The following is a 115,343-nucleotide window of genomic DNA, read 5'->3' as shown; positions in this document are numbered from 1 at the left end:
TTTGCCATCAAAAATTCCACCTTTGATGATTAATAGCGGGTTATCTTTAGCAAAATCACGCAATACTTTGGCGGCATCAATTGGATCACCCTTAATAAATGCAACTGCAGATGGGCCAGCAAGCATTTCTGGATCTAAGTCAACGCCCGCTTCTTTAGCAGCAATTTTGGTTAAAGTGTTTTTAACAACTGAATACTTATTTTTAACGCCAAGTGAGCGACGTAATTGCTTTAATAGCGTGGCTGAGAGGCCACGATATTCAGTGAGTACAGTTGCGTTTGCAGTACGGAAATCATCAACGATCTCAGCTACCGCAGCGGTTTTATCTGCACTTGCCATTTGGCATCCTTTCTAAATAAGAAAAACCCCGGCGCATAAATGCACTCGAGGTTATCGATTACACCTATGCGGGCTGTTTTTCAACAATTACCTTTTAAAGATTTACTTTAAAAGACCTGCAGTCTTTGGTTTCTAGTCTCACTAATTTCTTAGCTCAACTTGAATAAGCCAAGGGTAGGCGCAAAGGCCTACCCAAGTCAAAATCAGGTATTTACTGAATCTGTGGGCCACCATCGCGAGCGATAGAGGTATCAACTTTGATTCCTGGGCTCATAGTTGATGAGACGGTTGCTGATTTAACAAATCTACCCTTTGATGATGCTGGCTTCGCCCGCATTACCTCTTCAATGGCTGCGGCATAGTTTTCAGCTAATTGTTCGGCAGTAAATGAAACCTTACCGATTACAAAGTGAAGGTTTGCATTCTTATCAACTCTAAACTCAATCTTTCCGCCCTTGATATCAGTAACGGCTTTAGCAACATTGGTAGTTACAGTTCCAGTCTTTGGATTTGGCATTAAACCGCGAGGTCCAAGCACCTTTCCAAGTCGGCCGACCTTTCCCATTAACTCCGGAGTTGAAACCACCGCGTCGTAATCAAGGCGGCCTTTTGATACTTCATCAATTAACTCATCGGCGCCAACAATGTCAGCACCCGCAGCACGTGCCTCTTCAGCTCGCTCACCACCTGCAAAAACTAAAACTCGCGCCGTCTTACCAGTGCCGTGTGGCAGGTTTACGGTGGAGCGGATCGCTTGATCTGCTTTCTTAGGATCTACACCTAGGAACAAAGCAACATCAACTGTGGCATCGTACTTAACTGTTGAGGTTTCTTTAACTAACTTCATCGCCTCACCTGGCATATAAAGATTATCTAATTTAATCTTTTCTGCGGCGGCCTTATATTTCTTACTGCGCTTCATTTCTTCTCCTCTTAATTAATCTTGAAAGGGTTTTCAAGATTGGGGTTGTGGTTTTTGCGAACCAGCGAGGTTCTCCCACAGTTTTTTCTTTAGTTAGAGACGGTAATACCCATCGAACGAGCGGTACCGGCAATAATTCTTGATGCCATCTCCAAGTCATTAGCGTTTAGATCCACCATCTTCTGCTTGGCGATCTCCTCCACCTGTGCCTTAGTTAGATTTGCAACCTTATCTTTGTGTGGGATCGCAGATCCCTTTTCAATTCCAGCAGCTTTTAGAATTAAACGTGAGGCTGGTGGAGTCTTAGTAATAAAAGTAAATGTGCGATCTTCAAAAACAGTAATTTCAACTGGGATGATATTTCCTTTTTGGCTCTCAGTTGCTGCGTTGTAAGCCTTAACGAAATCCATGATGTTCACACCATGTTGACCCAAAGCCGGACCAACTGGTGGTGCTGGTGTGGCAGCTCCAGCCTGGATCTGCAACTTAATAAGTGCGGTTACCTTCTTCTTCGGTGCCATGTTTTTTCCTTTTCTCTTTAGTTAATTCTCGTCTGATTAAATCTTCTGGACCTGATGGAATGAAAGTTCAACCGGAGTTTCCCGGCCAAAGATTGAAACCAATACTTTTAATTTTGCTTGCTCTGGCATAATCTCCGAGATAGTTGCTGGCAATGTGGCAAATGGTCCATCCATTACCGTGATTGATTCACCAATTGCATAATCAACATCCTTCATTTCAATCTTGCCGCCCTTCTTAAGTGGGCGAGGAGCCAAAATGTTTTCTACCTCAGGCAAAGTAAGCGGTGATGGATGATGGGCGTTACCAACGAAGCCAGTAACACCTGGGGTATTTCGCACACATGACCAAGACTCATCTGTTAATTCCATTCGGACTAAAACATATCCGGGGAAGACATTTCGCTTTACAACTTTGATGGCGCCATTCTTAAGCTCACGAACCTCTTCCTCTGGTACTTCAATCTGGAAGATAAAATCCTCCATGTTTAAGGATTGAATACGGTTTACTAAATTTCCCTTTACCTTCTTCTCATACCCAGCATAGGAGTGAACTACAAACCACTCACCTGGTGCATTTCGCAAAGCAGCGCGAAACTCGGCATTCTCATCATTTTCCTCTGCAACATCTGCCGCCACATCCTCAATTACTGGCGCGATTACCTCTTCAATTACTGGCGCACTCTCAGTGACAGCTAATGCTGCCTCAAATGCATCCATTGGTGGATTGGCTGGGGTATCAATTGACATCATATTTTCCGATTCACCTTAGCCAAATACCCAGAAAGTTATTTTTGTTAATACTAAATCAAAGGCTGAAACTACTAAAACAACAAATCCAACGAAAACTAAAACCACTGCGGTGTAGGTAGTTAATTGGTTACGAGTTGGCCAAACAACTTTGCTTAACTCAGATATAACCTGGCGATAGAACAGGGCGATGCGACCAAAGATGCCCTTGGCCTCTTCAGTTGAGACGATCTCTTCGCTCATCTACCTATTCCTTTACTCGTTAGCTTTTACAACTTTTCTTACCTATTACTTGCAGGGCAGGAGGGACTCGAACCCCCAACCGGCCGCTTTGGAGACGGCAACTCTAGCCAATTGAGCTACTGCCCTTCGTCCCGAATTAAGGCATGAAAAATCATGACCTAATACAAGCGCCGGGGAAGAAATTGTAGGCGGGTTATTCCGAAAGGTAAAACTGAGATAAATGGTAAGCCAGTTTTAAGCGTAGATGGCAGACTTAACCCCCATGGGTGAATCACAAAAGATGCGAGTTTCAAAACGAATTGCAGCAATCGCCGAGTCAGCAACTCTTGCCGTTGATAGTAAAGCAAAGGCACTTAAAGCTGCCGGCCGTCCGGTAATTGGATTTGGCGCTGGTGAACCAGATTTTCCTACACCTGATTATATTGTTAATGCTGCTATTGAAGCCGCAAAGATTCCGGCAAATCATCGCTATACCCCAGTAGCTGGATTACCAGAGCTGCGCGAGGCAATAGTTAATAAAACAAAACGAGATTCAAATTATGAAATAACTGCAGATCAAGTATTAGTAACTAACGGTGGCAAGCAAGCAGTGAACCAAGCTTTTGCAGTACTGCTTGATCCAGGTGATGAGGTAATTGTGCCATCACCTTATTGGACAACTTATCCAGAATGTATAAATCTTGCCGGAGGCAAGATGGTTGAAGTATTTGCTGATGAAGCACAAGATTACTTAGTCACTGTGGAGCAGTTGGAGAAGGTCCGAACTGCAAAAACTAAGGTGCTGCTATTTTGTTCACCATCTAATCCAACTGGCGCAGTTTATTCACCAGCGCAGGTGAAGAAAATTGGTGAGTGGGCATTAGCAAATAATCTTTGGGTAATAACTGATGAAATATATGAGCACCTACTTTATGACGGTGCCACCGCACCAAGTATTTGTGTATTAGTACCAAAGTTGGCAGATCAAACAATTATTATCAATGGTGTTGCTAAAACATATGCGATGACTGGTTGGCGAGTGGGCTGGATGATTGGTCCAAAGGACATCATTAAGGCTGCAACAAATCTACATTCGCACTCAACTGCAAATGTGGCAAATGTTCCACAGCGAGCTGCAATTGCTGCCTTAAATGGTGATCTATCTGCGGTGCATAAAATGGGTGAAGCATTTGATCGCAGGCGAAAATTAATTGTTAAATTACTAAATGAGATTCCCGGTGTTACCTGTCCAACCCCAACTGGTGCTTTTTATGTTTATCCATCGGTAAAGGGCGTGCTGGGAAAAACTATTCGCGGAAAGTCACCAAAAACTTCGGCCGAACTTGCCACTTTAATTTTGGATGAGGTAGAGGTTGCTGCAGTTCCAGGTGAGGCATTTGGTCCATCTGGCTACCTTCGATTTTCTTACGCAACTAGTGATGCTGATATCACTGAGGGAATTGGTAGAGTGAAAAAATTATTAAGTGAAGCAATCTAGTTTAAATCTAGACCTACTAATTGCACCTCTGCTTGTAATTTAATTCCAAACTTTTCAAATACCGCAGCTCTGGCCTTCTTTGCCAACTCCACAATATCTTCAGCCCTGGCATCTCCTGAATTGGTAAGTGCTAGAACATGCTTATTTGAAATCTGAGCACCAGCTAATTTTTCACCCTTAAAAATCCCCGCATGCTCCATCAACCAAGCAGCTGAAGTTTTAACTCTGCCATCTGCTTGTGGCCAGCGTGGTGCATCTTTTGGTAATTTCTCAGCCTCGGCTTTACTAAGAATAGGGTTAACAAAAAAAGAGCCAGCAGAGTAAGTATTTGAATCAGTTGGATTTAGCAACATACCTTTACGACCTCGCAGATCCAAAACTGCTTGGCGTACCTTTGTAACCACAGCTCTTTCACCCAATTTAATTCCTAAGTAATTAGCCAGTTCAATATAGGAAATTGGCAGTGATTCATCACCTTTTCGCAGTTGAAAAGTGACATTTAAAATTACATATCGATCAGCTTCTTGCTTAAAGACAGAGCTTCGATAGGAAAAATTACATTGTGCATTAGTTAAGGTAACTACCTCACCTTTTTTACGGTCATAAGCTTTGACTCGGGCGATAGTTTCACTCACCTCATGCCCGTACGCACCAATATTTTGGATGGGTGAACCTCCAACAGTGCCTGGAATTCCACTTAAGGATTCCAAATCAGCAAAGCCTTTATTAATTGTTAGCTCAACAAATTTATCCCAATCCTCCCCAGCTGCCACCTCAATCATGCCCCCACTGCATGCGTCGTAATCTAAAGCGCTTCCTTTGCTTTCAACTCTTATTACTGTTCCTGCAAATCCTGAATCACTGATTAATAAATTTGATCCGCCACCTAAAATTAATACCTTCTCACCAGCTTGATCTGCCGCTTTTACAAACTCAATTAACTCCGCTGCGGTGTGAGCATGAACTATTTTTTGTGCAGGTCCACCAACTCGAAGTGTGGTGAAATCAGATAATTGCTCCATAACCTAAGCCTATCTACGGGCACAGAGGATCTCATTTTTTCCTCTAAACCGATCTAAAATGCGTTGGTAATTCTTCCGGGAATTCTTATCTCGGTAATCAGGATCCACATCGTGGTAACCATGATGCCGCCCCTGTGCTAGCGGTAAATCCATTTGCAGTAATTTGCCACCAAATTGCCTAAGAGCCAGGCTAAGTTCAAGATCAGCATTTCGATAATACTTTGCACTTGGATTTGCACCACCTGCTGCAATTGCAAACTTTCGGTCAACTGCTAAGTAGTAGCTAAATAAGACATCCACTTCACCTACTCCTTTATCTTCACTACTCTTCCAATCATCAGCTAAATTAATAAGTCCGCCCTTCCATCCCACCCCCTGATATCCGGTGGCTAATTGATTAAGAGTCATCTCAATTGGATCTGCAGTGAATGTGGTTGAGGGATCCATAATGAGCAGGTAATCCTCAGTGTGGGTATTAAGAAAATTATTAATCAAATTGCCCCAGCCAAGTGGATTTTTTTCTTGGGTAAGGGTTATCTGTGGTGAATTAAACAAGTCTGCTGCCAGCCAATTACTTTTGCCATTGGCATGGATACTTATTGGAGTATTTGTGTGCTTGGTAATTGAATTAACACAGATAAGCAAATCATCCACAAAGCCCTCTGCAATTAAGCAGATGCGAATTTTCCCGGCCATTGGCGGGTGCTAATTAACGAGTTTCGCGATGAAGTTGTGAAGATTTGCAACGTGGGCAAAACTTCTTAAGCTCTAAGCGATCTGGGTCGTTACGTCGGTTCTTGCGTGTGATGTAGTTGCGCTCTTTGCACTCAACACATGCCATTGTGATTTTTGGACGAACATCTGCACTTTTACTTGCCATGGTTGAGCTCCTAGCCTTGTAGTTAAATTAACTTTCGTTAATTTCTTTGGGTGAGGTTACCTGACCCTCACCATTTACTGAAATTACTGCTGGTTTCTAACTTGTAGCGGAGGCGGGATTTGAACCCACGACACAGCGATTATGAGCCGCTTGCTCTACCAAGCTGAGCTACCCCGCCAAACTTTTTCTCCTCGAGCCCCCTATCGGAATTGAACCGATGACCTTTTCCTTACCATGGAAACACTCTACCAACTGAGCTAAGGGGGCGAAGTGCTGGCTAAGGATACAACCCTGCTTTGTTATTTACGAATTACTGGCTAATTACTTTAAATAAGCCTTACTTGCAATCTGAGTTCGCCTTGATTTATATCTATCGGATGCACCGGTGAGCACATGCTCAAACGGATCACCACTCTTAATTAATTTAGATAAATCACTGACTTCACCCTCAACTAATTTTATTGAATCAGGTTTATTTACAAGCACATCTTTATGCGGCCTAAACCATCGATAAATCATGGTTAATAGTTGTAGTAGTGAGTAAACAACACCTCGCCATCCTCTGCCAAAGATATCCTGTACTTTTAATTTCCACAGTGTTTTACCTAGATTTTTCTCTTGTTGATTTGGCTGGTTAATCAATTCTTCAAATATCTTTGAAACTTCTTTTGCACCAGTTACTGCTGGAAGTTTTTCGCAATTACTTGCCAAGTTATCCCGCAAACTTTGTAGGGCTAATTGGGCCACAGTTGCGGTAATCTGCTTCAAATCACTTTGATCTACAGATAACGCCATTTTATTATCTGCTGCCCAAGCAGCCCTTGCTGCCTGATTATCGGTGCCACGAATGTTTGGGATGAATACCGTCGGAATTTTTGCAGCCAACTCCTCATGCACGCTGTTGTATCCAGCAGCGCATATGGCAGCATCAAATGCTGCCAGTACATGTGCAAGTGGAAAATGTCGAATAATTTTTATATCAAGCCCTGCGGGTGCTAACTGATTGCCATTTGCATCTATTGGATCCTTGGTAAGTACTACTTGTAAATTTGGCCAATCTACTAATCCAGATAATGCTGCGCTCATCTTGGCATTTAAATCAGCCTCACCAACTCCTAGCTGCACCAACACTGCAGGCCGATTCTGATCAATGCCCAGCAGACTTCGTGCTGCGGTTTTACCTAATGCAGTTCTTGCATCAAATATTGATATTGGCTTTACTAATCGATCATCACCTCTATTTACAGTTGGTCCCTTATCATAACTTTGCCCAAAATCACCTGGAGTAATAATCAAGTCCATCATTTTGGATTGCAGTGAGAGCAAATAGCTTCTTGAGCTCTTTTGCCAAAAACCTCTGCGCACCCAAACTAGTTTTACATCAGGTCGAATACTTTTGATTGCGATAATTCCTGGATAGGGAACTACGCCATCAAAACTAACAATTTTTGCACCCGTCTCATCAATCAAAGCTACGATGCGATCTCGCAAATAAGCATCCCAGGCAAATCGTCCCATCCACTTTCTATCTCTACCGGGAACATACTCAAATCGCACACCTGCAATCTTTGGCACCTCAACAACTCCAGCTGCCATGGAGATGATGATTGGATTTGCAAAACTCTTCAATTCAGTAGCGATCGCACTCGCCCGGGTTAGGTGCCCCATACCAATACCATTGCTAGTGGCTAGAATTATGGCTGGCTTATCCATGCAATCAGTATAACTACAACAAAGTTAGGCAGAGCTAATGAACAGAGCGATATTGATAGCAATTCTGGCTCTGCAACTTTTTGCACTTTATTATTTAATTAGGAGTGCTAGAAATCTTGGGAGTAAGGCAACTAAACATCACAATGAGTTGATGGCTAATATAAATTTGCTGAGAGCAGGTGATGGCAACAATATTCTTAATCATTTACTGATACCAAATGGTAAAGAGTTTAAAAATGTCAGCTGGGAGCATGTAATCTCCTTAACCAGCCATCCTGCAAGATTTAAAACTCTACATATAGTGATTGAGCAGCTACTAAATCAACGTTTGATCCCAAATAAAATATATTTAAATATTGCATCGGAAGATATGGCAAAGCTGCCTACCGATGTTTCAGCCTTAAAAAATAATGGAATTTTGCAGATTAATAGCTGCGCTGATTTAGGACCAGGTAAGAAGTTGATTCCAACCCTTATGCTAGAAAAAGCTTTACCAATAATTGTTGTTGATGATGATTTAATCTTTGAGGCAGATCTGAGTTTAAAGCTTATGATCCAGCATCACCTGACACCTAAAGCAATAGTTGCTAGCCGCGTACATAAGATCACCTATTCCGGCGATGAAAAAATCTCTTCTTATAACAGTTGGCATAAAAACTACTCCCTAAATGATGGGCCAGCTACTGATTTATTCGCTACCTCAGGTGCTGGCACACTCTATAAAGCAGATTTTTTCCACTCAGATGTCACTGATGAAAAATCCTATAAGCAGCTCTCCTTCCACACCGATGATCTTTGGTGGTTCATCCAAGGCAGACGAGTTGGCACTCTAACTAAACGCCTACCTGGTATTAGTAAATTAAATTACATAGAAGCAACGCAAGCAGATGGCTTGTGGCAGAGTGGTAATCAAGATAGAAATGATTCAAACCTAAAACTATTATTGGATAAGTACTCGATTTAATTATTTGGTGGCGGGTGAAGGATTTGAACCTACGAAGGCATAAGCCGGGGGATTTACAGTCCCCTCCCATTGGCCGCTCGGGCAACCCGCCAAGATTGTTAAGCGTTAGTGAAGTCTAAAGCCTAGGTAGTTGTAATGCCAAAAGAGCAATTATTTATCGCTATACCGTGCAATAAATCGAACATGATCTGGGTTTAACTCTGCAACAGTTCTTGCACCAAGTAATTTCATGGTTCTGGAAATTTGTGTTTTTAAAATATCTAAAGCTCTATCAACACCTGGTTTGCCACCTGCCATTAAGCCATAGAGATAAGCCCTGCCGATCCAAGTGAATTTTGCGCCGGTGGCAAGTGCTGCCACCACATCTGCGCCATGCATAATTCCAGTATCAATATGAACCTCTGCCTTACTACCCACAGCTTTTATTACCTCCGGCAACAGGTGAAGTGGAACCGGGGCCCGATCTAACTGCCGGCCACCATGGTTTGAAAGAATTATTGCATCTGCGCCAGATTCAATAGACATCAATGCGTCATCAACATTTTGAATTCCTTTTACTACCAAACTGCCCTGCCATTGCCCTCTGATCCACTTTAAATCCTCATAGGTAATAGTTGGATCAAACATAGAATCAAGCAGCTCTGCCACAGTGCCATTCCATGAATCTAAAGATGCAAACTTAAGTGGATCGGTGGTTAGAAAATTAATCCACCAAGCAGGACGAGGTATTGCATTAAGTATTGTTTTAGATGTTAGTGAGGGTGGAATAGTCATACCATTTCGCACATCACGTAATCTGGCGCCAGCAACTGGCACATCAACTGTTAATACCAAAGTGTCAAAGCCAGCATCCTTTGCCCTCTTAACCAGAGCCATACTTCGATCGCGATCTTTCCACATATAAAGTTGAAACCAATTACGGCCATCGGGTGCAGCTTTTGCTACATCTTCAATAGATCTAGTTCCCATAGTTGAGAGTGTGAAAGGAATACCGGCGTCACGAGCAGCGCATGCACCTGCATACTCACCCTCAGTTTGCATCATCCTAGTAAATCCAGTTGGCGCTATACCCAATGGCATGCTCATTTTTTTGCCCAGCATTTCCACTGAAAGATCTACATCTTTGACATTACGCAAAATCTTTGGTTGAAACTCTAGTTTTTCATAAGCTGCTCTGGCTCTGGTCAAACTCGTTTCAGTATCAGCGCCACCATCGGTGTAATCAAATGGTGCTTGTGGAGTGCGCCGCTTTGCAATATCTCTTAAATCATAAACAGTAAGTGCTCTTGTGAGTCGGCGTTTACGAGGGTTCCAAATAACTTTTCTAAATCTTAACAATTGAGCAAGATCTTTTGGACTTGGTATGCGCCGCTTAACCTTCACCTGGCTCACAACCACTCCAATCTATTCTTTTGGTATTAGGAAAAATCTAATCAATTTAGCGAGTAAAGTATAGACATGGCCGACAGCAGCTTCGACATAGTCTCAAAAATTGATCAAATGGAGTTGGATAACGCCTTCAATCAGTGTGATCGAGAAATCGCAACTCGGTATGACTTTAAGAACACTGAGACCAAGATTGAAAAAACTGGCTTGAAAGTTTTGTTGGAGTCTGGCACTGAAGAGCGAGTAAAAGCGGCGTTGGATGTATTGAAGGATAAATTAATCAAACGAAATGTCTCTTTAAAGCACCTAGATGCTGGGGAGCCAGCGTTAAGTGGCAAAACTTACAGAATAAATTGTGAATTTAAAGAGGGCATCTCAACTGAGAATGCAAAAAAGATCGCTAAGTTCTTAAAAGAAAAAGGACCTAAATCTCTAAAAACTCAGATCCAAGGTGATGAACTGCGGGTTTCAGGTAAGAGTAGGGATGATTTGCAAACTGCTATTGCCCAGGTCAAGAAAGAGAGTTGGGATTTTGCGGTTCAGTTCACCAACTACCGATAAATAAATTAAGGACAATTTGAAGCTAAATAGTTTGGGTATCTTTTATGGTGTTGGCGCATATGTAATCTGGGGTTTACTACCAGTTTATTGGCGCTGGCTCGAGCGTGCATCCGCCTATGAAATATTAGCCAATCGAGGAGTTTGGTCCTTAGTTGTATGCCTAATTTTTCTTACCTTTCAAAAACAATTACGAGCTGCACTCAAATTAATTACAAATATCAAAACTTTCTTCACTCTTGCGTTGTCCTCATTTTTGTTGACACTCAATTGGGGTATTTACATTTGGGCAGTCTCTGTAGATCGAGTAGTTGAAGCATCACTTGGTTATTACATGACTCCACTTGTTGTGGTGTGCTTTGGTCTCCTAATCTTGAAAGAAAAATTAGATATGACACAAAAGTTATCACTCACACTTGCTGGAATCGGCGTTGGCATCTTAACTGTGGCCTTTGGCCAAATTCCACTTGTCGCCTTTGGTTTAGCTTTTAGTTGGGGCTGTTATTCATTGGTTAAAAAGCGACTTGATGCTGGTTCTCTGCAAACTTTGTCAATCGAAATGCTTTTTGCACTTCCCCCAAGTTTGATTTACATGTTCTACCTAATGAGCACCAACCAAGCACAATTTGGTACAGATCTTGGGTTCTCGTTATCGCTAATGTCTGCAGGCTTGCTAACCGTGATTCCGTTGCTGATGTTCAACTCTGCGGCTACTAGCTTGCCGTTGACTATTACTGGATTACTCGGCTACATAAATCCAACAATTATGTTTTTAGTTGGTTTTGTACTCTTTCACGAACCATTGACATTCACAAAGATATTTGGATTTGTATTTATTTGGATCGCACTTATTTTATTGGGTATTAATATGTATCGATCAGGTAGAGCGAGTAACCAAAGCAAAGGTTAGGTTTTTCAGCGCATCTTTGGCTGCTCCATCTGGTAAATCAATCAATAATTCATTTGCCTCAGTAGCCACTTTTGCCAAATAAGCCTTAACTTTTTCTATCACCTTATGAGTGCGCAATGATTGTATTACTTGCGAAAGCTCCTCATCATTAATTGGTTTACTCAATTTACTGATCAGCTCTTTATCAGCAGGGTCATTTTCTGCCATCACAAACAATGTAACTAATGTGGGAATGCCCTCCTTTAAATCAGTTCCTGGAGTCTTGCCCGATGCAGTTTCACTGCTTGCAATATCTAGTAGATCATCCGCAACCTGAAATGCCACCCCAACTTTTTCACCAAACTTAGTTAAGCATTCAACAACTGCTGGTGAGGCACCTGATAGCAAGGCGCCAAATCTGGCGCTAGTTGCAATAAGTGAGCCAGTTTTATCAGCTACTACCTTCATGTAGTGATCTATTTGTGAGAGTCCATCACTTTTGCCCTGCGTCTCTTTAATTTGACCAATTACTAAGCGCTCAAATGTTTTTGCTTGCAGCTTAACCGCATCTGGACCAATATCTGCCAACATATCTGAAACCTTGGAGAAGAGATAATCACCCGTCAAAATAGCAACTGCGTTATTCCATTTTTTGTTGGCACTAATTACTCCGCGTCTTAAAACCGCATCATCCATTACATCGTCATGATATAAAGTTGCAAGATGGGTAAGCTCGCAACAAACAGCCGCTTTGATAATGTCGTAATTGGTTGGGTCGCCAAATTGTGCTGCCAGTAGAGTGAGAAGTGGTCTAAGTCGTTTCCCACCTGCTTCAACTAAATGCCGTGAGGTCTCAACCACCAAAGGGTAATCCCCTTTTATATGCGACCGCATTAAATCCTCTACTTTTTTCATGTCAGCAATCAAGGTTGCCTCAAGAGATGGATCTAAATTTGGAATACCTGTCTGATTCATTTATCTTAAAAAATTAGCAAAGTTATCTGCGCCATTAAGTAGCAGTGATGGTGCTAAGCCTAAAACAATTGAAATCAACGTTGCGACAGAGATAGAAATTTTACTCTTAACTGAAGGGATGACCACCGACACTGAATCATTTATTGGATCGGTAAAGAAGATCATAATTATTACTCTGATGTAGAAGAATGCCGCTACGGCACTTGCTAGTACGCCAACTACTACAAGTGCGATATTTCCAGATTTATATGCTGCTGAAAAAATAGCGAACTTTGCTATAAAACCTGAAGTTAGTGGAATTCCGGCAAAACTAAGAAGCAAGAAGGCAAAAACACCTCCAACAAGAGGAGACTTTTTTCCCAACCCAATCCAGCGATTTAGATCGGTAACTTCACCCGCTGAGTCCTTAACTAAACCGATGATGCCAAAGGCCGCCAGTGTGGTGAATCCATATGCAAATAGATAAAAGAGTGAAGCAGCTAGGCCATCCTTATTTAATGCCACAACTCCTGATAGTAAAAATCCAGCATGAGCAATAGATGAGTAAGCAAGCATTCGTTTAATGTCACGCTGTGAGATTGCAACAATTGAGCCAAATATCATGGTCAAGATTGCAATCACAGTAATTATTGGTTGCCAGAGGGTTTGTGATTGTGCAAAGCCAACATAGAAGATTCTTAAGATTGCGCCAAATGCTGCCACTTTTGTGCAGGCAGCCATAAACGCAGTGATTGGTGTTGGTGCACCTTGATAAACATCTGGAGTCCAAGAGTGGAATGGAACAGCGCTAATTTTAAATAGGAGGCCAACTGAGACAAAAACAATTCCAATCAGCAGAAACACCTCGTTGGCGGTGCCAAACGCTGCACTAATACCAGATAGTGAAATAGTTCCGGCATATCCATATAGAAAGGCTGCGCCGAATAAGAAAAATGCTGAGGCGTATGCACCTAATAAGAAGTATTTCAGCGCTGCCTCTTGGGAGAGTAAACGCTTGCGCCGGCTTAATCCAGCTAATAAGTAAAGCGGGAGTGAAAAAACTTCAAGTGCAACAAATAGGGTGATCAAATCTGTGGCAACTGGAAATAACATCATGCCACCTACAGCAAACAGAAACAGTGGAAAAATCTCAGTTTGCTGACTCTTTTGTTGCAATGCATTTATCTCTTCACTTGATCCTGGCACAGCAGATGCTTGGGCCACAAAATTATCTTGATCAGCAATTAGTAATACTGCAACTAGTGCAAGCAATACCACGGTTGCTTGTAAGAAGATACCCGCTTTATCAATGGTTACAGAGTTAACTGCAGCGGTAGTAGAGCTTAGATCTCTTATTCGCCAAAGTTGTTGCAACGCCAGAAGTAAGGTGCCAACACTTATTGTTAACTGAACTGCAGCTCGTTGCGCTCTTCCTAAAAATGCCTCAACTAACACCCCAGCAACTGCGCCACCAAAAACAATCAACATAGGTGCAAGTAAAGAGTAGGAAAGTACTGGTGCGGTCAACATTATTTGCTCACCTGCGCAATCGGATCAGTAAAGCCAGCATTGGTAACTACTTGCGCCGATGTTGGATTTATTACATCAAGCACTGGTTTTGGATAAAAACCCATTAAAATAATTACTAAAATTACTGGTGCGATAGCGATTTTTTCTCTGAGATTTAAATCTTTAAGATTTTCATTTCCTGGTGTGGTTGGCCCATGTAATGTCTTTTGCACTGGAATCAAAATATATAAAGCTGCAAGCACAATTCCTAAGGTACCGATGACCGCTGCTACTGGATACCTAGTGTAGGTACCCACTAAAACTAAAAACTCGCTAACAAAGCTAGATAATCCAGGTAGTGCTAAGCCAGACATTCCGGCAATAAAAAATGTCCAAGCCATAACTGGGGTAACTCTTTGTAAACCACCAAAATCAGAAATGGTTGAAGAGCCACGTCTTGCCATCATCCAACCAGCAATTAAGAAGAGTGCTGCAGTGGAAAAGCCATGGTTGACCATATAAAGATTTGCGCCAGACATTCCTTGTGATGTCATAGCAAAAATTCCCATGGTGATAAAACCAAAGTGAGAGATTGATGTAAATGCAATCAAACCCTTTATATCCTTTTGGCCAATCGCCATAAATGCGCCGTAAATAATCGATATCACAGCTAGAGTGATAATTAACGGCGTAAATGTTTTACTTGCATCCGGAAATAACTCAATGCAAAAGCGAATCATTCCGTAGGTGCCAACCTTGTCTAATACTCCAAGAAGTAGAACAGAGGTTCCTGGAGTAGCTGATTTAGCAGCATCTGGCAACCAGGTGTGAAATGGCCACAATGGTGCCTTAATTGCGAAGGCAATAAAAAATCCAAGAAAGAGGAAATTCTCTGTTTGATTATCAATCTTCAAGGTTGCAAGTTGGGCTAAATCAAAGGTTGCTCCAATTTGATTCCCAGAGATGACATAAACACCAATAATTGAAGCAAGCATTAATAATCCACCAAATAAACTGTAAAGCAGAAATTTAATTGCTGCGGCAGATCGATTACCGCTGCCGTAGCCACCAATCAAAAAGTAAATAGGAATCAACATAGCTTCAAAGAAAACGTAGAACAAGAACAAATCTGTCGCAGCGAATACACCAATCATTAGTGTCTCTAGAGCAAGTATCAAGACATAAAAGCTTTTGACTCCCCAACGGCCAGCATCTGCTTCATTCCAGGTGGCAAGCACAACAATGGGTACTAAAATTGTAGATAATAATATTAAAACTAATGAGATTCCATCTATTCCTACCGCAAAATTGATATTAAATGATGAAATCCAAGAATTACTCTGCACATATTGCATTTTGGTAGAGGCTCTATCAAATCCGGTGGCAAGTAATATTGAAAGTGCAGCAACAATTAAAGTAACACCAAATGCAAATCTTTTTATTAATTCAATATTTTTACTCGGTACGACCGCGAGAAAAATTGCACCAATTAATGGCAATACTCCGATCGCCGTCAATAAACTCATGCGCTCACCGACCAAATTACCGCTATCAGCGCAAGTGCCCCGATTACCATCATCAATGCATAACTTCTTACATAGCCATTTTGTAGAGTCCTAACTCTGTTGGCAGCGGTTACTGAGACACTTCCTACCGCTCTTACTAAACCGTCAATAACTAGATAATCGATCTTAAGCAATCTACTTACCAATGATTGGCCAGGGCGCATAAATGCAGCTTCATTCAAGCTATCTTGGAATAGATCCTTTCTTGCTGCAGCGGTAAGTATGGAAACTTTTTCTGGAGCCAAATCTGCTTGTGCGCCACGATATTTATTAACCGCTATAGCTACACCAATAATTACCGCAGTAATGGTTAGTAATGAAACGATAATGGGTGATAAAAACTCTTCCGAGTGGTGTTCTTTAAGTGGATTAACCACTGGCTCCAACCAATGCACTAGTGCTTCACCACGTGCTAAGAAAAATCCAGAGACAACCGACCCAACTGAGAGCAATCCAATTGGAATCAACATAAGTGCTGGGCTTTCGGCAGGCTCATCCTTATGCCCCCACCGCTCATTGCCAAAAAAAGTAAGTAAAACAACTCTTGTCATGTAAAAGGCGGTGATCATTGCACCAAGTAATGTGGCAATTCCTAGAAGCAAACCTTTGCTGCCACCAGCATTAAATGCTGTTTCGATAATTTTGTCTTTGGAGTAAAAGCCAGCAAATGGTGGAACACCGATAATTGCTAGGTAACCTAGACCGAATGTTAAAAAGGTTATCGGCATAAACTTTCCAATTCCGCCATACTTTCGCATATTTACTTCATCTTTCATGCCGTGCATTACCGAACCAGCACCCAAAAACATACTTGCCTTAAAAAAACCATGGGTTAGTAAATGCATAATTGCAAAGGCGTAGCCGATTGGACCAAGGCCCGTTGCTAAGATCATGTATCCGATCTGTGACATTGTCGATGCGGCTAATGCCTTTTTAATATCATCTTTTGCTGTACCAATGATTGCTCCAAACAGAAGTGTTATGCCGCCAACAATGATTACCATAAGTTGCGCAGTTGGAGCTGCATCGAAAATAAAATTGGATCTAGTAATTAAATAAACGCCTGCTGTAACCATAGTTGCAGCGTGGATAAGTGCTGAAACTGGTGTTGGACCCGCCATCGCATCTCCCAGCCAGGATTGCAATGGGAATTGCGCTGACTTACCACAGGCAGCTAGCAACAACATCAAACCAATTGCAGTTAATTGAGTAGTTGAAGCCAACTCAGTCTGCTCTTTAATACCTGAGAATGAAACTTCGCCAAAGGTTGCAAAAGCGATCATGATTGCAAGTGATAGGCCGACATCACCAACTCGATTGGCGACAAAAGCTTTTTTAGCAGCAGTTGCATAAGCTGGCTTTTGATTCCAGAATCCGATTAACAAATAGGAGGCTAAGCCAACTCCTTCCCAACCCACATAAAGATTTAGGTATGAGTCTCCAAGAACTAATAAAAGCATGGCGGCGATAAATAGGTTTAAATAAGCAAAAAATCTGCGTCGATCTAGATCATGTGACATATACGCGATTGAATAAACATGAATCAAGGTTCCAACGCCAGTGATTAGTAGGACAAAACAAATCGATAATTGGTCTAAAAGCAATGCCGCATCGACGTTAAATGAACCAACTGAAATCCAGGTAAATAGCTTTTGGGTAACAGCACGATTTTCTTCAGACCTAGATTGCATCGCAAAAAACTCAACTAAGCCAATTGTGAATGTTGAAGCAGAGACTATGCAGGCCATCACATGACCCCAAGAGTTTGCTCGTCTGCCAATTAATAACAAAATTGCTGAACTAAATAGTGGAAGTGCTATTAGCCAAGCTAAGTTAGCTGAAGTTTGTATCATCAGCGCTTCAACAAACTTGCATCATCAATTGATGCCGAGCGGCGTGATCGATATATGGTCACAATGATTGCGAGTCCAACGACCACTTCACAAGCTGCCACAACCATAGTGAAAAAGGCAACTACTTGCCCCTCTAGATTGCTGTTTATCCTGGCAAAGGTTACAAATGCAAGATTTGCTGCGTTCAGCATTAATTCAATACACATAAAAACTACTATTGAGTTGCGTCGAACCACAACACCAATTGCACCAATTGTGAAAAGGATTGCGGAAAGATAAAGATAATTAGCGATATCCATTACTTTTCCTCCTCGTCTTCCTCTTTCATTTGGAAATTGGCGCTTTCAATCATGTCGCCACGAGCTTGTAGAACATTGGAAATTGAAGTTGGTGCAGCCTTTCCAGTTGGTAGCAGGGCCGGGACATCTACCGCGTTATGAAGTGCATAAACACCAGCACTCGGTAGTCCAGCCGCATCCTTTAACTCACCTTTTCTAAATCGGGCAATAGAAAGATCACGCTGTGCAAACTGAGATCTTGTTTTTTGACTATGCCCCAAAACCATTGCACCGATTGCCGCCGTAATCAGCAGAGCTGACACAACCTCAAATGCAAACACATATTTTGTAAATAACTGCTCTGCAATACCAAATGCATTTCCTTCAGCATTTGCTGCACTTAATCCATATATTGGCCTACCAAATGTTGCGCGAGCAATCAATGAAACTAATAATCCACCAAAACCAATGGCTGCAACAATTGCAATTGGTCTTAGGCCTGGAATATTTTCTTCCAGTGAATCAGAGGTATCTACACCAACTAACATTAATATAAATAGGAATAGCATCATTACCGCTCCGGTGTAAACAACGATTTGCACAATCCCCAGAAAAAGTGCATCTTGGGCAATATAAAAAATTGCCAATGAAATCATTACCCAAGCAAGCAGCAATGCTGAATGGACTGCTTTTTTCACTATAAGCATTCCAAGAGATGCCAAAATTGAAAGTGGTGCTAAAAAATAAAATAGGTACGACTCTGGTGTTGCAGTTATGCCGACATCTAAAGCTAAATTAATCACTTTTTGCGACTCCTTGTGATGGATGTGAGCCAGTTACCTCACCGCGGTAATAGTTTCCATCATCAGTGTTTGGATACATTGGGTGAGGCGGTGGCACCATGCCAGCGCGAAGGGGTCCCAACAAATCATCTTTTTCAAAGATTAATTTGGCTCTAGTGTTATCTGCAAGTTCATATTCATTTGTCATTGTTAATGCTCTAGTTGGACAAGCCTCAATACATAATCCGCAAAATATGCAGCGTAAATAATTTATTTGATAAACCTTGCCGTAACGCTCGCCAGGGGAGTATTGCTCACCTTCTTTGTTATCGGCACCTTCTACATAAATGGCATCTGCCGGACATGCCCAGGCACATAATTCACAGCCAATGCATTTTTCTAATCCATCTGGATGGCGATTTAACTGATGACGGCCGTGAAATCTTTCAGCGGTCGGCTCTTTCTCCTCTGGATACTGCACTGTATTAACTTTCTTAAACATAGTTTTAAAAGTCACCCAAAAACCAAGAAGTTGTTTAGGAAAGCTTGCACTCTCCTGGTTTGTAATAGGCGCTTTATCTTGATCCGATTTAGCCAGACCAAACTCTTGATGCCGTGGCAGTAATTCATCAGCCATTTAATTGCTCCACTCTAGAGGTTGGTATTGCTGGTATAGGAAATTCTGGTTCATTACCATCTATCAAATTTGCGGCTTTTTTAATCTGATTTTGCTTGCGGTCAACTAATGATGTCACCGCTAAATAAATAAGCGCCACTGCAAAGACAAAGGCAAAAATTACCAATCTTGGAGCATTCTGCTGTGATAAAACTCTTAATGTTGCTACCACCATGATCCAGGCCAGCGAGAATGGAATTAATACCTTCCAGCCGAACTTCATAAATTGGTCGTAGCGAAGTCGCGGCAAAGTACCTCTTAACCAAACGAAAACAAAGAAAAATGCCAAGACTTTTATCAAGAACCAAAATAATGTAAACCAACCACCCAGCCACTGTTCGGTAAAACCAAGACCAGGAAGTGCTCGGTAACCACCTAGGAATAATGTTGTAGCAAGGGCAGAAACCGCGATCATATTTACATATTCAGACAGGAAGAATAAAGCAAACTTTAATGAGGAGTACTCAGTATGGAATCCACCTACTAATTCACCCTCTGCCTCTGCTAAATCAAATGGTGCACGATTGGTTTCACCAACCATTGAAATCATATAAATAATAAAAGATGGAAACAGAACTACTGCATACCACCACTGATCTTGTGCTGCCACAATTTCAGATGTGGACATTGAACCTGCATAAATAAATACTGCGACCAAAGACAAGCCCATTGCCACTTCATATGAGATTACTTGTGCTGATGAGCGAAGACCGCCAAGCAATGGATATGTTGAGCCTGAGGACCAGCCAGCTAAGACAATTCCATAAACTCCAACGGATGCGATCGCTAGTACATAAAGCACACCAACTGATAGGTCTGTTAATTGCATCGCAGTTTGTTGGCCAAAGAAATTAACTGGCCCGGTCATTGGAATTACAGCAAAAGCCATAAAACAAGCAGTTGTGCTAATTATTGGTGCTAAAACAAATACGATTCGATCGGCAGCTTTTGGAATCAAATCCTCTTTTAATGCCAACTTCACGCCATCAACTAAAGCTTGGAGTAAACCAAACTTTCCTACTCGGTTTGGACCACTGCGCTGCTGCATTCTGGCAACTATTCGTCTCTCACCCCACACTGACATGATGGTTAGAAAAACACACGCAGCAAAAACAATTAGACCTTTTAAAGCAATAATCCAGCCTGGATCTTGGCCAATTAATTCTGCATTACTCATGCTTTGGCTACCTTCACAATTGAATTACTAACTACGCCTAGGTTTCTAAATAATTGACTGCCGATTGAATTTCTTGGCAGGTGAACTGAGGAATCATCAATATCTTCAATTACACACGGCAAAGTTACTGCGCCATAATCATTTGAAACTCTTACTAGATCACTTTCTTTAACGGAAAGTAGATTTGCTCTGGATTGACTAATCACCACAACAGATTGGCGAGCGGTACCAGCGAGATTTTCTTCACCATCTTGTAACGATCCCTTGTCCAGCAAATTGCGCCAAGAGGACAAAAACGCTTCATCTGCTTTGACAGATTTTATCTCGGACGAAGCAGTAGCTTTCATCGCAGCTCTCTCACCATCCCAGTTTCCGATAGATTCAAACTCATTTCTAGCAGCCTTCACGGTTGGTAAATTTATTGGCTTACCAATTTCATCTGCAAGCATTGAAAGAATTCTTACATCACTGCGATTTAGTGATTGATCAACTGCAGATTCAAACTTACGAGCCTTGCCTTGCCAATCCATAAATGATCCATTTTTTTCAACCACGGTAGCAACTGGGAAAACAACTTGCGCAATTTCAGTAATATCGCTGTGACGAATTTCAAAAGAAACTATAAATTTCTTTGATAGTTTCACCTTTGCGTCAGGTGAAATATCCATTGGATCAACACCACCAACAACTACTGCTTGCAGATCTGAATTAATAATTTCGATAGTGCTCATTCCAGTTGAAGTAGGTAAAGATTCACTACCCCACACTGTTGCAATATCCACTCTGGCAGATGCATTATCTAAAGGTCTATTGCCCGGTAATAAATTTGGCACAGCACCAGCTGACAACGCGCCCATCTCACCTGCTCTGCGGGGTATCCATCCTAATTTTGCACCACTGGTAGCAATAATCTTTGCCGCGGCCGATAATGCTCCTGGAGTTTCCACAGCTCGCTCACCAACTAAAACCACTGATTTACTACTTAGGCCAGTAATTGAGTTAATTGCCGCAACCTCAGCTCCGGTTGCAGTTTTAATTAAATTTGCATTTAACTTTTGACTGCCCCTGCTAGCAAATGCTGCGATACTACTTACTTTTATCGCGCGCTTTTTGACCTGCTTGTAAATTCTAAGGAAAATTATTGGTGATTCATCCTCTGGTTCAAAATTAATTAGCACCACATGATCTGCCTTATCAATATCTTTATAAGTAGCAGTGATGGGAGTAGATGCCAGGAAATCTAATTCTTCACTACTGTGAGTGCGAGCACGAAAATCAATGTTATTGGTATTAAGTGCAACCCGAGCAAATTTGCTGTAACCGTAAGCATCTTCAACTGTTACCCGGCCACCTACTAATACTCCAGCCGTTACATTTTTTAATCCTGCTGCAGCCGCTGCCAATGCCTCTGGCCATGATGCTTCTTGCAATAAACCATTTTCATCTCTTATAAGTGGTTTGGTAACTCTATTTTTTGCTACCTCATACTTAAAAGCCCAACGGCCTTTATCGCAATTCCACTCTTCATTAACCTCTGAATCCTCACCAGCTAATCTGCGCAGTGTTTTACCTCGTCTAACATCAGTGCGCATTGCGCATCCTGATGCGCAGTGTTCGCAGGCAGAGTTGGTTGAAACTAAATCAAATGGTCGAGCGCGGAATCGATATGAGGTTCCAGTCAATGCTCCAACTGGACAGATTTGTACAGTGTTACCGGAGTAATAAGAATCAAAAGGTTCATCTTCATAGATTCCTACTTGTTGTAGTGCGCCTCGTTCGTTCAATGTAATAAAAGGATCACCAGCGATTTGTTCAGAAAATCTAGTGCAGCGAGCGCAAAGCACACAACGCTCTCTATCCAATAAAACCTGTGATGAAATCGCCACTGGCTTTTCAAAGACTCGCTTTTCACCTTCAAATCTAGACTCTGCTCGACCATTAGACATCGCCTGATTTTGTAGAGGACACTCACCACCCTTATCGCAAACCGGGCAATCAAGTGGGTGATTAATTAGTAGTAACTCCATAATTCCCTTTTGAGCTTTGTCCGCAACTGGGGAGGTAAGTTGGGTCTTAACCACCATTCCTTTTTCAACTGGGATTGTGCAGGATGCCTGTGGTTTTGGAAATGCTCTGCCATTTATTTCAATATCAACTAAACATTGCCGGCAAGCACCAGCTGGTTCAAGCAATGGATGATCGCAAAATCTTGGAATTTGAATCCCTAGTTTTTCTGCAGCCCTGATAACTAAAGTTCCCTTTGGAACTGTTACTTCAAAGCCATCGATCACACAGGTGATCATCTCTACCTCTTGCTCAGTACTTAACTCTTGAATACTCATTTGACACCTGAGGTTTCAAACAGTGTTGCAGCCATTGGATCAAATGGACACTCACCAGCAGATAGGTGGTCTAGGTACTCTTGGCGGAAATACTTAAGTGAGGAAATAATTGGACTTGCTGCGCCATCTGCCAATGCGCAAAACGATCTACCCATGATGTTGTCACATAGATCTAACAACTTATCTAAATCTGCTTCACTTCCTTTACCCGCATCTAAATCTTTTAATACCTGCACCATCCACCAAGTTCCTTCTCGGCATGGTGTGCACTTGCCACATGATTCATGTTTATAAAACTCAGTCCAGCGCAGTACTGCTCGGACAACACATGTTGTCTCATCAAAAATCTGCAATGCTTTAGTGCCAAGCATTGAGCCCGCAGCTGCTACACCCTCGTAATCAAGTGGAGTATCAAGATGCGCATCAGTAAATATAGGAGTTGATGATCCACCTGGTGTCCAAAACTTTAATTTATGTCCTTTTCTTACACCGCCAGCAATCTCAAGTAATTCACGTAAGGTAATTCCAAGAGGTGCTTCAAATTGTCCTGGATTATTTACATGTCCAGACAAAGAGTAAAGCGTGAAGCCCTTACTTTTTTCAGTACCTAAGCTATTAAACCAAGCAACGCCATTATTAATAATTGCTGGCACGGAGGCGACTGATTCCACATTATTTACCACTGTTGGTTTTGCATATAAACCTGCAATCGCAGGAAATGGCGGACGTAGTCGAGGTTGACCACGAAATCCCTCTAGTGAATCAAGTAGCGCAGTCTCTTCACCACATATGTATGCACCGGCACCAACATGTAATACCAACTCTAAATCAAATCCTTTTCCTAAAATGTTCTTACCTAATAATCCAGCTGCATAAGCATCCTCTATTGCTTGCTGAACTCTGCGAACTACATGGGTTACCTCACCTCGAATATAAATAAATGCATAGTTTGCTCTGATCGCATAGGAGCCAATAATTATGCCCTCAATTAATACATGTGGGTTTGCCATCAACAGCGGCGTATCTTTACAAGTGCCTGGCTCAGACTCATCTGCGTTGACTACAAAGTAATGTTCTTTATTATCTCCTTGCGGAATAAATCCCCATTTATTACCAGTTGGAAATCCTGCGCCACCACGACCGCGCAATCCTGAATCTTTTACCAACTGAATTATTTCATCAGGCTTCATTTCCAAAGCTTTTAAAACAGCGCCATAACCTCCATGACGCTTATATCCAGCGATAGTAAATGAATCTGGCTCATCCCAATGCGCCGAAAGAACTGGAGTTAATTTACTCATGCTCCACCCTTTGCTTTCTTTAAACCAAGCAAGGTTGCATCCCCGGCTTGTACTCCTTCATTCGCAAGTCCATCTGAAATTCCTGCCAAGACAGCAGAGTTTTGTTTCCATGTTCTTAAAGTTTTTGGACCTCTAGTTGGCGCCGGTGGAGTGCCAGCTCTTGCACTATCAACTAAATCTTTGACTGATTGCACAGTTTGATTGTCATAAAACTCCCAATTGACCATTACCACTGGTGCATAATCACACGCTGCGTTGCACTCGATATGTTCCACTGAAACTTTCCCGTCACTTGTAACACCATCATTTTCAATGCCAAGATGCTCTTTTACTGAATCAAATATTAAATCGCCACCCATGACTGCACATAAGGTATTTGTACAGATACCAACATGATATTCGCCAACTGGCTTAGTTTTATACTGAGTATAAAATGATGAGACGGCATTTACTTCCGCGGTTGCCAGCTCTAATTTTTCGCCAATCAATTCAATTGCTTCATTGGTTATATATCCATCAATTGATTGTGTGTAATGCAGCAACGGCATAATTGCAGATCGCTTACGTGGATATCTTGCAATTATCGAATCCATTATTGAAATTTGATCTGATGTGTACGCCATTATCGATCAACCCCACCCATTACTGGATCAATTGAAGCCACCGCTGCAATTACATCTGAAATTTGACCACCCTCACACATCGCTGCAGTTGATTGCAAATTATTAAAAGATGGGTCACGGAAGTGGACACGATAAGGACGGGTACCACCATCAGAAACTAGGTGAGCACCAAGCTCACCTCTTGGAGATTCAATTGCGGTGTAAACCTGACCTGCTGGAACTCTAAATCCTTCAGTTACCAACTTAAAGTGATGAATCAACGCTTCCATTGATTCACCCATTATCTCTCTGATGTGATTTAGTGAATTACCCATTCCATCTGCCCCCACAGATAATTGCGATGGCCAAGCGATCTTCTTATCCGCAACCATTACAGGTTGTCCCTCTAGTTTCTCTAGTTTTGTTACACACTGCTCAATAATTCTCAATGACTGCTCTAGCTCCTGCATTCTGATTAAAAATCGACCGTAAACATCACAACTATCTGTGGTTGGAATATCAAACTGGTAATTTTCATAACCACAATATGGCTGTGCTTTTCTCAAATCCCAAGCCAGACCAGTTGCTCGAAGCACTGGACCTGTTATGCCAAGTGTTGTGCAGCCAGCTAAATCTAAGTAACCAATTCCTTGGGTACGCTTCATAAAGATTGAATTACCAACCAAGAGTTTTTCATTATCTTTAAAGCTATGTCTTAAGTCCTTAACCGTTGCTTTTATCTTGCTTAAGGCATCAGCTGGCAGATCCTGAGCTAAACCTCCGGGACGGATATATGCCATATTCATTCGCAAACCAGAGAGTAATTCAAAAATATCTAATACCTTTTCCCGCTCCCTAAATGCGAAGATCATTGGTGAGAGTGCCCCTAATTCAAGCGCACCAGTTCCTAACGCGACCATGTGGGATGAGATGCGATTAAATTCCATCATCATTACTCGAATTACAGTAGCCCGTTCAGTGACATCATTTGTTATTCCAAGAAGTTTTTCTACACCAAGGCAGTAGGCAGTTTCATTAAATATTGGTGACAAATAATCCATTCTGGTTACAAAAGTTACGCCTTGGGTCCAGTTTCTAAATTCAGTATTTTTCTCAATGCCCGTATGTAGATAACCAATTCCACATCGGGTCTCAGTGATTGTTTCACCCTCTAATTCAAGAATTAATCGCAATACACCGTGAGTAGAAGGATGTTGTGGTCCCATGTTTAAAACCACACGCTCTTCCTTTGTGGCGCCAATTTCAGTAACTAGTGCATCCCAATCGCCTCCGGTAACGGAGTAAACCCGACCTTCAGTAGTTTCTTGTGTAGATGCGTATGGATCGGTGAATGTACTCACTTATAACTCCTACGCTCAGATGGTGCTGGAATAGTTGCACCCTTATATTCAATCTCGATTCCGCCAAGTGGATAATCTTTTCGTTGCGGAAATCCAGACCAATCATCTGGCATCAAAATGCGAGTTAAGCCTGGATGGTTATCAAAAATAATTCCAAACATGTCGTAAGTTTCACGCTCATGCCAATTGGTTCCTGCCCAGACCTCAACTAGTGAAGGCAGGTGAGGATCTTTTTCAGATACACAAACCTCTAATCTAATTCTTTGATTTCTAGTGATTGAAAGTAGCGAATAAACCGAGTGTAATTCCCGTCCTACTTCACTTGGATAATGTGCGCCACTTACGCTGATACACATTTCAAATCTAAGTTGATCCCGCAAAACCTTTGCCACGTCAAATAATCGATCGCGCTTCACAAACAATGTCAGCTCGCCTCGATCCACAACTACCTTCTCGATCGCATCACTAAAAAGTGGATAAGCACGCTCTAAATCATCAGCAACCTGATCAAAATATCCACCAAATGGACGTTCGGTTGAACCAACCGTTACGGTTGTATTTACCAAGCCACCGAAACCTGAAGTATCACCACTTCCTTGAATACCAAACATTCCTTTTTCGCTCATGCCAATAATCCTTTTAATTGATGAGTTGGCTTTGCGGCGAGCGCCGCTGCCTCTACCTCTTTAATTATTTTCTCGCGATTTGCACCTAATTTTTCATTACCAATTTGCTCATGTAATTTTAGAATTGCATCCATCAACATCTCAGGCCTTGGTGGACAACCAGGTAAATAGATATCTACTGGAATTATGTGATCAACACCTTGCACAATCGCATAGTTATTAAACATGCCACCTGAAGAAGCACAAGCTCCCATGGCGATACTCCATTTTGGGCCAGCCATTTGATCATAAACTTGACGAACAACTGGCGCCATTTTGTTACTTACTCTGCCAGCAACAATCATTAAATCTGCCTGCCTAGGGGAGGCACGAAATACTTCCATTCCAAATCTTGCTAAGTCATATCTACCAGCACCTGCCGCCATCATCTCAATCGCACAACATGCTAAACCAAAGGTTGCTGGCCATAATGAGTTCTTTCGCATATAACCAGCAAGTTTTTCAACCGTAGTTAACAAAAACCCACTTGGTAATTTTTCTTCTAAACCCATTTTTAATCCCACTCCAGTCCACCACGGCGCCAAACATAGGCGTAGGCAACAAATACGGTGGCAATAAATAATCCCATTTCAACCAAACCAAATAACCCAAGTTGATCAAAGGCAACTGCCCATGGATATAGAAAGACAATTTCAATATCAAAAACGATAAACAACATCGCGGTTAGAAAATATTTTATTGGAAATCTTCCACCGCCGGCTGCCTGCGGTGAAGGTTGAATTCCGCATTCATAAGCATCTGACTTAGCTTTGTTATATCTTTTTGGTCCAGTAAGAGCGGCAGCTAACACTGAGAAAATGGCAAAACCCAAGCCAATTGCCCCGATCGCCAGGATTGGAACATATGGATTTATTGAGGGATTCATACCGTCAAATCTTATTGTTAGCCAGCGGTGGCTTTTGCCACCTAAGCCTTGTATCCAATGTGAACTGCGACAATTCCGAAGGTAAGGTCCTGCCAAGCCACAGATTTCCACCCGCATTCACGCATTATTAAGGCTAGCCCCGCCTGATCTGACCAAGCCTGGATTGATTCTGCTAGGTAGATATATGCGGCAGGATTTTTACTTATTCGCTTCGCAATTATTGGAAGTGCTCTCATTAAATAATTTAAATAAATTTTTCTGAAAATTTTATTAACTGGATGCGAAAACTCTGCTACTACTATTTTGCCACCAGATTTTGTTACTCGTAGGGCTTCTCTAAGTGCTCCAATAGAATCAGTCGTGTTGCGAAGACCAAAAGAAATAGTTGTCACATCAAAAGTGTTTTCACTAAATGGTAATTTTAGTGCATCACCTTGCACAAAATTAATATCTTTGTGTTGTCTCCGGCCTTGATTTAACATTCCTGCTGAAAAATCTAGCGCTGTTACTTCAGCACCCTTATCTACCAGAGGTCTTGATGATGATCCAGTACCAGCTGCAATATCCAAAACTTTCATACCAGTCTTTGGGGCAATGATGCTGGTCACAGCCTTACGCCAAGCCTTACTTCTGCCCAAACTTAACAAGTCATTTAAAAAATCATACCTACTTGCCACGCCATCAAACATCTTTGATACATCGTCTGGATCTTTGTTCAGATTAGCGCGGACCACACCCCTATTCTCTAGGCAGTAGGCTTTACACACAAATCACACAAATAGATAGGCATAAATTTCATCATGTCAGTTTTAATCACCACTGAAATGTTGGGAGAGCATCCAAAGTTATCCTCGGTAAAAACTAATTTAGATCTATCTAGCGCATGGATAAGAAGCGGTGATGGTTTAGTGGGTTTTGGGACGTATAAAAAATTAATTGTTACCGGTGAGGACCGCTTCGATCAAGCGCGAGCGTGGTGGAATCATCAACTTTCGGAGTTTCAAATTAATAATAATGTCCACGGTAGTGGCACTGGGCCATTACTTTTTGCTTCCTTCGCATTTGATTCCGCCTCACCTTCAGTGCTAGTTATCCCTGAAGTTGTTTTTGGACAAAAAAGTGGCAAATCTTGGGTAACTTGGATTGGTGATACAAAACAACCTAATTTGGAGAGTATTAATAACGCCTCTGTTAGTGGCGAGATTACCTGGCAAAATGCGGATAAAGGTGAAGAAAATTGGCGTAAGCAGGTAACTTCTGTAATCGCTGCAATCAAAGATGGTCTGGTAGAAAAAGTTGTCCTTGCTCGCGATTTAACCGCTACCTCTACCAAGGAAATTGATGCACGCAGTTTGTTGCAGCGACTTGAGATTGAGTACCCATCTACATGGTTATTTCTAGTTGATGGCTTAGTTGGTGCAACTCCAGAGCTATTAGTCAGATTAAGTAAATCATTAGTAACTTCCAGAGTATTAGCTGGAACTATTCGTAAATCAGGTAATGAAGATAGAGATTTGACATTGGCTGCATCCTTGGCAAAATCCTCAAAAGATTTAGAAGAACATGAGTACGCAGTCAAATCTGTGGCTGATGGTCTTGCGCCATTTTGTTCATCAACCAATGTTCCCGAATCACCATTTGTTCTACATTTATCAAATGTCATGCATCTTGCTACCGATGTGACTGGAGTTTTAAACAGCAGTGCAAAACAGGCAGATATTTTTACATTAGTAAATCAGCTTCATCCATCTGCTGCAGTGTGTGGAACACCAACAGGGGTTGCAAAAAAATATATTACACAGCTTGAACAAATGGATCGAGACCGCTATTCGGGTCCGGTTGGTTGGATTGATGCCCAAGGTGACGGCGAAATTGCAATCGCTTTGAGGTGCGGCTTACTTTCACAAGATCGTAAATCTATAAGAATTTTTGCAGGCTGCGGAATAGTCTCTGATTCAAACCCTGAAAAAGAGTTTGCGGAAAGTCAGTCTAAATTAATTCCAATGCGCACTGCACTAGATACTCTCTGAGTTATTTGTTTTAAATTACCAGCATTTGTTGACCTACTTGGCACCTTAACAATTACCACCTCTAGGCCAGATATTGGCTTAGATAAATGCAGTTGTAATCCCTTTAAATCACTTACAGTTGTGGATTTAACTCCAAACCCAGCCACGACATTTTCTAAATCTAAATTATGTGGTGTACCAAATAACTGATCAAAATTATCTGCATTAGCTTGTGGCAGGGTTGAAAAGATTCCACCACCATTGTTATCAAGTACAAAGATGCGAATATTTTCACCTGATCTATTAACTAACGCAGAGATGTCATGTAAGAAAGTTAAATCTCCAAGTATCGCGCTGGTATTTTCAAACTCTTTAGCTATTCCGAAAATTGTTGAAATATTGCCGTCAATTCCAGACAGGCCTCGATTACTAAACACCTGCACTCCATTGCGTGGTTTACAAAAGGCTTCAATATCCCTTATTGGCCTTGAAGATCCAACAAATAACGCAGTTTCATTGGCTAGCACTTTACAGATATTTACCACCGCTAATTGTTCTGACCAAGTTATGCTCTCAATTTCAGCTGCTGCAATATTTGATGCTTTTTGCCAGAGGGATGAGTCACTCTTTTGAGTAGTAACTTCGGTTGGCAGTGAGGAAAGAATTAAATCAGCCTCGCGCTTGTTATCAATATCTGCAACTCTGGGATCAATTACAACCAAATTATTACAAAGATTTATAAATGCATTTGTACCTCGAGACAGTGTTGTCCGACCAATTAAAACTATATTTTCAGGAGTTAATTCATTAGCAATTTTTGAATCGGTAAGGAATAAGGATGTGTGTGCAATTGCTTGAGGGAATGAAATTGGATCTTCAGATATAACCGGCCACTTGAGTTCTTCAGCAAAGCTATTTACCTCGTCAACTGTAAAGCCGGCACGATCATGGCCGATAACTAGTACACCAGTAGTTAGATCAAGCTTGCCACCAATTTTGTTTAAATATTTAGTGGGAGCGATCTTTACACCAGCTAACCAATCGTTTTTTTCTTCACTAATTAGTGGCTCATCAAATTGCACATTTAGGTGCAGTGGTCCACCAATTAGCAATGGCTTCAAATTTATTTCCGTAGATAGATCATGAGTTTTAATCTGAGAGAAAATATCTACTTGATTTGTGGTTTGATTTGCACCAGTTTTTCTAAGGCGAGCAGGTCGATCAGCGGTAATAACTAGCAATTTAGCATTGCTATGCAAAGCTTCTAGTGTTGCTGGATGAAAATTGGCTGCAGCAGTACCACTCGTGCAGATAACTGCTACATAATTTTTACTCGCTTTAGCTATTCCTAACGCAAAAAATGCAGCACCACGTTCATCAATTTTTACATGCAAATCAATAATTTGCTTCTTAGCCGCTTCGCCTAATGCAATCAAAAAGGGTGCATTACGCGATCCTGGAGATACTACAAAATCACTTACGCCAACTTCGATTAATTGCCTAAGCAGTGAGTGGGCTAATTTAGTTGAATTGCTCAAATTAGCCCTCCATCATAAATTGCATTTGCCCTATCCTGCCACCAAGTTTGCCTATCTTTACCAGCTTTTAATTCACTTATCCGATCTGGAGTTATCTTTTGATTCTTCAGCACTCCATTAGAGGCTACCAGTGGAGCACTTGTTACATCCGCTTTAAGTAGTGCAACTGTTCCTAACCCACATGGGCCGTAGAGATTAGGAATTGCTGATGCAAGTGCCAAACCATTAGATATACCAATACTGCTATCTAGGGCACTTGAAACTACTACGGGCAGTTTGATTTTTTCGATTAGGTTCAAAGCAGCAGTAATACCACCACTTGGTGCCCATTTAATAATTGCTATGTCAGCAACCTCTTTCAGTTTTGTCAGATCACCGTTTAGATGTTTCCTTATTGATTCATCCACTGCAATTTTGGTTTTTATCTTTTTTCTAAGTAATTTAAGATTTGCTATATCAATACATGGTTGCTCAACATAATCTAGGTGGCTAACAAATTCATCCTCATAATTCCTTATATTTATAACAGCTTCTTCTAAATTCCAAGCACCATTAGCATCAATTCTAATTTTTGCACTTGGAATAACTCTGATAACTTCAGCTGCTATCGCGCGATCATTTTTATAATCATTGACTTTTATTTTTACCGTATTACAACCACCAAAATCCTTTAGTAGGCCTGCTACCTCAGTCACTGGAACATTTGGAATAGTTGCATTAATTGGAATTACATCTCTAATGCCTGTTGGAGTGGCGAGTGTTGCAGATTCAATAGCAGCTTTAAGCCAGGCGGCAGCCTCTTTATTTTGATACTCGATAAATGGTGAGAATTCACTCCAACCAGCTGGGCCTTCAAATACTGCTACTTCTCGAAATTTTAGACCACGAAAATTAGATTTAACTGGTAGGGCGACTACTTGTAGTTGATACGGAAACATTACTTAAGGTCGTTTAGGAAATTTATTAAAATTTGGTTCACGCTTTTCTTTAAAGGCGTTTCTACCTTCTTGACCCTCCTCTGTTAAATAAAACAACATGGTTGCATCCCCTGCTAATTGTTGAACACCAGCTAAACCATCATCTGCGGCATTAAGGCTGGCCTTAAGGAGGCGAAGTGCCATTGGCGAATGGCGCAACATTTCTCGCGCCCAAGCAACTGTTTCTGCTTCCAATTCGTTAACAGCCACCACTGTATTTACTAACCCCATTTCTAGCGCCTCTTGTGCATCGTATTGCCTACACAAAAACCAAATCTCTCGAGCCTTCTTTTGCCCAACATGTGCTGCAAGTAAACCGGCACCGTATCCGCCATCAAAAGAGCCAACCATCGGACCTGTTTGGCCAAACTTTGCATTATCAGCAGCAATTGTTAAATCACAAACCACATGCAACACATGTCCGCCACCTATTGCCCAGCCAGCCACCATTGCTACAACTGGTTTGGGAGTTCTGCGTATTTGAACCTGCAGGTCTAAAACATTTAGTCGACCAATACCTTTTTTACTAAGTTCGTCATCACCTAAATATCCATCATCACCACGAACATTGATATCACCACCAGAGCAAAACGCCTCATCGCCTGCGCCAGTGAAAATAATTACACCAACTTGATCATTATCCCGCGCAAGATTAAATGCCTCGGCTAATTCAAAAAGAGTTTGTGGCCGAAAAGCATTTCGAACCTCTGGGCGATTGATTGTAATTTTCGCCATACCCTCAGCGGTTTGATATTTAATATCAACAAACTTTTCCCCACCACTACCTGTTTGCCAATTAGGGATAACTCTCTCACCTGGCTGTCGCTTAATTGGCTTGCTCAAGATATGCTCCAAAGGCTTAAGTAGTATTTAGATAAGAGATAGCCTACGGTGATTATGGGAGAAAAAGAACTGCGCGATTTAATCCCTATTCAGGCTGAGTGGTCAATCCCACAGCTACAGGAAAATTTAGCGGTAGCACTTGAAGGATCCGGCCCTGCGCTAGCAGTCGGTAAGGTTTCCAAAAAAACAATTGATAAATCAATTGCACTTGTTGTTTCCACCTCTGGTTCAACAGGTGAAGCAAAATCTGTCGCTATTTCATCTACTGCGCTAATTGCATCTATAAATGCCAGCCATAAATTCTTGGGTGCAACCCCTGGAGATAGCTGGTCACTTTTATTGCCAACAACTCATATTGCTGGATTAAATGTAATTTTTAGAGCAACTGCCCTCGGGACAAAAGTTGTCGATAATAGAAATGTAGAAAAATACATTGACACTGATTTTATTTCGGTTGTTCCCACCCAACTTCATAAAGCCTTAACCAATGATGCAAAATTACTTGAACATTTAACTGCTGCTGAGGCAGTACTAGTGGGTGGTGGACCAATAAGTGAAAAAATGAAAAAAGATGCTGCGAGTAAACATGTTCAAGTTGTTACCACCTACGGTATGACTGAAATGTGTGGAGGTTGTATTTACAATCAAAAGCCACTTGATGGTGTTGGAGTGAGAATTTCACCTGCTGGATTAATTCAGTTGTCTGGCCCCATGATGGCATCTGGATACCTTTCAGCTGCAGGTGAGATAAGTCAGATTGGTAATAGTGGTTGGTTTGAAAGCAATGATTTAGGAGAAATATCAAATGGCTTACTTAAAGTTTTAGGTAGAGCTGATGATGTAATAATTTCAGGCGGTGAAAAAATATCACTAGCCCTCGTTGAAGAAATGATTGCAAAAATTTATCCCACCCAAGATTTGATTGCTTTTGCAATGCCAGATGAGGTGTGGGGTGAGCAGCTATGCGTCGGCAGCACTTCTCAAATGCAACTTGGAAAATTACGCCAAACTCTTGGCGCTATTTATACCCCAAAGAAAATATACTTATTTGATCAAATACCTAAAACAGTTATTGATAAGCCAGATCGCGTGAAAGCTAGCGAGTTAGCAAAAAAGATAAAGGTGATGGATGAATAAGTGGATCATTGGTGCCAGAGTTAAAACACTTCCTGCAGCAATATCTCCAGTTTTAGTTGGCACATTTTATTCGTTAGAAATTAACTGGATTAACGCCCTACTGGCTTTGATCGTCTCGTTGTCTCTTCAGGTCGCGGTTAATTATGCCAATGACTACTCTGATGGGATTCGTGGCACTGATACAAACCGAGTAGGGCCAATCAGATTAGTTGCATCAGGATTGGCATCAGCTAAATCGGTTAAAGCCGCCTCATACATCTCATTTTTGATCGCTGTCACTGCAGGCAGCTTAATTTCACTAAATGTCTCACTGTGGCTAATACCAGTTGGTGGTATTTCGATTTTGGCAGCTTGGGGCTACACCGGCGGCAAACAACCTTATGGGTATTTGGGATTTGGTGAGTTATCTGTATTTGTTTTTTTTGGTCTAGTTGCCACAGTTGGAAGTTACTATATTCAATCTGAGCAGTTAAATTGGCAAATACTTTTGCTATCAGTCCCGGTCGGCGTGCTGTCCTGTGCAATTTTAGTTATCAATAATTTACGAGACCTACCAAAAGATGCGTTAGTTAGTAAGCGCACAGTTGCGGTTAGAATTGGAGATCTTAATACCCGTAAGTTTTTTACATTCTTATTAATTACCGCTCAAGTACTGGCTTTTACTGCGATCACGATCGATCAATTAATAGTGCTAACTCTTGTTTGTGTGCCATTTACATACCAAGCTATTAGGCAGGTTTTAGATGGGGCAAAAGATGCAGAACTAATCAATGTGCTCAATAACACCGCACGACTTCAATTACTTATGTCAGCCTTAATTGCTGCTGCACTTTATATTTAAAAGTAGTAAACTCTGCGCATGATTAGATTGCTTGCAATTTTAGCAACTGTGATAACTATTTATGCTTTTGTTGAGTGTGCGATAACCCCACAAGAAAAAGTGCGAAGATTTCCAAAATGGGCGTGGCTATTAATTATTGTTTTCACTGGAGGTATTTTTGTGGGGAGTATTGCTTGGTTCATCGCAGGCAGACCAAAAAGGCCAGGTAAGGGACGTGGTGGACCAAGAAAAATCATTCCACCAGATGATGATCCAGACTTTTTAAGAAAGCTATAAGCCTGAATATGTGTGACGGCCGGTGCCCCACACATTTATATAAATATAATTAAATAAGAATGTAGATCCAGCTAGTAAGCAAAGCCAAGCAGCTTTTTTACCGCGCCATCCAACTGTTACTCGTGCATGTAAGTAGGCTGCATACGCTACCCAGGTAATAAATGCCCAAGTTTCTTTTGGATCCCATCCCCAATAGCGTCCCCATGCCGCCTCAGCCCAAATAGCCCCAGCAATTACTGAAAAACTCCAAAGTGGAAACACCAGTGCAACTAATCGATAAGAGAGGTTATCTAGAGTCTCTAGAGTTGGCAGGTTTATTGCCCAGGCAGGACGACCAGATTTCTGCTCGTATCTATCCAGAATTAAATAAGCAGCTGCGATGCAATTTGCAAGTAAGAAAACTCCACCAGAGATAATCGCGGTCGATACATGTATTACCAACCAAGGTGATTTAAGTGCAGGAACTAATGGCGCACTTGGTCGATATAACAAAGTCACTGCAGTACCCAGGGTCAATAAAACCGCTAATGAAACTGGCAAGCCCAACCAACGAAATTTGTATTTTTGTAATGCAAACAAATACGCGGCTGTAAATGCAAGGGCGCCAGTAATTGAAAACTCATACATATTTCCCCATGGCACCCGATTTGCTGACATACCTCTAAAAATTACACCTACTAGAAGTAATAAAAAGCCTAAAATTAAAAAGGCAGATGCAAGTCTTCCCACCCGTTGAGTTCGAGAGAAATCTAGTTTAGTTTTCTTAACACCTAAGGCTGGAGTCTTGACAGACCAAGCAACCTCAACTGCGTGAGATAAAAACGCTAATGTATAAAACAGCATCGCTGAGTAAATGAAATTATTAGAAAGTAACGCAGCTGAATTATCGCTCATTACTTAACTCCTTTACTAAGTTGTTTATCTCTTGCTCAAGTCCTGGTATGCCATTTTTAGCAAGACCGGCAACTTGAGTTTTTCTACCTTGCTTAATCCAAACTCTTCTTTGTCTAGTAAATAGTGAAATCAATAAACCAGAGATGGCAAGTATTGCACCAAGAAGTGCGAATCCTTTCCCAGGATCATTAACTATTTGTAAGTTAACCCAAGATTTCCAACCTGTAAATGTGATGCTGCCCTCACCAAAATCATAAGTTTCATTTACAGTTAAAGCTTTTAGTCCAATCCGCTCCATCTTGCTGGTATCAATTCGGTAAACAGATTGGGGAACTCCAGTATTAAGGCCTAGATCACCTTTCCAAACTGAAACTAAAAGCCTTGGATCTAGAACCTCAGGGTAGGAGGAAAATCCACCACGAATCGGATCCCGATCTGCGGTCGGTAGAAATGAAGAAACAAACCCAATTTGAGGATTCATATCTGGGATTTTTATGGCACCGATTGAAGAAAGGTTTCCATCCTGAGGTAAAAATGGAGTTGGTCCATCAAAAATAACTTTGCCACTTTTGTCTCTTACAATAACTATTGGTGAGTAACCATTTGCCTGTAAATATATTTTTGTACTCCCGTATGCCAGCGGCTGATTAACCTTAATTACCTCAGTTGTTTCAGGGGAATTAGCAGGATTAGCCGTCCTTACAGTTAACGTGTAATCAATTGGCGCGTTGGTTACTGGGTCATACTCAGCTTTGAAATCTTCAACTTTTAGTGAAAACGGTGGCAGTGAATCCTCCGCCTGATACTTTCCAAATCCAAGGATGTCATACGAGGTGGGTGTATTTATAAACCTATCCCCAACATTAACAATCGCGTCACCCTTACTGCCAAATAATGAGCCAACACCAATTGCTATCAATACCAAGACCAAGGACAGGTGAAATAGTAAATTCCCACTCTCGCGTGCATATCCTTTTTCAGCTGAAATCGAATTTTCATCCCTGCGTATTCGATATCTGTTCTTTATTAAATAAGCTGCTGCTTGATCTAGATCTATCTTTTTAATCTCAACAAAGTGCTCCATACGGTCTAAATATTTGGGCGTGATGGTCGGTTGGGCGCCTATTGCTTTCAAATGCTCGATACTCCTGGGCAATACACAACCAATTAATGAAATGAATAGCAAGAGATAAATAGCACTAAACCAAGGTGAACTGTAAACCTCAAAAAGACTCAAGCGATCAAGCCAAATTGCAGTTGCTGGGTTATCAATAAAATATTGTTTTACTTGTAGTGGGTTTTGATTTCGCTGTGGGAACAAAGAGCCAGGAATTGCTGCCACCGCTAGTAGTAACAGCAAGATAAGTGCGATTCGCATGCTAGTCAGTTGTCGCCAGCACCACCGAAGAAACGACCTGCTATCTAAAACAGTACTCATTAGATAAGGGGAATGAATCCGCTAATTAAATCTCGAAGACTTATCATAATTTGGTCCCAAAGATTAGTAAGTTGTAAAACTCCGATCAGTATCAAAAAATATCCTCCAACTTTGACTATTAAATTACCTTTACTGGAAATAATTTTTCGTATCGGAGTTGATTTGTCTAGAAACAGTCCCATGAGAATAAATGGCAGGCCTAATCCAAAACAATAAGCAGCCGAGAGAATGGCTCCTCTTTCTGCAGTTGCACTTTGAATTGCTAATACCTGAACTGCGCCAAGTGTTGGGCCAATACAAGGTGTCCAGCCAATTCCGAATGCAAAGCCAAGTAGTGGGGCAGCAAATAGACCGGTGCGGTGCTTCCACCTTGGCTTGAAGCTTCGATAGAACTTTTCATTTAATAAGAAAATTACTCCGAGGAAAATTGTTATCAGGCCAAGAAGTTGTGAAATTGATTTAGAGTTTTGTGCAATTTTAGAACCTAATTCACCAAACAGAATGCCGTAAGAAACAAATAAAACTGTAAATCCAGATACAAATAGTAATGAGCCCAGAAAAACCCTACTTCTACTTTTGGTATCACTCATGCCTGAGGCATAGGCGAGATACCCCGGAACTAGCGGAATTACGCAGGGTGAAAAAAATGAAACTACTCCAGCAAAGGCTGCAACTAACATTGCTATCAATAAGTTGGCGTCAAAGACCAGATCTATTAAAAACTCAATCATCAGACAAGACTTTCTCTAACATTTTCTTCAATCCTGCGACAGTCACCTCACCACTTATTCGAACTGCAACTCTACCTTGCTTGTCTATTATTAAAGTGGTTGGAATTGCATTTGGAATGAGTGATCCACCAAATCCAAGTAATAGTGAGTCATCAGTAAAAGTAGGGTAAGTTAAATTGAAGCTTTCATAAAATGCTTGAGCTGAGGAAATATTATCTCGGGTTAAAATGCCGGCAAATTGCACTTCGGGATAGTTAATAGAAAACTCTTGTAATACTGGCGCCTCTGCCCGACATGGAGCACACCAAGATGCCCATACATTTATTACCGATACTTTCTTTGAATCTAAAGAGACAAAATCTTGAGTTAAGGTTTGCCCAGAAATTTTTGGCGCAGGTCCCCGATCAGATTCATCTAAATATGTTGCTATACCGCTGCCTGAAATAAAAGCATTTTCATTTGGTGTGGACAAGCCCCCACCTGCACATGAAGTAAGGAGTATGGATGCAAATAGTATTGACAGGAATTTCATTTTTTTGCGGGTAATAAATGCTGCGCTGGCTCTAGATATGAAACAGATGAAATCATTCCATCCTGATCTAATTTAAATGAGGTAACAGATGCCAAAGTGCACTCTCGTTTTCTTGGATCATGAAGTAATCTTCTGCCCTCAACTGCAGAGCGCAAAATCCAGATTGGCAATTGATGTGATACACAAATTGCATCCTTACCACCAGCAGCATCGCGGGCTGTGAATAATGCTCTTAACATTCGACTTATTAATTGCTCATACGGCTCCCCCCATGAAGGCTTCCAAGGGTTATATAAATAGCGCCATGATTTTGGATGGCGGATTACGCCACTTCCTAATTCAAATTTTTTACCTTCAAAGATATTACTTGCTTCAATTAAATCTTTACTTGTATTTAATGGCAGATTGTGTAGGGAAATTATTGGTGCAACTGTCTCTTGGGCTCGTTCAAGTGGAGATGAAAAAATAGCTCCTAAATTTAATGATTCTGACCACTTTGCAACCACCTGCGCCATCTGACGCCCACGATCACTTAGGTGCCATCCAGGTTGCAATCCATACAAAATCTTCTCTGGGTTATTTACCTCACCATGTCTAATGAAGTGAATTGTTTGTGCCATGGTGCAAGCATAAAGCAGAGTAATTGCACCCCGTTCGCTAAGGTAGTGATATGGCGCTCACAGCAAAGGCAATCGCATTTTTTGACGTTGATAACACCCTATTAAAAGGCTCGACCATATTTTTCTTGGGTCGCGGAATGTATCAAAGAGGGTTCTTTACCAAGCGTGATGTTTCAGCATTTGTGCTGGCAAATTTGCGTTATCGATTAACTGGAAAAGAAAATAAAGCTGAGATTGCAAGATTTCAAAACGCGGCAACTGAATTTATTAAAGGTCATAATGTGGTAGAAATTGAGAAAATTGGACAGGAGATATACGAGGAGTATGTCTCACCCGCAATCTGGCAAGGAACAGTTGAAATCGCGCAAGAACACTTAAGCAAAAATGAAGAAGTTTGGTTGGTCACTGCTACACCGCTAGATATGGCTAACTTGATTGCCAAGCGGCTGGGATTTACTGGTGCTTTAGGAACTAAGGCGGAGATTAGTAATGGTGTCTACACTGGAAAAATAATTGGTAGTCTGTTGCATGGTAGGGAAAAAGCTATTGCGATTAAAGAACTATCACTCGAAAATAATGTTGATTTAAAAAATTGCTACGCATACTCAGATTCACACCATGATATTCCACTACTTGAAGCGGTTGGTAAGCCTCGCGTCATCAATCCAGATGCCCTGTTAGAGATACGCGCCTATCGAGATAACTGGCCGGTTTATGACTTTAGAAGAGCGCGAAAAATTAAAAAATTTTTTGGACCAACCGCTGGGCGAATTGCAGCCTTGGGCTCCCTGCTGTCGCCCCGAAACCTGAAGCGCAAAAGGTAAATAGCCCACTTAAAACCCGAGTAAAGTAGGTCAGTTATGTCTACTGTCGCGATCACTTTTGCTGATGAGTTGCGCTCTAGAACTGATGATGATCTAGCAACAATGTTTAAATCAAGACCTGATTTGGTTTCACCAGTACCAAATGATTTTTCAGCACTGGCTGCCAGGGCCACCTCAACACCATCACTAGTCCGTGTGATTGATTCACTAAATTTATGGCACTACCAAATAATAGAAGCAGCATGTGCGCTGCCTGAACCATTTAAAAAGTCAGAGCTGATTGAAGTTACTGGTGATGAAACTGCCTTTGCCCTGGATTATTTATGGCAAATTGGGTTGCTCTATAAGGAGGGAAATAATTTCCGAACTCCAACCAACTTAAAACTGCTTATTGGTGAGGAACCTGCCGGACTTGGTCCAGTATCTGCAAAAAAAATAAATTTTTCTATTCTTAAAGATGTGCCTGCTAATTCAGCAGAGGTGCTTGCTAGATTAACTTGGGGTCCACCAAGAGGTCAGATTGCTAATGTAAAAAAACCTGGAGCAGCAATCGCCTGGCTGCTGGAAAATGAAATCTTGGTACCAATTGACTCACACACCGTTGTTTTACCACGCGAGATTGCAATCAAGTTACGTGGGGGCAAAATTCATAAAGAGCTTAAGAATGAGCCGGAGGAATTAAATGGAAAAAAAATTGATCAAAAACAAATTGATTTAGCTGCGATTGCCAATATCTCCACGATTCTGCGCTGGTGTGAGGAGTTTTTGCACAACCTCTCTGATGAACCACCAACCGCGCTACGCACGGGTGGAATTGGCGTAAGAGATCTTAAAAAAATTGCCGAGCACTTAGGAGTTGATGAAACCTGTGTAGGTTTTGTTGCAGAACTTTGTTACTTGGGTGGATTGGTTGTAGTAGATCCAGATGATCAAATACTTCCCACCTCAGCTTTTGATATTTGGCTGACCAAACCAGCAGAAGAAAAATGGTACTCACTCGTTGTGCTGTGGCTGGAAACTTCTCGGGCTAGCGGATTAATTGGGAAGGTTAGTGATAAAAACATTGCACCCCTTGGTCCAGAGTTAGACCGTGCTGGTGTTTCTTTGATAAGAAAAACTACATTAAAAGTATTACAGGAAAATACACAACTAAGTCCTGACTTAAGTTCGATTCAATCTGTAGTCAAATGGTTTAATCCCCAAAAGGCAAACAAAGATTTTGTAGAGTGGAATCTCCGCGAGGCTGAATGGCTGGGAGTAACCGGACAGGGTGGAATTTCAACCTTTGGAATGAATTTACTGACTGAGAAAGATGTGCTTGGTGTTGCAGCATCAATGCCTAAAGCAGTTGATCATATTTTGATTCAGGCAGATAACAGCGCAGTTGCCCCTGGACCTTTAACCCCAGAGCTTTCAGCAGAGATGGGGACAATTGCTGATATTGAAAGTAGGGGTGGTGCAACGGTCTATCGATTTAGTGAGGGCTCTATCCGTCGGGGATTAGATCATGGGAAAACTGGGGATCAAATTAAAACTTTCTTAATCAAAATATCAAAAACTCCTATGCCTCAACCTCTTGACTATTTAATTGCAGATGTTGCTAAGCGACATGGCAAATTAAGAGTTGGCACCGCACACTCCTATATTAGGTGTGAAGATGAAGGAATGATCCAGCAAATCCTGCATGATAAAAAATGTGAACACTTACGGTTTAGAAAAATTGCGCCACAGATCTTGGTTAGTGATTTTGAATTAGCTGAGGTAATCGGTGAATTGAGAGAGTATGGATATCTACCGGCTGCTGAAAATGCCAGCGGCATTTTGTTATCACAACCAAATTTAAGGAGAGCAAAGTCAAGGCCAAAGCCACCTAGAATTATCTCTGAATTTAACTCACCAAAAGATGCGGTGATACAGAGTGCAGTAAAAACTGTGCGAGCAGGTGAGCGCAGTCGGAAAGTTGAACCGATTGTTGCTGGCACATCATCTAATGAAACTTTATCCCTAATAAACCAATATATTGCGGATAGAAAAACTCTTATGATCAGCTACGCAGACAATAATGGGTCGGTTTCAAATCGAATTATTGAGCCAATCTCGATATCTCTGGGCACCCTAACTGCCCGGGATGAGACAACTGGTGAATTAACGCAGTTTCGTATCCCCCGAATCAATGGCGTAGCACCCGCACTCACCATTTTAGAAAATAAGGCAGACTTAGACCTGTGAGCGCACTGTCGGATGTCCAACGTTTAGTTGAGTGTGAGTCACCTACTGAAGATTTAGCCGCGTGTGATCAAGTAATTACATTGGCCGTTGAAATTGCAAACAAACATTTAAAAAGTAAAGCAGAAAAAATAATTGAAAATGGCAGACCTGTGTTTTGGTGGGGTGCTAAAAATCCAAAGATACTTTTGTTATGCCATTTAGATACTGTTTGGCCAACTGGATCATTTACTCCAACTTGGCAGATAAATGGCGATAAGGCCACTGGGCCTGGTGTCTTTGATATGAAAACTGGCTTTGTTCAGGCATTACATGCTTTAGTTGGAATTGAAAATGCTGAAAGTAAAGTTGCTTTGGTTGCAACCACAGATGAAGAAACCGGTAGCGCCACCTCTAAAGATTTAATTACTAGGTTATCTAAGGGCGCAGATGCGGTGTTGGTCTTTGAAGCCTCGCTAGATGGCAAGGTTAAAACTGGTCGCAAAGGAACTGCGATGTACCAAATAAAAGTTACCGGACTTGCTGCTCACGCAGGATTGGAGCCAGAAAAGGGAATCAACGCAACAACTGAGATTGCAAAATTAGTTTTACAAATTGCTGCTTTAGAGAATCCAAAGTTTGGTACCACCGCCGTACCCACAGTAATGAAATCAGGAAGCACCACTAATACCGTGCCAGCAGTAGCAACTCTAGATATTGATGTTAGATCTTTTACAACTGCAGAGCTTGAGCGAATAGATAAGTCAATTAAAAATCTAAAAAGTGAAATTGCAAGAGTTGAAGTCACTGGTGGTATTAACCGACCACCGCTTGAAGAGAGCAGCACACTTGGCTTGTATGAAAAGTTTGAGGCTGTTGCTGCCTCATTAGGTTTTGCAAAGATTGGTAATGCCAGTGTTGGTGGTGCAAGTGATGGCAACCTTGCAGCTGCGGCTGGTGCAAAAGTATTAGATGGCTTAGGTGCCGAGGGACATGGTGCTCATGCACCGAGTGAGTTTATTAAGATTTCTACACTAGAGCCGCGAATAAAACTGATTCATGCATTTATCAATGAGTTGCTTAAATGAGTGATGGCCCATTAATTGTTCAAAGTGACAAAACACTTTTACTAGATATCGACCACATTCACTCCGATGAATGTCGCAGATCTATTGCATCCTTTGCGGAATTAGAAAAATCACCAGAACACATACATACCTATCGCCTCACACCGCTGGGGCTTTGGAATGCAAGAGCTTCAGGCCATGATGCTGAAGAGGTCATAGATATATTAATTAAGTACTCAAGGTATGCAGTCCCTCATGCATTACTAGTTGATATTGCCGAAACAATGTCACGATACGGACGATTACGCCTGGAGGCACATCCAGTTCATGGTTTGATATTAGTTTCAAATGATCCGGCAGTATTAAAAGAGGTGACTAGAGGTAAAAAAGTTGCGCCGATGCTTGGTAAGCAACTAGATGATGAAACCATTGTGGTTCACCCAGGCCAGCGGGGATTTTTGAAACAAGCACTACTTAAATTAGGTTGGCCAGCGGAGGATTTTGCTGGCTACGTTGATGGTGAACGTCATGAGATATCGCTTAGACAAGATGGTTGGAAAATTCGAAGGTATCAAGAGTTGGCAGCTGAAGGATTTTGGCATGGTGGCTCTGGAGTAGTTGTACTTCCCTGCGGTGCTGGAAAAACTATTGTCGGCGCAGCGGCAATGGCGCATGCAAAAGCGACAACTTTAATTTTGGTTACTAACACTATTGCAGCACGACAGTGGCGGGAAGAGCTACTACAGCGCACTGATTTAAATGAAGATGATATTGGTGAGTACAGCGGGGCTAAAAAAGAAATTCGTCCAGTAACAATTGCTACCTACCAAGTAATGACCACCCGTAAAAAAGGTGTTTACGCACATCTTGATTTGTTTGATGCAATTGACTGGGGTTTAATTATTTATGATGAGGTGCACCTGTTGCCTGCGCCAATCTTTAGATTTACCGCAGATATTCAATCTCGCCGCAGACTTGGCTTAACTGCAACATTGGTGCGTGAAGATGGTATGGAGGGTGAAGTTTTTTCACTCATCGGTCCAAAAAGATTTGATGTGCCATGGAAAGAAATAGAGGCACAGGGCTATATTGCACCTGCCGATTGTGTTGAGGTGAGAATTACTCTAACTGATGAAGAAAGATTAAATTATGCGACCGCTGAGCAAGAGGATCGATATCGTTTTTGCTCAACATCGCAAAGTAAAAAAGCGGTTGCCGTAGCACTAGCTAAACAACATGCCAATGATCAGGTATTAGTCATTGGACAATACATAGATCAATTAGATCAGCTTTCAGAAACATTAGGTGTGCCGGTTATTAAAGGTGACACACCGATAAAAGAGCGTGAACGACTTTATTCGCTGTTTCGCTCTGGTGAATTGAAATGTTTAGTAGTTTCAAAAGTTGCTAACTTTTCAATTGATTTACCCGAAGCCACAATCGCTATTCAAGTCTCTGGCACATTCGGCTCTCGCCAGGAGGAGGCACAACGACTAGGTCGAATTCTTAGACCAAAGGCAGATGGCCGAGGGGCTAGGTTTTACTCCTTAGTTGCACGCGACACTATTGATCAAGATTTTGCTCAAAATCGCCAACGCTTTTTAGCTGAACAAGGATATGCATATCGAATTATTGATGCCGATGAGGTAATGAAAAAAAATTAAGCGTTAATTGCTTTTATAAATCGTTCTGAATCCACCCGCCAGTAATCATGAACTTTCCCGTCGATGAAAATAACAGGCACCTGTTCGCCATACTTTTCCTCTAAATCATTATTACCGTCAATTAGTTTTATCTCGATCAAAAAGTGGTGTTCATTCTTAATTGCGTTGATTCGATCAATAGCTATTTCACATAAATGGCAACCAGATCGAGAGTAGATCAGTACTTTTTTCATAACTTCAAACTTCTTCCAAAGGTAGGGGGTTTAGCAGGTTTTCCAATATGTATTTTTCCTGAATTATTACTTAAAATTAACCTATGGCACAAACCTATCATCGCAGACTGTTAGCCTTCACTCTGTGCGCTTAAAATCTTTTTTTACCACCGTCGGGTTGATTGCTACCTTCCTTGCTAGCCCCATCTCAACAAATTCTGCCAATTCACTTCAAATCAAGGTTGCGCCAGCTAACTGGGGTTATATCTATGCCAGCGGAAATGCTGCGGCTATTCAATCAACTCCTAGACCGATAAGTGCCAATCTTGAAAAGAAAAGTAATTTTGTAATTAATTTTAATTCTGTTCCTGAGAATGTAAAGATTCCAATTCAAGCAGCGGTAGATGTTTGGTCTGAAAACTTTGCTTCTACTGTTCCTATAAATATAAATGTGAATTGGGGAAGATCTACTAGTTACTCTGTATTGGCGTCAGCGAGCGCCAAACGGAACTTTGCAAATTTTACTGGCGCACCCGACAAAACTCTTTATTATCCATCAGCGCTAGCAAATGCCCTGGCGGGAAAAGATCTTGACCCTAATGCTGCTGAAATGGAAATCACAATTAGTTCAAACGCGCCTTGGTATTACGGAGTTGATGGTAATTGTCCAGCTAAAAGTTATGATCTAGTCTCCGTAATATTGCATGAAATGGCTCATGGCCTTGGGTTTATTTCTGGAACTTATTATGACGAGTTCTCTGGCTTTGGCAGAGTGGACCAACCCACCCCATTTGATGCTTACGCTCAACTGCCTGATGGCAGACGTTTAGCAGATATGCCATCTCCTTCCCTTGAGACTGGAAAGGCGATGACAACAAATTTAGTTTGGTCTGGTGAGATAGCCACAAAAGCTAATAATGGAGTGAAGCCAAAACTTTACACACCCACTGTTTACGAAGCGGGCTCTTCGATTGCACATTTAGATGAAGCAACATTTTCAAAATCTGGAACTAATGCAGTAATGACTCCCAATCTAGATTCTGGAGAGATATTTCATCTGCCAGGTTCACTGTTGCTTGCAATCTTTGAAGATATGCGAATAAAGCCACCGGCTGGAGTTGCCGCTGGCACACCACAGCCGCCACAAAATGTGAAAGCACTTGTCGGTGATAAGAGTGCAATTATTCAATTTGATCCACCAGTTAATTTCCGTGAAGCTCAAGTTTCAAATTATGAAGTAAAAAATATTCAAAGCGGTGAAGTGTTAAATGTTAAAGAGGGCCCAATAACTATCACAGGTTTAAAAAACGGTAGTAGGTATACCTTTTCGGTCTCCGCAACAAACTCTCTAGGAACCTCAAACACTGTTAATACCAATGCTGTAATGCCAGAGGCAAGTTGGAAAAGTACAGTTATAGATAGCGCGGCAGATGCTAAGTATTTAGCTACTGCCACATATGCAGGTAAGCCGGTTATTGCCTACAGTGATAGTAAAAATGGTGATTTAAAGCTTGCCACCCTGACTGGCAGCAAATGGAGTATTAAAACAATTGATGGAAACTCATCTACACTCAATAAAACTACAAATGATGTATCTGGCTATATATCTATCTGCACCTCTGTTTCTGGAAAAAATAACTATTTACACATTTTCTATGCAGATCTTAAAGATAAAGATCTTAGATATGCCTTATACGATGGAAAAAATTGGTACTACGAAATAGTTGATGGTGATGCCCCTACGATTCAAGATTACAAAGTGTTTCCAAGGATCCGTGGTGGCTCTGATGTCAGCGTGTCCAGTGCATGTGCAGTTACTGCATCAGGGGTGCAGGTTTTCTATCGTGATGAATCACAGGGAATATTACTGGGAGCGGTAAAAAATGGTAACGAATGGCGGTATGAGATTGTTGATGGGGATAAAGATACAGAAGATAGAACCACTGGTGATGTGGCATTTCATTTGAAATCAGTAACTGTTGGCAAGAAAATTCATCTGCTTTTTGACTCAGTTCGTGGCTTTGATCTTGAAAGAAATGTAACCAGAGGTGAGATCAGGTATGCCAGTAGAAGTAGTGCATTTGTCGAGGACTGGGTTTATAAAACCTTAGATACACCTGGTGAAGGTGTTGCAGTAGCTGGATATGACGTTGCCATATTTAATAGCGCTAGAGGTATAAATCTAAGCTGGTTTACTGGAAGTGGCGTCTCATTCCCTAATCCAAATCAAATCAGATATCAAACACTTCCAGCCACAAAATTTACTGATGTCACCGCTTCAGATTACGGGGTACCAAATTCACCAGTTGCTATTGATGAAAAAAACATAATGTTTGGCTGCCAACTTCGGCTGTGCTCCTTAGAAAAAACAAAGCGCACCGCCTTATTAATTTCTAACGGAACTGTACAAGAAGGTGCTCAAAGTAGTTGGATTACATTAAATAAGGTCAGATACGCCGTTGCTGGCGTATCTGGAAAATTAACTCTTTTAAAGCCTTAATGCTTTTTTACTTAGCGTTGCGACGCTGAATTCTAGTTCGCTTAAGAAGTTTTTTGTGCTTCTTTTTAGCCATTCGCTTGCGACGCTTTTTTATTACTGAACCCATTTTACTCCTTTATAGTTATTAACGATAAGCCAAGATTACTAGTTAACTACTACTAAACCAAAAGCCACACCCGAGTCGGTGATAACAACTGTACCAATTTCATTATTTGCAGCAATTGCAACCGCTGGAGCGGAAAGAGTATGGGATGAAATTACTTCACCTTTTTTCCCAAACTCGATTAAGACTGGAGCTGGCGTCTTTGGCTTCCAAGCTGGCACACCTTTTATCGCACCACTTGAAATGTAGGTCGCCCAAGAGTTACTGCCATTTGCTACTAGCGCAGATGATTTAGCCGAGTAGCGCACATTCCAGACTGGTTTACCTAGTGCAGAAAATTTTGTGATCGCTGCCTCGGTTTTATTTGAGTAGGTAACTCTTCCCCCTTGTAATAAACCGGCATCAATACTGCTCCAACTTCTACTTGTGGTTTTTAATGTTGCCCGAGCAACTTGCTGCAAAACCCCAGCTGAAGATATCTTGAAAGTAACAGCGTCAACTTTACTTAGTGGTTTAACTTTTAATAACAATTCACCACTTGATCCAACAGCGGTGATGCTGCCATCTTTGTTACTGATTGCTGAGTTTATTTGCGTAGATTTTGATCCAAATTTTATTATTGGTGTAAACACACCAGATTTACTTACCGATAAATAAAAACCTGCTACCGATGATTTATCGTAAATACTCCCTAAAATAATCAGATTACTATCTGTAACTAATAACTTTTTGGGGTTGATAATATTTTCACCAATATACTCAAATGAATTAAGTAAATTTCCACTACTGCTAATCTGCCAAATTTTGATTCGATTTAAGGGTGTTGATACTGCCGCAGTGGGATCAAGAATCACATTATCTGGGTTTAATGCCTTTGGCGGAATTGCAGTTGGGTTTGGTGTTACTGAGGCTGAGGTTGCACCGGTGATCCAGATGCTGCCATCTAAATCAATCGCAGCAGATGTAGCAATTTCATTTGCATTGCTGCCCAGCCTAATATTCCAGAGCGGTGCACCCAGGGATGAGTAGCTTGCAATAAAACCATCACTAACACCTGCAAGCGCACCGTTTATCCAGGAGGAGCTAGGTGATTCTGTCGTGCCAGTGATGATGATACTTATGGGAGTTAATAACACACTGCTGATTTGATCTGCTTTGGTGTAAGGCAGCTCTACTAACGGCTTAGTATTTTTCATAACTGCTGCATTTGCTGAAGAAAAAACGCTAAAAGAAATTATTATTACTGCAAGAAAAAATCTTTTCAAGCCAACTCCTGTGCACGTTTTCTGGCAGCAGCCATGGCCTCTGAAATTATCTTTTCTAAATCTTTGTCAGCAAATACTGCAAGTGCTGCTGCAGTCGTGCCATTAGGGCTGGTGACATTCTTCCTAAGTGTGGCTGCATCTAGACCGCTTTCCTGCAACATTGCAGCAGAACCTGTAATAGTTCCGATCGCAAGTTGTGTTGCAATTTCATTTGTGAGCCCAAGTTGCACGCCAGACTTAATCATGGATTCGATGAAGTAAAAAAAGTAAGCTGGACCAGATCCACTAAGGGCGGTTACCGCATCTTGATTTTCTTCCGGAACCTCTACAACTGCTCCGCTAGCAGCAAATAACTGCTTCGCTAACTCAATATGGATTGGCTGCGCGTTTAAACCGCCAGAGATTGCAGCAACACCCTTTCCAATCTGCGCTGGGGTATTAGGCATTACTCGTACCACTGGATTTTTTTTACTTAGCTTTGATTCAATGAATTTTGTACTTTTCCCAGCGGCAATAGAGATCAGTAAAGTTTCACTCTTAAGGCTCTGACTCAACTCCGCCAATACATCACCAAGATCTTGTGGTTTAACAGCAAGAAAAATAACATCACAGTTTTGTCCCATATGCGAGATGCTTTGTTTTTCTACTTTATGTGCCGTAGCGACCTGGTTAGCCTTTTCCTCACTCTTATCGAGAATACATATTTGATTTGCTGGAAATGTTGTGGTGAGCAGGGCCTTAATTAGCGAGGAGCCCATGACACCAACTCCGATAAAGCCAATACATTTATTTGTCAGTTGCGCCGTCATACTTCAAGCCTACCCAATTAGTCACAAACCTTACCTAACCCTTAAACTTCCACCCTATGGCAACCAAAAAAAGTCTGAAATATAAGTTATCAAAGAATGAGGTTGCGCCTAATTTCACTCGAGATTGGGTTGAGTTTGAAAACCCAGAAAATTTAGAGGAAATATTTAAGTGTGATTTAACCTGGCTCACCTCTTATTGGCAATGTATATACGGCAATGGTTGTTGCGGCATTGATAAGGATAAACCTAATGCTGGATGTTGCTCAGATGGTGCTTACTACACTGGCAAAGAGGATGAGGCGCGAGTATTAAAAGCGGCGAAGAAATTAACAAAGGCTGATTGGCAATATTATGATCAAGCAAGGCCAAAGAAATCTGGTGGCAAGTTACAAATCTCTGAAATTGGTCTAGACAAAGAGCGCAAAACCAGAAAAGTTAAAGGTGGTTGCATATTTCTAAATCAGGTTGGGCATCAAGCGGCTGGCTATAGCGGATCTTTTGGTTGCGCGCTTCATCACTTGGCAGTTAAAGAAAATACAAATATGACTGTCACTAAACCAGATATCTGTTGGCAACTTCCACTGCGCCGTTCTTGGGAGAGCCGTGAGTTGGGTGGACGAGAGATGACAGTTGTAGTTATTGGTGAGTATGAAAGATTAGCTTGGGGTGAAGGGGGCGCAGAGCTTGATTGGTACTGCACTAGTAACTCAGAGGCACATGTTGGAAAAGTTCCGGTCTATCAATCAAGTGAGGTTGAATTAATCGCGTTGATGGGTAAAAAAGGTTATGCACAGTTAGTAAAACTTTGTGATAGTCGAATGGCGGCAATTGCTGCAACCCGCAAAGCACAAAAACGACATGAGTTGCCACTATTTGTTATTCACCCAGCAACAAAGGCGGCGCAAGAGCGAGGATAGTCAGCCCTAGCCATTAGATTTACGCCATGGCAAAAGCACCCGCAAAAGATCCATTCCGTTGTGTTGAGTGCGGTTGGAGTGCAACCAAATGGGTTGGTAGATGTGGTGAGTGCCAAGCATGGGGAACAGTTGAAGAGATAGCCGCGCCAAAGAAACTATCTTTAGTTGCTGGTGCGACAACCTCAGCTGCAAAACCAATTGGTGATGTTGATTTAGCAAGTGCAAAGGCTCGAAGCAGTGGTGTTGGTGAGTTAGATCGAGTTTTAGGTGGCGGCTTAGTACCGGGGGCAGCAATTTTATTAGCGGGTGAGCCTGGAGTTGGTAAATCAACCTTATTACTAACAGTTGCAGCAGAGACTGCTAAACAAGGAATTTTATCTCTATATATAAGCGGTGAAGAATCAGCATCACAGGTTCGATTACGAGCAGAGCGATTAAATGCAATTGATAAAAACTTATGGCTAGCAGCCGAATCTGATCTTGGCGCAGTAATTGCTCATATTGATTCGGTAAAACCTGAACTATTAGTTATTGATTCAATCCAAACAATTTCCAGCACCACAGTTGATGGCGCCCCAGGTGGTGTTACTCAAGTGCGCGAGATTGCTGCTGCGCTAATTCGAATTGCAAAGGAGCGATCAATTACTTTGGTTCTAGTTGGCCACGTCACAAAGGATGGTTCGATTGCCGGCCCAAGATTGCTAGAGCACTTAGTAGATGTGGTCCTTAACTTTGAAGGTGAGCGCCACTCTAGGCTGAGATTAATTAGAACAATTAAAAATAGGTTTGGTGCATCTGATGAGGTTGGTTGCTTTGATCTAAATGATTCTGGAATTATTGGTTTGCCAGATCCAACTGGGCTGTTTACCTCTCGGCATTCTGATCCAGTACCTGGCACATGTGTGACTGTGGTGCTTGAGGGCAGGCGGGCATTACTTGCTGAAATTCAATCATTAGTAAGTGCACCAAACTCAGATGGTAGAGATTGGGGTAATGCTAGGCGAGTAACCAGTGGCTTAGACAATGCCAGAACTGCAATGACACTTGCGGTGTTAGATCTTCGGGCTGGGATCAAAATTACTGGCCGCGATGTTTATGTAGCAACTGTTGGTGGGATGAAAATAAATGAACCAGCTGCTGATTTAGCAGTTGCCTTATCAGTAGCATCTGCTGCTAAAGGATTAGCACTTCCATCTGATTTAGTTGCAATTGGTGAGGTTGGCTTAGCTGGAGAAATTAGAAAAGTTACTGGCGTGACGCAAAGAGTTGCTGAAGCAGCTCGGCTAGGTTTTAAACGAGTGATTGTGCCAGTTGGAAGTGATTTAAAGATTGCTGGAATTGAAATACTAGAAGCTTCTAGGGTTGAGCAGGCAATTAGTAAAGTGAAGATTAATTAGTTGCTTCTGCAAAATCACCAGGTGTGTCTGGCAATGCAGTTTTAGCGGTTCCTTTAAATGTAAAGGTTGCTTGATCGGTGTCATCTGATACGTCAACCAACACAATTTCACTAGCTTTTAATTCACCAAACAACATCTTCTCCGAGAGAGCATCCTCTAATTCACGTTGAATTGTTCTGCGAAGTGGGCGAGCGCCAAGTACTGGGTCATAACCACGCTTTGCCAGCAACGCCTTTGCGCCAGCAGTCAATTCAATTCCCATGTCCTTCGCCTTTAAGCGCTCATCTAATTGCGCAACCATCAAATCGACAATTTTCACAATCTGATCTTGAGTTAACTGATGGAAGACCACAATGTCATCAATACGGTTTAAGAACTCAGGGCGGAAATGAGTCTTTAGCTCATCACCAACCTTTGCCTTCATCCGCTCATAACTTCCCTGTGCATCTGCCACGTTGGCAAAGCCAAGTGAGAGTGATTTAGAAATATCTTTAGTGCCTAAGTTGGTAGTCATAATAATGATGGTGTTTTTGAAATCCACTACCCGCCCTTGGGCATCAGTTAAGCGACCATCTTCTAGTACTTGCAGTAGTGAGTTAAAGATATCTGGGTGAGCTTTTTCAATCTCATCAAATAACACGACTGAGAATGGACGACGACGCACCTTCTCAGTTAATTGTCCACCCTCGTCATAACCAACATAGCCAGGAGGGGCACCAAATAATCTAGAGGCGGTATGTCTTTCAGAGTACTCAGACATATCTAGTTGAATTAACGCACTAGCATCACCAAATAAGAAGTGTGCAAGAGTTCTAGAAAGCTCTGTCTTACCAACACCAGAAGGTCCAGCAAAAATAAATGATCCGCCTGGGCGCTTTGGATCCTTAAGGCCGGCGCGAGTACGTCTGATTGCCTGTGACAATGCTTTGATCGCTTGTTCTTGGCCAATTACACGGCGGTGTAACTCATCCTCCATTTTAAGCAAACGAGCAGTCTCTGCCTCAGTTAACTTAAATACTGGAATACCAGTTGCAGTTGATAGCACCTCAGCAATTAACTCTTCATCAACCTCTGCAACCACATCAAGATCACCGGCTTTCCAATTCTTCTCTCGATCAGCTTTTTCGGTGATTAAATTCTTTTCCTTATCCCGCAAGGAGGCAGCCTTTTCAAAATCTTGGCCATCAATAGCAGACTCTTTTTCTTTACGCGCAGCAGCAATTTTGTCATCAAACTCGCGAATTTCAGGTGGCACAGTCATCCGGCGAATGCGCAAACGTGATCCTGCCTCATCAATTAAATCAATTGCCTTATCTGGTAGGTGACGATCTGAAACATAACGATCTGCCAACGTAGCAGCTGAAACTAGTGCACCATCTGAGATTGAAACCTTGTGGTGGCTTTCATAACGATCGCGCAATCCTTTTAAAATTTCAATTGTGTGTGCCACTGTTGGCTCAGCCACCTGGATTGGTTGGAACCGACGCTCAAGAGCTGCATCTTTTTCTAAATGCTTTCGGTACTCATCAAGGGTGGTGGCGCCAATTGTCTGTAACTCACCACGAGCAAGCATTGGCTTTAATATTGAAGCTGCATCAATTGCACCTTCAGCAGCCCCTGCGCCAACTAAGGTGTGAATCTCATCAATAAACAAAATAATATCGCCGCGAGTGCGGATTTCTTTCAATACTTTCTTTAACCGCTCTTCAAAATCACCGCGGTACCTAGAACCGGCAACTAGGGCGCCAAGATCTAATGAGTAAAGCTGCTTATCCTTAAGTGTCTCTGGGATATCACCTTTGACAATTGCTTGGGCCAATCCTTCAACTACTGCAGTCTTACCAACACCTGGCTCACCAATTAATACTGGATTGTTTTTTGTGCGGCGAGATAAAATCTGCATTACCCGTTCAATCTCTTTTTCTCTGCCAATTACTGGATCTAGTTTTCCTTCACGAGCTGCGGTGGTTAGATTTCTGCCAAATTGATCTAAAACTAAAGATGTTGATGGTTGACCTTCGGCTGGACCGCCCGCGGTGACCGCCTCTTTGCCCTGATAGCCAGAGAGTAATTGAATTACTTGTTGGCGAACTCGTGAAAGGTCAGCGCCAAGCTTTACTAAAACTTGGGCTGCAACTCCTTCACCTTCGCGAATTAAACCTAAAAGAATATGTTCAGTGCCAATGTAATTGTGTCCTAATTGCAACGCCTCACGGAGTGAGAGCTCCAATACTTTTTTAGCACGTGGTGTAAATGGAATATGACCAGAGGGTGCTTGTTGACCTTGACCAATAATCTCCTCAACTTGGGAACGAACTGCCTCAAGTGAAATACCGAGAGATTCAAGTCCTTTAGCGGCAACTCCTTCTCCCTCATGAATTAAACCTAGGAGAATATGTTCAGTGCCAATGTAATTATGGTTGAGCATGCGTGCTTCTTCTTGCGCCAGCACAACAACACGTCTGGCACGATCAGTAAACCGTTCAAACATTGCTCAAACCTTTCTTTCTTATGTAAATAGCCTAATACCAAAGGGCGACATTATGCACTTCGATTAGGCTGTGAATAACTTACCTATATCTAGGGTGGGTTATGGCTCTATAACCCCATAACTGGGGTGTTTATGCCCAAAAGATTAAAGAATTTTAAGCATTCTGGTATTTCCCAGTGTGTTGGGTTTAACACTCTCAAGATCTAAGAACTCGGCGATACCTTCGTCATAGGATCTAAGTAATTGCGCATAGACATCAGGCTCCACCGGAGCACCTTGTATTTCTGTAAACCCATGTGCACCAAAGAACTTAGTCTCAAAGGTTAAGCAAAATACTTTCTTTACACCAAGCTCTTTTGCCTTACTCAAAATATTTTCTAATATTTCGTGCCCAACCTTCTTGCCTTGCCACTCTTTTATTACTGCCACAGTTCTAACCTCCGCTAAGTCCTCCCAAAGCACATGCAAAGCTCCGCAACCAATTACCTCGCCATTAAACTCTGCAACTGTGAACTCCTGCACGTTTTCATATAAGGTCACAGTTTCTTTAGATAATAATTTTCGCTCTGATGCGTATGTGTCAACAATTAATCTAATCTTTTTAATATCAGAGGTTTTAGCACCTCTTACCAAAACTGACATTACTCATCACCTGCAGTTGGTTTAACTAATGGAAACAAAATAGTCTCCCTAATTCCAAGACCTGTTAATGCCATAAGTAATCGATCTACACCCATACCCATGCCGCCCATTGGTGGCATTGCATACTCCATCGCTTTTAGAAAATCTTCATCCAATCCCATCGCCTCTAAATCACCAGATGCGCCAAGTGTTGCTTGCTGCGTTAATCGCTCACGTTGAATCACTGGATCTATCAACTCTGAGTAACCGGTTGCTAACTCAAAACCTTCTACATAGAGATCCCATTTTTCCGCAATTCCGGCGGTATCGCGGTGGGCTCTAACTAGTGGTGAGGTGTCAATTGGAAATCCCTTAACAAATGTTGGCGCTATTAACTTCTCCTTGGCCACATGCTCAAATATCTCCTCAGCAATCGTGCCGGTGATCCACTTAGGGTCGACCTTTATCCCTTTTTTTGTCGCAATCTTTGTTAACTCAGATTTAGGTGTTAGGCCATCTACCTTCTCACCAACCGCCTCTGAAATAACATCAAATAAAGATACTTCTTTCCACTTGCCACCAAGATCAAGTTCTTTTCCATCATGGTGTTTAACTTTATGAGACCCAAATACAGATTTAGCTGCATCCTGCACCAAACTTCTAGTTAACTCTGCCATGGTGTTCCAATCACCATATGCTTCATAAGTTTCAATCATGGCAAACTCTGGTGAGTGAGATGAATCAGCGCCTTCATTGCGAAAATTTCTATTTATTTCAAAGACTTTATCTAAACCGCCGACGACACATCTTTTTAGATAAAGCTCAGGTGCGATTCTTAAAAAAAGATCCATCTCATACGCGTTACTAAAAGTCTTAAATGGCCTGGCTGCTGCGCCACCATGCATCACCTGCAGCATTGGGGTTTCAACCTCTAAAAATCCGCGGGAAGTAAAACTCTCCCGTAGTGATCGCATAACTGCAGGCCGCAATCTGGCATTACTTCTTGCCTCTGGTCTAACGATTAAATCTACATAGCGCATTCGAACTCGACTCTCCTCCGAGAGCGGCTTGTGCTCAACCGGTAGTGGTCGAAGTGATTTTGCGGCGAGTACGAATGAATTAGCTAGAACTGATAACTCACCTCGTTTTGAGGTTATTACCTCACCCGTCACAGAGACAATATCTCCCAAATCAATCTCAGATTTCCAGGTTTCAAGTTGTGCCTCACCGATTTTATCTAGTGAAAACATTACTTGTAACTCAGTTCCATCTCCTTCTCGTAAATTGGCAAAACATAATTTGCCAGTATCACGTTTGAAAATTACTCGACCAGTTACCGATTCAATAATTCCAGTTGCCACATCTATTGGCAGTTCTTTATGTTTTGTTCGAATCTCTAGTAATGAGGCAGTTCTTGGCACCGATACTGGATATGGCTCACCACCACGCTTTATTATCGCTGCTCTTTTTTCACGCCTGATTCGTAGTTGCTCGGGTAGGTCATCCTCATTAGCCATAATGCGTTAAATCTTAGCGGGCGGTAGAGGTGTTATGAATTAATTACGCTCATGAACTAACCGTAATCCGATTAATGTTAGATCAGGTTCATGAAATTCAATGGTTTCACTTATCCCAAGCACTAATGGTGCAAGCCCTCCGGTTGCAATTACACAAACCTCGCCTGAATCTGGATACAAATCAGCTAGCTCATCAATGATTCTATTTACTAATCCATCTACCTGACCGGCAAATCCAAATATAGTTCCAGATTGCAAAGCTTCAACAGTGTTCTTACCTATTACAGATTTTGGTTTTACTAACTCCACTTTGCGTAGTTGAGCAGCGCGGGCTGCTAGCGCCTCAACTGAGATCTCAATTCCGGGTGCCAACGCACCCCCTAAGAATTCTCCTTTGGGTGAGACCACATCTAAGTTAGTAGATGTTCCAAAATCAACCACAATTGCTGGACCATCTGAACCGTACAAGGTGAACGCGGCGAGTGAGTTCACAATTCGATCCGCGCCAATCTCTTTTGGATTATCCACCAGCAGTGGTACACCAGTTTTTACCCCGGGTTCAATAATTACACTTTTAATATCGCCATAGTGATCATCAATTAATTTTCTTATCTCACGAAGAACTGCTGGCACAGTTGAACAAATTGCTACACCAGTGATATCAAAGCCTTCCACCAGAGCTGAATACTGCAACCAAAGTTCATCTGCGGTATCCCTAGGATCAGTTTTAACTCGCCAGGATTGTTCTAACTTATCTTTGTTAAAGACTCCCAAAACGGTATTGGTGTTTCCAACATCAATTGTAAGTAGCATTATTTTCCTCTCTTAAAATCTAAGCCAATATCTAAAGCTGGCGCTGAATGGGTAAGTGCTCCAACTGCTAGGTAATTAACTCCAGTTGCCGCATATGATTTTGCATTATCAATTGTGATTCCACCAGATGCTTCAAGTGGTAGTAAACCTGCGGTAAGTGCAACTGCTTCGGCACATTGTTCAACGCTCATATTATCCAATAAAACTAAATCTGGTTTTAAAGTAAGTGCCTCTTTGAGTTGCTCAATTGAGTCAACCTCAATTTCAACCTCCTTACCTGGAAACTCTTTCTTAATAGCAGTAAACGCTTTACTAATACTGCCGGTCGCTAAAATGTGATTATCTTTTATCAGCGCGGCTTGTGATAGTCCAAGTCGATGATTTACGCCACCGCCCATTCGCACTGCAAATTTTTCTAACTGTCGAAGCCCTGGTGTAGTTTTTCTAGTATCTCTTATTTGGCACTTTGTGCCGCTAACTGCTGCTACCCATTGGTTGGTGAGGGTTGATATGCCACTTAGATGGGATAGAAAATTTAGCGCACTGCGCTCTGCTAATAACAATTTTCTACTATTTCCTTGGGCGGTAATTAACACCTTGCCAGCTGAAATTTTTGCACCTTCATCAACTAAAACCTCATAATGATTAATTCCACAGTACTCAAGTACTGCAGCTGCTACATGAAGTCCACTGACAACTCCACTGCTTCTAGATACAAAATCTGCAGTTGCAACAGAAGATTCTGAGATTGTGGCAACTGAGGTCACATCTTGCCCACCTGCAAGATCTTCAGATATTGCATCTTTAACTTGCTGGAAAATATGATTTGGCGACAGCCCTAAAGTTTTAATATTTTCGCGAAGCTGATTCACTTGATCGCCTCCACATCACTTTTCCAATTACCGTCAGCATCGACTTGTTGGACAATCCTACTTAGCCATTGATCTGAAGATTGTGGGTAATCGCTGCGACGATGAGATCCTCTTGATTCCGTGCGCGTCAATGCTGATTTAACAATTGCAGTCGCAAGTAGATGAAGATTTGATGCCTCCCACGCCTCGATTCTTGGCTCCGTGCTGGTTAACTTAGAAAGCTCTTGCAAAGTTTGTCTAGTTTTTTTCAGTGAAGTTTGTGAGCGCAAAACTCCCGCTCCTTCACTCATCGAAATCTGTAGCGGTAATAAGATCTTTGGATCTAGCAGCACAGAATTCCCTGCCTCCACTGGTTCACCTTGCTTTGGTAATTCTTTTGCTAACTTAGCTGCAATACGAGCACCAAAAACTAATCCTTCTAGTAAAGAGTTTGAAGCAAGTCGATTAGCACCATGTGCACCAGTGCATGCTGATTCACCACATATATAAAGTCCTGGCACTGAAGATTGCCCATCTAAATCAACTAAAACTCCACCAGATGCGTAGTGGGAGGCAGGGGCTACTGGAATTCTCTCTTTTGTTGGATCAATCCCATTTGCTATACATGAGGCGTAAATTGTTGGAAATCTATTTGTAAAATCTGAAATATTTGTTGCATCCAACCAAACATAAGGTTGGCCACTAATTTGCATTTGATTAAATATCTCAATCGCCACTACATCTCGTGGTGCTAAATCAGCTTGTGGGTGTTTGCCAACCATAAACTGCTCATTCTTGTTATTTAACAAAACAGCGCCCTCACCACGAACCGCCTCACTGATTAAAGGTTGTTGCCCTCTATTTGCTAAATCTCGCCATAAAACTGTGGGATGAAACTGCACAAACTCAACATCTGCCACCTTCGCACCAGCCCGCAGCGCCAGTGCCACGCCATCACCAGTTGAAACTGCAGGGTTTGTAGTTTGTGAATAGACCTGACCCAAACCACCAGTTGCTACAACTACCGCTTTAGCTAACGCCCGGCCAACCCCGTCTCGACTTCCTGCCCCAATCACATGCAGTGTTACTCCACAAACCTCGCCACTAATACTCTTTAATGCGTCAATTGCTAATGCGTGTTCAATAATTTCAATACCAGTATCACCTCTTACTGCAGCAAGTAGTGCTCTGGAAACCTCTGCGCCGGTAGCATCACCGCCAGCATGAAGTATGCGGTTACGAAGGTGTCCACCCTCTCTGGTTAATGCAATCTCACCAGTCTCTGACTTATCAAAAACCGCACCTTGTGCAATTAATTTTCTTACCGCTTCAGGTCCTTCTGAAACTAAAACATCAACAGCTTTTATGTCGCACAATCCAGCACCAGCAGCCAAAGTATCTTTCTTATGTTGATCAGGCGTATCACCTGGACCAAGTGCGGCAGCAATTCCACCTTGCGCCCACTTAGTTGAACCTTCATCAATTCTTGCTTTAGTAACTAGTAAAACTGACAAACCATAAGAGCGAAGATTTAGCGCAGTAGTCAAACCGGCAACTCCTGAGCCAATTACAATTACATCAGCTGATGTGCTCCAGCCTGGCTTGCCCGTTAAGAGCCTCATTACTTACTTCCCATAGCCATATTGTCGATCAATCGCACCTGATTTATCCAACCGGCGATAATTAAGCGCTTGTTCTCAGTATCTTCCTTGGCTAAATCAAAGGTATTCGCATCAATCATCTCTAGATAATCCAGTTTAAACCTTGGTTCAGATTTTATGACTTGTTTAGCTTTTCCTAAGTTACCCAGCAATAGTGTTCTATAAATTACCGAAGCTACCTTAATTCCATCATTATCCAACTTTGAATTTCTAGAAGAGAGTGCAACCCCATTGGCATCTCTAATAGTTGGGGCATTCAGTATCTCAACTGGTAGCGATAGTTTTCTTACCATTTGTTTTATCAAAAACAATTGTTGAAAGTCTTTCTCACCAAAAATTGCATATTTTGGCTTAACTAAGTCAAACAGCCGATTTACTACAGTTAATACACCAGAGAAGTGACCGGGCCTAGATTTGCCCTCATATATCTCACCGACACCACCTGCCTCAATTGTTTTATACCCGGTTGGATAAATTAAAGATTCCTCGGGTAAAAAAACTGCCGATGCACCCGCCACAGCGGCAATTTTTAAATCTAAGTCAATTGTCTTCGGATAATTAAGTAAATCCTCTTTATTTTCAAACTGAAGTGGATTTACAAAAATACTAACAATTACTTGATCACCTTTTGTTTTCGCCAGTTTAATTAATGATTCATGACCAGCATGAAGTGCACCCATGGTTGGCACCAACACATCACAATTTTGGCGCGCCAAATCATCAGCAGATTTAAGCACTTCAATCATGGCTCCAGTCCTTTCCGGGTACCGGGCTAGAGGATAAGTTTAACTCGAGCTTTGAATAGATGCCAAAAGAGTTTTTATCGCACCTACACCTGGTATTTCACCATCTGGATCAATCTCTAACCAAGGTGATAGAACAAAGGATCTTGACTGTGCAAGCGGATGTGGCAGCTTTAGAAACTCTGAGTCAATTATCTGATCACCATAAACAATAAGATCTAAATCAATAATCCTTGGTCCCCACTTAATCTGCCTTACCCTACCCATTTGGTCCTCAATTTCTAATAATTTAGTAAGTAATAATTCAGCTGCTAAATCACACTCACCAATTACCACTGCATTTAAGAAGTCACCTTGCGGTGGGCCACCAACTGGTTTGGTCTGAATGAATGGTGATACCACTAAATTATTTAGAATTTGTTCAATATTTGTTATGGCAATCTCTAAGTTAAGTTTTCGGTTTTCAAGATTTGAGCCTAGCGAAATAACCGCCTTCATCTACTTCTGACTACCTCAACTACTACATCCTTAAACTTCAAAGCTATTGGCGCTTTTGGTTTATGAACTATCACTTTCACTGTTTTAACTTTTTTAAACTCTTTCAATACAAGTTTGGCAATATTATCTGCCAAGGTTTCAATTAATTGCACTGGTTTAGCGGTAATTTGATCGTATGCAATTTGAGCCACTTCAGCGTAGTTAACAGTTTTACTCAAGTCATCATTAAGATTTTTTAGCGGCAAGCTGAGTTCGATATCAACTACAAATCTCTGGCCACGTCTTTGCTCACTTGCAAATACACCATGAAATCCTTTGGCACTAATGCCTATTACTTTTATCAAATCACTCATTTACGAAGCCTTTCAATAACTGATATTGCATCTTGGTGCGCTTTGACCGCGTGTGTTCTAACTGCCCACACCTTAACTCTTGCCAACTCAGCAGTTAATGCAATCGTTGCTGCCTCCCGTTTATCAGGCTCTTTAGCATTTACCAGTTCACCTAAAAATCTTTTGCGCGATACACCTACCAATATTGGGTATCCAAGCATTTGAAAACGTTCAATGTTTTTTAATATTTGCCAATTATGTTCGCTCTCTTTAGCAAAACCAATTCCAGGATCTAAAATTATTTGTTCTGGTGAAACACCAGATTTCAATAAGCTTGTAACCCGATCATCTAGCTCATCTTTTACCTCAGTGACCACATTTTCATAGAGTGCTTGTTTTTGCATCTCTTTTGAATGACCACGCCAATGCATTGCTATGTACTGCACTTTTTGATTGCTAGCAATTACTTTTGCCATTTTTTCATCGGCTAGGCCACCGCTTACATCATTAATATATGTGGCACCTGACGCAATCCCTTGTTTTGCAACCTCTGCACGCATTGTGTCAACGCTTATAACCGCACCATCTTTAACTAATTCAGTTACCACTGGAATTACTCTTTCCAGTTCCGTCTCTTCACTAACCCGCTCAGCACCTGGTCTGGTTGATTCACCACCAATATCAATAATGTCTGCGCCCTCGGCAATTAATCGTCGTCCTTGTGAGATTGCATCTGCTTTTGATAAATACTTACCACCATCCGCAAATGAATCAGGAGTAATATTTAAAATTCCCATCACTAAGGTGCGGCTCATGATTATCTACTTTGATTTATTAGTGAGATAGCTTCAGCTCTAGTTGTTGGATTTAATAATTGGCCACGAACTGCGCTAGTTGTTGTGCGAGCTTGAGATTTTCTAACACCGCGCATGGACATGCATAAGTGTTCACAATCGATAATCACAATCACACCCCCTGGTTGCAATATCTCAACCAAAGCATCGGCAATCTGTGAGGTTAATCTTTCTTGCACCTGGGGCCTGCGAGCATACAGATCAACAATGCGAGCAAGTTTTGAAATACCAGTAATTCTTCCGCTCTCACCTGGAATGTACCCAATATGGGCAACACCATGAAATGGTGTCAGGTGGTGTTCGCAATGGGAGAAAACTTCAATCTCCCTGACAATTACTAATTCTTTATGGCCGATATCAAATATGGTTGTTAAAACATCCTCTGGTTTTAACCAAAGCCCAGCAAAGTTCTCAGCTAATGCTTTTGCTACCCGCTTTGGCGTATCTTTTAAGCCATCCCGAGTTGGATCTTCACCGAGTGCATGTAATAACTCTGTTACTGCTTTTTCCGCCCGCGCTTGGTCAAACTCCTTTTTGGCACCACCATCGTGGGGTCCCATTGATACGGAGTTGATATCACTCATTTACATCTTTACTAATCTCTTTGTCACTCTTTTTATTAACTGCTTTTTTAATCACTTTATCTTCCTCCACCACTTTAATTTTTGCGGGCTTTAGTGCGACTGGTGGCTGATTAGAAGGGATTCTAGAGTCAGAGCCTGTCCATGGCGGCCTTGGCTTAACTTTCTTCACTTTTTTAAATATCGTTGCAATCTCCTCTTTATTAAGAGTTTCCTTCTCTAATAACTCATCTACTAAATTGTCTAAGATTTCTCGGTTTGCTACTAATACGTCAAAGGCTTCTTGATGGGCGTTCTCAATCATCTCTCTGATTTCACTATCTACAACCGCTGCAATACTTTCTGAGTAATCTCGTTGATGACCGTAATCGCGTCCGAGGAATGGTTGCGAATCTGAAATACCTAATTTGATCGCACCAAGTCTTTGCGTCATTCCATATTGAGTGACCATTGCTCTAGCAAGATTTGTAGCCTTCTCAATATCATTTGAAGCACCAGTAGTTGGATCATGAAAAATTAATTCCTCAGCTGCCCGCCCGCCCATTGTGTAAGCAAGTTGATCAAGCATTTGATTTCTAGTTACTGCATAACGATCTTCATCTGGCAGCACCATGGTGTAACCAAGTGCTCTACCTCTTGGCATGATTGTTACCTTATGAACTGGATCAGTATGTGGCAGGGCATGTGCAACAAGTGCATGACCACCTTCATGATAGGCGGTAATTCTCCGCTCCTCCTCAGTCATTAATCTGGAAACCTTTTGTGGTCCAGCCATAACTCGATCAATCGCCTCATCAATATCAGAGTTTCTAATTGTTTTGCGTTCCTGCCTAGCAGCCAGTAAGGCTGCTTCATTTAATACATTTGCTAAATCTGCGCCAGTAAAACCTGGCGTGCGTTTTGCATAAGAAGGAAGATCTACATCTTTTGCAATTGGCTTATTTTTCGAATGGACTGCCAAAATTGCAGCTCTGCCTTTTAAATCGGGGCGATCAACGGTAATTTGACGATCAAATCTTCCTGGACGGAGTAATGCTGGATCTAAAACATCGGGCCGATTGGTTGCGGCAATCAAAATAACCTGGCCATTTGCTTCAAAGCCATCCATCTCAACTAATAATTGATTAAGAGTCTGCTCGCGCTCATCATTGCCACCACCTAATCCAGCACCACGCTGACGACCGACAGCATCTATTTCATCGACAAAAACAATCGCCGGAGCATTTTGTTTTGCTTGTGCAAATAAATCTCGTACCCGGGAAGCACCAACGCCCACAAACATCTCAACAAACTCTGATCCTGATATTGAATAAAACGGAACCTTTGCTTCACCCGCTACCGCCCTGGCAAGTAAAGTTTTTCCGGTTCCGGGCGGGCCATAAAGCAAAACACCCTTAGGAATTTTGGCACCAATACTTTTGTACTTTTCAGGGCTTGCCAGAAAATCTTTTATTTCTTTCAACTCAGCAACTGCCTCATCAGCTCCTGCCACATCAGCAAAAGTGTTTGTCGGCATTTCTTTGTTTTGTAATTTAGCTCGTGATCTACCAAAGGAAAGTACTCGCCCGCCTTGGCCACCGCCCATAAACAACAAAAGTAGAAATATGATCAATAAAATTGGCAAAATACTTAGGATTAAAGAGATAAAAAACGATTGCCTTGGAACTTCTATGTCCCAATTACTTGCTGGCGGATTGCTGGTTAGTAACTCAACAATTAGCGGTTCTTGGCCAGAGACATATGAAGCTTCAAGTTTGGCTGCGCCATCAACAAATTCGCCATCCTTTAAAACTACTCTTACCTTTTGATCGCGATCAATAACAAGGGCAGATTTAACATTATTTAGTGAGATCTCATTTAGAATTACCGAAGTCTCAACTTTTTTAAACTCTTCACCAGTGGTTGAAATTTGTCCAAAAATACTTACCGCAATCAGTGCAGCAATAATCCAAAAAAGTGGTCCGCGCAAAATACGCTTTGCCGCTTGCGGTGTTGGCTTTACCGGCTTCTTAGCAGTTTTAAATCCCTTAAGTTTGGGGATATTAAACTTTTTCTTTTTGGACACCAGTTACTTCACTTTCTTAAAACAGTTAATTGAGGGGCTTAAGAATAAAGGTGTTTGGCAAGAACTCCAATAAAGGGCAAATTGCGGTACTTCTGATTGAAATCTAAGCCATAACCAACCACAAACTCACTCGGAATATCAAAGCCCACATACTTCGCCTCAACCTTTACTGTGGCTGCATCTGGCTTACGCAAAACAGTAAAAACTGAAACTGATTTGGCACCACGTGAAAGAAGGTTTTCGGTCAACCAAGAAAGTGTTAATCCAGTATCTAAAATGTCTTCAACAATTAAAACTTCTCGTCCTAAAATATCATTATCTAAATCTTTAAGAATTCTCACCACGCCACTGGATTTGGTTCCAGCGCCATATGAAGTTACTGCCATCCAATCCATATCTACGTGTCGCTGTAAGTAACGTGACAAATCTGCCATTGCCATAATCGCACCTTTTAATACACCAATTAAAATTAAATCTCTACCCTCATAATCTTTTACTATTTGCGCAGCTAATTCTTTCAACCTACTTTGAATTTGCTCCTGACTGACAATAATTTTTTCAATCTCTTTGCCATCAGCTGATAAATCCACAATGCTCCTTAGTTGGTGGTTGAGAGGGTAATTCTGCCTGAATTCCTTAAAAGCTTCACATTCCCAGGAAGTGATAACTCTTTTTGACCGTGCCAATCGGAGATTAACGCTTCAGCTGTGAAGATTTGTTCTGCAGTTAGTGTCCCAACTGGTGCACCAGCCTGATAGATAGCAAGGCGCAGGATCCGAGTGCGAAGCGCCTTTGGAAGCCGCTCTAAATCCTTAACCTCTAGGTTTGATGGATCTACCTGAGTAATAAACTCTGTGGCAAAACTATCCAGTGCATCAGCATCATCTCGAAGTAAGTCAGCACTCCTGGCCAATGCTTCGATAACTCCCGGACCTAAATTTTCATCTAAGTTTGGTAATACATTTTTGCGTACCTTTACGCGACTAAATCTTAAATCATCATTATGTGGATCAGACCAAATATTAATGCCACCCTCTTTACAAGCAGCTAATGTTACTTGCCTTGAAATCTTTAATAGCGGCCTGGTGTAAATATTATTTCTAACCGCCATACCAGATAAGGATCTAGCACCAGATCCTCTTGCTAAACCAAGTAGCACAGTTTCAGCTTGATCATTTAATGTGTGAGCCAAAAAGAAATGCTCAGGTTGATATGAATCTATAAATTGATTAAAGATTTGATACCTAGCACGCCGCGCTGATGCTTCAATTCCATCAGTCACCACCACCTGCGCCCGAGCTGATTCAATTTGGGTGTAGCCAATTTCTTTAAGTTTTAAAATAGTTTGCGTAGCAATTTGATCAGAGCCTGGCTGTAAACCATGATCAATCACAACTGGAATAACTTTAATATTTCCGCGCTCTAGGAATAATGCTAATCCCAATGCCATTGAATCTGCGCCACCTGAACAACCAAAGAGAACTGTTTGCACACCATCGCCAAGAAATGGTTTTAACGCTTTTCTAACCTCCCAAAGATTTGCAGTGTTGGTAGTTTCCATACCGACAAGATTAGACCCGACCCCCGTATGGCATTAAACCTTTTACGCTATAAATGCTGGAATACAGCAAATCTTTCTCTTTGTTGTGAGCCTCCCACATCATGCCATCACCAGCATAGATTCCAATGTGATGAATTGTGCTAACTGTGCCTTTATAGGAGTAGAAGATTAAATCCCCTGGCACCATCTCACTTATCGGCACTCGCTTGGTTGCTACCCAATAAAGTGATGAGTTGAGGCGATCCCAATTTGGCCAACCAAGTCCTGCTGATTTATAGGCCGCATAAACCAAACCTGAACAATCAAATGTATTTGGTCCTTCATCACCCCAAACATAATTCTTTTTGGCTAATACCTGTTTCTTCGCGTATTCAACCGCCGCCAGTCGCATCTCCTCTGTTGATCTCGTGCTACTTCTACCGGTGAAACCAATGTCGGGCCAAATTTTTGCTTGATCCGGTGTCAGGATTGCTCGGCCAGCATTCGCCTCTTCTAACAAAGCAAGTTGGCGCTGTTGTTCTAAAGTTAATCTGGTTTTTTGAGCAACTGCTAGCTCTTTTGCTAACTTATCTTGAACCGCCTGTAATTTGTCAACCTCTTCTTGTTGCATTGCTGCTGCCTCGTCAGCCGCTTTTTTTGCAGCCGCTACCTTAATAGTTGCTTCGGCTTGTGCTTTTTTAGCAGCATCCGCCTCTTTTTGCGCAGTAGAGGCAACCACCTCTGCTGATTTAAATCTATCTAATGCATTTGAATTATTTTCACCTAATGCATCCAATGTACTAAGCCGATCCGCCAAATCCTGTGGTCCATCTGATTTAAGTAATGAATCAAGATCGGTAAATCCACCACCCATAACGTAAGCATTTGCTGCCAACTTGCCGATAGTTCGCTTACCTTGGCTTACCGATGCTTGTGCTGATTGCAAATGCTTCATTGCAATTTCAGCTTTTTTTGTCTTAATTTTTAATTCATTTTGGGCAGCAAGATAAACTTTTCGTTTTGCTGTTGCAATAGCGGTCAACTGTTGCAAGGTTTTCTTCGCAGAACTCAATTTTTTTGCCGCTGCGTCAGCTGCTGCTTTTTTCTCCGCCTCGATTTTCTTGGCAGCATCAATTTGAGCCTGAGTGGGTTTTGGTGTGGCGGCCAAAGCGGTAGTAGGAATTAGTGAGAAGAGTAATAAAACTGCTATTAATTTTTTGTTCATCAATTTGCCACATCTCGCTTTTTAAATAAAACTGCAACAATTACAAAGGCTGCAAGCAAGAATCCGTAAGAGGTAAATAAGGAGTATTGGTAGGAGATTCGATCATTGCCGCCTTGGGCCACAATTGATAAGAGTTGGCCCGGAAAATACTTGTCTATATTTGTGATAAAGGCAGATAGTAAGCCTTCAATTATTAAATTCCAGATCACACCAATTGATATTGCCGAAATTGGTGATCTGAAAAGTAAACCTAAAATCATGCCAAAGATTCCGTACCCAATGGTGGCAATTAAAACATTAATAAAAGTACGTAGCACAGCAGCTTGTGCATCCCCGGTTGACCAAGCAGTAGTCGATACATCTTTTACACCTGCAAACAAAAAAGATAGTGCGATAGATAAGATCGCAGCAAGTGTCACCATCGCAATAGCAAATAATTTCATGGCTACTAATTTGCCAATTAATATCTTCATTCGAGATGGCTGGCGAACCAATAAATTTCGTAAGGTTCCATAGGTGTACTCCTGCGCGGTTTGAGCAGCAAAGATGCAAAGTGCCACTATGCCAAGCAGCCCAGCAGAGTTACTAAAGCCAATCGATAAGCCATCAGGTAGGGATAAGACCTCTCTACCAATTCTTACCCCACGCTCACCGTTTCCTTCCGGTGAATCAACTAGCAAAAATAAGAGTGAAGTAACTAATCCAACTACAAAGGTGACTGCGGCAATTGTTGAAAGTGATAAAGATGGCCGGCGCAACTTTGTTAGCTCTGCTCTAAATACATTCCACATATCAATCACCCGTCATTTCAAAAAATGTATCCTCAAGTGAGGGGCGAATCGGAGTAAGGGATTCTAAAATAATTCCAGCATCAAAAGCTGATTTATTAAACTGCGCTGAGTAATCAGCGGCGCCAGTTACATGAACATCTTGATCAATAATCTTTGCATCATGGCCATTGGCTTTGGCAATCTTGACTAGTTTTTCTAAATCATCTCTATTTGAAGGTTTAGCCACAATTACGGGTAATTGCTTTGCTAGCAACTCTGAGGTTTTACCAGAGAAAATAACTTTTCCTAGCCTTAGCATCACTAGATGATCTGAAATCATCTCTATCTCTGAAAGTAGATGAGATGAGACGAAAACTGTGGTGCCAGCATCTGCTAATTTGCGAAGTAGATTTCTCACCTCTTGAATTCCAGCTGGATCTAACCCATTAGTTGGCTCATCAAGAACTAGCAACTTTGGATTTGGCAGCAGTGAGGCCGCAATTCCCAATCTTTGCTTCATTCCTAGTGAATAGGTTTTATACTTTGAATTACCTCTATCTCCTAAATCAACTAACTCTAATAATTCTTGAATTTTGTTGGTATCAAAACCGCCTAACTTTGCCAGCACCGCTAAATTTTGTGCACCAGTTAGTGCGGGATAAAAAGCGGGGCCCTCAATCATCGCGCCAACATTTGGCAGATATTTCTCAGGTTCAGTAATTGATTCACCTAGTACATGGCCACTACCCGTTGTTGGTTTAATTAATCCCAGCAGCATTCGAATTGTTGTAGTTTTGCCTGATCCATTTGGTCCAACAAAACCACAGATACTTCCCATTGGCACCTCAAAATTTGCATGCGAGAGCGCCATTCGATCACCATATTTTTTGGATAAATCGGCAACATCAAGTGCTAGAGGGGAGGACATGGGAAAATTATCCCATCTTTGGGTGTGAAAACTACTTAAGCAATACACCGATTACTAATAAAAATGAGTAAATACTGAGAAAAATGATTGATGCTTGGAATAACTTCCCAGCATTAACCTCAGTTGGCTGCTTTGTTAACTTAATTAATTGCCGTTTCCAACCAACTATTAGTAGCAAGGTAATTACTGAGAGCCAGATTGGTAAATTAGCGCTGGATATAACTAGCAATGAGACAACCGCCATCGCAAGTGAGTGAAACCACATCTGGTTGATTACAGATTTAATCGGAGCAACTACTGGCAACATTGGGATACCAGCTGCTTGGTAATCCTCTTTATATCTAACCGCTAACGCCCAAAAATGTGGGGGTGTCCAAAAAAAGATAAGTAGAAAAAATAACCAAGAGGTCAAAGTTAGTGAGTTTGTGACAGCTGCTTGTCCAATTAAAACCGGCATACAGCCGGCAATACCGCCCCAGACAATGTTTTGGGAGGTGTGTTTTTTGAGTGCAATTGTGTAGCCAAATACATAAAAAATAATTGCTAGCGCGGTCAATAAGGTTGCAAGTGGGGTAGTAAATATATAAAAAATAATTAAAGATAAAAGTGAAATTATGGCTGCAAATACCAATCCAGAATTCCTTGATATCACACCAGTTGCGATTGGCCGTTGCGAGGTGCGCTTCATCAATTGATCAGATTTTGCTTCAATCACCATATTAAATGCGTTGGCACCGCCTGCGGCTAATGCCCCGCCAAATAAACTCCAAAAAGTCACACCGATATCTGGCATACCATCACTTGCTAAAAATAATGCTGGCAGAGTTGTAACAAGTAAAAGCTCAACTACGCGCAATTTCATTAATGTGATGTAATTTTTCATTTGCACTAACTCTACCCTTGAGAACTAATCAATTATTACGGTGTGATTGTAGCGGTATCACTTTCTGACCCAGGTGGTGTTAATCCGATCACAGGAGGTTTAGTAATTGTTCCCAGCATGCGATCTATCGCATTTCTGGCAGCATCTTGCAATCTTCTAGTTCTACCAACACCATCTGCAATTACAACAAAGACATAATCTTTATCACCTGACGTAGCAAAACCAGCTAGCGAAACTGTATGTCTGGTTGATCCGGTTTTCGCTTTAACTAAGCCAACGGCTTGCGGCGCAGTTGAATGGTATCTGCCGACCAATGTTCCTGACTCACCACTTACTGGAAGTGAGTTATAGACAACTCTTAATTTTGGCTCACTCTTAACTTTCAAAAGTAATTGCGAGACAGTGACTGCTGAAATTCGATTGCTGCCACCTATCCCAGAGCCGTCAACAATATTCATGCCAGTTACATCAACCCCGATTGATGAAATTTTCTCTTGCATCATCTTATTTAGGCCATCTTTAGTTAATGGATAACCATTTCTACCAGTTGCCACCATTGCAAGACGCTGAGATAAAACATTGTCGCTGTATAGCAACGCAAAGCGAATCATTTTCTCCAGTGGCGGAGATTTAACCTCGGCTAGTTTCTCAGTAATTAAAGATTCAACTTCAACATTTTTACTTAATGGTTTATATGCCACAGAGGCTCTACGGTTTAACGCCCGTTTGGCATAGTAGATGTCAGAGTTATTAACTCCCTTATATATCAAGGTTATTTTCTTAAGTTTTTTATCTGAGGCAAAAGCTGCCTTAATTAAAGTTGGCATATACGCCCGCTTATTTGCATCTCGATACTTTGCATTGGAGGTAATCCAAGGATCATTATCACCCCAAATTACAAAGACGCCTTTCTTTTCAGTTTTATATATCGCAGTAGTAAAAACTGTTGATGTTTCAAGGGTTAGGGCAATTGCTGCTGCTGTAGTTAGTTTTAAGACAGAGGCAGGTGTTCTAGGTTTTTCAGCACCGCTTTGATAAACAATTTCATTGGTAGCGCCATCAATTAAAATGACTCCTGGATCTGCTAAGTACTTTGAACTTAGGTATTTAAAGAATGGCTGTGGCAAAGTTTCTACCGCTTGTGCGGTGGATGCATTTAAGCAAAGTAATAAGGTGAGAATAAATGAAAAAAATAGCCGAACTTTTCTCATCATCACTCCTTAGGGCTTAAGGTTTGCATATGTCTGAATCAACAGTTGGACCTGGTGAGTTCTACCAGGTAGTTGGCGTAGGAGCACACTCTAAACCATGGCCGACTGATAATCACTTTGATCCAGAGTTACTTGAGCATGGTGATCGAAGAAATGTCTTAGATAAATATAGATATTGGAAGATTGAGGCGATAGTTGCAGATCTTGATACCAAACGCCACGATCTGCAAATTGCAATTGAAAATTGGCAACATGATTTAAATATTGGATCAGTTGTTAGAACTGCAAATGCATTTAATGTTGCAGCGGTTCATATTGTTGGTAAACGAGATTGGAATAAAAGAGGTGCAATGGTGACAGATCGATACTTAACTGTTCATCATCACGCAACCATTGATGAATTCAAAAAATGGTGTGATAAAGAAAATCTGCCAATAATTGGAATTGATAATTTACCGATTAGTAAGCAGTTAGAAAGTGCTACTTTGCCAAAAAAATGCGTGATGCTATTTGGCCAAGAGGGCGCTGGAATGAGTGAAGAAGGAGTGGCTGTTTGCTCCGTAGTGCTTGCTATCTCCCAGTACGGCTCAACTAGGTCAATGAATGCATCCGCAGCGGGTGCGATTGCGATGTATGCCTGGGCGATGCAACATTTAGATCCAACAAATCACCCAAAAAACTAATCTTCGTCAATCACCTCAGCAACCGCGTCAACTCTTCTAGAGATTTCATCAGCTTCATCATTGCGGTCTAACTTTCGAAGGGTTAAAGAGATCTTTCGCTCAATATCAATAATGAATTCGAAATCTTTAAACTCAGCCTCAGTCACACTCTCTAGTACATTCTCAAATGTCATTAGCGCCTCTTCATATAAAGCTAAAGCAAATTGTGCTTTTCCTAACTCAAATGATGAGTAGGTCTCACGCCGGTGATCATGGGCGGTGACAAACACATCTAAAGATTTTTGGGCTGAGATTAAAGCCCCTTGCGCATCACCTAACTCAGTTAGGCAGTGAGCAATTTTTTGATCACACCTTGCCACATTAATAACCTCTTTTAATCGCTTAAACAGGGCGCGTGATTCTTTAAATGCCTCTAATGATTTTGGATAATTCTTTAACTCACGATATGCACACCCAATTAGGTGAAGATCATTGGCAGCACCTGATTCATTGCCATCCACCAAATGTTCCTGCACGCATTGATTCATGCACTCAATGGTTTTTTCATACTCTTTTGAGTTAAACCACCACTCACCCAAGGTGCAGGCAAGTTCAATTGCCATAGGAGATTTAGTTTCACGAAGTAGCTCAACCGCCTTACTCATTGCAGTTGCTGCTTCATTCATTCGCTTTAATTGATTTAAGTTGTAACCGATTGCAGAGTAGGCCTGAGCTAATCCTTCTGCAGGTGCTACCGCACCAAGATCTGCATAAATATCTCGCGCTGTCTCAGCAAGTGCCAATGCTTCATCATATTGACCACGCGCATAAATTCGCGCACTTAATTCGTAATAAGTATTTGCTCTGTCTAAACCTTCTACCTCAGGAATTTTCTCCCAGAGCATCTCTTCAGTAATTATCTCTTCTGAACCTAAATCTTCATTCTCAGAGTTATCGGACAACTTCAACCTTTCACATCTCTAGTTTCCCGCCTTAATACCTTAGCAGTTACCGATACTGGCTTGGGTGGGAATTGGCCAAGAATTCACCCATCTACTTTGGTTAACCCGCAATACTGAGGGTAAATATGACTGTTCAATAACTAGATTTTAAGCGAGTATAGTTTTCCCACGTGCGTTTCATAAATAACCCAAGCCACGATCTGACCTATGACGATGTCTTTATGGTCCCCTCCTACTCAGAGCTATCAAGTCGGATGGATGTTGATCTAACCGCCATCGACAAAACTGGCACCACGATTCCATTAGTTGTTGCAAACATGACCGCTATAAGTGGTCGCCGTATGGCTGAAACAGTTGCTAGGCGCGGTGGCATCGCAGTCATTCCGCAAGATATTCCACTTGAAATAGTTGCTGATGTAATTAAGTGGGTGAAATCAAGGCATCTCATCTTTGATACACCTGTAACGCTAAAGCCAGATGAGACGGTTGCGGATGCAATTGATTTAATTACTAAGCGTGCTCATGGCGCTTTAATTGTTGTACAAGATGATAAGCCGATTGGAATTGTTACTGAAGCAGATTGTGAAAATGTTGATCGCTTTACACAGCTCAATAAGATCATGTCGAAGGATTTGGTCACCCTAAATGATGATGTTACCCCTAGAGGTGCATTTGAATTCCTATCAAATGAAAGACGGCGACTTGCACCAGTAATTGATAAATCTGGCAGATTAGTTGGAATTATTACTAAAACTGGCGCCCTGCGAGCAACGATGTATCAACCATGTTTAGATGCCAATGGCAAATTAAAGGTTGCGGCAGCGGTTGGGATTAATGGTGATGTAGCAGGAAAGGTGAGCGCAATTTTGGCTGCCGGAGTAGATCTATTAGTTGTTGACACCGCCCATGGTCATCAAAAGAAGATGGTTGAAGCATTAAAAACAATTAAGGCGCTAAATCCAAAGGTGCCAATCGTGGCAGGAAATGTTGTTACCGCAGCTGGGACAAAAGAGTTGATTGATGCCGGAGCTGACATTATTAAGGTTGGTGTTGGACCAGGTGCGATGTGTACAACCCGTATGCAAACTGGTGTTGGCCGTCCACAATTTTCAGCAGTACTTGAATGTGCAACAGAGGCTAAAAAACATGGCAAAACTATTTGGGCAGATGGTGGTGTCCGCCATCCACGAGATGTTGCTCTAGCCCTTGCGGCTGGCGCGTCCCAAGTAATGATTGGTTCTTGGTTTGCCGGCACATATGAATCCCCTAGTGATTTAAGAAAAGATTCAGATGGCGCACTTTATAAAGAGTCCTTTGGTATGGCATCTGCTCGCGCAGTTGCTGCAAGAACAGCGAGTGAGGATGCATTTGATAGAGCTCGTAAATCTTTATTTGAAGAGGGAATATCAACCTCTCGAATGTATATAAATCCCACTCGCCCAGGAGTTGAGGATTTAATTGATGAAATCATTGCTGGACTTCGTTCATCTTGCACATATAGCGGAGCTAAGAATTTAGTTGAGTTTAATGAAAAAGCAGTCATTGGAATTCAATCGGCTGCAGGTTATGCCGAAGGCAGACCGTTATTTACCTCTTGGAAGAATTAAAATTCCTGTTTTTTAATATTTTTTCTAGATAACAAGAAGTGCCCTGCAAATCCAATAAGTAATGCTGCAATTACGCCAATATTTGCATAAGCCCATTGGCCCTCTTTACCGCCAATTGGTCCCAATAAATAGCCTTGCCAGGAAAGCCACGAGGCGAGTGAGTTAGTAACTAATCCCCAGCCAATTACTGTGCCAAAAACAATTAGCCCAATTGATTTAAAGTTATAAGCACCATACCTGCCATTAGGGTCAAATAACTCATCCTCGGCGTAGCTTTTGCGAAGTAACACATCTGCTACAAATAATCCAGACCAAACAGCAACTGGCACACCTAAAGTAATTAGAAAGCCTTGAAATGGCACAAAGAAGTCATTGGCAAACCAAACTAAATAAATAGTGCCAATTGTCATAATCAGGCCATCAATACTTGCAGCTACATATCTTTTAACTGGTAACCCAATTGAAACCAGAGTTAAACCAGATGAATAAAGATCTAATATCGCACCCCCTATAAGTCCAAGAATTGCCACAAAGGCAAATGGAATTAAGTACCAGGTAGGAAGCAAGGTAGTTAATGCGCCAATTGGATCTGTCGCCACTTGCGCATTTAACTCACCGCTACTTGCAGCAAGTAGCGATCCATAAATAACTAAAATGATTGGAACAAGGGAAGCGCCAAATATGGTCCAGCCAACAACTGCTTTCCCAGAAACAGTTCTTGGTAGATACCTGGAGTAATCAGCTGCGCACCCAACCCAGCCAAGACCAATTCCAGTAATTGCAAAGATAAGCGCTCCGATAAAGCCAGCTGTTGTGCCATTTTCAATTGCTGAAACCTTGGCCCAGTTAACTGAATCAATAGTTAACAGTATGTATCCAACTGTTAAGCCAATTGTGGTTATGGTGAGAAAGAATTGAATTTTCATAATAACTTTAAAACCTAAAACGCCGCCAATTATTGTTAGGCCACCTGCTAGCAAGAAGCCAAATACCTTTGATAGATCTGGATCAATATTGCCAACACGTGTAAAAACTGTTTCAGAGGCTAATGTGGCAAGAGATACTAAAACTGTCTCCCAACCAACAAATATTAAGTAAGACAAAAATCCTGGTAATCGGTTTCCTTTAACCCCAAATGCTGCGCGGGATAAGGTCATAGTTGGTGCATTGCTGCGCTTTCCTGCTAACGATGAAATAGCAACCAATGCAAAGGAGCCAAGTGTGCCAATTATTGCAGCCACTGTTGCCTGCAAGAAAGAGATTTCAAATCCTAGAAAAAATGAGCCATAAGAGAGTGCTAGAAAGGAAACATTTGCTGCCGCCCATGGCCAAAATAAAGAGCGAGCATCACCACTTCGCTCTGATTTATTAATAAAATTTATGCTATTTGATTCAACTGCGCTAAATATTGTTGCCATAGGAAATCTATTTAACTCTCTTTTTTACTACTACCTTGGGCGCTTTCGGCGCTCATGTGGACGTGGCCTAGATTTCTTCTTCTTGCCACCACCCCGTGATCTTGCGCCGCGATAACCGCCAGATCTACCGCCACCATCACCTTTTGTACTAATGGCAGTAACAATTGGAATCCCAGAAGGCTCTGCAGCTCCAGTTACCTTTACTAAGTTGGCATCCATTGGCCTAACTGTTGATTCATTTAATCTAACCCCTGCTCTTGCTGCCAGCCCATGCACACCTTTTCGTTGCTTATGAGTTGCAAGAGTTACTACAGTCCCAACTGCGCCTGCTCTAGCAGTTCTGCCAGCCCTGTGTAAATAATCTTTATGATTTTCTGGTGCGTCTACATGTACTACAAGTGAGACATCATCAACATGAATTCCTCTTGCTGCTACATCTGTAGCAACTAAAGCGTTTGTCACACCAGACTTAAATGCCTCTAATACTCTAGATCTTTGGGCTTGAGTTTTGCCACCATGGAGTGCTCCAACTGAAACTCCTGCTTCATTCATCCGCTTAGTTAACTTATCTGCTCCATGTTTAGTTCTAACAAAGAAAATACTCTTTCCCTTTCTAGAAGCAATTTGTGAGGTAATTAAATCTTTATGTGACTGCTCCATTATCAATACATGGTGAGTCATATTTCCTGCAGTTGATTTCTCATTAGCAAGAGAGTGGGTAACAGGATTCTTTAGATACTTCTTAACAAGTGAGTCAACATCCTTATCTAATGTGGCGCTAAATAGCATTCGCTGACCACCAGGCTTAGTTAAATCTAATATCCGCTTCACATCTGGCAAAAATCCCATATCTGCCATTTGATCTGCTTCATCTAAAACAGTTATCTCAATATCATCTAACTTAATGTGCTTCTTTTGAATCAAATCAATTAATCTGCCAGGAGTTGCCACCACAATTGGCACGCCACGTTTTAAAGCTTGTATTTGTTTTGAGTAAGAAAGTCCACCTGCGACAACTTGTGAATTTAAATTAACTGATCGTGACAACGGTGCGATCACATCACTGATCTGCATTGCAAGCTCTCTAGTTGGTGATAAAACCAAAGCAAGAGGTCTCATAGAAGCAGCAGTTCTTCCAGCAAGTCTGGTCATTAGTGCCAGACCGAAGGCAAGAGTTTTACCTGAGCCAGTCTGACCTCGACCTAAAATATCTTTGCCAGCGATTGCATCAGGCAGTGTTGCTTTTTGAATTGGAAATGGCTTTTCGATTCCAGAGGTATGTAGTACCTTGGTAAGCGCAGCGTTAACGCCTAAATCTTTAAATGACATATATCAACCTATCAAGACATGATGCGCGTCTTGGTGGTGATTTGAGATTAAGACTCGCAAGGCACTTACAAATTGTAAGCACATGGAAGAACGAACAAATTATAACATTATTTATACTCTACGATTACTAATCTTATAAATTCTAAGTAATATTTTTAAATGCGACCTTGGAGTGTGTTATGAATTGGCCAACCACTCATTCTGGACCAGTTTGCAGGGATGATTTGATCTGGATCGACTGCTACTTTAAACCAAGGATTAGGAACAACTACATCTACTTCATCATTAATTGATAAAAATGCACCCCACCAACCAAATGTCGAATTAGACAATACGTACCCATGGCCATATTTCATCAATTGCAAAGTAGCAGCGGCATCATTCAAATTTAAATCAATAGTTCTACATAAAGAACTTAAATGGCTTGGTACATATGATTTAATTTTATCAGGCTCATTAGAAAATATCCATACTTTCTTATACTTATTAATGTTCCATAAACTTTCTATAGCATCATGAAAATATTTTTTACTTAGAATTCCAAATGATTTTTGAGCAAGATAATCTCCTAAACGAATGTGAACAACTAAAGGTTTCTCAACTTTGGATAGTTCACGATAATAATCAAAATCAGAATTACTTTTAATTAGCTGCATATCTTTAAAAAAGTTTTTGTTGATTGGCTTAGATGGCCAAACATAAGATTGAAAATAACCAATTAAATATGAGTGTGGCTTTTTAATGATTAACTGCTCATCGAATCCTAAGTTTGAAGATGTAACTATTGTTCTTCCTTTCAAATAAACTTTTGATAAAATATTTTTCGAAACAATATCAGCAAGAAAATAAATCCATTGTGTTTTTTGTTTCCTATTTGGTCGATAATTGGCCCTAATAATCAAATTTATTAGTTTCTGCTCCATGAACTGCTTTTTTTTCATCGGAAGAATATTTAATTTCTTACCAAAACTAAATTTAGATAAAAAATCTTCTGAATTATTGAAACTACTAATGTCGATCAAATATTTTCCATCCTCACACAAAACATTGGCTGCGGCCAATTGAAATAATTGATTCCCAAGACCTGCGTGAATATATATAATTGGCAAATTGCTATCTTCTGTTTTTCCTATTTTCACTTCATGTCTCCAAAAAATTTAAAGGAATTGTGATCAACAATTTAACGCATAATTTCTTTTCAGAGAGATTCATCTTAAAGAAAATTTTTATAAATAATTTGATTGAAATAGCTTTATACCGTAATTTATCAAGCTTTAAACTACTGTAAAATTGATTAACCAATAAACCGATGGCGATATTTTGGTTCTTTTGATTAGAAATAAAGTTTTCGTTCATGAACTTGATAACGAGAAATATCCGAGTGTCATTTTTCCATAATTCAGTACTTTGTAATGGATTATCTACAAAATATTTATAGACTACCTGACTCGATTTAGTGATCTTATCCACTTTTTGAAGGGTGGAAAAAAGGAAGCAAACATCTTCTCCGAGTTTTAGGTTTGGAAACCTTGTATTTTTTAGAACCTCACTCGCGAAAATCCACCGCCAGATTCCTGGATTTTTATATGGCTTTAGAGAATTAGTTGCACCCTCGACATTGAAGGAATTTTTAGATTTTTGTAATTTTTTAGGCATGGCCGAAATTTTTAAAAAATTTCCGTATCCGACTAAATTTTGTTCTTTTTTAATCTTTGCCACTAAATCTAAGTATTGCTCTACTTCCGGTTTATCGTCACTATCCCAAAATCCTATCCATTCGGAATTAACCAATTCTAGGCCGGCATTACGTGCACCACCAGCTGAACCATATTTTCCTTCAATCAATTTTATGTTCTTATTATTTTTAAGGACTATCTGCAACTCGCGTCCAGTTTTATCGTCATTTATATCGTGAACAACTATTAATTGAATTGAAAAATTGCTTATATCTTCAACCATTTTTTTGAAGTTATCTAAACGCCCATGCATTTTTGTCACTGGCACGATTATTGATAATTCATATTTTCTTTTATCAATCATTAAAGCCATTCAATTCCTTAATTTTACCCAAAGTATATTCATGTATTGACTGGTTGGCTGACACTAATAAATTATCTTTTTTAAAATTTCCTTCATATAAGATTTGATTGCCAGACAGTGTTTTTACTACACCCCCCATTTCTTGAACAATCAAGGCAGCGGGTGCAATATCCCAATCAAAAACTCGTGTTTTCTTTAAAAATAGATCGGCAGACATATCAGCCACTCTGCACATTTTTAGAGCTATGCTCCCACATTCTAAGTATTTAGATATGCTTGTATTTTCGATCAAGTTTTTAATCGATGAAATTGGTTCGGGATAATTATCAATTATTGAATCGGGCAACTTCTGTGGGTTTGAATTCAATTTTTGATCATTCTTGTATGATCCTCGACCTTTAATACTATGGTAAAAATTATTTAACGCAGGTTCATAAACAACAGACATAATTGGCATTGCATTCTCAATTAATGCGACTTGGCAAACATAAGTTTGATATCCATTAACCAAACTACGTGTTCCGTCAATGGGGTCGATAATCCAATATTTATTTGGCCTTGGTTTACTAATGGATATAGGATCTTCTTCGCTAATGACGGGCAATTTACTCAACAGATTGAGTTTTTCAATCATAAAGTCATGAGCAATTTGATCAATATTTGTTTTCAAGTTTTCATTAATTTCACTTACTGTTTCAATTTTCTCGGGAGAAAAAGCAACTAGTTTTTTTCCTAGAGCACTCAAAAATTCCTTTATGTCGTCAATACTATCTGTTTCGAGCAAAATATGTCCTTTCTTGCAAGAAAGCTTCATGTTGAACTGCATTTATTAAATTCGATTTCAGTAGATAAGGGAGGATATCGCTAATACCGGTCGGTTGTGAATTAGTTATTTGAAAAGCATTCTTACCCGTTGCATCACTTTCAGACTCTCTCCAAAAAGGGTCACATACTGCTACTTTTCCCAAATTTTTTGTGAATGCGTCAACTTCAATATCTACAAATTCAGTATCTTTCTGCAAAAATGATGATATTTTGCTTACATAGTTTAAGTAAGTTGTTTTTTGGGGTGGTTTGAAGTTCAAATAATTGGGAATGTCTTTATCTGAATTCAAAATGAGTTTTAACATAATTCTTGATACGTCGTTCACAAGAATTGTTTCTAAAATGTTATTCCCATTACTTGGCAAAATATATTTATTGGAATTTCTTATTCTGTAAATAGTGTAATCGAGACGTTTATGATGATCATCGAAACCCAAGACGATTGGTAAACGCAAAATTGTTGCATTATGTCCATAACTTTCTATTACCTTCTCTTCAGCTTCTTTTTTTGCCTTGACATAATTTGTTTCGAGTGAATTGAATAAAGTTTTTGCTAAAGGACGAGAATCGTTCGTACGTGCAGCATTAATTGGGCGATCAATCCACGCAGTACTTACAAAGAAATACTTTGATTTAGAAGCTCGTAAATTGAAATCGTAAAATTGGTTTGCACTGTAACCATTAAAGTCAACTATAAGATCAAATTTTTGCTTGCTGCCCGCACTTTTAGTAAATTCCTCGCGTTCGCAAATTATCTGTTGCGAATGTGGTACGTCAGGGTTGATTCTTCTAGAAGTTAAGACAAATTCAACATTCGTTTTTACTAATAGTGACACTAGGTTTTTACCAATAAATCGGGTTCCTCCAACTATAAGAATTTTCATTTGTTAAATTAATTGCCATTCATAGAAAAAGTATGATTCCAATGCCTCTGAAGTTTTGTACCTTCCAACAAGAATTTTATGTTTTCTTCAATACCACTATCAAAATAGATATCTACTGGATCTGATCCTCCGAATAAAGAAACACACATAGTGGTAGAAACACGGGGGTTGACTTCGAAAATATAGGCTTGGTCTTTGTTTAACATAAGTTGAATGTTATATGTACCACTTGTCTTGAATACTTCATGAAAATTTAAGCATGCTTTAATCACCTCACTATTATTTGAAACAACTCCACTCGTAGTGCTACCTCTTTTTCCTTTTATAAGTATTGGAGTTATACCCTTCAAGATTCCTCTTGAATTCGCAAGAACTTGAACTGAATATTCGTCTCCATGAATTTTTTGTTGCGTGATAAATAATTCTTCTTGAGTCAGCAAATAATTCTTTAACGCTTCGAACTCTTCTTGTGTTTCTGCATGAAAAATACTTCTAGATCCACGTCCAAAACAGGGTTTAAAAATTACAGGAAGGCCCTCAAATTTTGATTCATTATTCAATACTTTAGTGCCTGGTTCTAAAATTTTATTCTCATTCATTTTAATCCCCGACTGCAATTTATTTAGAAAAAGGTTTATGAAATTCTCATCCGGTATTAATAGTAAAGTTGGATTAAATAGTTTTTTATTTCCTGCAATTATTGGTAATTCTTCATCAACTTGACTGATCAAGATATCTATCTGAAGTCTCTTTGTTAAGTTAGTAATTGATTGCAGAAACTGTTCATCAGTCGCGTAGGGAACAAAAAATCTTTTATCACTTGAAACCTGAGGAGTGATGCTATCAATTTTGGCGTCAGTAAAAAAAAGTTCATGTTTAGGACTCCATAATTTCAAAATTGCTTCAGTTGAAGGCCCTCCTGCACCAGTCATTAAAATTCTCAATTATATCTTCAATCCTTCATGAATTTTCTATGCTCCTAATTATTCGAAAAGCTTCAGCAAATTCATTGCCTGATTGGATTCCTCTGTATCGTGCGAATGCCGAGATACCTTCTGGCGAACGAGGAAATGGATAATCTCGAATTTCAGATTTGTATTTTAAGAGTGCTTCGATTTTCATATTCAATTGACTGTCAGTCAGTTTTATGAAGTAGTTTGGCTGAAATGGTTGGTTAAAATTCCATTCTGACGAAGATGGAATTTCAGCGCTCACGACGTTCGAAACCGTATTTAATGCTCCTGGGCGACTTGCCATAAAAACAGATTCTGCAACTCTACGGTGATCACTATTCGTATCATTCTCAGAATGGGTGAAAATTGTTGAAGGTTTAAAATCCTTTATATGTGATTCGATGGTTTTATTCATCTCTAAAATAGGAACTTGATCCAGTCGGCCACATGGTAAGTTCGTGAAACTTATTCGGTCGGGTTCAAAAATGCTTAAGGCTTCCTTCGCACTTTTTTCACGCTCGGCTATAGAAATTTTAGCCTTCTCTAAATCCGATTTGTCATAGCGACAACTACTGCCTTCGGCTAAAAATAAAACTTGGAATGTAATGGACTTTGAATGCTTTGCTAACAGTCCTCCGCACCCCAGAATTTCGTCATCCGGATGGGCCATAATTATAAGTGTGCGACTAAACAAGACCGATACTCGCTAATTTCTCTTTAAATGATTCATGGGTATGCCATAGTGCATTAGTGTCACTTGAGTATCTAAAATTTTCGGCTACTGGTTTTCCAGAATTCTTATAAGAATTTGATTTTATCAAGTCAGGGGAGAGGATTACATAAGAATTCTCGAATTCGCGAGTGTGGAATGAGTCATCTTCTGTGATCATAATTTCATGTAGTTTTTCGCCTGGCCGTATTCCAATAATATTAATTTTTGCTTCTGGCGCAACAACTTTGGCAGCATCGATTACTCTAAAGCTTGGAATTTTCGGAATAAATATTTCCCCTCCTTGCATAGTTTTGATACTTTTTAAAACAAAGTCGACTCCATCATCTAATGAGAGCCAAAATCTGGTCATTTTCTCATTCGTGATAGTGATAGTTCCTGTTTTGGCTTGCTGTAAAAATAATGGAATCACACTTCCCCTTGATCCAAGAATATTACCGTAGCGAACTACAGAAAAAATCGGTAACTTATCTCGAGTCAAGTTATTACCAGCAATGATTAATTTGTCTGAACATAATTTTGTAGCACCATACAAATTTGCTGGGTTGGAAGCTTTATCAGTACTTAATGCAATAACTGAACTGATTTCATTTTCAATTGCTACTCGCACTATGTTTTCGGCTCCTAGAACATTAGTTTTTATTGCTTCAATAGGATTTAACTCAGCTGCGGTTATTTGTTTCATTGCTGCTGCATGAATTATGACATCAACATCGGTTGAAACTTCCAAAAGGCGTTTATAGTCTCTTACATCGCCTAAAACAAATCTAACTTTCTGGTTGTCTAGATTAGCCTGCATTTCAAATTGTTTAAGTTCATCACGACTAAAAACTATTACGGATTCAACTTCGTTCTCCTCTAGTATTTTTCTCACGAATGACTGCCCAAAAGAACCAGTTCCACCAGTAATCATCACCGTTTTGTTTTTTAATGTCTCCATAAATTCAAACTACCAATCTACTTTTTATTGGACCGACTATTGAAATAGCCGTCACTCACTTGATCAATCATACTATCTAATGAAATCATTTTACGATGCATAATAGAGGATAATCGCTCATTATCTAGCGACATATAAGTTGGGCGCCTAACTCTGCCTTTGACTTCATCGCTCACTGAAGGTTCAATTAAGTTTGCTTCAAAATTAAACGCTTTTGCAACTAAGCTTATAAAATCGTATTTTGAAATAGATTTATTGCTAGAAACATTCACTATTCCACTAATTCTCATTTCTTGTAGTGCAAAAGTGCAACTAATCAATTCAGCGATTGAAATAGGTGAGAACTCGATGTCAGTGAATCCTTTAATTATTTGATCCTTTTCTAAGTTATTGACTATCCAATTAAGAAATGAATTACTTCGCAACAGTGAGTAGCTGAAAAAATTAGTGCGTAAAATTAAAGCTGAAACATTCAAATCTAGGATTGAATTTTCACCCTGCATTTTGGTTATTCCATATTGATTTATTCCAAATACAACATCTTGCTCTTTCCGAGGAATTCTTAATGATGAATCGTAGTGATCTGTGCTGATGTGGATTAGATATATTCCAAGCTCGGAGCAAATCTTGGCTAGTGTTTGGGGCAATAAATGATTTAGATCTGCGGCAAGTTTTGGGTACAACTCACATTTATCAATATCAGTTAAAGCTATGCAATTGATAACGACCTTTGGTCGCAATAGATAGATTAGTTCATTGATTGAAACTAAATCGATGGCATTGAGTTTGTGCCAGTTTACTCGACCAACCTTAAAAGGTTGTACCTCATGAAAAGTTGCAGCAACCGAGTGAGTCTTTGATAATTCATTTACAAACTCTGACCCTAATAACCCCGTGCCTCCTAAAACCAGGAAATCCGTTTCCGTACTACTAAATCTTAGAAATTCATTTTTATCGAATACGCTACTCACTAGGAAAGAGTAAACTACATTTATGAATAACAGAACTACAAATATAGATAGTCAAGAAGTTCTTTTGCCAATTTATGGGATTTTAGTGGCAACAAAAGACAGGCCACAGCAGCTTAATAAATTTCTCGAATCTGTAAGCAATTTGTCATTATTGCCAATAGAAGTGGTAATTGCATCTTCAGGAATCGACATAACTGAAGTAATAAAAAAATATACGGATAAATTAAATTTGAAGCATGTGCATTTATCAAGTAGTGGACAAGTTATTCAGAAGAAACTTGGGCTGAAGTATTTTTCTGAAAACCTAAATTGGATAGCTTTTTTTGATGACGATATTATTTTGTTGCCCGATTCCATTGAAAATGTATTTGTTGATATATCAAGACTTTCTAAACAAAACAAAATTGCTGGTATCGGGATGTCTTGTGCTCCAAGTTATGCATCTGTTCGAAAATCACAGTATAAATTGATGAAGAAATTGTTCTTAAGCTCAGATAAAAACTTAGGGCAGGTAAATAAAAGTGGCTATAACGCAAGTTATATGAGTAGCCACGAAGTTATTGAAACTCAATGGTTGAATGGTGCTTCGATTTGGAAAGCAGAGTTAGCTAAAAAATATAATGTGCCGTTTGACAAAATACGCCACGCTATTGGCGAAGATCTATTTTTTTCTTTCCAGAATCTTAAATATGGAAAACTTTTCTTTAGCCCTTCAAGCAAGTTTATATTTCAAAAATATCCTGAAGATCATTTCCAATTAACCTATTTTGTGCTTCATACTTACATACAATTATTTTTTGTCTTAACAAATAAAGAGCTTTCTGTACTAGCATTTTATTGGAGATTTATAGGTTCCACAATTAACGCGATGATTAGCAAAGATTTGAGATCTTTGAAGTTCTTAACAGATATGATTACCATATCTAAGCTTTTTTTAGACGTCACGTCACTTGTATTCACCAAAAAAGATGCTACCCATATTTTAGAATTTAGAATAAATAAATGAAAACTAATAGTTAAGTATGTTCAATTTCAAAGGCTCAAAGTATCCATTAAAAACTTCCCTATAATCTCTTAACTGCTGCTCATCTATTTCTATATGACTTTTGGAAATTTCTTTGATTTTTTGATTGAAAGTATCTATATCTGTAAATTGCAGATGTGGTAGATCTAGCGTGTTAATAGGATCTAGAACTGAATTCATTTCCGCCGCATAATGTATTGGTATCACTCCATACATCAGTCCTTCAAGACCGACAGATGAACTTCGATAAACGCAGTGGGTTGCTTTATGCAAATCATTTATAAGTGAATCTTTAGATAAATAGAAATTTGAAGAATGATTTCCCATTTTTTTGAATAATTCATTTTTATAATCAGCAGAATCTGGGTGAGCCCGCACGATGAATGTGGTACCAGGATTCTCTAGAGAAGAATAGAATGCTAAATTTATAAATTCCATAAGAGAGTCTTTTGAGCCCTCGGCAGCAAATACTACAGTTACATCTTTTCTTCCAGTGAAAGACAATTTCTCTGCTCTATTTTTCCTAGAACCAATAACAGTTAATGCGCTAGAAGGTAATTTAGTTCTCCTTAGAATATTTTCTTTATATTGCGAACCGCTTACAAATACTCTTATATTTTTATTAAGGTAATGAAGGTTTCTAAAAAAAGAATTTTGCGCCGGAACAACAGGTGCGAACTGGTAAACACACACATCCAGATTCGGAATCTTACTCTTTAATTTATTGGCTACATAAGTTTCGAAGCTATGACCTTCATAAGTCAGGACCATTTTCTTTGCTTCAGTTTGACCAACTATTTGTTCGATGTTTTTCGCTAATATGGTTTGTGACATGGATTCTAAGCCTAGTTGCTGAATTGCAAGTTCTAACATTAATGTTTTCTCGCGCTTACTTTTCTCCCCTTTTTTTACTACATGGAACATGATTTCTTTAAGGTTTCCAAAAATACTTATATATAACTTTAAGAATTCTTTTGTGTTAACAGTTTTTGGTAAAATATATTGTAAGTTGTTTAATTTTTGTGCCTCCGTTTCTAAATTGAGGTTTGATGGATTACCTTTATTATGATTTATATATAAAAGAAGATTCGGTCTTTTGTTTTCATTCAACTGTTGTGGAAGTGTTCCAAAGTACGGATCTTCGTCCACTTTTGCTTCCTGCCCTGTGTAATGTGAGACAAAGATTATTTCAGTTTTGGCAAGTTTTTTAAATGGGAATTGCCGCCAGTACTGTAAATGATAAAAATGATGCAAAATGGATACAAGTAAATTGATAAGAATGCACGGTATAAAAGTTACAATATAGCTGTAATACTTTTCTTTAGTAACATTTTGAATAATTCTTTGCTTTTTCTTTATAACTTCTGGTATCGGTTTACTTATGCTCAGTATTGGAGATAATGCCACATCTGATTTTGAAAAAACTTCAAAGATTTTGTTACAAGTATCTATAAAAGTTGTGTAGTCTGAATAAATATTATTGTTAATTTTCATAATTGAGAATTTTAGCCAAGATCTGTTTTTGTTCTTTATCGTTTTTCAGTTTTTTCTTCACCTTAGAAAGGTCCGAGGCTATATTTACTGATTCAAGAGATATATCAACTAGTAAAGAGTTTATAGTTATTCCGATTTCTTGAAGTCGTAATTGTTCAATTAGTTCAGTTTTTTCCAGTGGTTGAATAGGTTGCTTAGCTATTTGGGATAATGTATTTGATTCGAAAAGAAACATGCCGAGTACTTTATATATTAGTTGCATTTGTGTTTTACTCTTTGAGGTTAGTGGAGATTTTCGGAAAAGTGCGATGACTTGCTTGTTCATACCTATTAAGCATTTAACAATATTCTTGTCTTTCAATTCTGATTCTTTTTCTAGCTTCGATATTAAATTAATTACTTTTGAGTTTGGTTTATTGATAGATTCATTTATTAATTGGTTGATGTGTCGTGGTAGAGCCAGTATTTCATCGCCTTGAAGAATTAAATAGAATTTCGATTTTAACTGTTCGGCTGCTTCCGAACACCGGCTGGTGCCATTTAGATGTTTTCTATGAGTTTGTAGTGTTTTGCCACCATATCCCGAGATAGTTTTCAATATCTTTTTGTCATTTGATACAACATATACGTCCGCTCCGAATTCATTTAATTCAGCTCGTCGTCGTACATGCTCAATTATTGGTAAGCCATTTATTTCGAGTAGTAATTTGTTAGGTAGCCTTTGTGAATTTAACCTTGCTGGAATTAGAATGGTAACTTCATTTATTTTTTGCATCATATTTATAAATTATGGCGATTTAAAAGTCCTACTACATTTCCAAGCTCATTTAGCACAGGAAGATCCCATATACGACTTTCGTCCATCAATGCGATTGCCTTACTTATTGTGTCGTTTTCTTTTATATTTTTTGGAGATCTAGTTCCAAATTCAATGGCAGACGTTATGAGTAAGGCTGGTAGTGGGCTTTGTTTATTGAGAATAAGTCTTCTTAAATCGCCGTCAGTTAAAATACCAACAAACTGGTTTTGTTTATTAACAAAACAAGCAACTCCAAGTGAATATTTACTCATGCTATCCAGCGCAGACTTCAAGCTTACATTTTCGTCTAATATTGGAAAGCTATTAATTTTGATCATTCTCGAACTTACTATTTCATTAGTAGACATTATCAACCCCGTATTTTTCAAGTAATTCTAGCCGGAAATTGTGAATGTCGCGGGCTTGGCCCAGCACATGCTTTAGGTGAGCAATATTTAAAACTGTGTTTGGGTCAGATAATGCGTTGGGAGGATCATTGTGTATCTCTGCAAATATTGCATCGATTCCTGCTGCTGCTGCTGCTCGAGTTAGCGGAGGTATAAATTCACGTTCGCCACCTGATATTTCTCCCATAGATGTAGGCATCTGAATTGAATGGGTTATGTCATAACATACTGGATAACCAGTTTTTGCCATTATTGCAAAAGACTTCATGTCATTTACAAGCATGTTGTATCCAAAGAAAGTTCCGCGATCTGCCAATAATATCTGGGTTCCACCAGCTGCTTCTATTTTCTTTACTGAGTTCTTCATGTTCCATGGACTCATGAATTGTCCTTTTTTTAAGTGTATGGGTCTACCAGTTTTTGCAGCAGCACGGAGTATTGAGGTTTGTCGACATAAATATGCTGGAACTTGCACAAGGTCACAAACTTCCCCAGTTGCTGCAGCCCAGGCAGGATCAGAGAAATCTGACGTAACCGGTATGCCAAACTCATTTCTTACCTCAGATAAAATCTCTAAACCTTGGTCGATGCCAACTCCATGGAAGCTATCTGGTGACGATCTACAGTCTTTATCAAAACATGATTTGTACACCCAATCAACACCAAGTTCGTCACAAATTTTTGAAATTTGATCTGCCATCATCAATGCGTGATCTCTGTTCTCTATTGCACACGGACCACCAATAAGAACTAATTTTCCATTCCCGCCGATTTTAACTCGTTTTACATTACCGTAGCCTATTTCGATAATTTTTGATGTCATGTATTAAACCTACAATCAGCGCTAGTTAGTTAATGAACTAAGTATATAGAGTATTTGCATACTTTTGAGGAATTTTACCTCAGATTCCCTTTGAAACAAAGATCTATTTGGAGATATTTAAAAATATGCGTCAAAAAAGATATGCTTTCCATATGCAAAGAGCAAAAAATTATAAGAAGATAAAAATATTTTGGGACATAGACGGTACATTGTTACAGACACATGGAGCCGCGGCAGTTCCTTTTGCTAACGCGGTATCTAAATTCGCTGGTCAGGAAGTTCAAATTGAACGAAAAAAATTAAGCGGGTTTACTGATTACGAAATCGCCCAATATCTGCTCAAATCAATAAACATGGAGACCCCCTTCAATGAGATTACACAGATTCTCAATGAGTATTCTCTTTTACTACCCAGTTCTTTGCGGGAGAGTAAAACACAGGTAATTGGCGAGATCAAGAAGACTTTAATTATGCTACATGAGTCTCCAAATATTGAGCTCGCAATTGGAACGGGGAATTGTCTGAATGGTGCATTAATTAAATTAAGTCATGTTGATCTATTGCAATATTTTGACAAAAATAATTTATTTTATTCCACAGAAAAGGATTGGAATAGGGATTTGGTTATTGAGAATGCAAAAAACTCTCTTGCTGAGGATCAAGTTGGTCTAGTTATTGGCGATAGCCCCCGTGATATTTTGTCCGCCAAGAATTCTGATCTATTTGTAATGGCTGCTGCGACAGGAGCGCATTCCTCTATTGAACTACTAGATATGAAGCCTGATTATCTGCTTGAAAATAGCTGGACTAGCGATGACCTATTTAAGGGCTTCGAGAAAATACTTCGGAATTGAACGGTTGATATTAAATTTAAATGCCTATTCAATAATTATTGAATGGTCTTTCAAACCAATTTCAACTTTTACAATGCCTTTTTCTCCTTCATTCAACTCAGGTTTTATCCACTCAATTTGAATATCTGTTAATCCAGAGTTAATTTCATTTTTAAACCAAGAATTTGCTAACTCTTCATCGTCAGCAATGACAATTTTAGTAATTTTTGCAACGGAATTACCATCTTTTGAAGGGTGCTTATCTGTCAACCATTGAATAAAAAAAGGTAATTCACCAGAACCCATGATGTCTTTTACGCCAATTTGCTTCCACTTCAGCTCACTACCATCAGGTCTTGTTCTAGATCCATCTGCGGCTTTTCTCCCAAATTTTTCTTCTACTTTTCCTAAATCACTTGAACTAAATACCCAAGTTAACCAACCACCACCTGCATCAGCTTTTTTCTTAACTGCATTTCCAAATGGAGTTGCATCTGTTGCTGGATGATCCAATGGGCAAACTACTTCAATGTATTGTCCATTAAGCAAAGGGGCCGTGAAATTTCTGGTTCCAAATTTTGGATGAATTCCGCCATCAACAAATGCGGTTCCAATTTGGGAGCCAATTCGATTAACAACATCAGAGATCTGATCGTGGGAAGCAACATAGGAAACATGGTCAAGTCGCATGAGAGTATTTTGCCTTACTTTGGAGGGTGCTAATTACCATTTTCTTAACGTAATTCACACATCAATGCTTCAATAAGTAATAAAGGTGCTGCATTTTGGGCCAAATTTCTTCGGGTTTTTAAGATCGCTTCAATCTTGGCAAGAGTCTTGGCTGGATTAGTCGAAGTAGCCATTATTTTGATTTGTTCAATTAAATCCTGATTAATTAGTGAATCTGTTGAGTTTGATTGAAGAAGCAGTACATCTCTATACAGCGTTGCAAGATCTAGGAGTGCTCGATCTAAGTAATCCCTGACCATTCTTGTTGATCTTGATTTTTGTTCTTTCTCTAACTCCTTCACAGCTTTTGAACCACCACTAGCCATTTTGCTACCTGTAGCACCCCAAGCCTCTTTCAATTTCGAAATTTCATCTTCATCTTTCTTCTCAGCATCAGTTAGTGCATCAGCTTTGGCTGCATCTACTAAAAGCTGAGCTGCTTTAAATGCTGAAGCAATATCTTTGATCATTAAAGGTAGTTTCAAAATATTTGCCCGGTTTTCTCTTGCGTTAGCATCTGTGGCCAATCTTCTTGCTCGTCCAATATGACCACCTGAAGCACGTGCTACAAACTCTGCTGTTTTAGCGTCCACTGCATCTCTTTCAATCAATAATTTAGTTATTGCTTTGGTAGATGGTGTTCGCAATGAAAGATGTCGACACCTTGACCTTATAGTTGGCAAAACATCAGTTAAAGTTGGAGCACAAAGCAACCAAATAGTTCTTAAGCCTGGTTCTTCAATTACTTTAAGTAGTGCGTTCGCAGCAGAATCAGTTAAACGATCAGCATCTTCAATTACAACAACATGATAATTTGCAACAGATGGTGACCAAGAAGCTCTGGTTATCAATTCTCTAACTTCATCAATTTTTATAGACAAACCTTGAGTTTTAATCAATTCAACATCTGCATGCGTACCAAGAATTGTTGACAGACAATCGTTACATTTACTACAACCACCCTCTTTGCAAACTAAAGCTGCAGCAAATGCAATCGCTGCATTTGAGCGCCCTGAGCCAGGTGGGCCGGTGAAAAGCCAGGTACTTGTCATTACTTGGCTTAAATCATTTGAATTATGAGCTGCTTGAGCAGCATCTTTTAAGATTTCAACCACTTGAGATTGATCAATCAAAGATGAAAAAACACTCACAGTTATTTCAGGTTTCTTTTTAAAGTTTTAATGGCGCCTACTCGTTCAATAATAATTTGATGAATTTGTTCGATAGTTAAAGATGCATCCACCACTAAAAAGCGCTCAGGATCAAGGTGGGCAAGGTTTAAATACTCTTGCCTTACTCTTTCATGAAAAGCTAATGGTTCACTCTCTAATCGATCAGTTGAATGCAATCTGCCTAAGCCGATCTCGGCTGGTAGATCCATGATTACAGTTAAAGTTGGAGTTAAAGACTCTGTTGCCCATCTAGAAATTCTTGCTACCTCACTTGGCAGTAATACTCTTCCAGCCCCTTGGTATGCAATTGATGAATCAAAGTATCTATCTGTAATTACTATCTCACCTCTTTGCAGAGCAGGTCTAATTAAAGAGAAAACATGATGGGCTCTATCTGCTGCATACATCAAAGCTTCAGCACGAGGTGAAATCACGCCAGTTTTATTGTCCAACAAAATATCCCGTAATTGATTACCTAAAGTAGTTCCACCAGGTTCACGAGTTAATAAAACCTCTTCACCATTTTTCTCAAGCCAATCTTTTAGCAATTTTGTTTGAGTTGATTTGCCAGAACCTTCGCCGCCTTCAAATGAGATAAATACTCCACTTGTCACCTGACCTGTGATCGCACCTAACTCACCACGGAATGCTGATTTAATATCACTTAAAAGTGAAACATTTGGTCGATCTCTCATTTGTCTATATGAAATAACTCCAACTAGTACTGCAATAAATCCGGCGAAAAACATCGTAAAGGCAGCGCCGTTATAGGTAACTGTTGTGGTTCTAAATGAGTAGGTATGTTCACCTATTGCAGCTGCTACCAATGGTGAAATTGCTAAAACTAAAACTAGTGAGACTCTTATTATTGATTGAACAAATGCAAAGGTTCTTCCTCGCACCTCATCTTCGACCTCAAGCCCAAGCATGGTAAATCCAATTACCCAAGAGATGCCAGAGAATAAGCCAAGTAAAACGGTGATAAAGATTGCAAGTACTAGGTTTAAAACCAAGGAGAGAATTACTAATAATAATCCTGAAATAGTTAATGAAATTCCAAATAATCTTCTTCTAGAAAATTGTGCAAATACCCTTGGCCCAAATGAGATACCTAGTGCTAGCCCAAAAAATACAGCCGCAAATAAAATTCCATAAGCAGCTTCACCAGCTTGTAGATCATCGACAAAGGTTCGAGCTAGTCCAATTACGGCGCCTGCTGCAAAGAAGGCACCAAGCATTCCAAAGATTAGACCTCTAATAATTTTAGAGCCTTTGATAAATGAGAAGCCCTCCCAAAGAGATTTGCCAATTGAAGAAGAATTTAACTTCTGACTTGGCCCTGATGGAATCTCCTTTAAGCGCCAAACTGTGTACGCGCAAAATAGAAAACTCACTGCGTTTATATAAAGAGCTAGATCTGCAGCCGATGCTGGTGTGGTGTTTCCCAAAGCTGCATTTATTGCACCTGTAAATAATGCAAGAGTAGAAAACAAAATCGCAGCAATTGGAGCAGTTCCATATGCTGCAAGAAGTGATACCTGATTAGCACTCTCTAATTTAGATTTAGGAACAAGGTTTGGAACTGATGCTTCTTTTGCAGGCGACCAGAATAAGGTAACAATTTCCACCAGAATCGATGCGGTATATAGCCAAAAGTAGTTTCCAACAATTGGTATTGAAAGATATAGGGAAAAGCGTAAAACATCACAAATAATCATCAATTTTCTACGATCAAACTTATCTGCAATAACACCAGCAAATGGACCTAAGATTACTGCTGGTAACAACCTGACAATAAATACGCCTGCAATTGCAAAGTTTGCCTTGGCATAATCACCACCTGCTAGTTGTTGAGCTAATGCAGTTGAGGCTAGAAGTCCAAGCCAGTCGCCAAAGGATGAAAAAGCCATCGCTTGCCAAAGTTTTCTAAATGCTGGAATTGCAAGGACACTTCTTGATTCAGATTGCGCAGGTGCTGCTGGAAATGGCAAAGACATGATGGAAGTCTACTTGTGACTAGCGACCGCTATTTTGGTGCATTTCCAACACCAGTTGCTGCCTTTTTGGCTTTCTTTTTCGCCCCCGCACCTTTCACAGTTTTCTCAGTAAGTGTTGGTGCACTTTTCTTCGCTCTCTTGCCTTTCTTCTTTGATCCACCTGGGTTTTCAATCTCCCAAGCTCGACGTCCCGCAAGTAACTCAAGAGCACGTTCTAATGTAAGTAACTCAACCGCATCACCACGTCTTAATGTTGCATTTGTTTCACCATCTGTTACATACACACCAAACCTGCCATCTTTCACAATTACTTCACGTTCTGTTTGTGGATCTTTACCCAATTCTTTTAGTGGTGGCTTTGCTACGCCACGTCTTCTTACCTTTGGTTGTTTATATATTTCAATTGCTTCTTCTAAGCCAATAGAAAACAATTGATCTTCACTTGTAAGAGTTCGTGAATCTGCGCCGTGTTTCATGTATGGGCCATACCTACCATTTTGAACAGTAATAATTTCATCTTGATATGAACCTAAAGATCTAGGTAGAGACAGCAAACGAAGCGCGTCAGATAAATCAACTGTGTCTAATGACATTGTTGAAAGTAATGAGGCAGTTTTTGGTTTTGGTGCATCTTTTTTCTTACGTTTTTTCTTCGCGCCCTCTTCAACTATCTCTTCAGGGAAGACCTCAGTTATATATGCACCAAAGCGACCAGATTTTGCGATGACCTCTAATCCAGTTCCCGGATCGACTCCTAATTTTCGCTCACCCGATGGTTTGGCTAATAATTCAATTGCAACAGGAAGTGTTAATTCATCAGGTGCCATCTGCTCTGGGATATTGGCAAACTTACGATCATCCCCTTGACCTTGTTGTAGATATGCACCGAATCTGCCAACTCTGATTTCAATATCTTCACCCATCTTCATGGTGTTAATTGCTTGCGCATCAATTGCGCCTAGATCAGCCGATAAATCAGCTAATCCTGGATTATTTTCTGTGCCGTAGAAAAACTTAGTTAGCCAAGCAACTCTCTCCTCTTCACCATTTGCAATGCGATCTAAATCCTCCTCCATAGATGCGGTAAATTCGTAATCAATTAGCTTTGTGAAGTGCTGCTCTAATAATCCTGTAACTGAAAATGCTAAGAATGTAGGAACTAATGCCCGGCCACGTTTTGCAACATATCCACGATCTTGAATAGTTTGCATAATTGAAGCAAAGGTTGATGGCCGGCCAATTCCAAGCTCCTCTAGTTTTTTAACTAATGTTGGCTCGGTATACCTTGCTGGCGGCTTTGTTTCATGCCCCTCACAGCTGTATTCATTTACCTTTATCTTTTCACCAACACTCATTGCTGGCAATCTACGATCTGTATCTTCAACATCTGCCTTATCTTCAACAATATCTTCATAGGCTGCTAAGAAACCAGCAAATGTAATTACCGATCCATTTGCGCGAAATATTGCATCGGCACCAGTTTTAGTTTTAACATCAAAATCAACTCGCATCTGTTGTTTCTTAGCATCTGACATTTGGGAAGCAATAGTTCGCTTCCAAATTAAGTCATAGAGTGCAAACTCATCTCTTGATAACTCTGGTGCTAATTCACCAGGGGTTCTAAATGATTCACCTGCTGGTCTAATCGCCTCATGCGCCTCTTGAGCATTTTTTGTTTTGCCTTCATAAACTCTTGGGGTTGCTGGCACAAACTCTTTTCCATAAAGTGCTTGTGCAGATGATCTTGCAGCGGTAATTGATGAAGATGAAAGTGTTACTGAATCTGTTCTCATGTAGGTGATATAGCCGTTTTCATATAACCGTTGGGCAATACGCATTGTTAACTGTGCTCCCCAGCCAAGACGAGATCCAGCATCTTGTTGCATAGTTGAGGTTGTAAAGGGTGGTTTTGGCCGCTCAGTTCTTGGAGATTCCTCTAATGATTTAACAACTAGTGATTGACCTTGCAATGATTGAACTAATTCTCTAGCACCTGCTTCATCAAGTAATAAAATATTTGCAGCAGATTTATCTTTTATTCCACCATTTGCATCAAAATCATTTGTAGCAGCGACCCGCTTACCATTTAAAGATAAAAGCCTTGCTGAAAATCCTGCATCACATGCTGCTGCTAAATCCCACCAACTAGAAGAAATAAAGGCCATTCGTTCACGTTCGCGTTCAACAATTAATCTAGTTGCAACTGATTGAACACGTCCTGCTGAAATTCTTGGCATAACTTTTTTCCATAAAACTGGTGATAATCGATATCCATAAAGGCGATCTAATACACGCCTGGTTTCCTGAGCATCTACTAATCGATAATCAAGATCTCGAGTTTCCTTAGCAGCTTTTTGAATTGCATCTTTAGTAATTTCATGAAAAACCATTCGCCTAACTGGAATTTTTGGCCGTAATACTTCAATTAGATGCCATGCGATCGCTTCACCTTCGCGGTCTTCATCCGTTGCCAGAATTAATTCATCAGCATCCTTCATTAACTCTTTTAACTCTGCCACCTTAGATTTTTTATCTGGGTTAATTACATATAAAGGTGCAAACTCCTCTTCAATGTTTACACCCTCTTTTGCCCAGGCAAACTTTTTATATTCTTTTGGAATATCAGCTGCGCGTTGTGGTAAATCGCGAATATGACCCACAGATGCTTCAACAACATACTCATCCCCTAAAAAGGAGCCAATCTTGCGCGCCTTTGCAGGGGACTCAACAATTACTAACTTTGTTCCCAAAGTACTTCCTTCTTAACTTAAATGGGGAAGAGATAAAGCTTTAAGCGATGGCGGTTGCGCGTTTGCGGTTTCGCACCAAAGCCCAAATGATTACCAAGGTTGCAAGGAGTGCAATCACCGTATTCATCATTTGATTATCATCTAATGTGAAACCAACAATTGCAGGGGTAATCAACAAACCAACAAGGTTCATTACCTTAATCAACGGGTTAATTGCAGGGCCAGCTGTGTCCTTAAATGGATCACCAACAGTGTCGCCAACAATTGTTGCTTTGTGAGCTTCACTGCCTTTGCCACCAAACTTGCCATCTTCAATCATCTTCTTTGCGTTATCCCAAGCTCCACCTGAGTTAGATAGGAAGACTGCCATTAATGTGCCAGTTCCAATTGATCCAGCAAGGTAGGCACCAAGTGCGCCCACGCCTAAACCAAATCCAACTGCGATTGGAGCCATAACGGCAAGTAATCCTGGAGTTGCAAGTTCACGTAATGAATCACGTGTACAGATATCAACTACACGGCCGTATTCAGGCTTTACCTTGCCAGTCATAATTCCTGGATACTTCTTAAATTGTGCGCGAACTTCAACAACTACGGCGCCAGCAGCACGGCTAACAGCGTTGATTGCAAGGCCTGAGAACATAAAGACCACAGCTGCGCCAATAATTAATCCAACTAAGTTTCTTGGATCTGCCACATCTAATACACCTTGCAGTGAAAGAACCTGATCTTTAACTACCAAACCTTTTTCAAGAACAGAGTTCTTAATTGCATCAGTGAATGCTCCAAATAATGCAGTTGCTGCCAAAACAGCGGTTGCAATTGCAATACCCTTTGTAATCGCCTTAGTTGTATTTCCAACTGCATCCAGTGAGGTAAGGATCTTTGCACCTTCACCCTTAACATCACCACTCATCTCAGCAATACCTTGTGCGTTATCTGAGATTGGTCCAAAGGTATCCATTGCCACAATTACGCCAACAGTTGTTAGCAATCCTGTTCCTGCTAAGGAAACAGCAAATAGTGAAAGCACAACAGAGCCGGCGCCCAATAAATATGCTCCAAATACTGCGCCTGCTATCAATAAGGCAGAGTAAACAGCTGATTCAAATCCCACTGAAACACCGGCAAGAATTACTGTTGCAGCCCCAGTCTTTGAAGAGGCTGCTACATCATTTACTGGACGCTTGCCAACTTCAGTAAAGAAGCCGGTTAGTACTTGAATAGCTGCAGCTAGTGCAATACCAATTAATACTGCGCCCAATGCAAATACTCTTGGATTAATATCAATCCCTTGAGCCTCAGCAGACAAACCTGACATATTCATTAATGAATCTGGAAGATATGTAAAGGTTGCAAATCCAACTAATACTGCGCTGATAATTGCGCTGGTAAAGAATGAGCGATTAATCGCAGTCATTGCAGTTTTATCACTCTTACGCAGTTTGGTTAAGAAAATTCCTAAAACTGCAGTAACAATTCCAATTGCGGGCACTATCAATGGATAGATAAGACCGGCATCACCAAATCCAGCTTTTCCAAGGATGAGTGCAGCAACAAGAGTTACGGCGTAAGACTCAAATAGATCTGCGGCCATTCCAGCACAATCTCCAACATTGTCGCCAACATTGTCTGCAATAGTTGCCGCATTACGTGGATCATCCTCTGGAATTCCTTTTTCAACTTTTCCTACTAAATCTGCGCCAACATCCGCAGCCTTTGTAAAGATTCCACCACCAACACGCATAAACATCGCCAGCATCGCGGCGCCAAAACCAAATCCTTCGAGTACAGATGGTGCATTTTCTTTATAAATAATTACAACTAAAGATGCGCCCAGCAGACCAAGCCCAACTGTTGTCATACCAACAACGCCACCAGTTCGGAATGCAATTTGTACGGCGCGCTCTGCAGATTTCTTACGGGCTGCTTCCGCTACACGAACATTCGCTCTTACTGCAAGCCACATACCGTTGTAACCAACTAGGGCAGAAAAACCTGCGCCAACTAGGAAGAATATTGATCGACCAATTTTGATATCTGTTTCACCTGGAAGGGCAAATAACAACACAAAAACTATCGCCACGAATACTGAGAGTGTTTTAAATTGGCGAGATAGATATGCCGCAGCTCCTTCTTGTACCGCTGCTGCAATCTCTTGCATCTTTGCTGTGCCCTCATCCTGGGCTAGAACCTGGGCGCGAAGAGTGAAGGCGATGGCAAGTGCTGCCAGTGAGATTCCTAAAATTACATATACGTAGGTGAGATTACTTCCGCTTACTTGGACAAGATTCAAAGAACTCTCCTTGGGTAGGGCTCAACTTTGAGCACATTACTAACGACGGGCGAGTTTACGCATACCCAGAGCCCTTTTTACAAATAAAGAGGTATGCCGTGGATAAATCACGCTTATTTTCCCTATCTGAGGCAGATACCCTCAACTCCTATATGAATCTCTTTGATGCCAACTTTATTGTGACTGACCTTGGCTTGATTGGAATCTTAGCCATTTTATTTGCTGAGACCGGTCTGCTACTTGGCCTAGCTTTTCCAGGAGATTCCCTTTTATTTGTTGCTGGTATTGCAGCATCTGGCACTGGAGCTGCGTTATTAAATGGAAATCAGCTGCCAACCTTAGAATTATTTATTGGCGCACCAATTGCAGCCATAGTTGGATCATTTGTCGGCAGATGGTTTGGTGCAAAGTATGGGCGAAAACTATTTGATCGACCAGATGGAAGATTTTTCACTCAGGCAAGGGTTGTGCAGACAGAAAAATGGTTAGAAAAATACGGTATTGGTAAAGCTTTAATTTTAGCAAGATTTATTCCATTTGTTAGAACATTAATAAATCCAATAGTTGGAATTGTTAATATTCCAACCAAGGTTTTTATATTTTGGAATGTAATCGGTGCAATAATTTGGACCGATGGAATTATTTTACTTGGCTACTTATTAGGTGAAAAAATTGAAGGTTCTGTAGATCAATTCCTTCTACCGATTGTTGCATTGATTATTGCACTTAGTTTATTGCCAATAGGTATAGAAATATTAAAAAGAAGAAAAAGGCCTTAGCTATAAACCTAAATCAGTTAGTTGGTATGCCGCACGGTATTCAAATCCTGCCTCTTTGACTTTTGGTGCCGCACCTCTTTCAACAATCACTGCAACTGCAACAACAATTGCGCCCGCTTCCTTTAAGGCTTCAACCGCTGTTAAAACTGATCCACCAGTTGTAGAGGTATCTTCAACAGCTAAGACCCTGCGTCCTTTTACATCAGGGCCTTCAATCCTTCGTTGTAAGCCGTGTGCTTTTTCTGCCTTTCTAACTACAAATGAATCTAATTTGCGGCCACTTTTTGCTGCTACATGCATCATTGCTGTTGCCACGGGATCAGCTCCTAGTGTTAAGCCACCAACAGCTTGGAAATCTAAATCCTTGGTTAACTCCAGCATTACCTCACCGACTAATGGCGCAGCTGTTGCATCTAAAGTAACTCGGCGTAGATCAACATAGTAATCCGCCTCTTTACCTGAAGATAAAATTACTTTTCCATGTACTACAGCTTTTTTTAATATTTCATTTTTTAGTGCATCTTTAGCTGACATATAGGTGAGCCTATCTCTACTTACTATTAATCTTTTGGATAAAGAACAACAGTTTGTTCACTTCGCCTGACTAATGATCTTGGTGGATTTGCCTCAAGCAGTGCGTCTACTTCAGTTCTAAGTTTTGCCACCTCTAGTGACATATTTGCCACCGCCTCCTCCAATTGCATAATTCTGGCTATTCCTGCAAGGTTTATTCCTTCACCAACCAAGCGCTGAACATTACGTAATTTCACAATATCTAGGAGTGAGTACCTACGATTTTTTCCAACTGTTCTATTTGGGGAAACAATTCCTAGGCGGTCGTATTGGCGAAGGGTTTGTGGATGCAATCCAGAAAGCTGGGATGCAACTGAGATTACATAAACTGCCTCATCTTGTGGGATTGGATTCTCGTTATTCATAACTTAGCCTTTTCAAATAATTCATCCCTGGGATTAAAATCCTTTGTCGCTTTAGCAAACTCCTCAACCGCTTTTTTAGCTGCGCCATCAACACGTTGTGGAACTTTCACATCTAGAGTGATCATTAAATCCCCAGTAGTTGAGCCTTTTTTAACTCCGCGCCCTTTTACTCGGAGTGTTCTACCCGACGGAGTGCCAGGTGCAATACGAACTGTTACTTCATCCCCATCTAATGTTGGAACTGATATATCAGCACCTAATGTCGCCTCTACAAATGTAATTGGCAAAGTTAGGTGGATGTTTTCATCTTTTCTAGAAAATATTGAGTGTGGTGTCACATGGATTAATACATATAAATCACCAGCTCCTGCTGCCCCTGGTGCACCCCGGCCTTTAATTTTTATCTTTGCGCCATCCTTAATCCCAGCAGGAACTCTGGTAGTGATATTTGTTGGCGTAGATCCTTGCGGGGCTAGCCTTAAATTTAACTCTGTGCCATAGATAGAGTCCTTAAATCCAATTGAGGCTTCAGTTTGTAGATCAGCGCCGTGACGCTGACGGGCACCACCAAATAATGTTGAAAAAATATCCCCACCTGAGCCAAATAAATCTGAGAAGTCACCGCCATTAAAACCTTGCCCACCACCATTAAATCCAGATGAAATCCGACCTGATTTGAATGCCTCTCTGGCGTCGTCATACTCGCGTCGTTTTTTATCATCGCTTAATATGTCATAGGCCTCAGAGACCGCTTTGAATCTATCCTCTAGCTTTTTATCACCTTTTGTTTTATCTGGATGTAATTGCCTGGCAAGTTTTCGATACTGTTTTTTTATTGCATCACTATCTGCGTTTTTTGTTACACCAAGAATTTGGTAGTAATCCTTTTCATACAAATCCTTGGCAGCCATAAAAGCCTTGAATTACGCGGATATTTCTGGATCACTAACAGCAACCCGTGCTGGTCTAATTACCCGATCTTTAAACTTATATCCTGGTTGTAAAATCTTTGAGGCGGTTGGCTCAGTAACATCTGCTGAGCTTTCATGAGTTAGCGCTTCATGAATCTCAGGGTTAAATGGCACAGGTGCTTCAGAAAACTTTGTTAGCCCTAATTTTTCAACAATACCGTTAATACGATCAGCAACCGCTTTAAAACCACCGGTTAATTCACCATGCTCGGCAGCCCGATCTAGATCATCTAGTACAGGTAAAAACTCCATTAATACCGCTGCAAATGCAAACTCAGTTGTAGCCACTCGATCACGATCTACTCGCTTTCGATAATTTGCATACTCTGCCTGCAGCCGTTGTAGATCAGCGGTTAAAGTTGCCACCTCATCAACTACAACAGTTGCCTCACTTAAAACCTCATCAACTGCGTCAGAAAGTTCCTTCTCTGACGCAGCTAAGTTTTCTTCACTCATTACTTTTGCTCATCCACAACTTCAGCATCCTGCACACCATCATCGGCAGGAGTATCACTTGCTGGTGCTTGCGCAGCATTTGCTGCATATAAAGCAGCACCCAGTTGTTGACTGATCTCCGAAACTTTTTCAGTTGCACTCTTGATTGCTGAAAGATCAGTACCTTCGAGTGATTTCTTTAACTCTGCAATCGCAGATTCAAGCTCAACTTTTTTAGTAGCATTTTCACCCTCATTAAACTTATCGGCGTTATCTTTTAAGAACTTTTCAGTTTGATAAACCAGTGAGTCACCTGAGTTTCTAACATCTGCCTCTTCGCGGCGTTGCTTATCCTCATCAGCATGAGCTTCAGCATCCTTCATCATTCGCTCAATATCATCTTTAGATAAAGCAGAGCCGCCGGTAATTGTCATCCGTTGTTCTTTGCCAGTTCCAAGATCTTTAGCTGAGACATGAACAATTCCATTTGCATCAATATCAAATGTAACTTCAATCTGTGGGACACCACGTGGTGCTGGTGGTAATCCAGTTAACTCAAACATGCCAAGTTTTTTGTTGTAAGCAGCCATCTCGCGCTCACCTTGGAATACTTGAATTTGCACAGCAGGTTGATTGTCATCAGCGGTTGAGAAAATCTCACTTCGCTTTGTTGGAATAGTGGTATTTCGCTCAATTAACTTGGTAAATACCCCACCTTTAGTCTCAATACCCAGTGATAAAGGTGTGACATCAAGAAGAAGCACATCTTTAACTTCACCTTTTAAAACACCAGCTTGTAAGGCAGCGCCCACAGCTACTACCTCATCTGGATTAACTCCCTTATTTGGCTCTTTGCCACCAGTTAATGATTTAACTAAATCCACAACAGCTGGCATACGAGTTGATCCACCAACTAGAACTACATGATCAATATCTGCAATTGGGATTCCAGCATCTTTTAATACTGATTGGAATGGCTTTTTGCATCGCTCGAGTAGGTCAGCACTTAATCCTTGGAACTGCGCCCTAGTAATAGTTTCATCTAAGAAAAGTGGATTCTTCTCAGCATCAACCGTGATGTATGGCAGATTAATTGAGGTCTGAGCAGAGGATGAAAGTTCAATCTTTGCCTTTTCAGCACCTTCACGAACACGTTGCATCGCCATCTTATCTTTTGTTAAATCAATTCCATTTTTAGCAGCAAAGGTTTTTACCAGGTGATCAACTAATGCTTGATCCCAATCATCTCCACCTAAGTTGTTATCACCATTGGTTGCTTTAACCTCAACCACACCTTCGCCAATTTCAAGGAGTGAAACATCAAATGTTCCACCACCTAAGTCAAAAACTAGAATAGTTTGCTCTTTGTCACCCTTATCTAAACCGTAGGCGAGCGCAGCAGCTGTTGGCTCATTAACAATACGAAGCACATTAAGACCAGCAATCTCACCAGCCTCTTTAGTTGCTTGACGTTGGGCATCATTAAAGTATGCCGGAACAGTAATTACCGCATCAGATATTGTCTCGCCCAAATAACTTTCAGCATCACGTTTTAACTTCATTAAAATACGTGCGCTAATCTCCTGAGGTGTGTACTTCTTGTCATCAACATCTTGAGTCCAGTTGGTACCCATATGTCTTTTAACTGAGCGAATAGTTCGCTCCACATTGGTTACAGATTGTCGCTTTGCAACCTCACCAACTAATACCTCACCATTTTTTGCAAAGGCAACTATGGAAGGTGTGGTTCTTGCTCCTTCCGCATTTGCAATAACAGTTGGATCACCGCCCTCTAATACTGAAACACAGCTATTAGTTGTTCCTAAATCAATTCCGACCGCTCTTGCCATTTTTTTCACTTCCTCCTGTTTTTTAAGTTTTATCCTTTTTAAAAGAGGTTCTAACCCCTTTTCATAGGCCTATTTTCAACCTTGAGCCCCCATCTAGTCAAAAGGTTGAGCCAGATAGGCTCAAGGTTGCTATCTACAGGAACTAATTAAGCGTGGAGTTTATTCCCAGCTGCTCTTTTTAGGCTTAACCACCAGGGTGGCAAGGCCGCCACCGAGCAGCCCACCTAGATGGGCCTTCCAGTCAATTCCAGGGATGAGAAAGGGAATAGCAAGGTTTAATGCAATTAATCCTGCCCCTTCTTTTAGATTCGCGCCCAATCGTTTGCCAACAATAAGTAGGCAGCCAAAAAGCCCAAAGATCATGCCGGAAGAGCCGACCGCCATGCTGGTTAACGGGTTAAAGAGGTAGGAGGTGATTGAGCCAAATAAAAGTGAGGTGATAAGAATAAAGATGTACTTGCCTCTACCTAAGTAGTTTTCAATATTAAAGCCAAGTGAGTAAAGCGCTAACATATTAAAAAGTAGGTGTATCCAGCCGCCGTGAACTAAGGCAACAGTAAATAATCGATACCACTGACCGTTTTCAATAGCCAGACCGTAGAGTGCGAACTCATACTGCAGACTTGGCCAGATTAAACTTAATACAAAACAACCAGAGATAAAAACAACTAAATCTCTAGTTAAAGATTTTGGCATTTACTTAAATGATACGGATGTAATCTTTACAGCTTGCACAGGTTTGTCATTAGCCCCAGTTTTTACGCCAGCAATCACATCTACTACCTTTTGACTGGCATCATCTTTAACCTCACCAAAAATACTGTGTTTACGGTTTAGCCAAGTTGTGGCTGCTACAGTTATAAAAAATTGTGAGCCGTTGGTATTCGGCCCAGCATTTGCCATAGCAAGTAGGTATGGCTTATCAAAATTTAACTCACCGTGAAACTCATCAGCAAAATTATATCCAGGTCCTCCCATACCACTTCCAAGTGGATCACCACCTTGGATCATAAATCCTGGAATTACTCTATGAAAAATAGTTCCGTCATAAAGATTTGTCTTAACCTTCTGGCCAATATTTGGATCAACCCACTCTTTAGCCCCAGTTGCGAGCTCAACAAAGTTTGCAACAGTTTTTGGTGCTTGGTTTGGAAATAGTTCAATCACAATATCGCCCATAGAGGTGTGTAGGGTTGCTGAGTTCATTGTTGCGCTCATTTCTTTATCTAAAATAATTTATATTTAAATTAATAAATATAAATACTTGTGGAGACCAGGGGAATCGAACCCCTAACCCCCGCCTTGCAAAGGCGGTGCTCTACCAATTGAGCTAGGTCCCCGCATTGCGTGCAGGGTGGGCCTATGTGGACTTGAACCACAGACCTCTTCCTTATCAGGGAAGCGCTCTAACCAGGCTGAGCTATAGGCCCATATTGCTGGTGAAGGCTACCTGAGTAGGCACTTCCTATCCAAAAGTACTTATAGATACCTCATCATCTATCTACTTATTACGCTTAATCAAGATCATCAACTAAACGAGTAACAGATACTACTGAGATTCCAGCATCTAGGTTAACCAGCCTTACACCCAAGGTGTCCCTGCCAGTCTCTCTGATTTGTGTCAATGGTGTGCGCATTACTGTGCCAGCTGATGAGATCGCAAGAATCTCATCACTTTCTTGCACAATCATCGCCCCTACTAATACACCTCGAGAATTTTCGTTAATCTTTGCAGCTTTAACTCCAACTCCACCTCTGTTTTGAGTTCGATACTCCTCAAGCTTTGTTCGTTTGGCATAACCACCATTAGTTGCAGTAAATACGTAATTTTTATTATCACTACTAATTGCTGCCATCGCTAATAGGTTGTCACCTTTTCTAAATTTCATCCCAATAACACCGGTTGCTCCTCTTCCCATTGGTCGAAGGTTTTCATCATTAGCTGCAAACCGAAGTGACATTCCCATCTTTGAAACCAATAACAACTCTTCCTTGTCACTTACTAATGTTGCTGAGACCACCTCATCATTTGCTTTAAGTGAAACCGCAATTAAGCCACCACTTCTTGGTGAGTCATACTCAACCAATGGTGTCTTCTTAACAATGCCAGCTTTTGTGGCAATTACTAAATAAGGTTGAGTTGAGTAATCTGAGATTGCAATAACTTGAGCGATTAACTCATCTGGCTTAAATGCTAAAAGATTTGCCACGTGCTGTCCTCTGGCATCTCTTCCTGCATCGGGTAGTTCATGAACTTTGGCACGATATACCCGCCCTTTGTTGGTAAAAAATAATAACCAGTTGTGTGTGCTTGCAGTAAAGAAGTGTTCAACTACATCATCGGTTTTTAATGCCGCTCCCTTTACGCCTTTACCGCCACGTTTTTGAGCCCGATAAGCCTCAGCCTTAGTCCGTTTTGAGTACCCGCCTTTGGTAATTGTCACCACCACATCTTGATCAGGAATTAAATCCTCAACAGACAAATCGGTATCTCCTGCGATTATTTGGGTACGTCGATCATTGCCATACTTTGAACCAACCTCTGTTAGCTCACTTTTGATTATGGTTCGCTGCTTTTCAGGGCTAGCTAAAATCACCTTTAACTCTTTGATCTCCTTCATTAATTCATCATGTTCATCAATAATTCTCTGCCGCTCTAAAGCTGCGATTCTGCGCAACTGCATATCCAAGATCGCATTCGCTTGTAATTCATCTACTGAAAGTAATTTCATCAACCCAGAACGGGCCTCTTCCGGCGTCTTGCTTGCTCTAATTAAGGCGATTACTGCATCCAACGCATCAAGGGCTTTTAAATAACCTTGCAGTATGTGATCTCTTTTTTCCCGCTCAACTAAACGGTACTTGCTTCGTCTGACAATTACCTCAACTTGATGCTCAATGTAGTAACGGATGAACTCATCAAGCCGCAAAGTTCTTGGCACGCCATCAACTAGCGCCAACATATTTGCACCGAATGAATCTTGTAATTGGGTGTGTTTATAGAGATTGTTTAAGACAACCTTTGCTACCGCATCATTTCTAAGAACAATTACTAATCTTTGTCCTAAACGTTCATTTCCTTCATCCCTAACATCTGCAATTCCTTTAATCCGGCCGTCTTTGACCAGCTCTGCAATTTTTAACGCTAAGTTATCTGGGTTTACTTGATAAGGAAGCTCGGTCACAACCAGGCAAGTGCGCTTATTAATCTCTTCAACCTCAACAACTGCTCGCATAATTACTGAGCCACGGCCGGTTCGATATGCATCCTCAATTCCACCTCTGCCAACAATTAATGCTTTGGTTGGAAAGTCGGGACCCTTAACAATTCCCATTAGTTTTTTTAATAACTCATCAGATTTCATCTCTGAGTTTTCTAGTGCAAAACATGTCGCCTCAATAACCTCATTTAAATTATGTGGTGGGATATTTGTTGCCATACCAACTGCAATACCGGCAGATCCATTTACTAATAAGTTTGGAAAGCGAGATGGTAAAACTGTTGGCTCTTGTGATCTGCCGTCGTAATTTGGAATAAAATCAACTGTTTCTTCATCAATGTCTCGCATCATCTCCATTGCAAGTGGTGCAAGCCGAGCTTCGGTGTAACGCATTGCAGCAGCTGGATCATTACCAGGGGAGCCAAAGTTTCCATTGCCATCAATTAATGGATAGCGAAGTGACCAGAACTGTGCCAAGCGAACTACTGCGTCATAAATAGCGGTATCACCATGTGGGTGGTAATTTCCCATCACATCTCCAACAATTCGAGATGATTTGTAATAACCCTTATCTGGTCTGTAACCAGCATCAAACATTGCATATAAAACCCTGCGGTGTACTGGTTTTAAACCATCTCTAATATCCGGTAGCGCTCTACCAACAATTACGCTCATTGCGTAATCTAGGTATGACCTAGCCATCTCAACTTGCAGATCTACCGACTCTTGTCGATCACGTCCATGTTCAGTTTCATTATCGGTAAACGTCTTATCCATAATTAAATATCCAAGAATCTGACATCTTTAGCATTTCGTTGGATAAAAGATCTTCGCAATTCAACATCTTCACCCATTAATACTGAGAACAAATCATCTGCCGCAGCTGCATCCTCTAAGGTGACTTTAATTAGAACTCTAGTTGCTGGATCCATTGTGGTGTCCCACAACTCCTTTGCTGGCATCTCACCTAATCCTTTAAATCTTTGGATGCCATCCTCTTTTGGTAATTTCTTCCCATTCTCTAATCCCATTTGAATAAAACCATCTCGCTCTTTGTCACTGAAGGCGTACTGGACTGGTTCTTTGCCGCCCCACTTTAATTTATATAATGGTGGTTGAGCCAAATAAACAAAACCGTTTTCAATTAACGGCTTCATAAATCTAAATAACAAAGTAAGTAGCAAGGTTCTAATATGTTGGCCATCAACATCAGCATCTGCCATTAAAATAATTTTGTGATATCGCAGCTTTGCTAAATCAAAATCATCATGAATGCCGGTGCCGAGTGCGGTAATTAAGGCTTGCACCTCATTATTTTGTAAGACGCGATCAATTCTTGCCTTTTCAACATTTAAAATCTTTCCACGAATTGGAAGCACTGCTTGATAACGTGAATCACGGCCGCCCTTAGTTGAACCACCAGCGGAGTCACCTTCAACAATATATAACTCACACTTTTCTGGCTCAGTCCATTGGCAATCAGCTAATTTTCCAGGCATGCCTCGGCCTTCAAGTAATCCTTTTCTATTACGGGAGAGATCTCTTGCTTTTCTAGCAGCAACACGGGCTGCGGCTGCATCTATTGATTTTCTAACAATATCTTTTCCCTCACTTGGATTTTTTTCAAACCAAGAGGTTAGGTGGTCATTCATTGCTTTTTGGGTGAAGGATTTAGCCTCAGTATTACCTAATTTTGTCTTGGTTTGTCCCTCAAATTGTGGCTCAGCTATTTTAATTGAGATTATTGCAGTTAATCCCTCACGCACATCATCACCTGTTAAGCGATCCTCTTTCTTTCGAATAAATCCCCACTCCTCACCAAACTTATTAACTATTGAGGTGAGTGAGGTTCTAAAGCCCTCTTCATGGGTGCCGCCTTCTTGAGTGTTAATTGTGTTTGCAAAGGTGTAAACAGATTCTGAAAATCCAGTATTCCATTGCATTGCAACTTCCAGGCTCATTTTGTGTTTGCTGTCATCGGTGATAAAAGAGATCACAGATTTGTGAGTTGCACCCTTTGATAAATTTAAATGTTTAACAAAATCTATAATTCCACCAGCGTACTCATACCTAACATGTAATGGATTTCCTTTATCATCAACATGTCCGGTGCGATCATCAGTTAGAGTTAAAACTAATCCTTTGTTTAAAAATGCCATCTCGCGAAAACGCGCCGACAATGTCTCAAATGAGAAATCTGTGGTTTCAAATATGTCTTTTGATGGCCAAAAGGTTACCGTTGTGCCAGAATCTTGTGTGCTACTGCCCTTTTTTACTGGCGTAGTTGGCACACCTAATTTATAGCTTTGGTGCCAATTAAATCCATCACGTTTTACCTCAACTGACAGGTCGGTGCTTAATGCATTAACAACTGAGATACCAACACCATGTAATCCACCTGAAACTGAGTAGCCACCGTCACCGAATTTTCCACCGGCATGTAAAACAGTTAAGACAACCTCAAGCGCTGGTTTTTTTTCAACTGGGTGAATATCAACTGGAATACCTCTGCCATCATCTATGACCTTAACTGATCCATCTTTTTGCAAAATAACATTGATCTCATTGCAATAACCAGCAAGTGCTTCATCAACTGAGTTATCAACTACTTCGTAAACTAAATGGTGTAGCCCGCGCTCACCAGTTGAGCCGATATACATACCTGGTCTTTTTCTAACCGCATCTAATCCTTCAAGTACAGTGATATTTGATGCGTCATACCCTTTGTGTTCCTTCTTAGATTGAGCTTGGGTTGCGGTGTTTTTAGTCGCCACTGGTATACCCCCAAAATCTCTTATAGGTGATCCTGGCCGTTATTAGACCGGCGCACCCCATAATCTTATCGGGATATCAAGATTAGAAATACTCAAATTAAGGGTTTGTGGGTGAAATGCGCAGCTTTTAGCCAAGTTTTGTGGGTGGATACTAGCCGTAGGTATCTCGCGGCCCTCTAGCCCCCTTTATTGAACGAAGCCCTCGTTTCCAACTTGGCGCGTGTGGGCCAATCATATTTAACTCCTCAACTAGAGCACCCGGCGCTGAATTTGAAATAGTTTTTAACAACTCATTTTGCATAAGTCTCATTTGGGTTGCCCAAGCAGATGATGTTGATTGAATTGTTAACCTGCCATCAACTAATGAGATAGGTGTTGTGTGCTCAGCGATCTCAACACCAACTACCTCCGCCCAATTACTAAAAAGATTTCCCTCTGCAATACCTTGTCCCCAATTTCTACCCGCCACCATCTCGGCTAAAACAGCTTCTAGAGATTGTGGATCAATATTTTTTTCTCTGCTTTCATTTGTTTGATCATTATTTTGGGTTTTTCGAAAACCAGAGCGATAAAATTTATATAGCTCTTTTGCTAGATCCCGTTTCATATTTTACTCACCACACCTGACTTCACTAAATACTTCACTCCAGTAATAGATTTAGGAAGATCATTTTCCACCGCCACTGTGATTAATGTTTGCTCCGCGCTTTGAGTTATTGAGGCTAACTTCTCTCGGCGTTCCTCATCTAACTCTGCGAAAACATCATCTAGAATTAAAATTGGTGATAAGCCCTCTGATTTTAATAAATTATAGGTGGCAAGTTTTAAAGATAATGCAATAGACCAAGACTCACCCTGACTTGCATAGCCTTTAACCAAATGATCACCCAACATCAAAGTGAGATCATCTCGGTGGGGGCCAACTAGGGTTAATCCTCGCTCTAGCTCTGCGCCACGATTAGTAATTAACCGCTCCATAATTTTACCTGTGTTTTCTAAAGCATCTGTTGTTGGATTTTCAATACTGGATTTATAGATTATTTGAGCGGGTTTTGTATCTGAGATCTGCTGATAAACCTCGTTAAATAATGGCTTTAACTTTAGTAAAGCAGATAGCCGAAGTGCAATTAATTGCCCACCAAACTCTGCTACCTGCTTGTCCCAGGGGGCTAGCGCATCAGTTGATGCCCGGGTTTTTAGTAATGAGTTTCGTTGCTTTACCGCTCTTTCATAATCAGTAATCACCCCAGCAATACGGGGTGATCTTAAAGTTAGTAGTTGGTCGATAAATCTTCTTCGTTCACTTGGATCTCCTCTAACAATATCTAAATCCTCCGGTGAAAAGTAGATGGTTTGCACAATCCCAAATATCTCTTTTTGGCTGCGGACTGGATTTTGATTTACTTTTGCACGGTTGGTTTTTTCATTATTTATCTCCAATTCAACTAACACCTCCCGCTCTGGGTACTTCACTTTGGCTCGAATATAAGCGCTGTTGTTGCCTAGTTTTATTAAAGGGGTGTTTCCGCTTGCTCGGTGTGAGCTTAAAAAGGTTAAATAGAGAATACTTTCTGCAATATTGGTCTTACCCTCACCGTTTTTACCAATAAATATTGAAACACCGGGTTGAAGTTGTAGCTCAAGTGAGGTGTAGGAGCGGTAGTTGGTGAGGTTTAAGTTGGTGATTAACACTAAATTAAAATTAAATAATTATGAGGAGTAGCGCATTGGCATTAATAAGTATTTGTAATTAGTGATTGGCGCACTTCCTGCCTCAGTTTGGCCAGTTAATACCGCTGGTTTATTTGCGCCAGTAAATGCGATGTGTACAAATGCGGTGCTGATTGCATTTAATCCATCTGTTAAAAAGGTTGGATTAAAAGCGATATTTATATCCTCACCTTTATAATTAATATCTAACTTCTCACTGGCTTGAGCTTCATCCCCAGTACCAGCCTCTAATTGCAATGTGTTGTTTGAGAAATTAAGCCTAAGTGGCACAGTTTTATCGGTGACTAATGCAACCCTTCGTACTGAATCTAAAAATGGCGCCACTTCAATAATTGCATTTGCGGTTGAATCATTTGGCAGTAGGTGCCTAAATGGGGGGAAGGAGCCATCTAAAACTCTTGAGGTCATACTTTTTCCTTCGGCGACAAAACCTACTAATTTTTCATTTGTGTTTGTGGGTGCCAAAGAGATTGTCACTTGGGTTGATCCGATTAAAGATTTAGCTGCGTCCGCCAAGGTACGGGCGCGTAATAATGAAGTGGTTTCGATGTTGGCATCTTTAGCACTCCAAGTTAACTCTCTAACCGCTAAGCGGTATCGATCAGTCGCAGCTAATGTGATTTGGTTTTTATTAATCTCCACAAATACACCAGTTAGTGTTGGTAGTGAGTCATCTTTACCTGCTGCAATCGCTACTTGATTTACTGCGGTTGCAAATAAATCTGAAGCTAAACTTCCAGAAGCACTTGGTAACTCTGGCAGGGTTGGATACTCAACTAATGGCAGGGTTGGTAATGTGAATTTCGCACTTCCTGCTGTTACTAAAACCCTGCTTCCTTCTAAATTAAAATTGACTGGTTTTGCAGGAAGGGCCCTTGATATTTCAGCAAGTAATCTTCCTGGAACTAAAACTTTTCCTTTTTGGGAAACGTCAGCTTTAAACTTTGCTTTAGCTGCAGTCTCCAAGTCAGAGCCAGATAATGTGATCTCATCCTGCACATCAATAACTATTCCAAGCAAGGCGGTGGTGATAGGTCTATTAGAGATTGATTTAGAAACCCAGTTGACAGCATCAACTAGATCATCTCTTTCAACTACAAACTTCACCTTTTCGCCCGCTTCCTTTATTTTTAACTTTTATAATTTAGAAATCTTAACTACTTAAAGTTTTATCCAACAGTTCGCTGCCACCCAGCTATTTATCTCTATATAGTGGTTAGTAATAACCAGAGATCAAACTGTGGGTTTTTAACAAAACCGCAGGTCAGACGCAATAAAACCTTCCCCCAAAGCTGTGGAGAGGGTGTGGGAGCCTTGTTTAAATCAAGTTTTTAAAAACCCTCAAAAAACATTATCCACACTTATCCACATCTTATCCCCAAGTTGGGGGTATTAATCTGGGGACACTTTTCGATATTTAGTTGTCTTAAAACCCTACTTCTTAGATTGCTGCTTGATCCGGTTGGTTAACTCAGTCACCTGGTTATAGATCGAGCGTCTTTCAGCCATCAATTGGCGAATCTTGCGATCGGCGTGCATCACTGTGGTGTGATCTCTTCCCCCAAAAGCCTGACCAATTTTCGGCAAAGAGAGCTCTGTCATCTCACGGCAAAGATACATCGCGATCTGTCTGGCATTGACTAGAACCCGAGACCTTGAGGTGCCACAAAGATCATCAACTGAGAGTGAGAAGTAGGAGGCGGTCTGGGCCATAATGGTTGGTCCAGTGATTTCTGGGCCACCCTCCTCCGGAATTAAATCCTTAAGCACAATCTCTGCCAGTGATAAATCAACACCTTGCCGATTTAAAGAGGCAAATGCAGTGACGCGAATTAACGCCCCCTCTAACTCACGGATATTTGTGGAGATTTTACTTGCGATGTACTCCAAAACTTCATCCGGTGCGTTTAATTTATCTTGCGCAGCTTTCTTACGAAGAATTGCAATACGGGTTTCAAGCTCTGGTGGTTGAATATCGGTAATTAATCCCCACTCAAATCTAGAGCGCAGGCGATCTTCCAAAGTAGTTAACTGTTTCGGCGGCCGATCACTGGAGATAACTATCTGTTTATTAGCGTTATACAAGGTGTTGAAGGTGTGGAAGAACTCTTCTTGTGTCCGCTCTTTGTTCTCCAAAAATTGAATATCATCAACTAATAAAATATCTAAGTCGCGATAACGTCTTTGAAAGACTGAAGCCTTGTCATCGCGGATGGAGTTAATAAAATCATTTGTGAACTCCTCAGATGAGACGTAGCGCACCCGAACTGAGCCATACAACTCTTTGGCATAAGCACCAATAGCGTGCAATAGGTGGGTTTTACCCAACCCAGATTCACCATAGATAAATAGCGGGTTATAAGCCTTTGCTGGCGCCTCTGCCACCGCCACCGCAGCTGCGTGGGCAAATCTATTGGAGGCACCAATAACAAATGATTCAAAAACATATCTTGGATTTAATTGCGCACTTTCATTATTGTTTAATGAGGTGGAGTTTCTGCCAACACCAACCTTAGGTAAATTTTGTGTCTCAATCACCTCTGGAGTGAAATCTTGCTCACCATCATTATCACCCTCATCATAATTTTCACCCTTACCCTCACTAGTAACAGTGACCGCAATATTTATTTTTTCACCAAATTGATTACTTAACTCCTCAGTTAAAATTCCACGCAGCCTGGTCTCTAAAACATCCTTAGTGAAAAGATCCGGAGCTGATAACAAGAGATTTGATCCCTCATCACTAGCACCTGGCAGTAAACCAAGCGGCTTAGTTCTTGCTAAGAATGCGCTGTATTGCGGGGTAGAGACGGATGAGACCACCTGCTCCCAAAGTTTTTGCAGATCAACCTGCGCAAGCGTTGCCATCTAATCACCCACATCCTGGCTAAAAGCCCTTTAAAAGTTACCCACAAAGTTATCCACAGGCTGTGGTCTAAACCTGCCCTTTAAACTTCTATTTCTAGCCAAAGAGGGGAGAATCTGTGGATAGGGGGCGAACATA

At 40.8% G+C, this 115,343-nt stretch carries 110 protein-coding genes and 6 tRNA genes (1 of these 116 running past the window's edge); 20 read left to right on the top strand and 96 right to left on the bottom strand.

The window, feature by feature from the left end:
• The 6 genes from rplJ to B1s21160_RS00555 all read right to left on the bottom strand — a co-directional run.
• Window positions 1-339: the 5' portion of a 50S ribosomal protein L10 gene (gene rplJ, locus B1s21160_RS00580; protein ID WP_095671974.1), read on the bottom strand. Its footprint begins 273 nt before the window's first position; 339 of the gene's 612 nt are visible here — the first part of the coding sequence; its start codon is at window positions 337-339; its stop codon lies off the left edge, out of view.
• Window positions 340-550: 211 nt separating this feature from the next.
• Window positions 551-1,261 carry a 50S ribosomal protein L1 gene (gene rplA, locus B1s21160_RS00575; protein WP_095671973.1) on the bottom strand — a complete coding sequence of 237 codons (711 nt, stop codon included), beginning with the start codon at window positions 1,259-1,261 and terminating at the stop codon, window positions 551-553.
• Between the two features lie 89 nt (window positions 1,262-1,350).
• On the bottom strand, window positions 1,351-1,782 hold the full coding sequence (gene rplK, locus B1s21160_RS00570) for a 50S ribosomal protein L11 (RefSeq protein WP_095671972.1): 432 nt from the start codon (window positions 1,780-1,782) through the stop codon (window positions 1,351-1,353).
• A 36-nt stretch (window positions 1,783-1,818) separates the two neighbouring features.
• Window positions 1,819-2,529, bottom strand: a complete 711-nt coding sequence (nusG, locus tag B1s21160_RS00565) for a transcription termination/antitermination protein NusG (protein ID WP_095671971.1) — start codon at window positions 2,527-2,529, stop codon at window positions 1,819-1,821.
• An 18-nt stretch (window positions 2,530-2,547) separates the two neighbouring features.
• Window positions 2,548-2,772: a preprotein translocase subunit SecE gene (gene secE, locus B1s21160_RS00560; protein ID WP_095671970.1), complete on the bottom strand. Its 225-nt coding sequence runs from the start codon at window positions 2,770-2,772 to the stop codon at window positions 2,548-2,550.
• A gap of 52 nt (window positions 2,773-2,824) precedes the next feature.
• Window positions 2,825-2,898: transfer RNA gene (locus B1s21160_RS00555), tRNA-Trp, on the bottom strand.
• Between the two features lie 136 nt (window positions 2,899-3,034).
• Between B1s21160_RS00555 and B1s21160_RS00550 the strand changes: the two genes are divergently transcribed.
• Entirely contained in the window at window positions 3,035-4,249 is a 1,215-nt protein-coding gene (locus tag B1s21160_RS00550; protein ID WP_095672871.1) for a pyridoxal phosphate-dependent aminotransferase, read from the top strand.
• Here the strand turns inward: B1s21160_RS00550 and B1s21160_RS00545 are convergent.
• The 6 genes from B1s21160_RS00545 to B1s21160_RS00520 form a co-directional block, all read right to left on the bottom strand.
• Window positions 4,246-5,271 (bottom strand): UDP-N-acetylmuramate dehydrogenase, encoded by a 1,026-nt coding sequence (locus B1s21160_RS00545; protein ID WP_095671969.1) that lies wholly within the window; start codon window positions 5,269-5,271, stop codon window positions 4,246-4,248. The genes B1s21160_RS00550 and B1s21160_RS00545 overlap by 4 nt on opposite strands.
• 9 nt (window positions 5,272-5,280) lie before the next feature.
• Entirely contained in the window at window positions 5,281-5,967 is a 687-nt protein-coding gene (locus B1s21160_RS00540; RefSeq protein ID WP_095671968.1) for a hypothetical protein, read from the bottom strand.
• A 13-nt stretch (window positions 5,968-5,980) separates the two neighbouring features.
• The gene (gene rpmG / locus B1s21160_RS00535) at window positions 5,981-6,151 is read right to left on the bottom strand and encodes a 50S ribosomal protein L33 (protein ID WP_009611904.1); all 171 of its coding nucleotides are present in this window, start codon (window positions 6,149-6,151) and stop codon (window positions 5,981-5,983) included.
• A gap of 104 nt (window positions 6,152-6,255) precedes the next feature.
• Window positions 6,256-6,329: transfer RNA gene (locus B1s21160_RS00530), tRNA-Met, on the bottom strand.
• Window positions 6,330-6,345: 16 nt separating this feature from the next.
• Window positions 6,346-6,418: transfer RNA gene (locus B1s21160_RS00525), tRNA-Thr, on the bottom strand.
• 54 nt (window positions 6,419-6,472) lie between these two features.
• Entirely contained in the window at window positions 6,473-7,864 is a 1,392-nt protein-coding gene (locus tag B1s21160_RS00520; RefSeq protein WP_095671967.1) for a glycosyltransferase, read from the bottom strand.
• A gap of 37 nt (window positions 7,865-7,901) precedes the next feature.
• Here B1s21160_RS00520 and B1s21160_RS00515 point away from each other — a divergent pair, with 37 nt between their 5' ends.
• A complete protein-coding gene (locus B1s21160_RS00515; RefSeq protein WP_095671966.1) occupies window positions 7,902-8,828 on the top strand; it encodes a hypothetical protein in 927 nt (308 codons plus the stop codon).
• A gap of 5 nt (window positions 8,829-8,833) precedes the next feature.
• Here the strand turns inward: B1s21160_RS00515 and B1s21160_RS00510 are convergent.
• Together B1s21160_RS00510 and B1s21160_RS00505 are read right to left on the bottom strand one after the other, a co-directional pair.
• Window positions 8,834-8,919, bottom strand: a tRNA-Tyr gene (locus B1s21160_RS00510).
• 59 nt (window positions 8,920-8,978) lie between these two features.
• The gene (locus B1s21160_RS00505; protein ID WP_095671965.1) at window positions 8,979-10,220 is read right to left on the bottom strand and encodes an alpha-hydroxy acid oxidase; all 1,242 of its coding nucleotides are present in this window, start codon (window positions 10,218-10,220) and stop codon (window positions 8,979-8,981) included.
• A gap of 66 nt (window positions 10,221-10,286) precedes the next feature.
• Here B1s21160_RS00505 and B1s21160_RS00500 point away from each other — a divergent pair, with 66 nt between their 5' ends.
• On the top strand, window positions 10,287-10,775 hold the full coding sequence (locus B1s21160_RS00500) for a YajQ family cyclic di-GMP-binding protein (protein ID WP_041887810.1): 489 nt from the start codon (window positions 10,287-10,289) through the stop codon (window positions 10,773-10,775).
• Between the two features lie 16 nt (window positions 10,776-10,791).
• On the top strand, window positions 10,792-11,682 hold the full coding sequence (gene rarD, locus B1s21160_RS00495) for an EamA family transporter RarD (protein ID WP_095671964.1): 891 nt from the start codon (window positions 10,792-10,794) through the stop codon (window positions 11,680-11,682).
• Here rarD and B1s21160_RS00490 read toward each other — a convergent pair.
• The 16 genes from B1s21160_RS00490 to B1s21160_RS00415 are packed head-to-tail and all read right to left on the bottom strand — an operon-like array spanning window position 11,650 to window position 28,346.
• A complete protein-coding gene (locus tag B1s21160_RS00490; RefSeq protein ID WP_095671963.1) occupies window positions 11,650-12,636 on the bottom strand; it encodes a polyprenyl synthetase family protein in 987 nt (328 codons plus the stop codon). The genes rarD and B1s21160_RS00490 overlap by 33 nt on opposite strands.
• Window positions 12,637-14,145 (bottom strand): NADH-quinone oxidoreductase subunit NuoN, encoded by a 1,509-nt coding sequence (nuoN, locus tag B1s21160_RS00485; protein ID WP_095671962.1) that lies wholly within the window; start codon window positions 14,143-14,145, stop codon window positions 12,637-12,639.
• Entirely contained in the window at window positions 14,145-15,650 is a 1,506-nt protein-coding gene (locus B1s21160_RS00480) for an NADH-quinone oxidoreductase subunit M (RefSeq protein WP_095671961.1), read from the bottom strand. Before B1s21160_RS00480 ends, nuoN begins: the two co-directional genes overlap by 1 nt.
• Window positions 15,647-17,542 carry an NADH-quinone oxidoreductase subunit L gene (gene nuoL / locus B1s21160_RS00475; RefSeq protein ID WP_041887801.1) on the bottom strand — a complete coding sequence of 632 codons (1,896 nt, stop codon included), beginning with the start codon at window positions 17,540-17,542 and terminating at the stop codon, window positions 15,647-15,649. Before nuoL ends, B1s21160_RS00480 begins: the two co-directional genes overlap by 4 nt.
• Window positions 17,542-17,841 carry an NADH-quinone oxidoreductase subunit NuoK gene (gene nuoK / locus B1s21160_RS00470; RefSeq protein WP_041887799.1) on the bottom strand — a complete coding sequence of 100 codons (300 nt, stop codon included), beginning with the start codon at window positions 17,839-17,841 and terminating at the stop codon, window positions 17,542-17,544. The genes nuoL and nuoK overlap by 1 nt, the downstream gene beginning before the upstream one ends.
• Window positions 17,841-18,623 (bottom strand): NADH-quinone oxidoreductase subunit J, encoded by a 783-nt coding sequence (locus B1s21160_RS00465; protein ID WP_095671960.1) that lies wholly within the window; start codon window positions 18,621-18,623, stop codon window positions 17,841-17,843. Before B1s21160_RS00465 ends, nuoK begins: the two co-directional genes overlap by 1 nt.
• Complete coding sequence (gene nuoI, locus B1s21160_RS00460) at window positions 18,616-19,239, bottom strand: NADH-quinone oxidoreductase subunit NuoI (RefSeq protein WP_041887797.1); 624 nt, start codon at window positions 19,237-19,239, stop codon at window positions 18,616-18,618. The genes B1s21160_RS00465 and nuoI overlap by 8 nt, the downstream gene beginning before the upstream one ends.
• Complete coding sequence (gene nuoH / locus B1s21160_RS00455; protein ID WP_041887794.1) at window positions 19,232-20,455, bottom strand: NADH-quinone oxidoreductase subunit NuoH; 1,224 nt, start codon at window positions 20,453-20,455, stop codon at window positions 19,232-19,234. Before nuoH ends, nuoI begins: the two co-directional genes overlap by 8 nt.
• On the bottom strand, window positions 20,452-22,797 hold the full coding sequence (locus B1s21160_RS00450; RefSeq protein ID WP_095671959.1) for an NADH-quinone oxidoreductase subunit G: 2,346 nt from the start codon (window positions 22,795-22,797) through the stop codon (window positions 20,452-20,454). Before B1s21160_RS00450 ends, nuoH begins: the two co-directional genes overlap by 4 nt.
• On the bottom strand, window positions 22,794-24,098 hold the full coding sequence (gene nuoF, locus B1s21160_RS00445) for an NADH-quinone oxidoreductase subunit NuoF (protein ID WP_095671958.1): 1,305 nt from the start codon (window positions 24,096-24,098) through the stop codon (window positions 22,794-22,796). The genes B1s21160_RS00450 and nuoF overlap by 4 nt, the downstream gene beginning before the upstream one ends.
• Entirely contained in the window at window positions 24,095-24,721 is a 627-nt protein-coding gene (gene nuoE, locus B1s21160_RS00440; protein ID WP_095671957.1) for an NADH-quinone oxidoreductase subunit NuoE, read from the bottom strand. Before nuoE ends, nuoF begins: the two co-directional genes overlap by 4 nt.
• A complete protein-coding gene (locus tag B1s21160_RS00435; RefSeq protein ID WP_095671956.1) occupies window positions 24,721-26,061 on the bottom strand; it encodes an NADH-quinone oxidoreductase subunit D in 1,341 nt (446 codons plus the stop codon). Before B1s21160_RS00435 ends, nuoE begins: the two co-directional genes overlap by 1 nt.
• Entirely contained in the window at window positions 26,058-26,687 is a 630-nt protein-coding gene (locus B1s21160_RS00430; RefSeq protein ID WP_095671955.1) for an NADH-quinone oxidoreductase subunit C, read from the bottom strand. Before B1s21160_RS00430 ends, B1s21160_RS00435 begins: the two co-directional genes overlap by 4 nt.
• Window positions 26,684-27,238 carry a NuoB/complex I 20 kDa subunit family protein gene (locus tag B1s21160_RS00425; RefSeq protein ID WP_095671954.1) on the bottom strand — a complete coding sequence of 185 codons (555 nt, stop codon included), beginning with the start codon at window positions 27,236-27,238 and terminating at the stop codon, window positions 26,684-26,686. The genes B1s21160_RS00430 and B1s21160_RS00425 overlap by 4 nt, the downstream gene beginning before the upstream one ends.
• 2 nt (window positions 27,239-27,240) lie before the next feature.
• The gene (locus B1s21160_RS00420) at window positions 27,241-27,600 is read right to left on the bottom strand and encodes an NADH-quinone oxidoreductase subunit A (RefSeq protein ID WP_095672869.1); all 360 of its coding nucleotides are present in this window, start codon (window positions 27,598-27,600) and stop codon (window positions 27,241-27,243) included.
• 53 nt (window positions 27,601-27,653) lie between these two features.
• On the bottom strand, window positions 27,654-28,346 hold the full coding sequence (locus tag B1s21160_RS00415; RefSeq protein WP_095671953.1) for a demethylmenaquinone methyltransferase: 693 nt from the start codon (window positions 28,344-28,346) through the stop codon (window positions 27,654-27,656).
• 66 nt (window positions 28,347-28,412) lie between these two features.
• Between B1s21160_RS00415 and B1s21160_RS00410 the strand changes: the two genes are divergently transcribed.
• Complete coding sequence (locus tag B1s21160_RS00410) at window positions 28,413-29,642, top strand: isochorismate synthase (RefSeq protein WP_095671952.1); 1,230 nt, start codon at window positions 28,413-28,415, stop codon at window positions 29,640-29,642.
• Here B1s21160_RS00410 and menD read toward each other — a convergent pair.
• The 3 genes from menD to menB are packed head-to-tail and all read right to left on the bottom strand — an operon-like array spanning window position 29,597 to window position 32,940.
• Window positions 29,597-31,159 carry a 2-succinyl-5-enolpyruvyl-6-hydroxy-3-cyclohexene-1-carboxylate synthase gene (menD, locus tag B1s21160_RS00405; protein WP_095671951.1) on the bottom strand — a complete coding sequence of 521 codons (1,563 nt, stop codon included), beginning with the start codon at window positions 31,157-31,159 and terminating at the stop codon, window positions 29,597-29,599. The two genes, B1s21160_RS00410 and menD, sit on opposite strands and share 46 nt — an antisense overlap.
• A complete protein-coding gene (locus tag B1s21160_RS00400) occupies window positions 31,156-32,097 on the bottom strand; it encodes an o-succinylbenzoate synthase (protein WP_095671950.1) in 942 nt (313 codons plus the stop codon). The genes menD and B1s21160_RS00400 overlap by 4 nt, the downstream gene beginning before the upstream one ends.
• A 3-nt stretch (window positions 32,098-32,100) precedes the next feature.
• Complete coding sequence (gene menB / locus B1s21160_RS00395) at window positions 32,101-32,940, bottom strand: 1,4-dihydroxy-2-naphthoyl-CoA synthase (protein WP_257789498.1); 840 nt, start codon at window positions 32,938-32,940, stop codon at window positions 32,101-32,103.
• A 93-nt stretch (window positions 32,941-33,033) separates the two neighbouring features.
• Here menB and B1s21160_RS00390 point away from each other — a divergent pair, with 93 nt between their 5' ends.
• Genes B1s21160_RS00390 through B1s21160_RS00380 form a run of 3 tightly spaced genes read left to right on the top strand, consistent with a single transcriptional unit; the run spans window position 33,034 to window position 35,233 of the window.
• Window positions 33,034-34,116 (top strand): AMP-binding protein, encoded by a 1,083-nt coding sequence (locus B1s21160_RS00390; RefSeq protein ID WP_095671948.1) that lies wholly within the window; start codon window positions 33,034-33,036, stop codon window positions 34,114-34,116.
• Window positions 34,109-34,957, top strand: coding sequence for a 1,4-dihydroxy-2-naphthoate polyprenyltransferase (locus B1s21160_RS00385; protein WP_095671947.1), 849 nt, complete (start codon window positions 34,109-34,111; stop codon window positions 34,955-34,957). Before B1s21160_RS00390 ends, B1s21160_RS00385 begins: the two co-directional genes overlap by 8 nt.
• A gap of 18 nt (window positions 34,958-34,975) precedes the next feature.
• Window positions 34,976-35,233: a PLDc N-terminal domain-containing protein gene (locus tag B1s21160_RS00380; RefSeq protein WP_095671946.1), complete on the top strand. Its 258-nt coding sequence runs from the start codon at window positions 34,976-34,978 to the stop codon at window positions 35,231-35,233.
• Here B1s21160_RS00380 and ccsB read toward each other — a convergent pair.
• Genes ccsB through B1s21160_RS00355 form a run of 5 tightly spaced genes read right to left on the bottom strand, consistent with a single transcriptional unit; the run spans window position 35,228 to window position 39,448 of the window.
• Window positions 35,228-36,127 carry a c-type cytochrome biogenesis protein CcsB gene (gene ccsB / locus B1s21160_RS00375; protein ID WP_095671945.1) on the bottom strand — a complete coding sequence of 300 codons (900 nt, stop codon included), beginning with the start codon at window positions 36,125-36,127 and terminating at the stop codon, window positions 35,228-35,230. The two genes, B1s21160_RS00380 and ccsB, sit on opposite strands and share 6 nt — an antisense overlap.
• The gene (gene resB, locus B1s21160_RS00370; RefSeq protein WP_223297958.1) at window positions 36,117-37,505 is read right to left on the bottom strand and encodes a cytochrome c biogenesis protein ResB; all 1,389 of its coding nucleotides are present in this window, start codon (window positions 37,503-37,505) and stop codon (window positions 36,117-36,119) included. The genes ccsB and resB overlap by 11 nt, the downstream gene beginning before the upstream one ends.
• Before the next feature lie 59 nt (window positions 37,506-37,564).
• Window positions 37,565-38,296 carry a cytochrome c biogenesis CcdA family protein gene (locus B1s21160_RS00365; RefSeq protein WP_095671943.1) on the bottom strand — a complete coding sequence of 244 codons (732 nt, stop codon included), beginning with the start codon at window positions 38,294-38,296 and terminating at the stop codon, window positions 37,565-37,567.
• On the bottom strand, window positions 38,289-38,768 hold the full coding sequence (locus tag B1s21160_RS00360; RefSeq protein ID WP_223297957.1) for a TlpA family protein disulfide reductase: 480 nt from the start codon (window positions 38,766-38,768) through the stop codon (window positions 38,289-38,291). Before B1s21160_RS00360 ends, B1s21160_RS00365 begins: the two co-directional genes overlap by 8 nt.
• Window positions 38,769-38,824: 56 nt before the next feature.
• The gene (locus B1s21160_RS00355) at window positions 38,825-39,448 is read right to left on the bottom strand and encodes a histidine phosphatase family protein (RefSeq protein WP_095671941.1); all 624 of its coding nucleotides are present in this window, start codon (window positions 39,446-39,448) and stop codon (window positions 38,825-38,827) included.
• Between the two features lie 50 nt (window positions 39,449-39,498).
• Between B1s21160_RS00355 and B1s21160_RS00350 the strand changes: the two genes are divergently transcribed.
• Genes B1s21160_RS00350 through B1s21160_RS00335 form a run of 4 tightly spaced genes read left to right on the top strand, consistent with a single transcriptional unit; the run spans window position 39,499 to window position 45,208 of the window.
• Window positions 39,499-40,272 (top strand): HAD family hydrolase, encoded by a 774-nt coding sequence (locus B1s21160_RS00350; RefSeq protein WP_095671940.1) that lies wholly within the window; start codon window positions 39,499-39,501, stop codon window positions 40,270-40,272.
• Between the two features lie 36 nt (window positions 40,273-40,308).
• Window positions 40,309-42,501 carry a helicase-associated domain-containing protein gene (locus tag B1s21160_RS00345; RefSeq protein WP_095671939.1) on the top strand — a complete coding sequence of 731 codons (2,193 nt, stop codon included), beginning with the start codon at window positions 40,309-40,311 and terminating at the stop codon, window positions 42,499-42,501.
• Window positions 42,498-43,565: a M20/M25/M40 family metallo-hydrolase gene (locus B1s21160_RS00340; RefSeq protein WP_095671938.1), complete on the top strand. Its 1,068-nt coding sequence runs from the start codon at window positions 42,498-42,500 to the stop codon at window positions 43,563-43,565. The genes B1s21160_RS00345 and B1s21160_RS00340 overlap by 4 nt, the downstream gene beginning before the upstream one ends.
• Window positions 43,562-45,208, top strand: coding sequence for a DNA repair helicase XPB (locus B1s21160_RS00335; RefSeq protein WP_095671937.1), 1,647 nt, complete (start codon window positions 43,562-43,564; stop codon window positions 45,206-45,208). The genes B1s21160_RS00340 and B1s21160_RS00335 overlap by 4 nt, the downstream gene beginning before the upstream one ends.
• On the opposite strand, the gene B1s21160_RS00330 is transcribed toward B1s21160_RS00335, so the two are convergent.
• On the bottom strand, window positions 45,205-45,441 hold the full coding sequence (locus B1s21160_RS00330; RefSeq protein WP_095671936.1) for a glutaredoxin family protein: 237 nt from the start codon (window positions 45,439-45,441) through the stop codon (window positions 45,205-45,207). The two genes, B1s21160_RS00335 and B1s21160_RS00330, sit on opposite strands and share 4 nt — an antisense overlap.
• Before the next feature lie 124 nt (window positions 45,442-45,565).
• Between B1s21160_RS00330 and B1s21160_RS00325 the strand changes: the two genes are divergently transcribed.
• Window positions 45,566-47,920, top strand: a complete 2,355-nt coding sequence (locus tag B1s21160_RS00325; protein ID WP_095671935.1) for a fibronectin type III domain-containing protein — start codon at window positions 45,566-45,568, stop codon at window positions 47,918-47,920.
• A gap of 7 nt (window positions 47,921-47,927) precedes the next feature.
• Here the strand turns inward: B1s21160_RS00325 and B1s21160_RS00320 are convergent, their stop codons facing one another.
• Genes B1s21160_RS00320 through proC form a run of 3 tightly spaced genes read right to left on the bottom strand, consistent with a single transcriptional unit; the run spans window position 47,928 to window position 50,097 of the window.
• A complete protein-coding gene (locus tag B1s21160_RS00320; RefSeq protein WP_018226752.1) occupies window positions 47,928-48,026 on the bottom strand; it encodes a 30S ribosomal protein bS22 in 99 nt (32 codons plus the stop codon).
• A gap of 38 nt (window positions 48,027-48,064) precedes the next feature.
• Window positions 48,065-49,288, bottom strand: a complete 1,224-nt coding sequence (locus B1s21160_RS00315) for a hypothetical protein (RefSeq protein ID WP_095671934.1) — start codon at window positions 49,286-49,288, stop codon at window positions 48,065-48,067.
• Window positions 49,285-50,097, bottom strand: a complete 813-nt coding sequence (gene proC, locus B1s21160_RS00310) for a pyrroline-5-carboxylate reductase (RefSeq protein WP_095671933.1) — start codon at window positions 50,095-50,097, stop codon at window positions 49,285-49,287. Before proC ends, B1s21160_RS00315 begins: the two co-directional genes overlap by 4 nt.
• 56 nt (window positions 50,098-50,153) lie before the next feature.
• Here proC and B1s21160_RS00305 point away from each other — a divergent pair, with 56 nt between their 5' ends.
• Window positions 50,154-51,014 carry a DUF3109 family protein gene (locus B1s21160_RS00305; protein ID WP_095671932.1) on the top strand — a complete coding sequence of 287 codons (861 nt, stop codon included), beginning with the start codon at window positions 50,154-50,156 and terminating at the stop codon, window positions 51,012-51,014.
• A 26-nt stretch (window positions 51,015-51,040) separates the two neighbouring features.
• A complete protein-coding gene (radA, locus tag B1s21160_RS00300; protein ID WP_095671931.1) occupies window positions 51,041-52,411 on the top strand; it encodes a DNA repair protein RadA in 1,371 nt (456 codons plus the stop codon).
• Here the strand turns inward: radA and B1s21160_RS00295 are convergent.
• The 19 genes from B1s21160_RS00295 to B1s21160_RS00205 all read right to left on the bottom strand — a co-directional run bounded on the left by B1s21160_RS00295 (window position 52,404) and on the right by B1s21160_RS00205 (window position 71,995).
• Window positions 52,404-54,902 carry an ATP-dependent Clp protease ATP-binding subunit gene (locus tag B1s21160_RS00295; RefSeq protein ID WP_095671930.1) on the bottom strand — a complete coding sequence of 833 codons (2,499 nt, stop codon included), beginning with the start codon at window positions 54,900-54,902 and terminating at the stop codon, window positions 52,404-52,406. The genes radA and B1s21160_RS00295 overlap by 8 nt on opposite strands.
• A gap of 144 nt (window positions 54,903-55,046) precedes the next feature.
• Entirely contained in the window at window positions 55,047-55,544 is a 498-nt protein-coding gene (locus B1s21160_RS00290) for an amino-acid N-acetyltransferase (RefSeq protein ID WP_095671929.1), read from the bottom strand.
• Window positions 55,544-57,040 carry a lysine--tRNA ligase gene (lysS, locus tag B1s21160_RS00285; protein WP_095671928.1) on the bottom strand — a complete coding sequence of 499 codons (1,497 nt, stop codon included), beginning with the start codon at window positions 57,038-57,040 and terminating at the stop codon, window positions 55,544-55,546. Before lysS ends, B1s21160_RS00290 begins: the two co-directional genes overlap by 1 nt.
• A 39-nt stretch (window positions 57,041-57,079) precedes the next feature.
• A complete protein-coding gene (locus B1s21160_RS00280; RefSeq protein ID WP_095671927.1) occupies window positions 57,080-57,853 on the bottom strand; it encodes a type III pantothenate kinase in 774 nt (257 codons plus the stop codon).
• On the bottom strand, window positions 57,853-58,725 hold the full coding sequence (gene nadC, locus B1s21160_RS00275; protein WP_095671926.1) for a carboxylating nicotinate-nucleotide diphosphorylase: 873 nt from the start codon (window positions 58,723-58,725) through the stop codon (window positions 57,853-57,855). Before nadC ends, B1s21160_RS00280 begins: the two co-directional genes overlap by 1 nt.
• The gene (locus B1s21160_RS00270; protein ID WP_095671925.1) at window positions 58,722-60,326 is read right to left on the bottom strand and encodes an L-aspartate oxidase; all 1,605 of its coding nucleotides are present in this window, start codon (window positions 60,324-60,326) and stop codon (window positions 58,722-58,724) included. Before B1s21160_RS00270 ends, nadC begins: the two co-directional genes overlap by 4 nt.
• Entirely contained in the window at window positions 60,326-61,111 is a 786-nt protein-coding gene (gene panC, locus B1s21160_RS00265) for a pantoate--beta-alanine ligase (RefSeq protein WP_095671924.1), read from the bottom strand. Before panC ends, B1s21160_RS00270 begins: the two co-directional genes overlap by 1 nt.
• A 39-nt stretch (window positions 61,112-61,150) precedes the next feature.
• The gene (gene folK / locus B1s21160_RS00260) at window positions 61,151-61,606 is read right to left on the bottom strand and encodes a 2-amino-4-hydroxy-6-hydroxymethyldihydropteridine diphosphokinase (RefSeq protein ID WP_095671923.1); all 456 of its coding nucleotides are present in this window, start codon (window positions 61,604-61,606) and stop codon (window positions 61,151-61,153) included.
• Complete coding sequence (gene folB / locus B1s21160_RS00255) at window positions 61,603-61,959, bottom strand: dihydroneopterin aldolase (RefSeq protein ID WP_095671922.1); 357 nt, start codon at window positions 61,957-61,959, stop codon at window positions 61,603-61,605. The genes folK and folB overlap by 4 nt, the downstream gene beginning before the upstream one ends.
• The gene (folP, locus tag B1s21160_RS00250) at window positions 61,956-62,753 is read right to left on the bottom strand and encodes a dihydropteroate synthase (protein ID WP_095671921.1); all 798 of its coding nucleotides are present in this window, start codon (window positions 62,751-62,753) and stop codon (window positions 61,956-61,958) included. Before folP ends, folB begins: the two co-directional genes overlap by 4 nt.
• Window positions 62,754-62,755: 2 nt before the next feature.
• A complete protein-coding gene (folE, locus tag B1s21160_RS00245; protein WP_095671920.1) occupies window positions 62,756-63,376 on the bottom strand; it encodes a GTP cyclohydrolase I FolE in 621 nt (206 codons plus the stop codon).
• Complete coding sequence (gene ftsH / locus B1s21160_RS00240) at window positions 63,369-65,438, bottom strand: ATP-dependent zinc metalloprotease FtsH (RefSeq protein WP_095671919.1); 2,070 nt, start codon at window positions 65,436-65,438, stop codon at window positions 63,369-63,371. Before ftsH ends, folE begins: the two co-directional genes overlap by 8 nt.
• Window positions 65,439-65,476: 38 nt before the next feature.
• Window positions 65,477-66,028 carry a hypoxanthine phosphoribosyltransferase gene (hpt, locus tag B1s21160_RS00235; protein ID WP_095671918.1) on the bottom strand — a complete coding sequence of 184 codons (552 nt, stop codon included), beginning with the start codon at window positions 66,026-66,028 and terminating at the stop codon, window positions 65,477-65,479.
• 8 nt (window positions 66,029-66,036) lie between these two features.
• Window positions 66,037-66,999 carry a tRNA lysidine(34) synthetase TilS gene (gene tilS, locus B1s21160_RS00230; RefSeq protein WP_095671917.1) on the bottom strand — a complete coding sequence of 321 codons (963 nt, stop codon included), beginning with the start codon at window positions 66,997-66,999 and terminating at the stop codon, window positions 66,037-66,039.
• Between the two features lie 10 nt (window positions 67,000-67,009).
• Entirely contained in the window at window positions 67,010-68,203 is a 1,194-nt protein-coding gene (locus B1s21160_RS00225; RefSeq protein WP_095671916.1) for a C40 family peptidase, read from the bottom strand.
• Entirely contained in the window at window positions 68,203-68,994 is a 792-nt protein-coding gene (locus B1s21160_RS00220; protein ID WP_095671915.1) for a DUF2705 family protein, read from the bottom strand. Before B1s21160_RS00220 ends, B1s21160_RS00225 begins: the two co-directional genes overlap by 1 nt.
• A 1-nt stretch (window position 68,995) precedes the next feature.
• The gene (locus tag B1s21160_RS00215; protein ID WP_095671914.1) at window positions 68,996-69,901 is read right to left on the bottom strand and encodes an ABC transporter ATP-binding protein; all 906 of its coding nucleotides are present in this window, start codon (window positions 69,899-69,901) and stop codon (window positions 68,996-68,998) included.
• A gap of 31 nt (window positions 69,902-69,932) precedes the next feature.
• Complete coding sequence (locus B1s21160_RS00210; RefSeq protein WP_095671913.1) at window positions 69,933-70,784, bottom strand: heme o synthase; 852 nt, start codon at window positions 70,782-70,784, stop codon at window positions 69,933-69,935.
• A gap of 35 nt (window positions 70,785-70,819) precedes the next feature.
• Window positions 70,820-71,995: a D-alanyl-D-alanine carboxypeptidase gene (locus B1s21160_RS00205; protein ID WP_095671912.1), complete on the bottom strand. Its 1,176-nt coding sequence runs from the start codon at window positions 71,993-71,995 to the stop codon at window positions 70,820-70,822.
• 29 nt (window positions 71,996-72,024) lie between these two features.
• Between B1s21160_RS00205 and B1s21160_RS00200 the strand changes: the two genes are divergently transcribed.
• Complete coding sequence (locus tag B1s21160_RS00200) at window positions 72,025-72,678, top strand: TrmH family RNA methyltransferase (protein WP_095671911.1); 654 nt, start codon at window positions 72,025-72,027, stop codon at window positions 72,676-72,678.
• Here the strand turns inward: B1s21160_RS00200 and B1s21160_RS00195 are convergent.
• Window positions 72,675-73,619, bottom strand: coding sequence for a tetratricopeptide repeat protein (locus B1s21160_RS00195; protein WP_095671910.1), 945 nt, complete (start codon window positions 73,617-73,619; stop codon window positions 72,675-72,677). The two genes, B1s21160_RS00200 and B1s21160_RS00195, sit on opposite strands and share 4 nt — an antisense overlap.
• Window positions 73,620-73,789: 170 nt before the next feature.
• Here B1s21160_RS00195 and B1s21160_RS00190 point away from each other — a divergent pair, with 170 nt between their 5' ends.
• Window positions 73,790-75,226, top strand: coding sequence for a GuaB1 family IMP dehydrogenase-related protein (locus B1s21160_RS00190; protein WP_095671909.1), 1,437 nt, complete (start codon window positions 73,790-73,792; stop codon window positions 75,224-75,226).
• Here the strand turns inward: B1s21160_RS00190 and B1s21160_RS00185 are convergent.
• From B1s21160_RS00185 to B1s21160_RS00140, 10 genes are all read right to left on the bottom strand, one after another.
• Complete coding sequence (locus tag B1s21160_RS00185; RefSeq protein WP_095671908.1) at window positions 75,223-76,644, bottom strand: purine-cytosine permease family protein; 1,422 nt, start codon at window positions 76,642-76,644, stop codon at window positions 75,223-75,225. The genes B1s21160_RS00190 and B1s21160_RS00185 overlap by 4 nt on opposite strands.
• 30 nt (window positions 76,645-76,674) lie before the next feature.
• Window positions 76,675-77,973: a DEAD/DEAH box helicase gene (locus tag B1s21160_RS00180; RefSeq protein ID WP_095671907.1), complete on the bottom strand. Its 1,299-nt coding sequence runs from the start codon at window positions 77,971-77,973 to the stop codon at window positions 76,675-76,677.
• 155 nt (window positions 77,974-78,128) lie between these two features.
• Complete coding sequence (locus B1s21160_RS00175) at window positions 78,129-79,112, bottom strand: alpha-1,2-fucosyltransferase (RefSeq protein WP_190276950.1); 984 nt, start codon at window positions 79,110-79,112, stop codon at window positions 78,129-78,131.
• Window position 79,113: 1 nt separating this feature from the next.
• Window positions 79,114-80,022 (bottom strand): glycosyltransferase family 2 protein, encoded by a 909-nt coding sequence (locus B1s21160_RS00170; RefSeq protein WP_095671905.1) that lies wholly within the window; start codon window positions 80,020-80,022, stop codon window positions 79,114-79,116.
• A complete protein-coding gene (locus B1s21160_RS00165; protein ID WP_223297956.1) occupies window positions 80,006-80,797 on the bottom strand; it encodes an inositol monophosphatase family protein in 792 nt (263 codons plus the stop codon). The genes B1s21160_RS00170 and B1s21160_RS00165 overlap by 17 nt, the downstream gene beginning before the upstream one ends.
• A complete protein-coding gene (locus tag B1s21160_RS00160; RefSeq protein ID WP_095671903.1) occupies window positions 80,781-81,722 on the bottom strand; it encodes a Rossmann-fold NAD(P)-binding domain-containing protein in 942 nt (313 codons plus the stop codon). Before B1s21160_RS00160 ends, B1s21160_RS00165 begins: the two co-directional genes overlap by 17 nt.
• Window positions 81,723-81,730: 8 nt before the next feature.
• Window positions 81,731-82,666: an ATP-grasp domain-containing protein gene (locus B1s21160_RS00155; protein ID WP_150120957.1), complete on the bottom strand. Its 936-nt coding sequence runs from the start codon at window positions 82,664-82,666 to the stop codon at window positions 81,731-81,733.
• A gap of 16 nt (window positions 82,667-82,682) precedes the next feature.
• Window positions 82,683-83,345, bottom strand: coding sequence for a PIG-L deacetylase family protein (locus B1s21160_RS00150; RefSeq protein WP_150120956.1), 663 nt, complete (start codon window positions 83,343-83,345; stop codon window positions 82,683-82,685).
• Window positions 83,346-83,361: 16 nt separating this feature from the next.
• Window positions 83,362-84,345, bottom strand: a complete 984-nt coding sequence (gene pseB / locus B1s21160_RS00145; protein WP_095671900.1) for a UDP-N-acetylglucosamine 4,6-dehydratase (inverting) — start codon at window positions 84,343-84,345, stop codon at window positions 83,362-83,364.
• 17 nt (window positions 84,346-84,362) lie between these two features.
• A complete protein-coding gene (locus B1s21160_RS00140; protein ID WP_190276948.1) occupies window positions 84,363-85,316 on the bottom strand; it encodes a dTDP-4-dehydrorhamnose reductase family protein in 954 nt (317 codons plus the stop codon).
• A gap of 22 nt (window positions 85,317-85,338) precedes the next feature.
• On the opposite strand from B1s21160_RS00140, the gene B1s21160_RS00135 reads away from it, so the two are divergent.
• Window positions 85,339-86,322 (top strand): glycosyltransferase, encoded by a 984-nt coding sequence (locus B1s21160_RS00135; RefSeq protein WP_095671898.1) that lies wholly within the window; start codon window positions 85,339-85,341, stop codon window positions 86,320-86,322.
• 3 nt (window positions 86,323-86,325) lie between these two features.
• Here the strand turns inward: B1s21160_RS00135 and B1s21160_RS00130 are convergent, their stop codons facing one another.
• The 4 genes from B1s21160_RS00130 to kdsA are packed head-to-tail and all read right to left on the bottom strand — an operon-like array spanning window position 86,326 to window position 89,863.
• Entirely contained in the window at window positions 86,326-87,834 is a 1,509-nt protein-coding gene (locus tag B1s21160_RS00130; protein ID WP_095671897.1) for a hypothetical protein, read from the bottom strand.
• The gene (locus B1s21160_RS00125; RefSeq protein WP_095671896.1) at window positions 87,824-88,612 is read right to left on the bottom strand and encodes a cytidylyltransferase domain-containing protein; all 789 of its coding nucleotides are present in this window, start codon (window positions 88,610-88,612) and stop codon (window positions 87,824-87,826) included. The genes B1s21160_RS00130 and B1s21160_RS00125 overlap by 11 nt, the downstream gene beginning before the upstream one ends.
• Window positions 88,613-88,614: 2 nt before the next feature.
• On the bottom strand, window positions 88,615-89,001 hold the full coding sequence (locus B1s21160_RS00120; RefSeq protein WP_095671895.1) for a CBS domain-containing protein: 387 nt from the start codon (window positions 88,999-89,001) through the stop codon (window positions 88,615-88,617).
• On the bottom strand, window positions 88,991-89,863 hold the full coding sequence (gene kdsA, locus B1s21160_RS00115; RefSeq protein WP_095671894.1) for a 3-deoxy-8-phosphooctulonate synthase: 873 nt from the start codon (window positions 89,861-89,863) through the stop codon (window positions 88,991-88,993). Before kdsA ends, B1s21160_RS00120 begins: the two co-directional genes overlap by 11 nt.
• A gap of 152 nt (window positions 89,864-90,015) precedes the next feature.
• Between kdsA and B1s21160_RS00110 the strand changes: the two genes are divergently transcribed.
• The gene (locus B1s21160_RS00110) at window positions 90,016-90,717 is read left to right on the top strand and encodes an HAD family hydrolase (protein WP_190276947.1); all 702 of its coding nucleotides are present in this window, start codon (window positions 90,016-90,018) and stop codon (window positions 90,715-90,717) included.
• Between the two features lie 24 nt (window positions 90,718-90,741).
• On the opposite strand, the gene B1s21160_RS00105 is transcribed toward B1s21160_RS00110, so the two are convergent.
• Genes B1s21160_RS00105 through B1s21160_RS00085 form a run of 5 tightly spaced genes read right to left on the bottom strand, consistent with a single transcriptional unit; the run spans window position 90,742 to window position 99,640 of the window.
• Window positions 90,742-91,386, bottom strand: coding sequence for a VOC family protein (locus tag B1s21160_RS00105; RefSeq protein WP_095671892.1), 645 nt, complete (start codon window positions 91,384-91,386; stop codon window positions 90,742-90,744).
• 44 nt (window positions 91,387-91,430) lie between these two features.
• Window positions 91,431-92,576, bottom strand: coding sequence for a DNA polymerase III subunit delta' (locus tag B1s21160_RS00100; RefSeq protein WP_095671891.1), 1,146 nt, complete (start codon window positions 92,574-92,576; stop codon window positions 91,431-91,433).
• Window positions 92,577-92,578: 2 nt separating this feature from the next.
• The gene (gene tmk / locus B1s21160_RS00095) at window positions 92,579-94,594 is read right to left on the bottom strand and encodes a dTMP kinase (RefSeq protein ID WP_095671890.1); all 2,016 of its coding nucleotides are present in this window, start codon (window positions 94,592-94,594) and stop codon (window positions 92,579-92,581) included.
• Window positions 94,595-94,623: 29 nt separating this feature from the next.
• Window positions 94,624-97,344 carry a type I DNA topoisomerase gene (gene topA / locus B1s21160_RS00090; protein ID WP_095671889.1) on the bottom strand — a complete coding sequence of 907 codons (2,721 nt, stop codon included), beginning with the start codon at window positions 97,342-97,344 and terminating at the stop codon, window positions 94,624-94,626.
• 40 nt (window positions 97,345-97,384) lie between these two features.
• Window positions 97,385-99,640 carry a sodium-translocating pyrophosphatase gene (locus B1s21160_RS00085; RefSeq protein ID WP_095671888.1) on the bottom strand — a complete coding sequence of 752 codons (2,256 nt, stop codon included), beginning with the start codon at window positions 99,638-99,640 and terminating at the stop codon, window positions 97,385-97,387.
• Window positions 99,641-99,792: 152 nt separating this feature from the next.
• Between B1s21160_RS00085 and B1s21160_RS00080 the strand changes: the two genes are divergently transcribed.
• Window positions 99,793-100,419: a DedA family protein gene (locus B1s21160_RS00080; protein WP_095672868.1), complete on the top strand. Its 627-nt coding sequence runs from the start codon at window positions 99,793-99,795 to the stop codon at window positions 100,417-100,419.
• On the opposite strand, the gene pyrE is transcribed toward B1s21160_RS00080, so the two are convergent.
• The 15 genes from pyrE to dnaA all read right to left on the bottom strand — a co-directional run bounded on the left by pyrE (window position 100,420) and on the right by dnaA (window position 115,207).
• Window positions 100,420-100,953 carry an orotate phosphoribosyltransferase gene (gene pyrE, locus B1s21160_RS00075; RefSeq protein ID WP_095671887.1) on the bottom strand — a complete coding sequence of 178 codons (534 nt, stop codon included), beginning with the start codon at window positions 100,951-100,953 and terminating at the stop codon, window positions 100,420-100,422.
• Between the two features lie 26 nt (window positions 100,954-100,979).
• The gene (locus tag B1s21160_RS00070; RefSeq protein ID WP_095671886.1) at window positions 100,980-101,357 is read right to left on the bottom strand and encodes a heat shock protein transcriptional repressor HspR; all 378 of its coding nucleotides are present in this window, start codon (window positions 101,355-101,357) and stop codon (window positions 100,980-100,982) included.
• On the bottom strand, window positions 101,354-102,268 hold the full coding sequence (locus B1s21160_RS00065; protein WP_095671885.1) for a DnaJ C-terminal domain-containing protein: 915 nt from the start codon (window positions 102,266-102,268) through the stop codon (window positions 101,354-101,356). Before B1s21160_RS00065 ends, B1s21160_RS00070 begins: the two co-directional genes overlap by 4 nt.
• A 12-nt stretch (window positions 102,269-102,280) precedes the next feature.
• Window positions 102,281-102,784 carry a nucleotide exchange factor GrpE gene (gene grpE, locus B1s21160_RS00060; protein ID WP_095671884.1) on the bottom strand — a complete coding sequence of 168 codons (504 nt, stop codon included), beginning with the start codon at window positions 102,782-102,784 and terminating at the stop codon, window positions 102,281-102,283.
• Window positions 102,784-104,613 carry a molecular chaperone DnaK gene (gene dnaK / locus B1s21160_RS00055; protein WP_095671883.1) on the bottom strand — a complete coding sequence of 610 codons (1,830 nt, stop codon included), beginning with the start codon at window positions 104,611-104,613 and terminating at the stop codon, window positions 102,784-102,786. Before dnaK ends, grpE begins: the two co-directional genes overlap by 1 nt.
• Window positions 104,614-104,772: 159 nt before the next feature.
• A complete protein-coding gene (locus B1s21160_RS00050) occupies window positions 104,773-105,309 on the bottom strand; it encodes a rhomboid family intramembrane serine protease (protein WP_095671882.1) in 537 nt (178 codons plus the stop codon).
• Window positions 105,310-105,819, bottom strand: coding sequence for a peptidylprolyl isomerase (locus tag B1s21160_RS00045; protein ID WP_095672867.1), 510 nt, complete (start codon window positions 105,817-105,819; stop codon window positions 105,310-105,312). It lies immediately after the preceding gene.
• Window positions 105,820-105,880: 61 nt separating this feature from the next.
• A tRNA-Ala gene (locus B1s21160_RS00040) sits at window positions 105,881-105,953 on the bottom strand.
• A gap of 15 nt (window positions 105,954-105,968) precedes the next feature.
• Window positions 105,969-106,043 (bottom strand) — tRNA-Ile (locus B1s21160_RS00035).
• Between the two features lie 84 nt (window positions 106,044-106,127).
• Window positions 106,128-108,611: a DNA gyrase subunit A gene (gene gyrA / locus B1s21160_RS00030; RefSeq protein ID WP_095671881.1), complete on the bottom strand. Its 2,484-nt coding sequence runs from the start codon at window positions 108,609-108,611 to the stop codon at window positions 106,128-106,130.
• Window positions 108,612-108,613: 2 nt separating this feature from the next.
• A complete protein-coding gene (gyrB, locus tag B1s21160_RS00025) occupies window positions 108,614-110,608 on the bottom strand; it encodes a DNA topoisomerase (ATP-hydrolyzing) subunit B (protein WP_095671880.1) in 1,995 nt (664 codons plus the stop codon).
• 151 nt (window positions 110,609-110,759) lie between these two features.
• Entirely contained in the window at window positions 110,760-111,215 is a 456-nt protein-coding gene (locus tag B1s21160_RS00020) for a DciA family protein (RefSeq protein WP_095671879.1), read from the bottom strand.
• Complete coding sequence (recF, locus tag B1s21160_RS00015; RefSeq protein WP_095671878.1) at window positions 111,212-112,300, bottom strand: DNA replication/repair protein RecF; 1,089 nt, start codon at window positions 112,298-112,300, stop codon at window positions 111,212-111,214. The genes B1s21160_RS00020 and recF overlap by 4 nt, the downstream gene beginning before the upstream one ends.
• An 18-nt stretch (window positions 112,301-112,318) precedes the next feature.
• Window positions 112,319-113,446: a DNA polymerase III subunit beta gene (gene dnaN / locus B1s21160_RS00010; protein ID WP_095671877.1), complete on the bottom strand. Its 1,128-nt coding sequence runs from the start codon at window positions 113,444-113,446 to the stop codon at window positions 112,319-112,321.
• A gap of 327 nt (window positions 113,447-113,773) precedes the next feature.
• The gene (dnaA, locus tag B1s21160_RS00005) at window positions 113,774-115,207 is read right to left on the bottom strand and encodes a chromosomal replication initiator protein DnaA (RefSeq protein ID WP_095671876.1); all 1,434 of its coding nucleotides are present in this window, start codon (window positions 115,205-115,207) and stop codon (window positions 113,774-113,776) included.
• Window positions 115,208-115,343: the final 136 nt, after the last annotated feature.

The sequence above is a fragment of the Candidatus Nanopelagicus hibericus genome, from assembly GCF_002288005.1.
GTDB lineage: Bacteria > Actinomycetota > Actinomycetes > Nanopelagicales > Nanopelagicaceae > Nanopelagicus > Nanopelagicus hibericus.
This window is presented reverse-complemented; position numbering and strand designations above follow the sequence as displayed.

Bases quoted from the DNA above. Each gene is read 5' to 3' on its own strand.
- rplA (WP_095671973.1), bottom strand. From the start codon at position 1,261: ATGAAGCGCAGTAAGAAATATAAGGCCGCCGCAGAAAAGATTAAATTA.
- rplK (WP_095671972.1), bottom strand. From the start codon at position 1,782: ATGGCACCGAAGAAGAAGGTAACCGCACTTATTAAGTTGCAGATCCAG.
- nusG (WP_095671971.1), bottom strand. From the start codon at position 2,529: ATGTCAATTGATACCCCAGCCAATCCACCAATGGATGCATTTGAGGCA.
- secE (WP_095671970.1), bottom strand. From the start codon at position 2,772: ATGAGCGAAGAGATCGTCTCAACTGAAGAGGCCAAGGGCATCTTTGGT.
- B1s21160_RS00550 (WP_095672871.1), top strand. From the start codon at position 3,035: ATGGGTGAATCACAAAAGATGCGAGTTTCAAAACGAATTGCAGCAATC.
- B1s21160_RS00545 (WP_095671969.1), bottom strand. From the start codon at position 5,271: ATGGAGCAATTATCTGATTTCACCACACTTCGAGTTGGTGGACCTGCA.
- B1s21160_RS00540 (WP_095671968.1), bottom strand. From the start codon at position 5,967: ATGGCCGGGAAAATTCGCATCTGCTTAATTGCAGAGGGCTTTGTGGAT.
- rpmG (WP_009611904.1), bottom strand. From the start codon at position 6,151: ATGGCAAGTAAAAGTGCAGATGTTCGTCCAAAAATCACAATGGCATGT.
- B1s21160_RS00520 (WP_095671967.1), bottom strand. From the start codon at position 7,864: ATGGATAAGCCAGCCATAATTCTAGCCACTAGCAATGGTATTGGTATG.
- B1s21160_RS00515 (WP_095671966.1), top strand. From the start codon at position 7,902: ATGAACAGAGCGATATTGATAGCAATTCTGGCTCTGCAACTTTTTGCA.
- B1s21160_RS00500 (WP_041887810.1), top strand. From the start codon at position 10,287: ATGGCCGACAGCAGCTTCGACATAGTCTCAAAAATTGATCAAATGGAG.
- B1s21160_RS00490 (WP_095671963.1), bottom strand. From the start codon at position 12,636: ATGAATCAGACAGGTATTCCAAATTTAGATCCATCTCTTGAGGCAACC.
- nuoN (WP_095671962.1), bottom strand. From the start codon at position 14,145: ATGTTGACCGCACCAGTACTTTCCTACTCTTTACTTGCACCTATGTTG.
- B1s21160_RS00480 (WP_095671961.1), bottom strand. From the start codon at position 15,650: ATGAGTTTATTGACGGCGATCGGAGTATTGCCATTAATTGGTGCAATT.
- nuoL (WP_041887801.1), bottom strand. From the start codon at position 17,542: ATGATACAAACTTCAGCTAACTTAGCTTGGCTAATAGCACTTCCACTA.
- nuoK (WP_041887799.1), bottom strand. From the start codon at position 17,841: ATGGATATCGCTAATTATCTTTATCTTTCCGCAATCCTTTTCACAATT.
- nuoI (WP_041887797.1), bottom strand. From the start codon at position 19,239: ATGGCTGATGAATTACTGCCACGGCATCAAGAGTTTGGTCTGGCTAAA.
- nuoH (WP_041887794.1), bottom strand. From the start codon at position 20,455: ATGAGTAATGCAGAATTAATTGGCCAAGATCCAGGCTGGATTATTGCT.
- B1s21160_RS00450 (WP_095671959.1), bottom strand. From the start codon at position 22,797: ATGAGTATTCAAGAGTTAAGTACTGAGCAAGAGGTAGAGATGATCACC.
- nuoF (WP_095671958.1), bottom strand. From the start codon at position 24,098: ATGAGTAAATTAACTCCAGTTCTTTCGGCGCATTGGGATGAGCCAGAT.
- nuoE (WP_095671957.1), bottom strand. From the start codon at position 24,721: ATGGCGTACACATCAGATCAAATTTCAATAATGGATTCGATAATTGCA.
- B1s21160_RS00430 (WP_095671955.1), bottom strand. From the start codon at position 26,687: ATGAGCGAAAAAGGAATGTTTGGTATTCAAGGAAGTGGTGATACTTCA.
- B1s21160_RS00425 (WP_095671954.1), bottom strand. From the start codon at position 27,238: ATGGGTTTAGAAGAAAAATTACCAAGTGGGTTTTTGTTAACTACGGTT.
- B1s21160_RS00410 (WP_095671952.1), top strand. From the start codon at position 28,413: ATGTCAGTTTTAATCACCACTGAAATGTTGGGAGAGCATCCAAAGTTA.
- B1s21160_RS00400 (WP_095671950.1), bottom strand. From the start codon at position 32,097: ATGTTTCCGTATCAACTACAAGTAGTCGCCCTACCAGTTAAATCTAAT.
- B1s21160_RS00390 (WP_095671948.1), top strand. From the start codon at position 33,034: ATGGGAGAAAAAGAACTGCGCGATTTAATCCCTATTCAGGCTGAGTGG.
- B1s21160_RS00385 (WP_095671947.1), top strand. From the start codon at position 34,109: ATGAATAAGTGGATCATTGGTGCCAGAGTTAAAACACTTCCTGCAGCA.
- B1s21160_RS00380 (WP_095671946.1), top strand. From the start codon at position 34,976: ATGATTAGATTGCTTGCAATTTTAGCAACTGTGATAACTATTTATGCT.
- ccsB (WP_095671945.1), bottom strand. From the start codon at position 36,127: ATGAGCGATAATTCAGCTGCGTTACTTTCTAATAATTTCATTTACTCA.
- resB (WP_223297958.1), bottom strand. From the start codon at position 37,505: ATGCGAATCGCACTTATCTTGCTGTTACTACTAGCGGTGGCAGCAATT.
- B1s21160_RS00365 (WP_095671943.1), bottom strand. From the start codon at position 38,296: ATGATTGAGTTTTTAATAGATCTGGTCTTTGACGCCAACTTATTGATA.
- B1s21160_RS00355 (WP_095671941.1), bottom strand. From the start codon at position 39,448: ATGGCACAAACAATTCACTTCATTAGACATGGTGAGGTAAATAACCCA.
- B1s21160_RS00350 (WP_095671940.1), top strand. From the start codon at position 39,499: ATGGCGCTCACAGCAAAGGCAATCGCATTTTTTGACGTTGATAACACC.
- B1s21160_RS00345 (WP_095671939.1), top strand. From the start codon at position 40,309: ATGTCTACTGTCGCGATCACTTTTGCTGATGAGTTGCGCTCTAGAACT.
- B1s21160_RS00335 (WP_095671937.1), top strand. From the start codon at position 43,562: ATGAGTGATGGCCCATTAATTGTTCAAAGTGACAAAACACTTTTACTA.
- B1s21160_RS00330 (WP_095671936.1), bottom strand. From the start codon at position 45,441: ATGAAAAAAGTACTGATCTACTCTCGATCTGGTTGCCATTTATGTGAA.
- B1s21160_RS00320 (WP_018226752.1), bottom strand. From the start codon at position 48,026: ATGGGTTCAGTAATAAAAAAGCGTCGCAAGCGAATGGCTAAAAAGAAG.
- proC (WP_095671933.1), bottom strand. From the start codon at position 50,097: ATGACGGCGCAACTGACAAATAAATGTATTGGCTTTATCGGAGTTGGT.
- B1s21160_RS00305 (WP_095671932.1), top strand. From the start codon at position 50,154: ATGGCAACCAAAAAAAGTCTGAAATATAAGTTATCAAAGAATGAGGTT.
- radA (WP_095671931.1), top strand. From the start codon at position 51,041: ATGGCAAAAGCACCCGCAAAAGATCCATTCCGTTGTGTTGAGTGCGGT.
- B1s21160_RS00295 (WP_095671930.1), bottom strand. From the start codon at position 54,902: ATGTTTGAACGGTTTACTGATCGTGCCAGACGTGTTGTTGTGCTGGCG.
- B1s21160_RS00290 (WP_095671929.1), bottom strand. From the start codon at position 55,544: ATGTCAGTTTTGGTAAGAGGTGCTAAAACCTCTGATATTAAAAAGATT.
- lysS (WP_095671928.1), bottom strand. From the start codon at position 57,040: ATGGCTAATGAGGATGACCTACCCGAGCAACTACGAATCAGGCGTGAA.
- B1s21160_RS00280 (WP_095671927.1), bottom strand. From the start codon at position 57,853: ATGCTACTTACAATTGATGTTGGAAACACCAATACCGTTTTGGGAGTC.
- B1s21160_RS00270 (WP_095671925.1), bottom strand. From the start codon at position 60,326: ATGAGGCTCTTAACGGGCAAGCCAGGCTGGAGCACATCAGCTGATGTA.
- panC (WP_095671924.1), bottom strand. From the start codon at position 61,111: ATGATTGAAGTGCTTAAATCTGCTGATGATTTGGCGCGCCAAAATTGT.
- folK (WP_095671923.1), bottom strand. From the start codon at position 61,606: ATGAAGGCGGTTATTTCGCTAGGCTCAAATCTTGAAAACCGAAAACTT.
- folB (WP_095671922.1), bottom strand. From the start codon at position 61,959: ATGAGTGATTTGATAAAAGTAATAGGCATTAGTGCCAAAGGATTTCAT.
- folP (WP_095671921.1), bottom strand. From the start codon at position 62,753: ATGAGCCGCACCTTAGTGATGGGAATTTTAAATATTACTCCTGATTCA.
- folE (WP_095671920.1), bottom strand. From the start codon at position 63,376: ATGAGTGATATCAACTCCGTATCAATGGGACCCCACGATGGTGGTGCC.
- tilS (WP_095671917.1), bottom strand. From the start codon at position 66,999: ATGGAAACTACCAACACTGCAAATCTTTGGGAGGTTAGAAAAGCGTTA.
- B1s21160_RS00225 (WP_095671916.1), bottom strand. From the start codon at position 68,203: ATGAACAAAAAATTAATAGCAGTTTTATTACTCTTCTCACTAATTCCT.
- B1s21160_RS00220 (WP_095671915.1), bottom strand. From the start codon at position 68,994: ATGTGGAATGTATTTAGAGCAGAGCTAACAAAGTTGCGCCGGCCATCT.
- B1s21160_RS00215 (WP_095671914.1), bottom strand. From the start codon at position 69,901: ATGTCCTCCCCTCTAGCACTTGATGTTGCCGATTTATCCAAAAAATAT.
- B1s21160_RS00210 (WP_095671913.1), bottom strand. From the start codon at position 70,784: ATGAAAAATTACATCACATTAATGAAATTGCGCGTAGTTGAGCTTTTA.
- B1s21160_RS00205 (WP_095671912.1), bottom strand. From the start codon at position 71,995: ATGAGAAAAGTTCGGCTATTTTTTTCATTTATTCTCACCTTATTACTT.
- B1s21160_RS00200 (WP_095671911.1), top strand. From the start codon at position 72,025: ATGTCTGAATCAACAGTTGGACCTGGTGAGTTCTACCAGGTAGTTGGC.
- B1s21160_RS00185 (WP_095671908.1), bottom strand. From the start codon at position 76,644: ATGGCAACAATATTTAGCGCAGTTGAATCAAATAGCATAAATTTTATT.
- B1s21160_RS00180 (WP_095671907.1), bottom strand. From the start codon at position 77,973: ATGTCATTTAAAGATTTAGGCGTTAACGCTGCGCTTACCAAGGTACTA.
- B1s21160_RS00170 (WP_095671905.1), bottom strand. From the start codon at position 80,022: ATGGCTTTAATGATTGATAAAAGAAAATATGAATTATCAATAATCGTG.
- B1s21160_RS00160 (WP_095671903.1), bottom strand. From the start codon at position 81,722: ATGAAAATTCTTATAGTTGGAGGAACCCGATTTATTGGTAAAAACCTA.
- B1s21160_RS00150 (WP_150120956.1), bottom strand. From the start codon at position 83,345: ATGGCCCATCCGGATGACGAAATTCTGGGGTGCGGAGGACTGTTAGCA.
- pseB (WP_095671900.1), bottom strand. From the start codon at position 84,345: ATGGAGACATTAAAAAACAAAACGGTGATGATTACTGGTGGAACTGGT.
- B1s21160_RS00135 (WP_095671898.1), top strand. From the start codon at position 85,339: ATGAATAACAGAACTACAAATATAGATAGTCAAGAAGTTCTTTTGCCA.
- B1s21160_RS00130 (WP_095671897.1), bottom strand. From the start codon at position 87,834: ATGAAAATTAACAATAATATTTATTCAGACTACACAACTTTTATAGAT.
- B1s21160_RS00125 (WP_095671896.1), bottom strand. From the start codon at position 88,612: ATGATGCAAAAAATAAATGAAGTTACCATTCTAATTCCAGCAAGGTTA.
- B1s21160_RS00120 (WP_095671895.1), bottom strand. From the start codon at position 89,001: ATGTCTACTAATGAAATAGTAAGTTCGAGAATGATCAAAATTAATAGC.
- kdsA (WP_095671894.1), bottom strand. From the start codon at position 89,863: ATGACATCAAAAATTATCGAAATAGGCTACGGTAATGTAAAACGAGTT.
- B1s21160_RS00110 (WP_190276947.1), top strand. From the start codon at position 90,016: ATGCAAAGAGCAAAAAATTATAAGAAGATAAAAATATTTTGGGACATA.
- B1s21160_RS00105 (WP_095671892.1), bottom strand. From the start codon at position 91,386: ATGCGACTTGACCATGTTTCCTATGTTGCTTCCCACGATCAGATCTCT.
- tmk (WP_095671890.1), bottom strand. From the start codon at position 94,594: ATGTCTTTGCCATTTCCAGCAGCACCTGCGCAATCTGAATCAAGAAGT.
- B1s21160_RS00080 (WP_095672868.1), top strand. From the start codon at position 99,793: ATGAATCTCTTTGATGCCAACTTTATTGTGACTGACCTTGGCTTGATT.
- pyrE (WP_095671887.1), bottom strand. From the start codon at position 100,953: ATGTCAGCTAAAGATGCACTAAAAAATGAAATATTAAAAAAAGCTGTA.
- B1s21160_RS00070 (WP_095671886.1), bottom strand. From the start codon at position 101,357: ATGAATAACGAGAATCCAATCCCACAAGATGAGGCAGTTTATGTAATC.
- B1s21160_RS00065 (WP_095671885.1), bottom strand. From the start codon at position 102,268: ATGGCTGCCAAGGATTTGTATGAAAAGGATTACTACCAAATTCTTGGT.
- grpE (WP_095671884.1), bottom strand. From the start codon at position 102,784: ATGAGTGAAGAAAACTTAGCTGCGTCAGAGAAGGAACTTTCTGACGCA.
- dnaK (WP_095671883.1), bottom strand. From the start codon at position 104,613: ATGGCAAGAGCGGTCGGAATTGATTTAGGAACAACTAATAGCTGTGTT.
- B1s21160_RS00050 (WP_095671882.1), bottom strand. From the start codon at position 105,309: ATGCCAAAATCTTTAACTAGAGATTTAGTTGTTTTTATCTCTGGTTGT.
- B1s21160_RS00045 (WP_095672867.1), bottom strand. From the start codon at position 105,819: ATGAACTCAGCAACCCTACACACCTCTATGGGCGATATTGTGATTGAA.
- gyrA (WP_095671881.1), bottom strand. From the start codon at position 108,611: ATGGATAAGACGTTTACCGATAATGAAACTGAACATGGACGTGATCGA.
- B1s21160_RS00020 (WP_095671879.1), bottom strand. From the start codon at position 111,215: ATGAAACGGGATCTAGCAAAAGAGCTATATAAATTTTATCGCTCTGGT.
- dnaA (WP_095671876.1), bottom strand. From the start codon at position 115,207: ATGGCAACGCTTGCGCAGGTTGATCTGCAAAAACTTTGGGAGCAGGTG.